This window comes from Reyranella sp. (genome assembly GCF_052439685.1).
Taxonomy (GTDB): domain Bacteria; phylum Pseudomonadota; class Alphaproteobacteria; order Reyranellales; family Reyranellaceae; genus Reyranella.
In genome coordinates this window covers 1-110,588 of record NZ_JBQVQG010000019.1, presented here as the reverse complement: position 1 = coordinate 110,588, position 110,588 = coordinate 1, and the positions used below count along the sequence as shown (strand labels likewise).

At 67.1% G+C, this 110,588-nt stretch carries 108 protein-coding genes, 1 tRNA gene, 2 pseudogenes and 1 riboswitch (1 of these 112 running past the window's edge); of the genes and pseudogenes, 52 read left to right on the top strand and 59 right to left on the bottom strand.

Features of this window, described 5'->3' with window-relative positions; translation table 11 throughout:
* The 4 genes in view from ACT6UX_RS21650 to ACT6UX_RS21635 are tightly spaced (at most 31 nt apart) and all read left to right on the top strand, a layout consistent with a single transcriptional unit that may run on beyond the window.
* Nucleotides 1-180 carry the 3' end of a pseudouridine synthase gene (locus ACT6UX_RS21650; protein ID WP_444777222.1) on the top strand. The gene continues 630 nt to the left of window position 1, outside the view, so only the last 180 of its 810 coding nucleotides appear in the window; its start codon lies off the left edge, out of view; it ends in the stop codon at nt 178-180.
* Nucleotides 180-758, top strand: coding sequence for a 16S rRNA (guanine(966)-N(2))-methyltransferase RsmD (rsmD, locus tag ACT6UX_RS21645; RefSeq protein ID WP_444777221.1), 579 nt, complete (start codon nt 180-182; stop codon nt 756-758). Before ACT6UX_RS21650 ends, rsmD begins: the two co-directional genes overlap by 1 nt.
* The gene (locus ACT6UX_RS21640; RefSeq protein WP_444777220.1) at nt 755-1,366 is read left to right on the top strand and encodes a histidine phosphatase family protein; all 612 of its coding nucleotides are present in this window, start codon (nt 755-757) and stop codon (nt 1,364-1,366) included. Before rsmD ends, ACT6UX_RS21640 begins: the two co-directional genes overlap by 4 nt.
* A 31-nt stretch (nt 1,367-1,397) precedes the next feature.
* Nucleotides 1,398-2,807 (top strand): MATE family efflux transporter, encoded by a 1,410-nt coding sequence (locus ACT6UX_RS21635; RefSeq protein WP_444777219.1) that lies wholly within the window; start codon nt 1,398-1,400, stop codon nt 2,805-2,807.
* Here the strand turns inward: ACT6UX_RS21635 and ACT6UX_RS21630 are convergent.
* Nucleotides 2,804-3,754, bottom strand: coding sequence for a LysR family transcriptional regulator (locus ACT6UX_RS21630; protein WP_444777218.1), 951 nt, complete (start codon nt 3,752-3,754; stop codon nt 2,804-2,806). The genes ACT6UX_RS21635 and ACT6UX_RS21630 overlap by 4 nt on opposite strands.
* A gap of 129 nt (nt 3,755-3,883) precedes the next feature.
* Between ACT6UX_RS21630 and ACT6UX_RS21625 the strand changes: the two genes are divergently transcribed.
* From ACT6UX_RS21625 to ACT6UX_RS21615, 3 genes are all read left to right on the top strand, one after another.
* Entirely contained in the window at nt 3,884-4,849 is a 966-nt protein-coding gene (locus ACT6UX_RS21625; protein WP_444777217.1) for a Bug family tripartite tricarboxylate transporter substrate binding protein, read from the top strand.
* Between the two features lie 76 nt (nt 4,850-4,925).
* Complete coding sequence (locus tag ACT6UX_RS21620; RefSeq protein ID WP_444777226.1) at nt 4,926-6,563, top strand: thiamine pyrophosphate-binding protein; 1,638 nt, start codon at nt 4,926-4,928, stop codon at nt 6,561-6,563.
* Between the two features lie 9 nt (nt 6,564-6,572).
* Nucleotides 6,573-8,705, top strand: coding sequence for an acetate--CoA ligase family protein (locus tag ACT6UX_RS21615; protein WP_444777216.1), 2,133 nt, complete (start codon nt 6,573-6,575; stop codon nt 8,703-8,705).
* Between the two features lie 10 nt (nt 8,706-8,715).
* On the opposite strand, the gene ACT6UX_RS21610 is transcribed toward ACT6UX_RS21615, so the two are convergent.
* From ACT6UX_RS21610 to ACT6UX_RS21560, 11 genes are all read right to left on the bottom strand, one after another.
* Nucleotides 8,716-9,171: a GNAT family N-acetyltransferase gene (locus ACT6UX_RS21610; protein ID WP_444777215.1), complete on the bottom strand. Its 456-nt coding sequence runs from the start codon at nt 9,169-9,171 to the stop codon at nt 8,716-8,718.
* 10 nt (nt 9,172-9,181) lie between these two features.
* A complete protein-coding gene (locus ACT6UX_RS21605; RefSeq protein WP_444777214.1) occupies nt 9,182-9,655 on the bottom strand; it encodes a hypothetical protein in 474 nt (157 codons plus the stop codon).
* Nucleotides 9,652-11,481 carry a DNA mismatch repair endonuclease MutL gene (gene mutL, locus ACT6UX_RS21600; RefSeq protein WP_444777213.1) on the bottom strand — a complete coding sequence of 610 codons (1,830 nt, stop codon included), beginning with the start codon at nt 11,479-11,481 and terminating at the stop codon, nt 9,652-9,654. Before mutL ends, ACT6UX_RS21605 begins: the two co-directional genes overlap by 4 nt.
* A gap of 12 nt (nt 11,482-11,493) precedes the next feature.
* Nucleotides 11,494-12,816, bottom strand: a complete 1,323-nt coding sequence (locus ACT6UX_RS21595) for a glucose-6-phosphate isomerase (RefSeq protein ID WP_444777212.1) — start codon at nt 12,814-12,816, stop codon at nt 11,494-11,496.
* Nucleotides 12,817-12,832: 16 nt separating this feature from the next.
* Nucleotides 12,833-14,158, bottom strand: coding sequence for a M16 family metallopeptidase (locus ACT6UX_RS21590; protein ID WP_444777211.1), 1,326 nt, complete (start codon nt 14,156-14,158; stop codon nt 12,833-12,835).
* Nucleotides 14,155-15,378: a M16 family metallopeptidase gene (locus ACT6UX_RS21585; RefSeq protein ID WP_444777210.1), complete on the bottom strand. Its 1,224-nt coding sequence runs from the start codon at nt 15,376-15,378 to the stop codon at nt 14,155-14,157. Before ACT6UX_RS21585 ends, ACT6UX_RS21590 begins: the two co-directional genes overlap by 4 nt.
* 152 nt (nt 15,379-15,530) lie before the next feature.
* Entirely contained in the window at nt 15,531-16,115 is a 585-nt protein-coding gene (locus tag ACT6UX_RS21580; protein ID WP_444777209.1) for a DUF3035 domain-containing protein, read from the bottom strand.
* A gap of 45 nt (nt 16,116-16,160) precedes the next feature.
* Nucleotides 16,161-16,643: a signal peptidase II gene (gene lspA, locus ACT6UX_RS21575; protein ID WP_422017642.1), complete on the bottom strand. Its 483-nt coding sequence runs from the start codon at nt 16,641-16,643 to the stop codon at nt 16,161-16,163.
* Nucleotides 16,640-19,438 (bottom strand): isoleucine--tRNA ligase, encoded by a 2,799-nt coding sequence (gene ileS, locus ACT6UX_RS21570; RefSeq protein ID WP_444777208.1) that lies wholly within the window; start codon nt 19,436-19,438, stop codon nt 16,640-16,642. The genes lspA and ileS overlap by 4 nt, the downstream gene beginning before the upstream one ends.
* Before the next feature lie 211 nt (nt 19,439-19,649).
* Nucleotides 19,650-20,456, bottom strand: coding sequence for a class I SAM-dependent methyltransferase (locus ACT6UX_RS21565; protein WP_444777207.1), 807 nt, complete (start codon nt 20,454-20,456; stop codon nt 19,650-19,652).
* An 80-nt stretch (nt 20,457-20,536) separates the two neighbouring features.
* Nucleotides 20,537-21,148, bottom strand: coding sequence for a hypothetical protein (locus ACT6UX_RS21560; RefSeq protein ID WP_444777206.1), 612 nt, complete (start codon nt 21,146-21,148; stop codon nt 20,537-20,539).
* A 105-nt stretch (nt 21,149-21,253) separates the two neighbouring features.
* On the opposite strand from ACT6UX_RS21560, the gene ACT6UX_RS21555 reads away from it, so the two are divergent.
* Nucleotides 21,254-21,886 (top strand): TetR/AcrR family transcriptional regulator, encoded by a 633-nt coding sequence (locus tag ACT6UX_RS21555; protein WP_444777205.1) that lies wholly within the window; start codon nt 21,254-21,256, stop codon nt 21,884-21,886.
* Here the strand turns inward: ACT6UX_RS21555 and ACT6UX_RS21550 are convergent.
* Both ACT6UX_RS21550 and ACT6UX_RS21545 read right to left on the bottom strand, forming a co-directional pair.
* On the bottom strand, nt 21,870-22,796 hold the full coding sequence (locus ACT6UX_RS21550) for a bifunctional riboflavin kinase/FAD synthetase (RefSeq protein ID WP_444777204.1): 927 nt from the start codon (nt 22,794-22,796) through the stop codon (nt 21,870-21,872). The two genes, ACT6UX_RS21555 and ACT6UX_RS21550, sit on opposite strands and share 17 nt — an antisense overlap.
* A 9-nt stretch (nt 22,797-22,805) precedes the next feature.
* A complete protein-coding gene (locus ACT6UX_RS21545) occupies nt 22,806-23,252 on the bottom strand; it encodes a MaoC family dehydratase (RefSeq protein ID WP_444777203.1) in 447 nt (148 codons plus the stop codon).
* A 67-nt stretch (nt 23,253-23,319) separates the two neighbouring features.
* Between ACT6UX_RS21545 and ACT6UX_RS21540 the strand changes: the two genes are divergently transcribed.
* From ACT6UX_RS21540 to ACT6UX_RS21530, 3 genes are all read left to right on the top strand, one after another.
* Entirely contained in the window at nt 23,320-24,345 is a 1,026-nt protein-coding gene (locus tag ACT6UX_RS21540) for a phosphotransferase family protein (protein ID WP_444777202.1), read from the top strand.
* Nucleotides 24,346-24,347: 2 nt separating this feature from the next.
* Nucleotides 24,348-24,707 (top strand): DUF6285 domain-containing protein, encoded by a 360-nt coding sequence (locus ACT6UX_RS21535; protein ID WP_444777201.1) that lies wholly within the window; start codon nt 24,348-24,350, stop codon nt 24,705-24,707.
* A gap of 64 nt (nt 24,708-24,771) precedes the next feature.
* Entirely contained in the window at nt 24,772-25,470 is a 699-nt protein-coding gene (locus ACT6UX_RS21530) for an ArsR/SmtB family transcription factor (RefSeq protein WP_444777200.1), read from the top strand.
* A 1-nt stretch (nt 25,471) separates the two neighbouring features.
* On the opposite strand, the gene ACT6UX_RS21525 is transcribed toward ACT6UX_RS21530, so the two are convergent.
* The 3 genes from ACT6UX_RS21525 to ACT6UX_RS21515 are packed head-to-tail and all read right to left on the bottom strand — an operon-like array spanning nt 25,472 to nt 28,226.
* On the bottom strand, nt 25,472-26,596 hold the full coding sequence (locus ACT6UX_RS21525) for a DSD1 family PLP-dependent enzyme (RefSeq protein WP_444777199.1): 1,125 nt from the start codon (nt 26,594-26,596) through the stop codon (nt 25,472-25,474).
* A 20-nt stretch (nt 26,597-26,616) separates the two neighbouring features.
* Nucleotides 26,617-27,591: a tripartite tricarboxylate transporter substrate-binding protein gene (locus ACT6UX_RS21520; RefSeq protein WP_444777198.1), complete on the bottom strand. Its 975-nt coding sequence runs from the start codon at nt 27,589-27,591 to the stop codon at nt 26,617-26,619.
* Entirely contained in the window at nt 27,588-28,226 is a 639-nt protein-coding gene (locus tag ACT6UX_RS21515) for an HAD-IA family hydrolase (protein ID WP_444777197.1), read from the bottom strand. The genes ACT6UX_RS21520 and ACT6UX_RS21515 overlap by 4 nt, the downstream gene beginning before the upstream one ends.
* Before the next feature lie 70 nt (nt 28,227-28,296).
* Between ACT6UX_RS21515 and ACT6UX_RS21510 the strand changes: the two genes are divergently transcribed.
* Nucleotides 28,297-29,196, top strand: a complete 900-nt coding sequence (locus ACT6UX_RS21510; RefSeq protein WP_444777196.1) for a LysR family transcriptional regulator — start codon at nt 28,297-28,299, stop codon at nt 29,194-29,196.
* On the opposite strand, the gene ACT6UX_RS21505 is transcribed toward ACT6UX_RS21510, so the two are convergent.
* Genes ACT6UX_RS21505 through ACT6UX_RS21495 form a run of 3 tightly spaced genes read right to left on the bottom strand, consistent with a single transcriptional unit; the run spans nt 29,171 to nt 30,853 of the window.
* Entirely contained in the window at nt 29,171-29,674 is a 504-nt protein-coding gene (locus tag ACT6UX_RS21505; protein ID WP_444777195.1) for a PaaI family thioesterase, read from the bottom strand. The genes ACT6UX_RS21510 and ACT6UX_RS21505 overlap by 26 nt on opposite strands.
* 1 nt (nt 29,675) lies before the next feature.
* The gene (locus ACT6UX_RS21500; protein WP_444777194.1) at nt 29,676-30,098 is read right to left on the bottom strand and encodes a PaaI family thioesterase; all 423 of its coding nucleotides are present in this window, start codon (nt 30,096-30,098) and stop codon (nt 29,676-29,678) included.
* A gap of 8 nt (nt 30,099-30,106) precedes the next feature.
* Entirely contained in the window at nt 30,107-30,853 is a 747-nt protein-coding gene (locus tag ACT6UX_RS21495; protein WP_444777193.1) for a TSUP family transporter, read from the bottom strand.
* 116 nt (nt 30,854-30,969) lie between these two features.
* On the opposite strand from ACT6UX_RS21495, the gene ACT6UX_RS21490 reads away from it, so the two are divergent.
* Genes ACT6UX_RS21490 through ACT6UX_RS21480 form a run of 3 tightly spaced genes read left to right on the top strand, consistent with a single transcriptional unit; the run spans nt 30,970 to nt 33,277 of the window.
* On the top strand, nt 30,970-31,857 hold the full coding sequence (locus ACT6UX_RS21490) for a LysR family transcriptional regulator (RefSeq protein ID WP_444777192.1): 888 nt from the start codon (nt 30,970-30,972) through the stop codon (nt 31,855-31,857).
* Nucleotides 31,854-32,417: a DUF488 domain-containing protein gene (locus ACT6UX_RS21485; RefSeq protein WP_444777191.1), complete on the top strand. Its 564-nt coding sequence runs from the start codon at nt 31,854-31,856 to the stop codon at nt 32,415-32,417. Before ACT6UX_RS21490 ends, ACT6UX_RS21485 begins: the two co-directional genes overlap by 4 nt.
* Complete coding sequence (locus ACT6UX_RS21480) at nt 32,414-33,277, top strand: alpha/beta fold hydrolase (RefSeq protein WP_444777190.1); 864 nt, start codon at nt 32,414-32,416, stop codon at nt 33,275-33,277. The genes ACT6UX_RS21485 and ACT6UX_RS21480 overlap by 4 nt, the downstream gene beginning before the upstream one ends.
* Nucleotides 33,278-33,280: 3 nt before the next feature.
* Here ACT6UX_RS21480 and ACT6UX_RS21475 read toward each other — a convergent pair whose 3' ends face one another.
* The 4 genes from ACT6UX_RS21475 to ACT6UX_RS21460 all read right to left on the bottom strand — a co-directional run bounded on the left by ACT6UX_RS21475 (nt 33,281) and on the right by ACT6UX_RS21460 (nt 36,525).
* A complete protein-coding gene (locus ACT6UX_RS21475; protein ID WP_444777189.1) occupies nt 33,281-34,798 on the bottom strand; it encodes a hypothetical protein in 1,518 nt (505 codons plus the stop codon).
* Between the two features lies 1 nt (nt 34,799).
* Nucleotides 34,800-35,804 carry an SGNH/GDSL hydrolase family protein gene (locus ACT6UX_RS21470; RefSeq protein WP_444777188.1) on the bottom strand — a complete coding sequence of 335 codons (1,005 nt, stop codon included), beginning with the start codon at nt 35,802-35,804 and terminating at the stop codon, nt 34,800-34,802.
* Nucleotides 35,805-35,871: 67 nt separating this feature from the next.
* A tRNA-Gln gene (locus ACT6UX_RS21465) sits at nt 35,872-35,946 on the bottom strand.
* A 63-nt stretch (nt 35,947-36,009) separates the two neighbouring features.
* Complete coding sequence (locus tag ACT6UX_RS21460) at nt 36,010-36,525, bottom strand: flavin reductase family protein (RefSeq protein ID WP_444777187.1); 516 nt, start codon at nt 36,523-36,525, stop codon at nt 36,010-36,012.
* Nucleotides 36,526-36,765: 240 nt separating this feature from the next.
* Between ACT6UX_RS21460 and ACT6UX_RS21455 the strand changes: the two genes are divergently transcribed.
* The 3 genes from ACT6UX_RS21455 to ACT6UX_RS21445 are packed head-to-tail and all read left to right on the top strand — an operon-like array spanning nt 36,766 to nt 39,648.
* Nucleotides 36,766-37,590, top strand: a complete 825-nt coding sequence (locus tag ACT6UX_RS21455) for a CHAD domain-containing protein (protein ID WP_444777186.1) — start codon at nt 36,766-36,768, stop codon at nt 37,588-37,590.
* Nucleotides 37,591-37,612: 22 nt separating this feature from the next.
* The gene (locus ACT6UX_RS21450; RefSeq protein ID WP_444777185.1) at nt 37,613-38,770 is read left to right on the top strand and encodes a CobW family GTP-binding protein; all 1,158 of its coding nucleotides are present in this window, start codon (nt 37,613-37,615) and stop codon (nt 38,768-38,770) included.
* A complete protein-coding gene (locus ACT6UX_RS21445; protein WP_444777184.1) occupies nt 38,767-39,648 on the top strand; it encodes a fumarylacetoacetate hydrolase family protein in 882 nt (293 codons plus the stop codon). The genes ACT6UX_RS21450 and ACT6UX_RS21445 overlap by 4 nt, the downstream gene beginning before the upstream one ends.
* An 18-nt stretch (nt 39,649-39,666) precedes the next feature.
* On the opposite strand, the gene ACT6UX_RS21440 is transcribed toward ACT6UX_RS21445, so the two are convergent.
* Nucleotides 39,667-40,245 (bottom strand): TMEM165/GDT1 family protein, encoded by a 579-nt coding sequence (locus ACT6UX_RS21440; RefSeq protein ID WP_444777183.1) that lies wholly within the window; start codon nt 40,243-40,245, stop codon nt 39,667-39,669.
* 64 nt (nt 40,246-40,309) lie between these two features.
* Nucleotides 40,310-40,455: riboswitch (yybP-ykoY riboswitch) on the bottom strand.
* An 89-nt stretch (nt 40,456-40,544) separates the two neighbouring features.
* On the bottom strand, nt 40,545-40,871 hold the full coding sequence (locus ACT6UX_RS21435; RefSeq protein ID WP_304854083.1) for an NIPSNAP family protein: 327 nt from the start codon (nt 40,869-40,871) through the stop codon (nt 40,545-40,547).
* A 70-nt stretch (nt 40,872-40,941) separates the two neighbouring features.
* Between ACT6UX_RS21435 and ACT6UX_RS21430 the strand changes: the two genes are divergently transcribed.
* Nucleotides 40,942-41,481: a hypothetical protein gene (locus ACT6UX_RS21430; protein ID WP_444777182.1), complete on the top strand. Its 540-nt coding sequence runs from the start codon at nt 40,942-40,944 to the stop codon at nt 41,479-41,481.
* Between the two features lie 10 nt (nt 41,482-41,491).
* Here ACT6UX_RS21430 and ACT6UX_RS21425 read toward each other — a convergent pair whose 3' ends face one another.
* Nucleotides 41,492-42,397, bottom strand: coding sequence for an ABC transporter substrate-binding protein (locus ACT6UX_RS21425; protein ID WP_444777181.1), 906 nt, complete (start codon nt 42,395-42,397; stop codon nt 41,492-41,494).
* A 60-nt stretch (nt 42,398-42,457) separates the two neighbouring features.
* On the opposite strand from ACT6UX_RS21425, the gene polA reads away from it, so the two are divergent.
* Genes polA through ACT6UX_RS21405 form a run of 4 tightly spaced genes read left to right on the top strand, consistent with a single transcriptional unit; the run spans nt 42,458 to nt 47,430 of the window.
* Complete coding sequence (gene polA / locus ACT6UX_RS21420; protein WP_444777180.1) at nt 42,458-45,370, top strand: DNA polymerase I; 2,913 nt, start codon at nt 42,458-42,460, stop codon at nt 45,368-45,370.
* Nucleotides 45,371-45,384: 14 nt separating this feature from the next.
* Nucleotides 45,385-46,053 (top strand): hypothetical protein, encoded by a 669-nt coding sequence (locus ACT6UX_RS21415; RefSeq protein ID WP_444777179.1) that lies wholly within the window; start codon nt 45,385-45,387, stop codon nt 46,051-46,053.
* A 14-nt stretch (nt 46,054-46,067) separates the two neighbouring features.
* Nucleotides 46,068-46,793 (top strand): hypothetical protein, encoded by a 726-nt coding sequence (locus ACT6UX_RS21410; RefSeq protein ID WP_444777178.1) that lies wholly within the window; start codon nt 46,068-46,070, stop codon nt 46,791-46,793.
* 19 nt (nt 46,794-46,812) lie between these two features.
* On the top strand, nt 46,813-47,430 hold the full coding sequence (locus ACT6UX_RS21405; protein ID WP_444777177.1) for a glutathione S-transferase family protein: 618 nt from the start codon (nt 46,813-46,815) through the stop codon (nt 47,428-47,430).
* Between the two features lie 6 nt (nt 47,431-47,436).
* Here ACT6UX_RS21405 and ACT6UX_RS21400 read toward each other — a convergent pair whose 3' ends face one another.
* The 7 genes from ACT6UX_RS21400 to ACT6UX_RS21370 all read right to left on the bottom strand — a co-directional run bounded on the left by ACT6UX_RS21400 (nt 47,437) and on the right by ACT6UX_RS21370 (nt 54,657).
* The gene (locus ACT6UX_RS21400) at nt 47,437-47,769 is read right to left on the bottom strand and encodes an HdeA/HdeB family chaperone (RefSeq protein ID WP_444777176.1); all 333 of its coding nucleotides are present in this window, start codon (nt 47,767-47,769) and stop codon (nt 47,437-47,439) included.
* Between the two features lie 11 nt (nt 47,770-47,780).
* Nucleotides 47,781-48,002, bottom strand: coding sequence for a bacteriocin (locus ACT6UX_RS21395; protein ID WP_298309171.1), 222 nt, complete (start codon nt 48,000-48,002; stop codon nt 47,781-47,783).
* A gap of 32 nt (nt 48,003-48,034) precedes the next feature.
* Nucleotides 48,035-48,964, bottom strand: coding sequence for a DUF2950 family protein (locus ACT6UX_RS21390; protein WP_444777175.1), 930 nt, complete (start codon nt 48,962-48,964; stop codon nt 48,035-48,037).
* Nucleotides 48,961-50,145: a DUF3300 domain-containing protein gene (locus ACT6UX_RS21385; RefSeq protein WP_444777174.1), complete on the bottom strand. Its 1,185-nt coding sequence runs from the start codon at nt 50,143-50,145 to the stop codon at nt 48,961-48,963. Before ACT6UX_RS21385 ends, ACT6UX_RS21390 begins: the two co-directional genes overlap by 4 nt.
* A 100-nt stretch (nt 50,146-50,245) precedes the next feature.
* Nucleotides 50,246-52,093: an adenylate/guanylate cyclase domain-containing protein gene (locus ACT6UX_RS21380; RefSeq protein WP_444777173.1), complete on the bottom strand. Its 1,848-nt coding sequence runs from the start codon at nt 52,091-52,093 to the stop codon at nt 50,246-50,248.
* 50 nt (nt 52,094-52,143) lie between these two features.
* Nucleotides 52,144-53,751, bottom strand: a complete 1,608-nt coding sequence (locus ACT6UX_RS21375) for a phosphoenolpyruvate carboxykinase (RefSeq protein ID WP_444777172.1) — start codon at nt 53,749-53,751, stop codon at nt 52,144-52,146.
* Between the two features lie 186 nt (nt 53,752-53,937).
* Nucleotides 53,938-54,657, bottom strand: a complete 720-nt coding sequence (locus ACT6UX_RS21370) for a HugZ family pyridoxamine 5'-phosphate oxidase (protein WP_444777171.1) — start codon at nt 54,655-54,657, stop codon at nt 53,938-53,940.
* Between the two features lie 120 nt (nt 54,658-54,777).
* On the opposite strand from ACT6UX_RS21370, the gene ACT6UX_RS21365 reads away from it, so the two are divergent.
* The 13 genes from ACT6UX_RS21365 to trxA all read left to right on the top strand — a co-directional run bounded on the left by ACT6UX_RS21365 (nt 54,778) and on the right by trxA (nt 69,915).
* Nucleotides 54,778-55,473: a response regulator transcription factor gene (locus ACT6UX_RS21365; RefSeq protein WP_444777170.1), complete on the top strand. Its 696-nt coding sequence runs from the start codon at nt 54,778-54,780 to the stop codon at nt 55,471-55,473.
* A complete protein-coding gene (locus ACT6UX_RS21360; RefSeq protein ID WP_444777169.1) occupies nt 55,442-57,232 on the top strand; it encodes a stimulus-sensing domain-containing protein in 1,791 nt (596 codons plus the stop codon). The genes ACT6UX_RS21365 and ACT6UX_RS21360 overlap by 32 nt, the downstream gene beginning before the upstream one ends.
* Before the next feature lie 8 nt (nt 57,233-57,240).
* Nucleotides 57,241-57,696, top strand: coding sequence for an HPr kinase/phosphorylase (locus tag ACT6UX_RS21355; RefSeq protein WP_444777168.1), 456 nt, complete (start codon nt 57,241-57,243; stop codon nt 57,694-57,696).
* A complete protein-coding gene (gene rapZ, locus ACT6UX_RS21350) occupies nt 57,693-58,649 on the top strand; it encodes an RNase adapter RapZ (RefSeq protein WP_444777167.1) in 957 nt (318 codons plus the stop codon). Before ACT6UX_RS21355 ends, rapZ begins: the two co-directional genes overlap by 4 nt.
* A gap of 9 nt (nt 58,650-58,658) precedes the next feature.
* Complete coding sequence (locus ACT6UX_RS21345) at nt 58,659-59,063, top strand: PTS sugar transporter subunit IIA (protein ID WP_444777166.1); 405 nt, start codon at nt 58,659-58,661, stop codon at nt 59,061-59,063.
* Complete coding sequence (locus tag ACT6UX_RS21340) at nt 59,060-59,371, top strand: HPr family phosphocarrier protein (RefSeq protein WP_444777165.1); 312 nt, start codon at nt 59,060-59,062, stop codon at nt 59,369-59,371. The genes ACT6UX_RS21345 and ACT6UX_RS21340 overlap by 4 nt, the downstream gene beginning before the upstream one ends.
* Nucleotides 59,372-59,525: 154 nt before the next feature.
* Entirely contained in the window at nt 59,526-60,917 is a 1,392-nt protein-coding gene (ahcY, locus tag ACT6UX_RS21335; protein WP_444777164.1) for an adenosylhomocysteinase, read from the top strand.
* Between the two features lie 64 nt (nt 60,918-60,981).
* Nucleotides 60,982-61,425 (top strand): tRNA (adenosine(37)-N6)-threonylcarbamoyltransferase complex ATPase subunit type 1 TsaE, encoded by a 444-nt coding sequence (gene tsaE, locus ACT6UX_RS21330; protein WP_444777163.1) that lies wholly within the window; start codon nt 60,982-60,984, stop codon nt 61,423-61,425.
* On the top strand, nt 61,412-62,419 hold the full coding sequence (locus tag ACT6UX_RS21325; protein ID WP_444777162.1) for an aminoglycoside phosphotransferase family protein: 1,008 nt from the start codon (nt 61,412-61,414) through the stop codon (nt 62,417-62,419). The genes tsaE and ACT6UX_RS21325 overlap by 14 nt, the downstream gene beginning before the upstream one ends.
* Nucleotides 62,416-63,108: a nucleotidyltransferase family protein gene (locus ACT6UX_RS21320; protein WP_444777161.1), complete on the top strand. Its 693-nt coding sequence runs from the start codon at nt 62,416-62,418 to the stop codon at nt 63,106-63,108. The genes ACT6UX_RS21325 and ACT6UX_RS21320 overlap by 4 nt, the downstream gene beginning before the upstream one ends.
* Nucleotides 63,105-66,053 (top strand): double-strand break repair protein AddB, encoded by a 2,949-nt coding sequence (gene addB, locus ACT6UX_RS21315; protein WP_444777160.1) that lies wholly within the window; start codon nt 63,105-63,107, stop codon nt 66,051-66,053. Before ACT6UX_RS21320 ends, addB begins: the two co-directional genes overlap by 4 nt.
* Entirely contained in the window at nt 66,050-69,511 is a 3,462-nt protein-coding gene (gene addA / locus ACT6UX_RS21310; protein WP_444777159.1) for a double-strand break repair helicase AddA, read from the top strand. The genes addB and addA overlap by 4 nt, the downstream gene beginning before the upstream one ends.
* An 86-nt stretch (nt 69,512-69,597) precedes the next feature.
* A complete protein-coding gene (gene trxA, locus ACT6UX_RS21305; protein ID WP_295132524.1) occupies nt 69,598-69,915 on the top strand; it encodes a thioredoxin in 318 nt (105 codons plus the stop codon).
* A gap of 12 nt (nt 69,916-69,927) precedes the next feature.
* Here the strand turns inward: trxA and ACT6UX_RS21300 are convergent, their stop codons facing one another.
* Genes ACT6UX_RS21300 through ACT6UX_RS21290 form a run of 3 tightly spaced genes read right to left on the bottom strand, consistent with a single transcriptional unit; the run spans nt 69,928 to nt 73,400 of the window.
* Nucleotides 69,928-71,226 (bottom strand): bifunctional folylpolyglutamate synthase/dihydrofolate synthase, encoded by a 1,299-nt coding sequence (locus ACT6UX_RS21300; RefSeq protein WP_444777158.1) that lies wholly within the window; start codon nt 71,224-71,226, stop codon nt 69,928-69,930.
* Nucleotide 71,227: 1 nt separating this feature from the next.
* Nucleotides 71,228-72,118, bottom strand: coding sequence for an acetyl-CoA carboxylase, carboxyltransferase subunit beta (accD, locus tag ACT6UX_RS21295; RefSeq protein ID WP_444777157.1), 891 nt, complete (start codon nt 72,116-72,118; stop codon nt 71,228-71,230).
* Between the two features lie 37 nt (nt 72,119-72,155).
* Nucleotides 72,156-73,400 (bottom strand): D-alanyl-D-alanine carboxypeptidase family protein, encoded by a 1,245-nt coding sequence (locus tag ACT6UX_RS21290; protein WP_444777156.1) that lies wholly within the window; start codon nt 73,398-73,400, stop codon nt 72,156-72,158.
* A gap of 41 nt (nt 73,401-73,441) precedes the next feature.
* On the opposite strand from ACT6UX_RS21290, the gene ACT6UX_RS21285 reads away from it, so the two are divergent.
* Nucleotides 73,442-74,092 carry an MBL fold metallo-hydrolase gene (locus ACT6UX_RS21285; RefSeq protein ID WP_444777155.1) on the top strand — a complete coding sequence of 217 codons (651 nt, stop codon included), beginning with the start codon at nt 73,442-73,444 and terminating at the stop codon, nt 74,090-74,092.
* A 192-nt stretch (nt 74,093-74,284) separates the two neighbouring features.
* Here the strand turns inward: ACT6UX_RS21285 and trpA are convergent, their stop codons facing one another.
* The 7 genes from trpA to ACT6UX_RS21250 all read right to left on the bottom strand — a co-directional run bounded on the left by trpA (nt 74,285) and on the right by ACT6UX_RS21250 (nt 80,994).
* Nucleotides 74,285-75,121 carry a tryptophan synthase subunit alpha gene (gene trpA, locus ACT6UX_RS21280; RefSeq protein WP_444777225.1) on the bottom strand — a complete coding sequence of 279 codons (837 nt, stop codon included), beginning with the start codon at nt 75,119-75,121 and terminating at the stop codon, nt 74,285-74,287.
* Nucleotides 75,121-76,335: a tryptophan synthase subunit beta gene (gene trpB / locus ACT6UX_RS21275; protein WP_444777154.1), complete on the bottom strand. Its 1,215-nt coding sequence runs from the start codon at nt 76,333-76,335 to the stop codon at nt 75,121-75,123. The genes trpA and trpB overlap by 1 nt, the downstream gene beginning before the upstream one ends.
* Nucleotides 76,336-76,393: 58 nt before the next feature.
* Complete coding sequence (locus ACT6UX_RS21270) at nt 76,394-76,975, bottom strand: RidA family protein (protein ID WP_444777153.1); 582 nt, start codon at nt 76,973-76,975, stop codon at nt 76,394-76,396.
* A gap of 11 nt (nt 76,976-76,986) precedes the next feature.
* Complete coding sequence (locus ACT6UX_RS21265; protein ID WP_444777152.1) at nt 76,987-77,625, bottom strand: phosphoribosylanthranilate isomerase; 639 nt, start codon at nt 77,623-77,625, stop codon at nt 76,987-76,989.
* Nucleotides 77,622-78,374 carry an orotidine-5'-phosphate decarboxylase gene (pyrF, locus tag ACT6UX_RS21260; RefSeq protein WP_444777151.1) on the bottom strand — a complete coding sequence of 251 codons (753 nt, stop codon included), beginning with the start codon at nt 78,372-78,374 and terminating at the stop codon, nt 77,622-77,624. Before pyrF ends, ACT6UX_RS21265 begins: the two co-directional genes overlap by 4 nt.
* 38 nt (nt 78,375-78,412) lie before the next feature.
* Complete coding sequence (gene glpK, locus ACT6UX_RS21255) at nt 78,413-79,897, bottom strand: glycerol kinase GlpK (protein WP_444777150.1); 1,485 nt, start codon at nt 79,895-79,897, stop codon at nt 78,413-78,415.
* Between the two features lie 77 nt (nt 79,898-79,974).
* Nucleotides 79,975-80,994 carry a polyprenyl synthetase family protein gene (locus ACT6UX_RS21250; RefSeq protein ID WP_444777149.1) on the bottom strand — a complete coding sequence of 340 codons (1,020 nt, stop codon included), beginning with the start codon at nt 80,992-80,994 and terminating at the stop codon, nt 79,975-79,977.
* A 64-nt stretch (nt 80,995-81,058) separates the two neighbouring features.
* On the opposite strand from ACT6UX_RS21250, the gene ACT6UX_RS21245 reads away from it, so the two are divergent.
* The 3 genes from ACT6UX_RS21245 to ACT6UX_RS21235 are packed head-to-tail and all read left to right on the top strand — an operon-like array spanning nt 81,059 to nt 83,129.
* On the top strand, nt 81,059-81,784 hold the full coding sequence (locus tag ACT6UX_RS21245; RefSeq protein WP_444777148.1) for a tRNA1(Val) (adenine(37)-N6)-methyltransferase: 726 nt from the start codon (nt 81,059-81,061) through the stop codon (nt 81,782-81,784).
* 25 nt (nt 81,785-81,809) lie between these two features.
* The gene (locus ACT6UX_RS21240; protein WP_444777147.1) at nt 81,810-82,649 is read left to right on the top strand and encodes a S49 family peptidase; all 840 of its coding nucleotides are present in this window, start codon (nt 81,810-81,812) and stop codon (nt 82,647-82,649) included.
* 12 nt (nt 82,650-82,661) lie between these two features.
* Entirely contained in the window at nt 82,662-83,129 is a 468-nt protein-coding gene (locus tag ACT6UX_RS21235; RefSeq protein ID WP_444777146.1) for a YybH family protein, read from the top strand.
* Between the two features lie 3 nt (nt 83,130-83,132).
* On the opposite strand, the gene ACT6UX_RS21230 is transcribed toward ACT6UX_RS21235, so the two are convergent.
* The 4 genes from ACT6UX_RS21230 to ACT6UX_RS21215 are packed head-to-tail and all read right to left on the bottom strand — an operon-like array spanning nt 83,133 to nt 86,860.
* On the bottom strand, nt 83,133-84,068 hold the full coding sequence (locus ACT6UX_RS21230) for an N-carbamoyl-D-amino-acid hydrolase (protein WP_444777145.1): 936 nt from the start codon (nt 84,066-84,068) through the stop codon (nt 83,133-83,135).
* Nucleotides 84,069-84,096: 28 nt separating this feature from the next.
* On the bottom strand, nt 84,097-84,930 hold the full coding sequence (locus ACT6UX_RS21225; RefSeq protein ID WP_444777144.1) for an NAD-dependent epimerase/dehydratase family protein: 834 nt from the start codon (nt 84,928-84,930) through the stop codon (nt 84,097-84,099).
* Nucleotides 84,917-85,636 (bottom strand): FadR/GntR family transcriptional regulator, encoded by a 720-nt coding sequence (locus tag ACT6UX_RS21220; protein WP_444777143.1) that lies wholly within the window; start codon nt 85,634-85,636, stop codon nt 84,917-84,919. The genes ACT6UX_RS21225 and ACT6UX_RS21220 overlap by 14 nt, the downstream gene beginning before the upstream one ends.
* Before the next feature lie 3 nt (nt 85,637-85,639).
* Nucleotides 85,640-86,860 carry a Zn-dependent hydrolase gene (locus tag ACT6UX_RS21215; protein ID WP_444777142.1) on the bottom strand — a complete coding sequence of 407 codons (1,221 nt, stop codon included), beginning with the start codon at nt 86,858-86,860 and terminating at the stop codon, nt 85,640-85,642.
* Nucleotides 86,861-86,976: 116 nt separating this feature from the next.
* Between ACT6UX_RS21215 and ACT6UX_RS21210 the strand changes: the two genes are divergently transcribed.
* The 3 genes from ACT6UX_RS21210 to ACT6UX_RS21200 are packed head-to-tail and all read left to right on the top strand — an operon-like array spanning nt 86,977 to nt 90,877.
* Nucleotides 86,977-89,142 (top strand): protein-disulfide reductase DsbD family protein, encoded by a 2,166-nt coding sequence (locus tag ACT6UX_RS21210; RefSeq protein ID WP_444777141.1) that lies wholly within the window; start codon nt 86,977-86,979, stop codon nt 89,140-89,142.
* 9 nt (nt 89,143-89,151) lie between these two features.
* Nucleotides 89,152-89,793 carry a redoxin domain-containing protein gene (locus tag ACT6UX_RS21205; RefSeq protein WP_444777140.1) on the top strand — a complete coding sequence of 214 codons (642 nt, stop codon included), beginning with the start codon at nt 89,152-89,154 and terminating at the stop codon, nt 89,791-89,793.
* A gap of 10 nt (nt 89,794-89,803) precedes the next feature.
* The gene (locus ACT6UX_RS21200) at nt 89,804-90,877 is read left to right on the top strand and encodes a DUF3500 domain-containing protein (protein WP_444777139.1); all 1,074 of its coding nucleotides are present in this window, start codon (nt 89,804-89,806) and stop codon (nt 90,875-90,877) included.
* A gap of 10 nt (nt 90,878-90,887) precedes the next feature.
* On the opposite strand, the gene ACT6UX_RS21195 is transcribed toward ACT6UX_RS21200, so the two are convergent.
* Nucleotides 90,888-91,943, bottom strand: a complete 1,056-nt coding sequence (locus ACT6UX_RS21195; protein ID WP_444777138.1) for a zinc-binding metallopeptidase family protein — start codon at nt 91,941-91,943, stop codon at nt 90,888-90,890.
* A 128-nt stretch (nt 91,944-92,071) separates the two neighbouring features.
* On the opposite strand from ACT6UX_RS21195, the gene ACT6UX_RS21190 reads away from it, so the two are divergent.
* Complete coding sequence (locus ACT6UX_RS21190) at nt 92,072-93,160, top strand: ROK family protein (RefSeq protein WP_444777137.1); 1,089 nt, start codon at nt 92,072-92,074, stop codon at nt 93,158-93,160.
* A gap of 176 nt (nt 93,161-93,336) precedes the next feature.
* Here the strand turns inward: ACT6UX_RS21190 and ACT6UX_RS21185 are convergent, their stop codons facing one another.
* Entirely contained in the window at nt 93,337-94,413 is a 1,077-nt protein-coding gene (locus ACT6UX_RS21185; RefSeq protein ID WP_444777136.1) for a PLP-dependent cysteine synthase family protein, read from the bottom strand.
* A gap of 151 nt (nt 94,414-94,564) precedes the next feature.
* On the opposite strand from ACT6UX_RS21185, the gene ACT6UX_RS21180 reads away from it, so the two are divergent.
* Nucleotides 94,565-96,031 carry a DUF2252 domain-containing protein gene (locus tag ACT6UX_RS21180; RefSeq protein ID WP_444777135.1) on the top strand — a complete coding sequence of 489 codons (1,467 nt, stop codon included), beginning with the start codon at nt 94,565-94,567 and terminating at the stop codon, nt 96,029-96,031.
* A gap of 27 nt (nt 96,032-96,058) precedes the next feature.
* On the top strand, nt 96,059-97,072 hold the full coding sequence (locus tag ACT6UX_RS21175; RefSeq protein ID WP_444777134.1) for an HAD family hydrolase: 1,014 nt from the start codon (nt 96,059-96,061) through the stop codon (nt 97,070-97,072).
* A 15-nt stretch (nt 97,073-97,087) separates the two neighbouring features.
* Here ACT6UX_RS21175 and ACT6UX_RS21170 read toward each other — a convergent pair whose 3' ends face one another.
* The 3 genes and pseudogenes from ACT6UX_RS21170 to ACT6UX_RS21160 form a co-directional block, all read right to left on the bottom strand.
* Nucleotides 97,088-97,939 (bottom strand): endonuclease/exonuclease/phosphatase family protein, encoded by an 852-nt coding sequence (locus tag ACT6UX_RS21170; protein ID WP_444777133.1) that lies wholly within the window; start codon nt 97,937-97,939, stop codon nt 97,088-97,090.
* Between the two features lie 222 nt (nt 97,940-98,161).
* On the bottom strand, nt 98,162-98,557 hold the full coding sequence (locus tag ACT6UX_RS21165; RefSeq protein ID WP_444777132.1) for a hypothetical protein: 396 nt from the start codon (nt 98,555-98,557) through the stop codon (nt 98,162-98,164).
* Nucleotides 98,554-98,814 (bottom strand): annotated as a pseudogene (locus ACT6UX_RS21160) (hypothetical protein); the annotation flags it as partial. The pseudogene ACT6UX_RS21160 and the gene ACT6UX_RS21165, both read right to left, overlap by 4 nt.
* Nucleotides 98,815-99,351: 537 nt before the next feature.
* Here ACT6UX_RS21160 and ACT6UX_RS21155 point away from each other — a divergent pair.
* Nucleotides 99,352-99,543 (top strand): hypothetical protein, encoded by a 192-nt coding sequence (locus ACT6UX_RS21155; protein ID WP_444777131.1) that lies wholly within the window; start codon nt 99,352-99,354, stop codon nt 99,541-99,543.
* 20 nt (nt 99,544-99,563) lie between these two features.
* Here the strand turns inward: ACT6UX_RS21155 and ACT6UX_RS21150 are convergent, their stop codons facing one another.
* The 6 genes from ACT6UX_RS21150 to ACT6UX_RS21125 all read right to left on the bottom strand — a co-directional run bounded on the left by ACT6UX_RS21150 (nt 99,564) and on the right by ACT6UX_RS21125 (nt 105,403).
* A complete protein-coding gene (locus ACT6UX_RS21150) occupies nt 99,564-100,331 on the bottom strand; it encodes a fumarylacetoacetate hydrolase family protein (protein ID WP_444777130.1) in 768 nt (255 codons plus the stop codon).
* 8 nt (nt 100,332-100,339) lie between these two features.
* Nucleotides 100,340-101,431 (bottom strand): sn-glycerol-3-phosphate import ATP-binding protein UgpC, encoded by a 1,092-nt coding sequence (locus tag ACT6UX_RS21145; protein WP_444777129.1) that lies wholly within the window; start codon nt 101,429-101,431, stop codon nt 100,340-100,342.
* A gap of 4 nt (nt 101,432-101,435) precedes the next feature.
* On the bottom strand, nt 101,436-102,284 hold the full coding sequence (ugpE, locus tag ACT6UX_RS21140) for a sn-glycerol-3-phosphate ABC transporter permease UgpE (RefSeq protein WP_444777128.1): 849 nt from the start codon (nt 102,282-102,284) through the stop codon (nt 101,436-101,438).
* Complete coding sequence (gene ugpA / locus ACT6UX_RS21135) at nt 102,284-103,165, bottom strand: sn-glycerol-3-phosphate ABC transporter permease UgpA (RefSeq protein WP_444777127.1); 882 nt, start codon at nt 103,163-103,165, stop codon at nt 102,284-102,286. Before ugpA ends, ugpE begins: the two co-directional genes overlap by 1 nt.
* A 92-nt stretch (nt 103,166-103,257) precedes the next feature.
* Nucleotides 103,258-104,577 carry a sn-glycerol-3-phosphate ABC transporter substrate-binding protein UgpB gene (gene ugpB, locus ACT6UX_RS21130; RefSeq protein WP_444777126.1) on the bottom strand — a complete coding sequence of 440 codons (1,320 nt, stop codon included), beginning with the start codon at nt 104,575-104,577 and terminating at the stop codon, nt 103,258-103,260.
* A gap of 133 nt (nt 104,578-104,710) precedes the next feature.
* The gene (locus ACT6UX_RS21125; protein ID WP_444777125.1) at nt 104,711-105,403 is read right to left on the bottom strand and encodes a glycerophosphodiester phosphodiesterase family protein; all 693 of its coding nucleotides are present in this window, start codon (nt 105,401-105,403) and stop codon (nt 104,711-104,713) included.
* Between the two features lie 51 nt (nt 105,404-105,454).
* On the opposite strand from ACT6UX_RS21125, the gene ACT6UX_RS21120 reads away from it, so the two are divergent.
* The 5 genes and pseudogenes from ACT6UX_RS21120 to ACT6UX_RS21100 all read left to right on the top strand — a co-directional run.
* On the top strand, nt 105,455-106,219 hold the full coding sequence (locus ACT6UX_RS21120; protein ID WP_444777124.1) for an SDR family oxidoreductase: 765 nt from the start codon (nt 105,455-105,457) through the stop codon (nt 106,217-106,219).
* Complete coding sequence (locus ACT6UX_RS21115; protein WP_444777123.1) at nt 106,219-107,634, top strand: sodium:proton antiporter; 1,416 nt, start codon at nt 106,219-106,221, stop codon at nt 107,632-107,634. Before ACT6UX_RS21120 ends, ACT6UX_RS21115 begins: the two co-directional genes overlap by 1 nt.
* A gap of 147 nt (nt 107,635-107,781) precedes the next feature.
* Nucleotides 107,782-108,318: a TRAP transporter small permease subunit gene (locus ACT6UX_RS21110; protein ID WP_444777122.1), complete on the top strand. Its 537-nt coding sequence runs from the start codon at nt 107,782-107,784 to the stop codon at nt 108,316-108,318.
* Between the two features lie 121 nt (nt 108,319-108,439).
* On the top strand, nt 108,440-110,047 hold the full coding sequence (locus ACT6UX_RS21105; protein WP_444777224.1) for a TRAP transporter large permease: 1,608 nt from the start codon (nt 108,440-108,442) through the stop codon (nt 110,045-110,047).
* 223 nt (nt 110,048-110,270) lie between these two features.
* A pseudogene (locus ACT6UX_RS21100) lies at nt 110,271-110,588 on the top strand (hypothetical protein); the annotation flags it as partial.

The window sequence follows — 110,588 nt, the reverse complement described above, 5'->3', positions numbered from 1 at the left end:
CTGATCCGCGTCGCCTTCGGGCCGTTCCATCTCGGCGAAGTCGAACGCGGTCATGTCGAGGAGATTCCACCGCAGGCGCTCGAAAACCTGCTGGGCGTGAAGCGCCCACCGCGCAAGGAAGGCTGGGCCAAGCCCAAGCCGAAACCCGCGCCACCCCACGCCAAGCGCCGGCGGCACTGATGATCCGCATCATCGGCGGCAAGCATCGCGGCCGCATGCTCGCGACCCCGGAGGGCGAAGCCACGCGCCCGACCTCCAACCGTGCGCGCGAGGCGCTGTTCAACATCCTGATGCATGCGAACTGGCGCGAGGACGAGGACGGCGGTACCTCGCCGCTGATCGAGGCGCGCGTACTCGATGCCTATGCCGGCTCCGGCGCGCTGGGGCTGGAGGCGCTGTCGCGCGGCGCGGCTCACGTCACCTTCCTCGACAACGACGCCGCCGCGATTAAGGCGATCGGCGAGAACCTGCGCAAGCTCGGCGAGACCGGCGCGGCCAAGGTCGTGCGCGCCGATGCGATGCGGCCGCCACCCGCACGCGAAGCCTGCGACCTCGTGCTGCTCGATCCGCCCTATCGGTCGGGCCAGGCGCCCGCCGCGATGACCGCGCTGGCGAACGCCGGGTGGATGACGCCGGGCTGCATCGTCACGGTCGAATGCGCGCACAACGAGGATTTGCCGCCGCCGCCGGGCTTCGTGGCGATCGACGAACGGCGCTACGGCGCGGCGAAGATCGTGGTCCTCAAGCGAACGGCATGAAGCTCGGCGCGCCTCTCTACATGCTGCGGCACGGCGAGACCGCCTGGAACACCGAGCGGCGCATGCAGGGCAGCAAGAACTCCGACCTGACCGCGCGCGGGCGGGTCCAGGCGCTGGCGATGGGGCGCACGCTCAAGCGCGAACTCGAGCGCGACCCCGGCCCGACGATCTTCCTGCGCAGTCCGCTGGGACGCACCCGCGAGACCTCCGACATCATCGGTCAGGAGCTGGGGCTTTCCGCCGCCGACTGGCGCGAGGACATCAGGCTGGCGGAACTCTCCTACGGCACGTGGGAAGGTTTCTCGTGGGCCGAGATCGAGATCGATCATCCGACCGCTCTCGCCGACTGGCGCGCCGATCCGCACGGCTACTGCCCGCCCGGTGGCGAGACGCATATCGAGCTGCGCCGGCGCTGCGAGGCCATGCTGGCGGAGATCGCCGGCACCAACACGCGCACCGTGGTGGTCAGTCACGGCGTCAGCGGTGCGGTGGTGCGCGGTCTCAACCTCGGACTCGATGCACGCGCCATGTTCGTTCTGGAGAAGCCGCAGGACGCGTTCTTCCGTCTGCTCGCCGGAAACGAGGAACGCATCGCCTGCGACCTGTGATCGTAACGGTGTGCCGGCTATAAGCGCCGGCATGAACGAGGACGCGCAGAGCAGGACGACGGAGCCAGCCATTCGGACGACATGGGCCGGGGAAGCGCGTGCGACCTTGCTGCTCGCCTGGCCGCTCATCCTCACCAATCTCGCGCAGACGCTTATGACGGCGACCGACGTGGTGATGATGGGCTGGCTCGGTCCCGACGCTCTGGCCGCCGGTGCGCTGGGCGCCAACCTCTATTTCGCGACGATGATCTTCGGGCTGGGCCTCACCACGGCGACCGCGCCGATGATCGCGCGCGAACTGGGGCGCAAGGGCCACTCGGTGCGCGACGTGCGCCGCACGGTGCGCCAGGGCATGTGGATGGCGGCCGGCGCCACCGTGCCGATCTGGATCGTGCTGTGGCAGAGCGAGGCGATCCTGCTGGCGATGGGCCAGGAGCCGGCGCTCGCCAAGTCGGCCGCGGAGTATGTGCGGGCGCTGCAATGGTCGCTGCTGCCATTCTTCTTTTTCCTCGTGCTACGCTCCTTCGTCTCGGCGCTGGAGCGGCCGCTGTGGGCGCTCGCCGCGGGCATCGTCGGCGTGATCGCGAACGCCGCGCTGGCGTGGGTGCTGATCTTCGGCCATCTCGGCTTTCCCAGGCTCGGGCTGGTGGGCGCCGGCTACGCCACGACCTTCGCCGACACGCTGATGTTCGCAATAATGGCAGCCGTCGTGCTCACCGACCGCAAGTTCCGCCGCTATCACCTGTTCGGCCGCTTCTGGCGCGCCGACTGGCCGCGCTTCCGGGAACTGTGGCATCTCGGCCTGCCGATCGGCGCGACCCTGGTCTTCGAAGTGGCGGTGTTCAACGGCGCCACCTTCCTGATGGGACTGATCGGCGCTGCGGCACTGGCGGCACATTCGATCGCCATGCAACTCGCCTCGCTCTCCTTCATGGTCCCGCTCGGGCTGGCCCAGGCCGCGACCGTGCGGGTCGGACGCGCCTTCGGCGCGCATGACAAGGAGGCCGTCGGTCGTGCCGGATGGACGGCCTACGCGATGGGCGTCGGCTTCATGGCGCTGACGGCGCTGGCGATGGTCCTCCTTCCGCGCACCCTGGTCGGCCTGTTCCTCGATCTCGACACGCCGGCAAATCTGCCCGTGATCGACCTGGCAGTGAGCTTCCTGATGGTCGCCGCGCTGTTCCAGGTGGCCGATGGCGGTCAGGCGGTGGCGGCCGGCATGCTGCGCGGCCTGCACGATACCCGCGTACCCATGGTCTATGCCGGCATCGGCTACTGGGGCATCGGCCTGTTGCTGGGCGTCGCGCTCGCCTTCCAGGGCGGGATGGCCGGCTTCGGCCTGTGGATCGGACTGGCGACGGGCCTCACCGTCGTCGCGATCCTGCTGCTCATGCGCTGGCTGCGACGCGAACGGCTGGGGCTGATGGCGCCGGGCCGCTAGCCCTTGCGGGCCCGCGACCGCGCCTTCTCCGCAGCCGCGAACCTGGCGAAATGGGCCCTGATGACCTCCTGGAAGCCCAGTGCCGCTTCCGACATGGGTCGCCCCTTCAGGCGCATCAGCGCCAGCGTGCCGTGGAACTCCCTGGGATCTATCGGCAGCGAGCGCAGCAAGGGATCGTTGGGCAGCGACGTGTTCACGAGAATGGTCACGCCCATCTTCCGTCGGACGAACTGGGCGATCGCGCTGTAGGTGTTGAGGGTGATCGTGTAGTCGAGCCGGAAGCCCGCCTTTGCCGCCGCTCCGTCCATGATCCGTCGCATGTTCGACGCCGGCGGCATCGAGACCAGCGCCTCGCCGCGAAGGTCCGAGAGGTGCAGCCGGTCGCGCGCGGCGAAGCGATGATCCTTGTGGAAGACCGCGTGATAGGTGGTCTTGCACAATTCCTCGATCACCAGGTCGTCGTGCGGCTCGGTGGGCGCACCGATGCCGAAGTCGACATGTCCCGAGCGCACCAGGCCGATCGAGCTGCTCTGGATACCCTCATGAACGTTCACCACCACGTTGGGTCGCGAGCGCTTGTACTTGATGATCAGCGCCGCAAGCATGTTGGTCGCGAAGGCCATCGGACAGGACAGGACGAGATGGCCACGCGCCTGCTGCTTCAGTTCGCGCAACACGCCCGAGCTCAGCTCCAGGTCGTGGAGGATGCGTTCGGCCAGCGGCACGAACTCCACTCCTGCGCTCGTCAGCGTGACGTGCCGGGTCGTGCGTTCGAACAGCGGCGTTCCCAACTCCTCCTCCGCCGACCGGATCATGCGCGAGAGGCCGGGCTGCGACAGCTCCAGCTCAGCGGCGGCGGCGATGAAGCTCGAATAGCGCGCGACCGCCGCCACGGCCCGGAGCTGCCGGACCGAGAGATTGGGAATCTGGGAGGGCGGGCGCTTCATCTGCTTCACGAAGTTGTAAAATTTATATGCGAAAATCGCATCAATTGCTCTTATCAGAACCTTATTGATATGAGAAAGGCCCACTCCTAGCGTTGCTTCCGAATTCGGGACGGTTCGGAGGCACGGCGAATGGGCAAGGTACTCGGCGCCATCGGCACCCTTCTCATGGTGCTCCTGACGGGACTCGGCGCCGCGGCGCAGCCTTATCCCGACAAACCGGTCAAGCTCGTGATCCCGTTCGCGCCCGGCGGCAGCGTCGACATCGTCGGCCGCATCCTGGCCCAGGCGCTGGGCGAAGAGCTGAAGCAATCGATCGTCGTCGAGAACCGCGCGGGGGCCGGCGGCAATATCGGCTTCGAGGCCGTCGCCCACGCCAAGCCCGACGGCTACACGCTGCTGATGGCCAGTTCGAACCTGGCGGTGAATGTCAGCCTGTACCGCACCATCGGCTACGATCCGCTGAAGGACTTCGCGCCGGTCTCACTGGTCGCGATCCAGCCCAACGTGCTGATGGTCCACCCGTCGCTGCCGGTGAAGACGGTTTCCGAGCTGATCACTTATGCCAAGGCGAACCCGGGCAAGCTCAACTTCGGCTCCTCCGGCATCGGCGCCTCCCAGCATCTCGCCGGCGAGCTGTTCAAGAGCCGCACCGGCGTCGACATGGTCCATGTTCCCTACAAGGGCGGCGGGCCCGCGATGGCCGATCTGGTCGGCGGCCGCATCCAGCTGATGTTCGAGACCATCCCGAGCTCGATGTCCTATGTCAGGTCCGGCCAGCTTCGCGCCATCGCGGTGACGACCGAGGAGCGTTCGGCGCAGCTGCCCGACGTGCCGACCGTTCAGGAAACCGTGACGGGCGTCGTCTCGCGCGGCTGGCTGGGCGTTGCCGCCCCGGCCGGCACGCCGCAGCCGATCGTCGACAGGCTGAACGGCGCGATCCACAAGGTGATCGCCCTTCCGGACGTGACGAAGAGGCTGACCGACCTCGGTCTCCAGGTGAAGGTTTCCACGCCTGCGGCGTTCTCGAGCTTCATCGCCAGCGAGGTGAAGGATTTTCACACGCTGATCACCGACGCGAAAATTCCCGTGGAATAGGGCGTGCCGGACGTTTGCCCGGACGTTTGTATCGCCAAAAGACAGCAAGAAAAGCAGAGGTAACGCCGTGACTGTGATGGGCTATGAACTGCTGGCGCGCGCGCTCCAGCAGCAGGGTGTCGACACGTTCTTCTTCATCATGGGCGCGCCCATGTCGTCGGCCGAGAAGGCCGCGATCGATCTCGGCATCCGCGGGATCGACGTGCGCCACGAGCAGGCTGCGGCCATGATGGCCCATGCCTATGCCCGCCTGCGCAACCGTCCCGGCGTGTGCATGGCCTGCTCGGGCCCCGGCACGCTGAACTTCGGCACCGGCCTCGCCAACGCGCTGATGGATTGCGTACCCGTGGTGGCGCTGGGCGGCGCGAGCCCGATCGGCGAGTTCGGCCGCGGCGCCTTCCAGGAATTCGACCAGCTCGCCGCGATGAAGCCGCTGACCAAATGGGCCGACCGCATCCTCGAGGCGCGGCGCATTCCGGAGATGGTGAACCTCGCCTTCCGTCAGGCCCTCGCGGGCAAGCCGGGCCCGGTCTATCTCGATTGCCCCAGCGACGTGCTCTATGCCGAGATCGACGAGGCCACGGTGGTGTGGCCGACCGAGCCTGCGGAGGCCTTGCGTGCCCGGCCGGCCGGCGATCCCGCTGCGATCGAGAAGACGCTGGACCTGCTGTCCAAGGCCGAACGGCCCGTCGCCATCTCCGGCAGCGGCGTGCTGTGGTCCGGCGCGGCCGAGGCGCTGGCGCGCTGGGTCGAGCAGGCCGGCATGCCGCTCTACACCACGCCGCAGGGACGTGGCGTCGTGCCGGAGGACGGACCGCATACCTTCCCCAACGCGCGCTCCACCGCACTGCGCGAGGCCGACGTGGTGCTCGTGGTCGGCACACGCCTGAACTACGTGTTCGGTCACGGCCAGGCCCCGCGCTTCGCCAAGGATGCCCGGCTGATCCGCATCGACATCGATGCAGCCGAAATCGCCTCGACGCCGCAGGTCGAGATCGGGATCGTGGGCGACGCGCGCACGGTGCTGGAGCAGATGAGTGCGGCGGCCGGCGAGCGCGTGGCGGCCAAGCGCTACGGTGCCTGGCGGGAGCGTCTCGCTGCCATCGAGACCGACAAGGCCGCCAAGTTCGAGGCCCAGATCTCGACCGACCAGACCCCGATCCATCCGTTGCGCCTGTGCAAGGAGATCCGCGATTTCCTGCCGCGCGATGCGATCCTGTCCGTCGACGGCCAGGAGATCCTGAACTTCGGACGGCAGACGATTCCCACCCACGTGTTCGGGCATCGCCTCAACTCCGGCACCTTCGGCACGATGGGTGTCGGCCTGCCGTTCGGAATCGGCGCCAAGGCCGCGAAGCCCGACGCCTTCGTGATGGTGCTGCATGGCGACGGATCGTTCGGCCTGAACGGCATGGAACTCGACACGGCGGTTCGTCACAAGCTGCCGGTGCTGGTGGTCATCAGCCTCAATGGCGGCTGGACGGCCGATCCCAAGCGCATGAAGCCCGGCCGAGACCTCGGCTACACGCACTTCCACGAGCTGGCGGAATCGCTGGGCTGCGTCGGCGAATATGTCGAGAAGCCCGAGGACATCCGCCCCGCTCTCGAGCGGGCGGCCGCCGCGGTCAAGGCCGGCCGGACGGCGCTGGTCAACGTGCGCACCGATGCCGATGCCCAGGCGCAGACCGTGCGCTTCACCAAGACCATGACCTGAGCAGAGACCATGACTTCCTCGATGGACTTCCTGAAGCCGCGCTCGGTCGCGGTGATCGGTGCCTCGCGCGATCCCGTGAAGCGTGGACACCGGGCGATCAAGACCCTGCTGGGCGACGGCTACAAGGGCCGCATCCTGCCGATCAATCCCAAGGAAAGCGAAATCCTGGGCCTCGCCTGCTATCCCGACCTCGCTTCGGCGCCGGGCGAGATCGACCTCGCCCTGGTCTGCACGCCGGCCGCCGCTTTGCCCGATGTGATCCGGCTGTGCGGCCAGCGCGGCGTGCGCGCGGCGCTCGTGCTGGCCGGTGGCTTCAGCGAGGCAGGCCCTGACGGCGCGGCACTCGAAGCCCGCAGCATGGAGGCCGCCCGCGAGAGCTCCGTGCGCGTGATCGGTCCGAACACCGCCGGCATCTTCGATGCCTATACCGGTTGCAACCTGGTCGGCTGGCCCGGCGTCTATGCCGGCAAGCTGGGCGCGCTCTGCCAGTCGGGCAACGTCGCCATCGCCTTGCTGGCGCAGAGCCACAAGAACGGCCAGGCCGGCTTCACCACCTTCGTCGGCGTCGGCAACGAAGGCGACATCCGCTTCCACGAATATCTCCGCTTCTACGGCGACGATCCCAACACCGGCGCGGTCATCGTCTATGTCGAAGGCTTCAAGGACGGCCCGGCCTTCCTCGAGGCGTTGCGCGAGGTCGCCGTGCGCAAGCCGGTCGTTCTCTACAAGGCCGGCCGCACCGACAAGGGCGAGGGCGCGGCGCGCTCGCATTCCGGATCACTGGCCGGCAACTACGCCGTCGCACGCGCGGCACTGCGCCAGGCCGGCGCCATCCTGGTCGAGCGCTCCGACGAGATGTTCGCGGTGGCGGACATGGTCTCGCGCACCGCCGGCCGCCCCACCCGCCGCGTCGCCATCCTGTCGGAAGGCGGTGGCCCGATCTCCCAGGCCGTCGATGCGCTGGCCGAGCGCGGTCTCGACCTGCCGGTCCTGTCCGCCGACACCGAAGCGCGCCTCAAGAAGATCACGCCCAACGCCACCCAGCTGAACAATCCGGTCGATGCCGGTGGCGGAACCGATCCGCATCCGCGCTACATGCCGGCCTGCGGCGAGGCGATCCTGGCCGATCCTGCCGTCGATGCGCTGCTGATCGTGGGCTATTTCGGCGGCTATCAGGTCCGCTACGGCACACCGCTTGCCGAGGCGGAGAACGAGGCCGCCCTCAAGCTCTCGGCCTTCGCCAGGCAGGCCGGCAAGCCGGTGATCGTGCAGTGCCACTATGCCGAGTTCCAGACCGAGGCAATCGACATCCTGCGCGCCGCCGACATTACGGTCGTGCGCTCGATCGAGATCGCGGCGGCCTGTCTCGCCGGCGCCGAGGAATTCCATCGGATCGCCACCGCGGCCCGCGAGACGAAGCAGGTCACGGCGACGCCGCGCGCAAGCGAAGCATCGGCCCGGCTGATCGCCGCCGCCCGCGCCGACGATCGACAGAGCCTGCTCGAACCGGAAGCGCTCGAACTGCTGGCGTCCGAGGGAATCGCGGTACCGCCCTTCGCCGTTCTGCGCGCACCGGACGACGCCAAGACGCTGCCGGCGGCACTCTCGGACAAGCCGGTGGCGCTGAAGATCGTGTCGAAGGACATCCTGCACAAATCCGACGTGGGCGGCGTGAAGCTCGGCATCGCGGGCGCGGCGGAGATCGAGGCCCAGAGCGCGGCGCTGCGCGCCCATATCGGCAAGACCGTGCCGTCCGCTGACATTGCCGGCGTGCTGGTTGCGCCGATGGCCGCCAAGGGCGTCGAGGTGATCATTGGCGTGACCAATGACCCGCAATTCGGTCGCGTGCTGATGTTCGGCCTGGGCGGTGTCTTCGTCGAGGTGCTGAAGGACGTGGTCTTCCGCACCCTGCCGATCGACCGGCGCGAGGCCGGCCTGATGCTGGACGAAATCCGCGGCAAGGCCCTGCTTGACGGCGCCCGTGGCCGTGCGCCTGTCGATCGCGAGAAGCTCGTGTCGCTGCTCCTCGATGTCTCTCGCCTCGCCCTGGCTCACCCTGAGATCAGCGAGATCGACCTCAATCCCGTGATCGTGAACGCCGACGGCTACACCATCGTGGACGCCCGCATGCTGCTCGGCTGAGTCGCGTGCCTTACGGCAGATCGACGTCGTAACGGACATAGTCCGTCAGCTTGGCCATCCGATCGTAGAGGCGGCGGGCGGCCTCGTTTTCGGCTTCGGTGTGCCAGTAGAGCCGCCGCCAGCCGCTTGCACGGCCGCGCTCGATGAGCGCTTCGATGAGGCGGCGTCCCACCCCGGCGCCGCGTGCGGCGGGCTCGACCCACAGATCCTCCAGATAGCAGACCGTCCGGCTGGTGAAGGTGTGAGGGTGCAGCACGTACTGCGCGAACCCGACCAGGTCCCGATCGTGCGCCGCTGCCGAAACCAGCGCATGGACGGGATGGTCAGGCTGCAGGATCCGCCGCCACAGCTCATTGATGTCGGCGTCGGACATGGTCGCGCCGTGATGGGTGTAGTTGGCGGTCCACATCCGGCGCCAGGCCGGGCCGTCGGACGGTTCCACGTCGCGCACGACGAGAGCGGACATTCGCGTCGCGCTAACGCGAGAGCCGCGCCGTACGCCGGCAACCGCTGGTTTCGCTGACGACCAGGCTCTGGCCATCGCCACTGGCGGTAAGCTGCATGCGACGGTGTTCGGGACCCTTCACCGAGGCGAGGCTCAAGAGATTGAACGGCGCCCCCACCTTGGCCACGCCGTGGATCTGCCACAGGCCAGGGCCCGGCGGCGGCGGCGCCGACTTGTTGGGATTGGGCACCGGCCCCCGCGCCGTGGTGTCGTAAGCCGAGCCGTCGACGAAGCCCGATTCGATGGTGAGCAGATAGTCGAGCGGCGCATTGCACGAGCCGCCGTCGCTGGTGCCGCGCCACGTTCCATCGAGCGGCGAGGCCGGCGCGGGTGTCGGCACCGTGCCGGGCGGCGGGGCGGCGGGCGGCGCCGGCGCACGGGTCTGTGCCGACGCACCCGACGCGGCGGCACAGGCGATCAGGAGCAGAACGAGAAACTTCTTCATCGTCTTCCGAACAGCCGCTCGATGTCGGCCAGTTTGAGTTCGACATAGGTCGGACGGCCATGATTGCACTGGCCGGAGTGCGGTGTCGCCTCCATCTGGCGCAGCAGCGCGTTCATTTCCTCGACGGTCAGCCGGCGGCCGGCCCGCACCGAGGTGTGGCAGGCGAGTGTGCCGCAGACTTCCTCGACCTTCTCCTTGAGCGACAGATGATCGCCCATCTCGGAGAGCTCGTCGGCCAGGTCGCGCACCAGTCCCTGGACGTCGAGCTCGCCCAGCACGGCAGGCGTCTCGCGCACCACCACGGCGCCGAGGCCAAACGGCTCCAGCACCAGGCCCATGTCGGCCAGCTCGGCGGCGCGTTGCGTGAGGCGCCGCGCGCCGTCCTCGCCGATCTCCACGACCTCTGGCAAGAGCAGCGCCTGCCGCTTCACGCCCTCGGCCTCGAGCTGGGTCTTCAGCCGCTCATGGACCAGCCGCTCATGCGCGGCATGCTGGTCGACGATCACGACGCCCTGGTCGGTCTGGGCCACGATGTAGGTCTCGTGAAGCTGCGCCCGCGCCACGCCGAGGGGATAGTTGCCGGGCGCTATGTTGGCTGGTTGCTCCTCGACCCGCGCCGACAATCCATCGAGCGGCGCCATGAACTGCATCGCCGCCTCGGCGAGGCCGCGCGGCACCGGCGAATAGCTGCCGCCGTTGGCGTATCCGCCCCCGCTTCCGCCGCCCATCGGCAGCGGCGTCGCGAAGCCCGTATGCGGTCGGAAGGCGCCGAGCGCGGCATCGGACACGGTCGTGCTGGCGCGATGGCCGGCCGCCGAGAGCGCGGTGCGCAGGGCGCCGACGATCATGCCGCGCACGATGCCGGCATCGCGGAAGCGGACCTCTGTCTTGGCCGGATGGACGTTGACGTCGACCATCTCAGGTGGCGCTTCGAGAAACAGCGCCACCATCGGATGACGGTCGCGTGCCAGGAAATCCTGGTAGGCGCCGCGCACCGCGCCACCCAGCAGCTTGTCGCGCACCGGGCGGCCGTTGACGAAGAGATACTGGTGCTGGCCGGTCGGACGGTTGAGCGTCGGGAGGCCCGCGAAGCCGGTGAGCCGGAAGCCTTCGCGATTGGCGTCGATCGCCACGGCATTTTCCGCGAACTCGCGCCCCATGATGGCGGCCAGCCGCTCCAGCCGCGCGGCATCGCCCGACAGCAGCGACGGCTTGGCCGCCGCGAGGTCGATCAGCGCGCGCTCCTCGCTCTCCAGCCGGAAGGCGACCTCGGGATGGGCCATGGCGAGCCGGCGCATCGCATCGGCAACATGACCCGACTCGGTGCGCGGCTCCTTCAGGAACTTGAGACGCGCCGGCGTGGCAAAGAACAGTTCACGCACTTCCACGCGCGTGCCCTGCGGATGCGCGGCGGGCCGCGGCTCGGCCTTGGCGCCGCCGTCGATCTCCAGGCTCCAGGCGGTGTCGGCGCCGGCGGGACGCGAGGTGATGGTGAAGCGGCTGACCGAGGCGATCGAGGGCAGCGCCTCGCCGCGGAAGCCGAGCGTGCGGATGTCGGTCAGATCGTCGTCCGGCAGCTTCGAGGTGCAGTGCCGCTCGACCGCGAGACGCAGCTCGTCGGGCGACATGCCGACACCGTCGTCGACAACGGAGAGGAAGGTGCGGCCGCCCTCCTTCAGGGTGACCGCGATGCGCCGCGCGCCGGCATCGAGCGCGTTCTCGACCAGTTCCTTCACGGCGCTCGCCGGACGCTCGACGACCTCGCCGGCGGCTATGCGGTTGACGAGCGTCGAGGGCAGGCGACGCAGGGTTCGGAGGGCGCTCATGGCGCCGTCATTTTAGGGCCGATGGCCTGTGGAAGATACGCGGGCGGCGAGATACTGCCGGGTCAGGATCTTGCCCTCCTCGACCGCCGGCTGATCGAAGGCGTCGACACCCAGCAGATGGGCGGCGAACATCGTCTCCAGCATGTAGTGCATCATCAGCGCGCCCATCACCCTTTCGTCGAGTGAGGTGATGCGCATGACGCGCGTCGGCCGGCCGTTCTTCGCCAGCGTGGCAGCGGTCGCATCGGCCTCGGCCAGCAGCAGGTCGCCCAGCGACCGGTTCTCGAGATAGGCCAGCGTCTTGTCGCCGCCCAGCGCGGCCGGCGCGATCGGCTTGCCCTTGCCCGCGGTATCGAGGATCAGCACCGTGAACATCTTGTCCGCCGGTCCACCGAGATAGAGCTGCAGCTGGCTGTGCTGGTCGACGGTGCCCATGGCGCGCACCGGCGTCGTGCCGTTGCCACCCTTGCCCAGGCTCTCCGCCCAGAGCTGGCGATACCAGAAGCCGAAATAGCCCAGCCGGTCGCAATAGGGCATCAGCACGGTGGTACCGATGCCGCGCTCCCGGGCGAGCCCGACCGAGAGCGCCGCGCCGACGGCCGGGGCCAAGTCGCCGGCGTCGCTCGCCTCGAGGACAGGATCGAGTACGCTCGCCGCGCCCTCCCGAACCGCGGCGACATCGAGGCCGGCGATCATGGCCGGCAGCAGGCCGACCAGGGACAGAACGGAGAAGCGCCCGCCGACCCTGGGATCGTGGTCGAGGATGGGACAGCCGATGCGGCCAGCCAGGCGGCTGAGCGCATTGTCGCTGGGCTCGGTGATGGCGATGACGTGCTCGGCGAGCCTGTCGCGGCCCACTTTGGCCTCGAACTCCGGCAGCAGGGTCAGGAACTGGGTGAGCGTCTCGGCCGTCGTGCCGGACTTGGAAATCACGATCAGGCCGGTGCGGGCGAGCGGCAGGCGGGCCGCCAGCTCGGTAAAGGTCGAGGGATCGACATTGTCCATGAACCAGAGTTTCGGCCGCCCGTTCTGGGGGCCGAATCCCTGGTCCTTCAGCGCGACCAGGGTCTGGCCGCCAAGGCTCGAACCGCCGGTGCCGAGCACGATCACATGCTCGAACTTCGCGAACCGCTCGGCATGCGGCTTGAGCGGCGCCAGATCGTCCCGCGCTCCCGGGAGGCTGAGCAGCGGCAGCGTGCCGTCGGCCTTCCACTGCCGGAACTTGTCGAGCGCCTTGCTGGCGTTCGCGAGTTCACGGTCGAGTGCGGCGCGATGCAACCCCTGCTTGCCGACCTTGCTCTCGAGCGCGTCGTCGATCACGTGGCTGTAGAACATCGGGAAACGACTCTCCTCAGGGTTCCTGTGTGACGCCGGCCGGCTTGCCGACCACGACGGTGGTCAACGCCTCATCGCGCAGGAGGTGGCGCGCGATCTTGCGGACGTCGTCGAGCGTGACCGCAGCGATCAGCGCCGCGCGTCGCGTGAGGTGATCGGGTGACAGCCCGTCGATCTGCATGGAATGCAGCAGCCCCGCGATCGAGGCCGAGGAATCGAGCGAGAGCGCCAGCGCCCCCGTCAGGTAGGTCTTCGCGTCGGTCAGCTCGGCCTCGGTGACGCCGTCGTTGCGCATCCGGCCCATCTCGGCGCGGATCACCTCGAGCGCCTCGGCGATGCGCTCGTTGGCGCTGCCCGTCGACATCACCAGCAGCGCGGCGCGCTTGTAGGTGCGCAGGCCGCTCGACACGCTATAGGCCAGGCCGCGCTTCTCGCGCACCTCGTTGAACAGCCGCGACTGTTGCCCGCCACCGCCCAGCACATGGTTCATGACCACCGCGGCATACCAGAGCGGATCGTCGCGCTCGATCCCAGGTAGCGCCATCAGCGCCGAGCTCTGCGGCACCGGCCGTTCGACGACGACGACGCGCGGTTTGGTCGGCGGCACCCATTGCGGCGGCAGCGCCGGCGGGTTGCCCGTGGGCAGGAGTCCGAACGAACGGTCGAGCTGGCGCGCCAGTTCGGCCTCGTCGATATCGCCCACCGCCGCGACGATCAGGCCGTTGCGCAGCAGCAGCTCCGCCGCCCGCTTCTTCAACAGGTCCGGCGTGGCTGCCGCGAGTCCTTCGGGCGTGCCGTCGGGATCGCGGGCATAGGCATGGCCGGCGAACAGCGTTTCCATCAGCGTGCGGCCCGCCACCGAGCCGGGGCGCTGGGCGGCCTGGTTGAGGCTGGCAATCGTCTGCGCGCGGCGCTGACTCACCATGTCCGGAGCGAAGCGCGGTTCGGTGAGCGCGAGCCGCAGCAGCTCGAAGCCCTCGTCGCGATTGGCCGACAGGACACGCAGCGAACCGGTCAGCCGGTCGAACGAGGCGGCGAACCCCAGCGAGGCGGCGGCATCCTCCTGGCGCTGGCGGAAGGCCTGCGCATCCAGCGATCCGGCGCCGTCGGTCAGCAGGCCCGCCATGAGATCGGTGATGCCGGACTGTCCGGCCGGATCGGTGGCGGTGCCACCGGAGAACGAGAAGGACAGCGCCACGACGGGCGTGCTCTTGTCCTCGACCAGCCATGCCTTGATGCCGAGCGGCGTCGTGATTTCCTTGATCTCGATCGCGCCGGCGACGGCGGGCAGCAGCATCAGGAGACCGGCGAGCGCCGCCGCAAGCCCGCGAAACGCCTTCATCCGCCCCTCGCCGCGGGGGTCAACAGCGCGGTGACGGCGCCATCGTCGCGCCAGACATGCCGCGCGGCCGCCACCACCTCGTCGCGCGTGACGGCGGAAATGCGCTGCGGCCAGGCATCGACATCGGCCACGGTATTGCCGGTGCTGAGCGCCGTGCCGTAGATGCGCGGGCCGCTCGCCAGCGAGTCCTGCGAATAGATCGCGGCGGCCAGCAGCTGGTTCTGCGCGCGCTCGACCTCCTCGGCCGTGACGCCGCCATCGAGCAGCTTCTTCATCTCGGCGGTCACCGCCTGCTCGACTTCCTCGATGCTGCGCGACCGCGCAGGATGCACACCGATGTCGAACGAGGTGAGGCCAAGGCTCGATGCACCGTAGGACGCCCAGGCCGAAAGACCGATCTTGCGCTCCTCCACCAGGACCCGCGACAGGCGGCTGGTCTCGCTGCCGCCGAACAGGCGCGCCAGGACCTGGAGGGCATAGGCATATTTCGTCTCGCCGACCCGATAGGACGGCGCCAGCCACAGGCGCGACCAGCGCGGCTCGGCGACGCGAGGATCGGCGCGGACCACCTTCTGCGGCAGGTCGGTACCGCCCTGCGCGGGACGCAGACGCGGCCCGATCTCACGGCGCGCGATCGGCCCATAGTAGCGCTCGCCGAGTTCGCGCACCCGTTCCGGCGTGGTGTCGCCGGCGACGATCAGGACCGCGTTGTTGGGCGCATAGTGCTGGCGATAGAAGCTCGCGAGATCGTCGACGCCCAGGTTCCGGATATCGTCGGGATAGCCGATGACCGGCATGGCATAGGGCTTGTGCAGCCCGTAGAGCTGCTCACGCACCGCCTCGTCGAGCAGCGACGCCGGCACGTTGTCGGTGCGCATGCGGCGTTCCTCGAGGATGACCTGCCGCTCGGGCACGATCTCGCGCTCGGTGAGGCGCACGTTGGTCATGCGGTCGGCTTCCATGCGCATCACCAGCTCGAGCTGCTCGGCCGCGATGGTCTGGTGGTAGCCGGTGGAATCGAAAGTCGTGTAGGCGTTGTCGCGGCCGCCGTTGCGCGAGACGATGCGCGAGAATTCGCCGGCCGGCACCTGATCGGTGCCCTTGAACATCATGTGTTCGAGGAAATGCGCGGCGCCGGTATGGCCGAACGTCTCGTCGGCGCTGCCGACCTTGTAGACGACGACCTGGGTCACGATCGGCGCGCGCCGCGACGGCAGCACGATGACCTGAAGCCCATTGGCGAGGGTGAAAGTCTCGGCGTTGCGCCTGCCGACGGAGAACAGCTTGGCGAGCGCGGGACCCGACGGCGCGAGGGCGCCCCCCGCAAGGAGGCCGCCGAGGAGAGCGCGCCGGCTGGGGAGCGACCCGGCGCTCAGAAGATGCCTTCGAGCAGGCCGCGCTTGCGACGGGTGATGGTGGGCGTCGGGCCGGCGGCCGGCTGCCCGGAGGCCTGGGCATCGCGAATGCGCTGCTGCTCCTTGGCGGGATCGACCAGCACGCCCGGCGGCGGTGAATCCTGCCAGAAGATCAGGCCATTGATGAACGACTTGTCGCTCTCGGCCAGGGTCTTGGTGTCGGTGTTGACCTGTCCGCGGATGTTCGGATCGATGCCGCCCTTGCCGGCGCGGGCGACCAGCGACTGCTCGGCACTGCTGCCGGATCGCGGCGCATCCGGCCCGGCATTGACGCGCGCCTGGGTGCGTCCGGCCAGTGCGGGCGACAACGCTTCCTTGGCCTGATCGGCCGGCGTGACTTCCTGCGGACGCGGCTCACCCGGCCGCGGCGGCCGCAACTCGGCGTTGGGCGGCATGGTCAGCGGCGAATGCGAGACGATCTTGAACTCGTCGGGCGAGGATTTCTTTCCGCCACCCAGATTCGAGAACGCCGAGCAGCCCCCGAGCGCGAGGGTACCGCAGGCCAGGAGAGCCAATGGGAGCGGGAGGAGAGTCGATTTCATCATCCGTCCTTGGTCGTAAACTTTTGTCCGCCGATCATGGCCGCTTCAGGGCGCCGGCTTCTTTTCGCCCTGCAGCGAGTCGATCAGCATGAGGCCGACGCCGACCACGATGGCCGCATCCGCAACGTTGAACGCGGGCCAATGCCAATGTCCTATGTGGAAGTCGGCGAAATCGAACACCGCGCCCCAACGGGCGCGGTCGATAACATTGCCGATGGCTCCCCCCATGACAAGGCCGATGCCCCATCCGGTCAGGGGACGGTCGGTTCGCCGCAGCCACAGGAAGAGTCCGATGCAGACGGCGATCGCCACGCCCGAGAGGACCCAGGGCGGCAACGCCTGATCGCCCCCCAGCAGGCCGAAGCTGACGCCGCGGTTCCAGACGACGACCAGCCGGAAGAATCCGTCGATCACCGTCACGATGTAGCCAGCCTTCAGCAGGAACCCGAGCAGCAGTTGCTTGGAGACCTGGTCGGCCACCAGAGTGACGACGAGCAGGGCCATCGCCTGGCGGTCGATCCTCCTCATGCAGAGACCGCCTCCTCGCAGCGCAGGCAGAGCAGCGGATGGGCCGGCGACTTGCCGACCTCTTCCAGCACCTGCCAGCAGCGCGCACACTTGGTGCCCTCGGCCAGCGCCGGCACCACCGCGACCCCAGGCACGTCCGGAAGGGTGAAGGCACCAGCCGGCGCCTCGCCCGACACCAGGGCGCCGCCCGAGGTGATGCAGTAATCGCGCATATCGAGGCCCTCGAACGCCTTCAGATATTCCGGCGCGGCATAGACGACCGGTGCAGCCTGCAAGCTCGAGCCGATGCGCTTCTCGGCGCGTTCGAGTTCGAGGGCGCCGGTCACGACGCGGCGCAGCGCGCGCACGGTCTTCCACTTCTCGCCCAGCGCGGCATCGAGCCAGGCCGACGGTATGATCGGATAGAGGCGCAGGTGGACGCTCTCGGCCTTGCCGTCCGGCATGTCGCCGGGCCGCGCCAGCCAGGCTTCCTCGGCCGTGAAGCAGGTGATGGGCGCAAGCCACGCCGTCAGGAACGAGAAGAGTTCGGCCATCACGGTGCGCGCCGCGCGCCGGCGGGGCGTGTCGGCGGCATCGCAGTAGATCGAGTCCTTGCGGATATCGAAGTAGAAGGCCGAAAGATCGACGGCGCAGAAATTGTGCAGCTCGGTCGCGATCGTATGGAAGTCGTAGTCGTCGACCGCGCGGCGCATCACCCCGTCCAGCTCGGCCAGGCGATGGAGCACCCAGCGCTCCAGCTCGGGCATCTCGTCGAAGGACATCGTCTCGTCCGACGAGTAGCCTTCGAGGCTGCCCAGCAGATAGCGCAGCGTGTTGCGCAGGCGACGATAGGCTTCGGCCTGGTGCTTCAGGATCTCCGGCCCGATGCGCTGGTCCTCGGTGTAATCGGTGCCGACCACCCAGAGCCGCAGGATGTCGGCGCCATACTGGTCGCAGACCGTCTGGGGCGCCGTGATGTTGCCCAGCGACTTCGACATCTTGCGGCCCTGCTCGTCGAGCGTGAAGCCGTGCGTCAGCACGCCGTCGTAAGGCGCGCGGCCGCGCGTGCCGCAGCTCTCGAGCAACGAGGAATGGAACCAGCCGCGGTGCTGGTCGGAGCCTTCGAGATAGAGATCGGCCGGCCACTTCAGCCGGTCGTTGCCCTCGAGCGTGAAGGCGTGCGTGCAGCCGGAGTCGAACCAGACGTCCAGGATGTCGGTCACCTGCTCGAACTCGGCGGGATCGTACTTGTTGCCGAGGAAGCGCTCGGGCGGGCTCTCGAACCAGGCATCCGCGCCCTCGGTCCGGAAGGCCTCGACGATGCGGGCCATCACCTGCGCGTCGCGCAGCGGCTCGCCGGTCTTCTTGTCGACGAACACCGCGATCGGCACGCCCCAGGCGCGCTGGCGCGAGACGTTCCAGTCGGGACGCGTCTCGATCATCGAGCGCAGGCGGTTGTAGCCGGCGCGCGGCACGAAGCGCGTCGCGTCGATCGCCGCCAGCGCCTTCTCGCGCAAGGTGCCGCCGATCTCGGGGATCGTCTGGTCCATGGAGATGAACCACTGGGGCGCGTTGCGGAAGATGACGGGCGCCTTCGACCGCCAGGAATGCGGATAGGAATGCGTGATGCGTCCGGAGGCCAGCAGCTTGCCCGCCTCGTCGAGCAGGGCGATGGCGGTGCGATTGGCATCGCCCTTCTTGCCCTCCGGCGTGTAGACGCGCTTGCCGGCGAACAGCGGGACGTGCGGATAGTAGGTGCCGTCCTCGGCGACCGTGTCCGGGACCTCGACACCGTTGGCGGTGCCCAGCTCGTAGTCGTCGGCGCCATGGCCCGGCGCGATGTGCACGAAGCCGGTACCGGCATCGGCGGTCACGAAGCCGCCCGGCAGCAGGCGCACGTCGAACTCGTAGCCCTGACCGCGGAACGGATGGGCGGCGATCAGCCCTTCCAGATCCTCGGCCGTGACCTCGGCCACGATCTTCGGCGTGAACTTCACTTCCGCGGCGACGGCATCGACCAGGTCGCGCGCCAGCACCAATTTCTCGCCGATGCGGGCCTTGCTGCCTTCGGCGACGGCCACGACCTCGACCAGCGCATAGGCGATGTCCTGGCCGTAGGCGAGCGCGCGGTTGCCCGGCATGGTCCAGGGCGTGGTCGTCCAGATCACGATCGAGGCGCCGTCGAGCTTGCCGTCCTTCGACTTCACGACCGGGAAGCGCACGTGGATCGTGTCCGACGTGTGGTCGTGATACTCGATCTCGGCCTCGGCCAGCGCGGTCTTCTCGACCACCGACCAGAGCACCGCCTTCGAGCCCTTGTAGAGGCCGCCGTTCAGCAGGAACTTGCCGAGTTCCTGGACGATCACCGCCTCGGACTCGTACTTCATGGTCGAATAGTAATTGTCCCAGTCGCCGTCGACGCCGAGGCGCTTGAATTCCTCGCGCTGCACGGTGATCCAGTGATCGGCGAAGGCGCGGCACTCGCGCCGGAATTCGACGATCGGGACCTGGTCCTTGTCCTGCTTCTTGGCGCGATACTGCTCCTCGATCTTCCACTCGATCGGGAGTCCGTGGCAGTCCCAGCCCGGCACGTAATGGCTGTCCTTGCCCATCATCTGCTGGGTACGGCTGACGAGGTCCTTCAGGATCTTGTTCAGCGCGTGGCCGATATGCAGGTTGCCGTTGGCATAGGGAGGTCCGTCGTGCAGCACGAACTTCGGCCGGCCCCGGCTCTCCTTGCGGATGCGCTCCCACAGATTCATGTCGGCCCAGCGCTTCAGGAGCTCCGGCTCCTTCTTGGGCAGGCCGGCCCTCATCGGGAAGTCAGTCTTGGGGAGGAAAACGCTGGATTTATAGTCAGTTGTCACAAGAAACTCGGTGCAGGAGAGAGCAAATTCCAACCACCCGTCGGGCGGCCGCTGGCAGGCAAGACGACCCGGCCGCGGTCAGCGGACCGGGCGGGTAATTCGCTCCTGGAAAGCCCTGGTGAACATAGGGCGCGCAATCTAGGGATGGGGGTCGGGGGGGTCAAGGAGCGCCCACCGCCTCCCGCGGGCGCCTGCCCCGCACGATCAGCGCCTGCGGCACGACGCGGGTGTCGGCGACCACCGGCTGGGCAGCGGCAAGCTCGGGACTGGCGCACGGCTCGACCATGCGCTCCAGGACGAAACCGGCGCCGACAAGAGCATCGACCCACTGCGACAGGGTGCGGTGGAAGCGCGGCACCTCGAAGAGCGGGCTGGCTGCCTTCTCCGCCGCCGGAGCGCTTTTGAAGCCCCATCGTTCCACTTCGCCGTGCCGCGCGCTGAAATAGTCCGCGAGCTCGACCGCCCGCGTCTCGCCCCGGGAATCGCGCAGCACCTTGCGATGCGGCGGGGCGAAGCAGGGATGCACGATGGAAAATTGCAGGAAGCCGCCCGGCCGGACGACCCGCCAAGCCTCCGCCAGCACACCGTCGATATCGGGCATGTCCATCAGCGACATGAAGGCGGTGACGAAGTCGAAGCTTGCGCCGGCAAAGGGCAAGGACGTGCCGTCGGCCACGGCGTAGGAGATGCCGAGCGGCTCGGCGGTTTCGGCTGCTCGCGCGTGACGGATGAAGGTCGGCGCGATGTCGATGCCGTCCATGTGGGCTCCGCGCCGGGCGAGGTGTCGCGTATTGGCGCCCTCGCCGCATCCCAGATCGAGGCCGCGCTGGCCATCGATAGGCGGCAGCGCATCGAGAAAGGTCGGAGAGTTGAGCACATCGCGGTAGATGTCGTAGCCGGCCCGTACGTGACGCGTCCATGTCTTGGCGTTGCGTTCCCAGAACGCTCCCGCTTCGGACGCCTTCATCCGCGCTCTCCCGTCAAATGAACGGCTTCAATACATCTCGCGCGACCGCCGGTCTTCTCTCTTCGTGCCGACAGGGACCGTCAGACCGGGGTCGATACCGGCCTCGCCTGGCGCCGCGCCGCAATCCTGAGAAACAGGATGACCAGCATCAGTACCACCGGGAGAGCATAGAGCGGGCTCTGCCCGATCCGCTTGCCGTTGGTCACGATGAACGACATCCAGAGGTAATAGCCACCCAGCCAATGCAGCGTCCGCCAGGCGTTGGGACCGATCCAGGCCGCCGTCCGGTCGAACGAGGTCGCCGCCATCGCGGCGATGAAGGCATAGGCGACACCGCCGCTCACCAGCGTCCCCGTCATCGCATGCTCATGGAACCCCTGCGGATCCATCCGGGCGAAGGCTAGGATCGCCGCCGCGTGGATCGTGTGAGAGACGGCAAAGGCGAGGCCGATCTGACGGCGATTGCGGCGTTGCCAGCGCGTCAGCGCAGAAGGCCACAGCGTCATCATCGCCTGCGCGGCGAAGGCCAGGGCGAACAGGACGAGCGAGGTACGCGCTGTGATCCGGATCACCATCCTCACGCTCTCGACGTCGTACGCCTGACTTGCAAGGCAAAGGCCGGAAATAGCCAGGAGCACCAGGGACAACAGGCCCAGCAAGTTCCAGCCTTCGAGCAATCGGGTCTTCGTCATGGCACCCTCCAATATGTAAGCGATGCTTACTTTATGGCGCGGGAGACGGTCAATGCGGTGTATGCACTGCTTACATTCACATGCCCGTGATGCTAGCGTGCCTCGATGGCCAAACGCCCCGTTGCCAAAGCGAAGAGGAAGCCGAGCCGCACCTACCACCACGGCACGCTGCGCGCGGCGCTGATCGAAGCGACGCTGCGGTTGGTCGAAGAGGGCGGACCGGAGGCCGTCACCGTGCGCGAAGCGGCACGTCGGTCCGGAGTTTCCTCGGGTGCGCCGTTCCGCCACTTCCCCAACCGGACCGTGCTCATGACGGCCGTGGCCGAGGAGGCGACGCACCGGTTGCACGCGGCGATCCAGGCGGCCGTCGAGCCGATCGCGGATGAACCGCCGCTCGTGCAGCTGAGGGCGATCGGCCGCGCCTATCTCCAGTGGGCTTCGGATAATCCGGCCCATTTCGCCGTCGTCTCCAACCGCGGTCTGATCGACTATGAGAGTTCGCCGTCGATGCCGCGCGAGAACGAGGACATCCAGAGGCTGATGGGCCGACTGCTCGAGGCGGCAGGCGCGCCCGCCGGTGCAAGCCTCGTCGCACGGGCCTTCGTCTATGGACTGGCGCGCATGCGCGTCGACGGCCACCTGCCGCAATGGGGCGTGTCGTCCTCCGGCGAAGCACTCGCGGCGATGGACGCCGCCCTCGATCTTTTTCTCGACGGGCTGCTCAGGCCGCGAGGATAGCGCGGGCGCGCTCTCCGTCCGCCGCGATCTGGGCCTTGAGCTGGTCGAGGCCGGTGAATTTCATCTCCGGCCGGATGAAGTCCATCAGCGCGACCCGCAGCACCTTGCCGTAGAGGTCGCCCGTGAAGTCGAACAGGTGGACCTCGAAATTCTCCTGCAGCTTGCCGAAGGTCGGGCGCTTGCCCAGGTTGGCGACGCCCCCCTGCCACACCCCATCGACCAGGGCGCGAGCGGCATAGACGCCGAAGCGCGGGCGCAGATGTTCGCCCAGGGCCACGTTGGCCGTGGGGAAGCCAATGGTGCGGCCGCGCTGGTCGCCCAGCTCGACCTTGCCCTCGATCTCCCACTGATGGCCCAACAGGCCGGCTGCCTCGCGGGCCCAGCCGTGGCGCAGCGCCTCGCGGATGCGGGTCGACGAATAGATCTCGCCTTCGTGCGTCACCGGATCGAGCACCGAGACCTCGAAGCCGCGCAGCTTGCCCTCGGCCCGCAGCATCTCGACGTTGCCGCTGCGGCGGGCGCCGAAGGTAAAGTCGTAACCGCAGACGACATGGCGGGCGCGCAGCCCCTTCACCAGCACGTCCTCGATGAAAGAGGCCGCCGGCAGGGCCGCGAACGCGGCATCGAAATGCTGGGCCAGCACCGCCTTCACGCCATGCTCGGCCAGCAGCCGCGTCTTGGCCGGCGCGAGCGTCAGCCGGAATGGTCCCGTGTCGGGCACGAAGAAGCCACGCGGATGCGGCTCGAAGGTGAAGGCGAGCAACGGTGCGCCGAGTTCCGCGGCCTTCTCCCGCGCATGCGCGAGCAGGGCCTGATGGCCGCAATGCACGCCGTCGAAGTTGCCGAGCGCCACCACGCCGCCCGTCCACTCGGGCGGCACCGAATGCCAGTCGTCGAACACCGGAACCATGGCGCCCGCTCAGGCCGCGTCGCGCCGCGGCACCAGCACGACCGCCTCGCCGTCGATCACCACCTTGTCGCCGTTCAGGCACTGCGTCTTCAGCGTGACCCGACGGCGCTTCTCGTCGATGGCGGTGATGGTCGCCACGGCCGTGATCGTCTCGCCGATGAGAACGGGCGCCATGAAGTTCATGGTCTGGGAAATATAGACCGCGCCCGGTCCCGGCAGCTTGGTGCCGATCACGGTCGAGATGAAGCTGCCGCTCAGCATGCCATGGGCGATGCGCTGGCCGAACCGCGTGGTGCGGGCGAAGCCGTCGTGCAGATGGATCGGGTTGGTGTCGCCGGACACGCCGGCGAAGGCCACGATGTCGGCGTCGGTCACGGTCTTGCCGAACATCGCCGACATGCCGGGCTTGAGGTCTTCCAGGAACAGGCCGTTCATCGCGGCGAAGGCACTCGACACTTGCTGATCTCCCCTGTTGGCGCGGTCCTCTTACCATGCGGGGGAGCCTGTGCCACAGTGCCGGTAAATGAGCGTTCATACGTCGACCGAAACAGAAACCGTCGCCCGCATCCTCGCCGAGGCGACAAGCCGCCATTTCGGCAGTCCCGCCGCCATCGAAGCCCTGTCCCGCCAGTCCGGGGGCGCCTCGCGCCAGACCTGGAGCTTCGATGCCGTGGTGAAGGGCGAGCGCCACGCGCTGATCCTGCGCCGCGATCCGCCGGCGCAGCGCAAGTCCGAACGCGAACGCGCCGTCGCGATCGATCGCGCCACCGAGTTCCGGGTGCTGCGCGCCGCCCATGATTCCGGCGTGCGCTCCCCCGAGCCGTTGTTCGAACTCACGCCCGAAGACGGGCTGGGTGAGGCCTATGTGATGCGACGGGTCGGCGGCATCGCGATTGCCCGCAAGCTGCTGCGCGACCCGCCCTACGAGGCCGCCCGCGGCAAGATCGCGGGCCAGCTCGGCGAGATCCTGGCGCACATCCATGCGACCGAGCCGGCCACTTTGCCGCCCCTCCCGCGCCGCGAGGCCGCCGATCATATCGCCGAGCTGCGCCGCTCGCTCGACGTGTTGGGCCAAGCGCAGCCGGTGTTCGAACTGGCCCTCACCTGGCTCGACCGTCGCAAGCCCGCGCCGCTCGACCGGCCGGTGCTGGTGCATGGCGACTACCGCACCGGCAACTACCTGGTCGACGAGACCGGCGTGACGACCATCCTCGACTGGGAGCTCGCCCATCTCGGCGACCCGGTCGAGGATCTCGGCTGGCTGTGCGTCAAGAGCTGGCGCTTCGGCGCGATCGACAAGCCGGCCGGCGGCTTCGGCAGCCGCGCGGAACTATGGGCCGCCTATGAGCGCGCCGGCGGCGGCACGGTCGATCCGGTTCGCGCCCACTGGTGGGAAGTCTTCGGCACCGCGCACTGGGGCATCATCTGCCTCAACCAGGCTTTCAAGCATCTCTCGGGGTCGATCAAATCGATGGAGCACGCCTCGATCGGCCGCCGCGCCGTCGAGACCGAAGTCGACCTGTTGCAACTGCTGAAGCAGGGAGCCTGACCGTGGCCCAGGACCGCCCCACCGCCGCCGAACTTTTAACCGCCATCGCCGACTTTTTACGCGAGGAGGCGATGCCCGCGCTCGACCGCACCGAGCCGCGGCTCGGCTTCCAGATGCGGGTCGCGGTGAATTCGCTCGCCATTCTCGAACGCGAGGTGCGGCTGGGCCCGGCGGCCGATGCGCGCGAGCACGAACGTCTGGTCGGACTGCTCGGCCACGAGGCCCCGCTCGACGAACTGAACCGCGAACTGGCGCGCCAGCTGCGCACCGGCGAACGCGACGAGAGCGACGCCCCGCTGATGGCCCATCTCGAAGCCACCATCGCCGACAAGATCGCCATCGCCAATCCGAAGTGGCGGTAATACTTCGGCGCCTGCCGAACCATTGACCGTGGCGAGCGTAGACGCCTGGGCCTAGAGTTCGGGCATGACCACCGTGAACGCCCTCTCCGAAATCGCCGCCCTGATGGGCGACCCGGCGCGCGCTTCGATGCTGTCGCTGCTGATGGATGGCCGCGCGCACACCGCATCGGATCTCGCGCACAACGCCGGCATCACCGCCCAGACCGCAAGCGGTCACCTCGCGCGCATGGTCGAGGCGGACCTGCTGGCGGCCCGCGCCCAGGGCCGCAACCGCTTCTATCGCCTCGCCTCGCCCGAAGTGGCGCACGCCATCGAATCGCTGATGGCGCTGGCCGGCACGCGGGCCACCCCGGCGTCGAAGAGCGCGGCGTGGCGGCGCGATCCCGATCTCCGCTTCTGCCGCACCTGCTACGATCATCTCGCCGGACAGGTCGGCATCGCCGTCACCGATTCGCTCACCCGACAGGGCCATCTCGAACCCAAGGGACCGCGCGACTGGCAGCTCACACCCTCGGGCGAACTGTTCTGCGGCAAGCTAGGCGTCGATCTCGGGACGGCACGCCAGGCGAGTTCGCGCCACTTCGCGCGCCAATGCCTCGACTGGAGCGAGCGTCGCCCGCACATCTCGGGCGCCCTGGGCGCCGCCATCGCCGACACCTTCTTCAAGCGCGGCTGGGCCGAGCGCCTGCGCCGCAGCCGCACCGTGCGCCTCACCGATTCCGGCCGCCGCGCGCTCGGCAGCCACTTCGGCGCGACGGTCTAGCCTACCACCCCTGGAAGCGCGGCCAGGTCGCGGCATCACCGGACGGCGTCACCGCGACGTAGGCCGGGTACTGCGCGCCGGTGGCGCAGGCATGGTTCGGCAGGATGCGCAGCCGGGCGCCTATCGGGAAACGTTCGACCAGACCCGTATCGGCCGTGCCGCCGCGGCGCGAGACGATGCCGTGCTCCTGGTTGGCGCCCGAGACGATCAGCCCGTCGATCACGTTGCCCTCGACGTCGCACACGGCGCCGTAGCCATAGTCGATCTTCTGGCGCTGCGTGCCGCGGTCGCGGCTCATCGCCATCCAACCGGCATCGACGATCACCCAGCCCTTCTCGGGCTGATGGCCGATCACCGTGGTCAGCACGGAGAGTGCCACGTCCTGCGGCGTGCAGACGCCGACATTGGACATCACGAGGTCGAAGAAGACGTAGACGCCGGCGCGGACCTCGGTGACGCCTTCGAGATTCTGTGCGGCGATCGCGGTCGGCGTCGAGCCAATGCTGACCTCGGGGCAGGCGATGCCCGCGGCCCGCAGGCGCTCGGCGGCACGCACGCACAGCGCCCGCTCCTGCTCGGCCAGCGCCTGCAGTGCCTCAGGCGTGTCGAGATCGTAGGAACTGCCGGCATGGGTCAGCACGCCCTTGACCGTTGCGCCGCCCGCCTGCAGCACCTGCCCGATCGCGATCAGCTCCACCGCTTCGGGCTGCACGCCCGAGCGATGGCCGTCGGAATCGATCTCAATCATGACGTCGAATTTCTGGTTGGCCGCCTTGCCCTTGGCCACGACCGCCTCGGCCGCCGCCACCGAATCGACCAGTAAGGTCAGCGCGCATCCCTTACGGATCAGCGCCAGCGCCCGGTCGAGCTTGTCCGGCACGATGCAGACCGCATAGAGCACGTCGCCGAAGCCCGCGGCGAAGAACTGCTCGGCCTCCTTCAGGGTCGAGACCGTGATGCCCACGGCGCCCGCCTCCTGCTGGGCGCGCGCGACCTCGATGCACTTCGAGGTCTTCACGTGCGGCCGCAGGCGCACGCCCAGCGCCGACAGATGGCCCTGCATGCGCGCGATGTTACCTGCCATGCGGCGCTCGTCGATCAGCGCCGCCGGGGTCTCGATGTCCATCAGCTTCAAGTGTCCACCCTTCAGTCGAGATACTCGCCGCGCGCCTTCAGCGCCGGCACGTCCTTTTCCAGCCCCCGCGCGATCAGCGCCGTCACGGTAGCGGGCTGCAGCGCATCCGGCGACGGCAGATCGACGCCCACCGCATTCATCTGCTTCACCAGCGCCGGATCGGCCACCGCCGCCCGCAGCGCCTGGTTCAGCCGCGCCATGACCGGTTGCGGCGTGCCCTTGGGCGCGAACAGCGCGTTCCACGAGCGCAGGTTCACGTCGTAGCCCTGGCTGGCCGCCGTCGCCACGCCCGGCAGCTGCGGCAGAGGCTGGTCGCTCAACACGGCGAGCGCCTTGATCTTGCCGCCGGCGATCTGCGGCAGCGCCGTCGTCGTCTGGTCGCACATGAAATCGATGTGCCCGCCCATCAGGTCGTTCATCGCCGGCGCCACGCCGCGATAGGGCACGTGGGTGATGTTGAGCTTGAGCGCCGACAGCAGCACGACGCAGCCATAGTGAGAAATCGAGCCGACGCCGGCGCTGCCGTAGGTCATGTCCGCCTTGTTCTTCTCGGCATAGGCGATGAACTCCTTCAAGTTCGAGACCGGCAGGCCTGCCTTGGCGACCAGCAGCAGCGGCGCGGTGCCGGCGAGGCCGATCGGCTCGAAGCCGGTCAGCGGATCGTAGGGCAGTTTCTTGAACAGGGCGGCATTGGCCACGTGCGTGCCGATCGTGCCGAAGCCGATCGTGTAGCCGTCGGGCGCGGCGTTCACGAGCTTCGTCAACCCGATCGTGCCACTCGCGCCGCCGATGTTCTCGACCACGACGGTCTGCTTGAGATCCGCCGCCATCCCCTGCGCGAGCGCGCGGGCCAGCGCGTCGCTGGGACCGCCCGCCGGGAATGGCACGATCAGGGTGAGCGGCTTGGTGGGGAAGCCCTGGGCGGTGGCCGTGCCGACCGCCACGAGCAGTGGCGCGAGTGAGAGCAGCAATCTGCGCAAGATCATGACAAACGTCCTTCCAGCCAGGGGAGAAGATCGTCGAGCGTCGGTCGCTCGAGAGCGGCGGGTGGCGCGCCATCGGGGCGCGCGAGGCCGACACGATTGTGCCAGTAGGTCCTGAGGCCGACGGCGGAGGTGCCGAACAGGTCGTAGCCGGAGCCCGCGACGAAGGCCGCCTCCCCGGGCGTGACGCCCAACGCCGCGAGCGCCTGGCGATAGGGCCGTGGGTCGGGCTTGTAGCAACCGGCCTCCTCGGCGGTGACGACGCAGTCCCATTGCGTCCGGAGCCGCTCCGCCGCCTGACGGCCGAGCCGGATCGAGCAGTTGGTGACGACGCCGAGTTTCGTGCGGCCCGCCAGCGCATCGAGCGCGGCCTGCGCGCCGCTCCACGGCGGCAGTTCCAGCCAGCGCGCCTCCAGCGCGTCCGCCGCGCCTTCGGCCAAGCCGGTCGCCATCGCCGCCTCGCGCACCAGCTGTTCGTAGGGCACGTAAGAGCCGCAGCCATAGGTGAGCCGCAGATACTCTGCCCGCCAGGCTCGGCCGCGTTCGGCCGAGCCCGCCACGTCGTTCCACAGGGTCCAGGAGTCGAGAAGCGCCGTCAGCAGATCGAACAGAACGGCTTTGGGAAAGGTCGTCGTCATGCCCCGAACGTAGCAAGCCGCGGGCCTTTGGTACTTAAATCAGACGAACAGTTCAGTTAAATAGAACTGAATGATCACACTGGCCGATCTGCAGTTCATGGAAGCGCTGGCGCGCAGTGGCTCGCTGAGCGGCGCGGCGCGGTCGCTCAACGTCACGCCGCCCGCCCTGTCGCTGCGCCTCAAGAAGCTCGAACGGACGCTCGGCGTCAGCCTGGTCGTGCGCAGCTCGCGCCGCCTGCGCTTCACCGGCGAAGGCGAGCATCTGGTGAGCGAGGCGCAGGCGATGCTGGCGCGGATGAGCGCCCTCACCGACCTGCTCGGCAAGGAGGGCGGCGCCCTCTCAGGCCCCTTGCGGGTGGTCGCGCCCTTCGGCTTCGGCCGCCTCCACGTGGCACCGCTCGTCGCCCGGTTTGCGGAGAGGCACGCCGCGATCCGCGTGACGCTCGACCTCTCGGAACGACCCTGGACGGACAGCGAAGACGCCGATGTCGTGGTTCATATCGGCGCGGTCCGCGATTCGACCTGGGTCGCCCATGTGCTGGCGCGCAACGACCGCTGGGTCTGTGCCGCGCCTGCCTATCTCGAGCACCGCGGCACGCCGGAAGATCCGCGCGACCTGTTGCAGCACGATTGCCTCTGCGTGCGCGAGAACAACGAGGACGTGACCTTGTGGCGCCATCGCCGCGGCGGCCGCAGCGGCGCCGTGCGGGTGACGCCGACCTTGACCAGCAACGACGGCGAGGTCGTGCGCAATTGGGCGCTGGCCGGGCTCGGCCTGATGCTGCGCTCGCAATGGGACGCCGGCCCCTTCGTGAAGCGCGGCGAACTGCGGCGCGTGCTGGCGCCCTGGTCGTTCGAAGGCGCCGACATTCTTGCTCTGGTGCCGGCGCGACGCGGCATCTCGGCCCGAGTCACATCCTTCGTCGACTTCCTGAAGTCTTCCTTCAGGTCGCGGCCGCCGGGGCGTTAACGCCGGTCTTCGTGTAGCTCAGCCCGTCGCCCGACGAGATCTTGGCGATCGAGGAGGCGCGCAGGATCTTCTGCTCGCCGACGGTCAGGTAGATGTTGGTGAAGAGCAGGGTGCGCGTCTGGCGAATCAGCTCGGCGCGGCCCTCGACCCAGTCGCCGACCCGCGCGGGTGCCACGAAGTCGAAGGTCATGCTGACGGTCGGCAGGAACTTGCGCAGGCCGGCGAGGTAGCCGCCGCCCATGGTGCCCACGAGGTCGGCCACCGTCATCATCATGCCGCCATGCAGGCCGCCCGCCGGGTTACACATGTTCTGCTGCACGCGGATCGCCAGCACGAACTCGTCGCGCGTGCCCTTCTCGCCCCGCTTCACGTACATGTTGCCGACGTGCGTGTTGAAGTTCGGCTCGGGCCGGCCGCGGGCGAAATCGACGAGAGTGAAACCTTCGGGCGGATCGTCGGGAATTTCGTAGGAAGACACTCTAGCTCCGGACTCGCAAGGGGCGTCCCGGCCGCAGCAGCGCGAAGTCGCCCAGCCCGGCCAGCACATCGTGGCGCGGACCATAGAGACGGCCCCTCACCTGCGCCACATGCTCGTCGTGCCCCAGCAGCTCGCCCGTGGCTTCGATCCAGTCTCCGACCCGCGCCGGCGTCAGATAGTCGAGCGTCAGCTTCAGGGTGACGCAGCGCCGGTCGATGGCGTGGTAGACCACGGAGCCCAACGCGGCATCGATGAAGGCGGCCAGCATGCCGCCATGCACGATGCCCAGCGCATTGGCATGTTGCGGGCCGGGCATGAAGCCACGCCAGACCCTGTTTCCCTCGACCTTCTCGAACCACGGGCCGTTGGCCGCGGTGAATCCGGTCGCCTCAGTGAGTTCTCGAAAGCCTGCTGGAATGTCCACGCGCCATCTTAGGCAATCCCCGCCAGCAGCACCAAGCCGTAGCCGACATAATAGAGGCCCAGCACGGTGATGAGCCGTCCCGCCCAGCTGCGAAACTGGGCATCCGAAAGGCGTTCGAGGATCGTCTTGCCGAGCGACGTGCCGAGCATCGAGGCGCCGACCGCCATGACGAGCACCCAGGGCTCGACCGAACCCGCGCCCTCGATCAGCGCGCCGAAGTAGAGCAGCTTCGAGCCGTGACCGAACACCTGGCACGAAGCCTTGGTCGCGACGATCTGCTGGCGGTTCATCGGAGAGCGCAGGAAGAGCTGGTCGACCAGCGGCCCTGTCACGCCGGTCAGCAGCATCAGCGCCATGCAGGCGATGCCGCCGCCCAGCGCCTGGGCGGGGCCCAGCGTGGCGGGCATCCACCGCGCCGGCACGATCCGCAGTACGAAAGGTGAAAGACCCAGCATCAGCAGCGCAATGGGTTTTTCCGGCACGTAGAGCGTCAGCGACCAGATACCGACGGCGATGAAGCAGCCCATCACGTAGAAGACGGTGATGCGCCATTGGATATGCCGCCGCCACAGGAGCGCGCGCCAGCCGTTCGAGGCCATCTGCGTCACCGCATGCAGCACCATGGCCACGGGCAGCGGCAACAGGAACAGCAGCACGCCGATCAGCACCATCCCGCCCGCCATCCCGAAGATGCCGGACAGGAAGGCGGTGAACACCATCAGGACGCCGAGCCCCAGGGCCATCGTTATCGTCATCTTGCCCTCGCCGATCCCAAGGTTCCTCAGAATGAGGACGAGGGCTTGTCTAGGGCCGGCTTATGCAGTGTTCAAATATATGATAAATGCCGTTTCAATACTTATAGGGTATGCCAATGGAACTGCGGCACCTCCGCTATTTCGTTGCCGTCGCGCACGAGGGCCATGTCACGCGCGCGGCAGAGAAGCTGCACATGCAGCAGCCACCGCTCAGCCAGCAGATTCGCGCGCTCGAACAGGAGATCGGCGCGCCGCTGCTGCTGCGCCATCCGCGCGGCGTCAGCCTGACCGATGCCGGCCGCTCGTTCCTGGCCGATGCCGAGGCGATCCTCGCCGCCGTCGAACGCGCGACCGTGAAGGCGCGGCGCACGGCGCGCGGCGAGACCGGCCGCATCGCCGTGGGCTTCACCACCTCGGCGCCCTTCCACCCGCTGGTGGCGCGTGCCATCCGCGAGTTCCGCCGCGACCGGCCCGACATTTCCTTTGTGCTGGAGGAGAACAGTTCGGGAGACCTGCTGGCCGCGCTGCGCGACGAGCGGCTCGACATCGCCTTCATTCGCTCCGGCCTCGTCGAACCGCAGGGGCTTCAACTGTACGAGCTGCTGCACGAGGAGATGTCGGCCGCCCTTCCCGCGCGCCACCGGCTGGCGCGCCGTCCGAAGCTCACCCTCAAGGACCTCGCGACCGAGGATTTCATCCTCTATCGCCGGGCCGAGGGGCGCGGCCTGTACGACGTCATCATCGCGGCCTGCAGTGCCGCGGGTTTCAGCCCGCACGTGAGCCAGGAAGCGCCGCGCATCGTCTCCACCCTCAACCTCGTGGCCGCCGGTCTCGGCATCACGATCGTGCCGGCATCGCTCAGCCGCCTGCCGCTGGAAGGTGTAACCTACCGGCCCCTCACCGGGCGGCCCGCCATCAAGGTGCCGCTCAACCTCGCCTGCCGCCGCGACGATCCCTCGGCGGCGACCCAGGCCTTCATCGACAAGGTGCGCCTCCTCGCATGAAACCGGTCAAGACCATCGGCCATTCGAACCATTCGATCGAACGGTTCGTGTCGCTCCTGAAGGCGGGCGGCGTCCAACGGCTGGTCGACGTGCGTTCCACGCCCTGGTCGCGCCGCCTTCCGCAGTTCGGTCGCGATAATCTGGCGCGGTCGCTGGCCGAAGCCGGCATCGCTTACGTGCATGAAGGCGCGGCCCTCGGCGGCAAGCCACAGGACGGCGGCAGCTACGATCAGCTCGCCGCGCGGCCGGAATTCAAGTCCGCCCTCGATCGCGTGATCGACGGTGCTGAGGACACGGTGCTCTGCCTGATGTGCGCCGAGAAGGAACCGCTCGACTGTCACCGCACGGTGCTGGTGTCGCGCCGTCTCGCAGAGCGCGGCGTCGCGGTCGAGCACCTGTTGGCCGATGGCGGCACGCGGCCCCATCATGAGGTCGAGAAAACAGTGCTGGGCAAGGACGTCGTCCCCGACCTGTTCGAGGACCGCGCCGCACGGCTTGCCCGCGCCTGGCGTCGTCTCGAAGTGAAGTGGGGCCGCGCCGGGACCGGCGAGGGAGAATGACCGAGATGGAAGTCCGCAAGATAGAGACCGCGCCCGGCCTGGTATTCGATGCGTCCGTGGCCGGCGACGAGTCGGCGCCGCTTGTGCTGATGCTGCATGGCTTCGGCGTGTCGCGGCACTTCTGGAAGGCCCACGTGCCGGTGCTGGGAGAGGCCGGCTACTTCGCGGTGGCGCCCAACCAGCGCGGCTACGCGGCCGGCGCGCGGCCCGATCCCGCCAACCTCGATTCCTATCGTTTCGAAAAGCTCACCGGCGATGCGCTCGACCTCGCGGCGGCAGTCGGGCATGGCGACAAGCGTTTTCATCTCGTCGGCCACGACTGGGGGGCCAGCCTCGCCTGGGCCATCGCCTTCCAGCATCCCGAGCGGTTGCGTTCCCTCACCATCCTGTCGCGTCCGCATCCGATGTCGTTCGCGCGGGCGCTGGCGATGCCCGATGGCGAGCAGAAGCGCCGCTCCGGCCATCACCAGGCCTTCCTCGAGCCCGATGCCGTGCCGAAGGTCCTGGCGGACGACTGCGCCTGGCTGCGCAAACGACACGCCAAGGAAGGCGTGCCGAAAGAAGCCATCGACCTTCATCTCTCCGTGCTCGGCAACGCGCCGGCGATGGAAGCGGCGCTGGCCTGGTACCGGGCCCGCGGCGAGCGGATGTCGCTCGGCCCGATCGAGGTGCCGACGCTCTATGTCTGGGGCGATGCCGACGACACGGTGGGTCGCGCCGCGGCCGAGGGCACGGGCGAATTCATCGCCGCGCCCTATCGTTTCGAGGTGCTGCCCGGTGTCGGCCATTATGCCGCCGACCAGAGGCCGGCGCGGGTCAACGAACTGTTGCTGGAGCATCTCGGCCGCTACGCGGCCTGACGCTCAGGGCTTGCAGTCGAGCTTGGTCAGTCGTGGCGAGAAGGTGGGCAGCGCCGTCGACGCGCCGGCCGGCCAGGCGCGCGGCCAGGCCTTGTCGGCGAGCTTCTTCTCGACCAGCGGCACCAGCAGGTTGAAGGCCGCCCAGCCGCGGATGCGTGTCCCCGCATAGGATGTGTGCACGGCATCGATGAACAGGTCGGGGTCGAACGGCGTGTTGCCGACCAGATCGATGAAGGCAATGCCGTGGACCGCGGCATACTTGGCGAACAGCCGGTTCTGGAAGTTCGCCAGCCGCTCGAGGTCGCGATAGCGGTAGGGCCAGTTGGCGGCGTTGAGTTGCTCGATGATGAACCGGTGCCGCACCGGATCGACGACCATCCCGTCCTTCACCATCCAGAAGAACGAGGTGATCGCCATGTCGGCGCCGACCGTTTCGAGATCGGTCCGGATCCGGTCGAGGTCCTTCTGAATGAGGTTCAGGTTGACCGGCAGGTTGGCGAAGTCGAGATCCGGATTCATCTCGTCGAGCCCTTCCGGCCAGATGACCTTGTAGTCGGGCTTGGGCCATTCGCCGCCGCTGTTGCTTCCAGCCGTGGCCCCGGCCATCGCGAACGCGGCCTGCACGCGGCCGATCAGGGCGGAATAGCGCGCAGCCTGCTTCAGCCACTTCACGGCGGCCGGCTCCTGCGCATTCGACGGCCGGGTGACCGGGACGTCCGGCACCTTCTCGACGATCGAGGCCGGGCGGAACTGGTTGCCGCCTTCGTGGTAGATGACGAGATCGGGCCTGAGCGGCAGCACCTCGGTGCGCACGACGGCAGCGATATCGCTGGAAACGATGCTCTCGCGGCCCGCGTTCAGGACTTCGAACCGGATGCCCAAACCCTTGGCTTTGGACCAGACGTTCATCCAGTGGCCGACATATTCCGGCCAGGAGTAGGGCAGGTGGTGCGCCTCGACGACGGTGGAGGAGCCGACGAAGACGATGCGCACCGTCTTCTCGGGCCGCGGATTCTCGATCGGCGGTCCGCGCCAGCCGATCTGGTTGGTGGTCAGGCCACTCGGGATCGTGACGTCGGGGAGGAACCGGTAGGGCGGCCGCGGCTGACCGTCCGGCGCATCGTAGAGGAAGAGCTGCCCCGGCGCATGACGCAGGAACCAGTGCCGGCACGGATCACCGGAGAAACTCGTGTTCCAGACCTTGAACGCGTCGGAGGGCCGGAACCACATTCCGCCGACGGGATTGGCCTCGATGAAACGGTAGAGACGTTCCCAGTCCTCGGGGACGGGGCGCTTGTTGGGCAGTGGCGCGGGGTCGTCAAAGAACCAGGCGCGCTCGACGCCGGCGGCGCGCGGGACCTTGTCGACGGAGTCCTGCTTCACGCTGGCCAGTCCCATCGGCTCGCCGAGTGGCGTCAGCAGGATCGGATAGCCGTCGATGTAGCGGACGACGCCTTCGGCCGCGACGACGCTCAGCGCGAGCGAAACCAGGACAAGCAGTGCGTCCTTGAGGAACCGCATTCTATTTGCAGCCCTTGCCTTCATCCCGGCACAGGCCGTCCAGCAGCTTGTTGAGCTCGGGCACAATCATGGTGGTGAAGGCTGCCATCGCCGCGCCGTTCGGATGAGGGTCCGGGACCGTCACCCAGAGGCTCGGCGGGTCGAGATTCTCGACCGTCGGCAGCATGTCGAAGAACGGCACGCCCAGCCCCTCGACATCGGCCTTCACCTTGGCGGTGACCTCGGGAAAGGGATAGGGTTTCAGCTCGCGCAGCTCGGGAATGTTGAACACGACCAGCTTGGCGCCCATCTCGCGCGCCGTCGTCGCGAAGCCCTGCAGGGCCTTGCGCGTCTGCTGCCAGCCGGCGGCGTCATCCTTGTAGAGTTCGCGGTAGTAGCGCTTCCAGTCGGGCGCCTCGCCGAACTGGCGCATCAGCGAGTCCAGGCGGTACTTGAACACCACCCAGGCTGCAGAATGTTCGTCCAGCCAGGAGGTCTGGCCATAGGTCGGCATCGGCTCGGCGTCGTTGATGAAATAGCTGAGCACGATGATATCGGGCTTCAGCTTCGCAGCGCTCTCGCGGAACAGCGTGAGTTCCTGCAGCGTGTTGTGGTTGCCGACACCGAGATTGTAGCTGTCGACCTTGCGGCCCTCGCCGACCAGCGCGGCGGTGACCCGCGCAGCGGCGGTCTCGTTCTGCGCGACGCCCCAGCCCAGGGTCGTCGAATCGCCCGCGAAAGCGATGCGCGCCACGCCCGGCGGCGCCTTCTCGGGGATCTCCGACGACCGGAAGCCGTGCGAATCGGTCGTGACCTTGACGCCCATGAGCTCAGCCTCGGCATTGGGCCGGTGGCGATGACCGAGGTCGGGCCGCATGTCCCGCACCTTCACGTCGCGTGCATATCGCCACATTTCGAGTTCGTAGAGCATGCCGTTGTCGAGGAAGAGCCGCGTCATGCCCTCGAGGCAAAGCGCGCAAATGCCGGTGAGAACGACGACCAAAAGCGTATTTTTCAGAAAGTTCATAGACCTTGTCGCTCGAGCGGTTCATCCAGAAGACAGACGGACGTCGAAGCCCTCTACGAGGGCGCGATGGCTGGGGCGCCAGGATTCGAACCTGGGAATGGAGGAATCAAAATCCTCTGCCTTACCGCTTGGCGACGCCCCAGCAGGCGCCCGTTCGGGCGGGCGCGAACATAGTGGGTTGGTGCGGGGGCGCAACCCCGCTCGTTCAGGCTGCCTGGGCTGCCTTCTTCAGGGCTTCACCATGCACGAAGGCGCCGTCCGCATAGAGGAGCGGCAGGGCGGTTTCATGCAATGCCACATCGACGATCTCGCCGATGTAGATCGTGTGCGTGCCGGCCGAAAGCTCGGTGACGAGCTTGCAGTCGAACGACACGGGACATCCCTTCAGCACCGGCGCGCCGGTGGTGAGCGTCGTCCATTCGCCCATGTCCCGGAACCGTTCGTCGCCCTCGGTACCGTCCATGCCGGCGAAGCGCTCGGCCAGCTTGCGGTGCTCGGGGCAGAGGATGTTGACACAGAAGAAGCCGGCTTCCCCGATCGGGTCGTGGGCGCTGGCTGTCTTGTTGACGCAGACCAGAATCTGCGGCGGTTCGGCCGAAACCGAACAGACCGCGGTGGCAGTCAGCCCGCCGCGCTGGTCCTGAACTTTGGTGGTGATCAGGGTTACGCTCGCCGCCAGGTGGCGCATGCCCCTCTTGAAGGCCGCCGCATCGATACTCATGCAGTGACTCTAGGCCACGCCGGGCCGGCGCCGCTACTGCAAAGACGGCGTAACAGACGCCGCCAAACAGCGGGCCCCGATCATGGAATCGAGAGACCGGCGTGCTCGACCGTCTCCCGGATGACATAAAACCTTCACCGGACTGTCGCTCTTTACGGTTGCCCCCTCGCGGGGCGCCGCTACGGTCCTCATGCAATGTCAGCTTCCGGGCACAAGCTCACCCCTGAAACCCTACCCGAAATGGCGCTCCGCGCGATCGCAGGCTCCTGCCGGACAGACCTCGCCAAATATCGGGACATCGTGCTGCAGAGCCGGCGTCCTATCGGCATCCATCAGGCGCGGGTGGCACTGCGCCGCCTGCGCGCCGCCTTCAGTGTATTTCGCCCTGCGGTCGACGGTCCGGAGGTTCGCGCCCTCTCGGCGGAAGCCAAGTGGCTGGCCAGCGAGTGCGGTCCCGCACGCGACCTGCACGTATTCCTGACCGAAAGCGTCGTCGACGTCCCGCCCGTGGTGAAGAAGGTCGGCGCGCGACTGGCCGCGAGCCACCTGGAGCGCGCCCGGGCTGCCCTCGGCAGCGCCCGCTACGAGGCCTTCGACCAGAGGCTCGCCGCCTTCGCCGCCGAACCGGCGCCGGCGGAGGTGCGGGGCGGGCTGCGCCTCGACGAATTCGGCCGTCACGTCCTCGATTCGCGCCACGCCAAGGTGATCCGCCGCGGCCGTCTCTTCGCCCGGCTGAGCGAGGAGCAGCTCCACCAGCTGCGCATCGGCATCAAGAAGCTGCGCTATGCCGCGACCTATCTCAGCCCCGCCTTTGCCTCGCCCGCGGCCAAGCCCTATATCGAGGCAACGGTGCGCCTGCAGGGCGCGCTCGGCGCCTTGAACGATCGCGCGACGGCGGCTCGCATGCTGGCCGACATCGCGACGGCCTCCCGTCCCTCCGAGGACACGGCCCCTTTCCTCAAGGTCCTCGCCAGGCAGGCGGCAAGTGGCGAGAAGCGCCGCCGCCGCAAGCTCGAGCGGGCCTGGAAGGAGTTCAGGAAGGTCGAGCGCTTCTGGCGGGCGTGATCCCCGAACACAGGATGTTTCGATGAGCGATCCGCAGAACGCTGCCGAGCAGCGTATTCCCGTCACCGTGCTGACGGGCTTCCTCGGCAGCGGCAAGACCACCCTGCTCAACAAGCTGCTGCGCCGGCCCGAGCTGGCCGACACCGCCGTCATCATCAACGAATTCGGCGAGATCGGCCTCGACCATCTCCTGGTCGAGAAGTCCGACGACGAAGGCATGGTGACGCTGAACTCGGGCTGCCTGTGCTGCACGGTGCGCGGCGACCTGGTGCGCACCATGAGCGAGCTGTTCCTCAAGCGCTCGCGCGGCGAGGTCTCGGCGTTCAAGCGCATGGTGGTCGAGACCACGGGCCTGGCCGATCCCGCGCCCATCCTGCACACGCTGATGACCGACCCGCTGCTGGCCTCGCGCTACCGCCTCGACGGCGTGGTGACGACAGTCGACGGCGTGAACGGCGCCAGCACGCTTGACAATCACGAGGAGGCCGTGAAGCAGGCCGCCGTCGCCGACCGCATCCTCCTGACCAAGGTCGACATTGCCGATGCCCCCAAGCTCGCCGACCTGAAGCACCGGCTGCACCACCTCAATCCAGGTGCGCCGTTCCACACGGTCGCGACGGGCGAGATCGATCCCAACCAGATCCTCAATGCCGGCCTCTACAATCCCGAGACCAAGAGCGCCGACGTGAAGAAGTGGCTGCAGGCCGAGGCCTACGAAGGCAGCCACGACCACGGGCACGGCCATCATCACCATGGCCATGATCACGGCCATTCCCACGATCACGACCATGGCCACGGCGAGCAGGATCCGCACGACGTCAACCGCCACGACGACCGCATCCGCTCCTTCTGCATGACCTTCGACGAGCCGATGAGCTGGTCGACGGTGGCCGCGGCGTTCGACGCGCTGGTGACCTATCGCGGCCCCGACCTGCTGCGCATGAAGGGCATCCTGAACGTGAAGGACACCGACAAGCCCGTCGTGATCCACGGCGTGCAGCACGTCTTCCACCCGCCCGCCACGCTCGACGCCTGGCCCGAAGGCGACGACCGCAAGAGCCGTGTCGTGTTCATCACGCGCGACATCGGCGAGAGCACGATCCGCAAGGTCTTCGCCTCGTTCTTCGATGCCGAAAAGAAGGGCTGGGGCAACGCGGGCGAAGAGGCAAAGCCGCAATGAAGCTCGCGACGATCACGCACGGCGGCACCGCCAAGGCCGCGCTCGCCAGCCCGGACGGCAAGACCTTCTGGCCGCTCGAGGAGATGCTGGGACGCGCCGTCCCGACCCTCGCCGCCATCGTCGGCGACTTCGACGCGATCCGGTCGAAGATCGCACCGACCGGTGCAGGGCTTCCCCTCTCCTCGGTGAAGATCGAAGCGCCGATTCCGCGACCGGCGCGCAACGTCATGTGCGTCGGCAAGAACTATCACGAGCATGCGAAGGAGTTCACGCGCAGCGGCTTCGACAGCAGCGCGAGCTCGGCGGCGGACGCCATCCCGACCGCGCCGATCATTTTCACCAAGGCGCCCGAGTGCGTGATCGCCGACGGTGCCGACATCCGCTACCCCGAGGGCGTCAGCGATTCGGTCGACTACGAGGCGGAACTCGGGCTGGTCATCGGCAAGGGCGGCCGCGGCATCGCCAAGGCGCACGCCTACGACCATGTCTTCGGCTACACGATCATCAACGACGTGACGGCGCGCGACCTGCAGGGCAAGCACAAGCAGTGGTTCCTCGGCAAATCGCTCGACACGTTCTGCCCGATGGGCCCGTGGCTGGTGACGGCCGACGAGGTCGCTCCGGAAAACCTCACCGTGAAGTGCTGGGTGAACGACGAGCTGCGCCAGGATGCCAACACGCGCGATCTCATCTTCGACATCCCGACCCTGATCGCGACGATCTCCGCCGGCATCACGCTCCAGCCCGGCGACGTCATCGCCACCGGAACACCGGTCGGCGTCGGCATCGGCTTCACGCCCCCGAAGTTCCTGAAGCGCGGCGACCGCGTGACGATCGAGATCGAAGGCCTGGGCCGGCTGTCCAACGCAGTGGCATAGCCGGCCCGCGCCCGAGGGTCAGCCTCCCAGCAGGCCCATGTCGAGCTTCAGCAGGGCGAGCAGGCCCAGCACCACGAACGACGCCGCGGCGAGCGAGCGAACGAGCTTCAGCGGCACCTTGCGCGACAGCACATCGCCGAACAGCACGGCGGGCACGTTGGCGAGCATCATGCCGCACGTCGTGCCGGCGGTGACGGCGAGCAGATCGTTGAAGCGGGCAGAGAGCGCCACGGTCGCGATCTGGGTCTTGTCGCCGATCTCGACCAGAAAGAAGGCGATCGCCGTCGCCACGAACGCACCGGCCGCGCCCGCGACCTTCGGACCTTCGTCGGCCTTGTCGGGAATCAGGCACCAGACGGCCATGGCGAGGAACAGGATTCCCAGGATCCAGCGCATCGCGTCAGGCCCCAGCCAGGCGGCGACGGCGGCACCGGCCCAGGCCGCGAGCGCGTGGTTGGCCAGGGTCGCGACCAGGATGCCCAGGATGATGGGCACGGGCCGGCGATAGCGGGTGGCGAGGATCATGGCCAGGAGTTGCGTCTTGTCTCCGATCTCGGCGACGGCAACGATCCCTGTAGAGACGAGAAAGGCTTCCACGGCGAATCACACAGCGGGACCGAGCACGAACCTATGGCTCCCGGTGCCGCCCGATCCCGCGGGTAAAGACACTGGAAAGCCAAAGGTCTCGCCAAGCGCGGCCCTCTCGAGGGCCGTCGGTCGCCGAATGTGCCATGGTTCCCGAAGGACCCAAGTCTGTTGACACATCCGCCTCTGGGGTGAGGCCGGCTACTCCCCGATGACGGGATGCTGATAGTCCGCCGCCCCGCTCGCCGCAAGCCCCGGAACGTCGCGGATGTTGCGAGCGCCTCGCAGACGTCAGGCGCGGCGGCGAGGCCTCACGGGTGTGGGCCCCACGGCGCCGCGTTCAGCAACTTCACCTCCTGGCTCATCACCAGCGGACGGAATTTCACCGCGAAGCCGTCCATGAAGGCGGGGTCGGCGAAGACGGCGGCCCAGTGACGGCGCCGATGGGCATCGTCCTCGAATTTCCAGAGATGGACGAGCTGGTTGATGGTGCCGGTGTCGCCCTGGAAGTAGCCGACGAGGTTCTTGGCGTGGCCGCCCTTGTCGAGCGCCGGAAAGCCGAACTCCTGATAGAGCTTCACGGCTTCGCCCATCTTGCCGACATAGAGCGTGTAGGTCCTGAGTTCGTAGAGCGCCATTTCGATCTCCCCCGAAGTTTCCAGCCGTCAGCATGACAAGAGCATGCGTCACGATCTAGGCTGATTGCCCATGTCCAGCTCGCTCGAAGCCGTCAGCACGTACTTTCACGCCAAGGACGGAAATCGCCCGTTCCTGATGCGCCGCGCCTTTGCCGAAGACGCCCAGCTGGAAATGAGGGTGAAGACCAACGCCATTTCGTTTCCCGGCACGGCCAGCGGATTGCCCGAACTGGAGGAAGTCCTCGTCCGGCGCATCGCGACCGATTTCGAGAATGTCCATTCGTTCGGCCTGAGGCAGCCGATGGAGACCGACCGACGCCATTTCACCTGCCCCTGGCTCGTCGCCATGTCGGCGCGGAGCGACGGCGCCCTGCGGATCGGCAGTGGGCTCTACGACTGGCAATTCTCGTCCGACGCAAGATGCCTGGCCGAGCGACTGGTCATCACCATCGACGTGATGGAAGTCCTCCCGGCCTCGGAACTCGGCAACATCATGAGCTGGATCACCGCCCTGCCCTATCCCTGGTGCCAGCCCGGGCAAGCCTTGCAAAGCATGCCGCGTCTCGACGCACTGGCGCCCGTCCGGCGCTACCTGGAAGAGATCGCCTGAAGGTTCGTCTTCACACCCCGATCGCGTGCGTGGCCAGCTTGGTATCGACCACGTCCTCGAAGGCGATGTCGCGGGACAGGATGCCCGAGGAACGCATGGCCGCGTGCAGCCGGTCGTAGCCTTCGCGCCGAATGACCGGATCGCGCCCCCACAGGCCGAGCGCGCGATAGCGGTCGATGCAGGCGGCGAACAGGTCGCGCGGAACGTCTGGAAAGAACGACTGCACGACGTCGACGATTTCCAGCGAGCGGGTGACGGCGAACCATTTCAGGGTCGCATCCATGCCACGGATCATGCACGCGAGCTCGTCGGCACGACCGTCGAGGACGCCGCGTCGCGTGACGAGGGTCGTATAGGCGGTGAGGCCGCGATCCGCGGCGGCGTTCCAGATATGGCCCGCGCCGGTCGAAACCAGCCGCTCGGCATAGGGTTGGAAGACCTGCACCGCATCGACCTTGCCCTCGCGCAGGGCGGCCTCGTTCTCGCCCATGTCCTTGTCGGCGATCCGGTCGACCTTCGACGGATCGACGCCGGCGCGGCGCAGGTCGTCCTGCAGGCAGACCCACGGCGTCGGCACTTCCGAGACCGTCGCCAGCTTGACCGACAGGAGATCGGCAAACTTGAAATCCGGCCGCGGCGTTGCACCGACCACGAAGAACGGATCGCGCGCCACCACGTCGCAGAAACAGACCAGATCGGAGGCCGGATCCTTGTCGCGCGCGATCAGGACGCGGAGCGGCCCGCCCCACATCACGTCGACCTCGCCGGCCCGCAACGCCCGGGCCGCCTCCAGCGGGTCAGACGAGGGCCGCAACTCGACCTCGACCCCAGCCCGCGTGAAAGCACCGCTGGCATGGGCGGCATAGAAGGGGGCGTAGAAAAGCGCGCGGAAATTCTCGGACAGGACAATGGTCATGCACCGATCGTATCACAGCCCCATCTCCCGCCGCAGGGCCCCGCGTGCTAGGCCTTGGGCATGGCGAAATCCAAGGCTCCCGCGACGACCCCGGCGGACGGCGACACGCCGCTGCGCCACCTCTACCTGATCGACGGCTCGGGCTATCTGTTCCGCGCCTACCACGCCCTGCCGCCGATGAACCGGCCCGACGGGACGCCGATCAACGCCGTGTTCGGCTTCTGCCGCATGCTGGTGGCCGACCTTTTGGACAATCCCGAGATCGATCATATCGCCATGATCCTCGACGCCGGCAGCGTCACTTTCCGCAACCAGATCTACGACAAGTACAAGGCCAACCGGCCCGATCCGCCGGAAGACCTGATCCCGCAATTCCCGCTGATCCGCGAGGCGGCGCGCGCGTTCAACGTCACGGTGTGCGAGCTGGAAGGCTACGAGGCCGATGACCTGATCGCGACCTACGCCCGCATGGCCGTCGAGGCCGGCGGCACCTGCACCATCGTCTCTTCCGACAAGGACCTGATGCAGCTGGTGCGGCCGGGTGTCGAGCTGATGGACCCGATCAAGAAGATCAAGCTCGGGCCCGAGGCGGTGTTCGAGAAGTTCGGCGTGACGCCCGACAAGGTCGTCGACGTTCAAGCGCTGGCCGGCGACTCGACCGACAACGTGCCGGGCGCCCCCGGCATCGGCATCAAGACCGCCGCCCAGCTCATCAACGAGTATGGCTCCCTCGAAGCGCTGCTGGAGCGCACCCAGGAGATCAAGCAGCCCAAGCGCCGCGAATCGCTGCAGAACAATGCCGAGCTGATCCGCATCTCCAAGCAACTCGTGACCTTGCGCGACGACGTGCCGACACCGGCTGAGCCCGAGGCCTTCGACAAGCGCAAGCCGGATCCCAACGTGCTGCTGCCGTGGCTGGAGCAGCAGGGCTTCCGCACATTGCTGCAGCGCTTCACGAGTGAACTGGGTGAGGCCAGTGCACCCGTCGCGCCGGCGAACGCGCCCGCGAAGAAGGCCGACCCGACGCCGGCGCCCGCCGCCTCCGCGTCGAAGAAGCCCAACCGGGAGTTCACGCCCGCCGACTATGAAATGATCCAGGACGAGAAGCTGCTCGACGAATGGATCGCCGAGGCGACCCGGGCCGGCACGGTCGCGTTCGACTGCGAGACCGACGGTCTCGATTCCAACAATGCCGGGCTGGTCGGTGTCTCGCTGGCCCTGCTCGAAGGCCCGTGGGGTGACGTCAATTCGACGCGCCGGCGCGCCGCCTATCTGCCGTTGATGCACAAGGTTCCCGGCGGTGCCGTGCAGGGCGCGCTCGATCTTCTGGGCGACGGCGGCGACAAGGATGCCGGCAAGCTGCTCGAGGGACAGATCCCCTTCAAGACCGCGATCGAAAAGCTGAAGCCGTTCCTGGAAGACCCGGCGGTGCTGAAGGTCGGCCAGAACATCAAGTACGACATGGCGGTGTTCCGCCGGCATGGCGTCGAAATCGGCCCGGTCGACGACACGATGCTGATCTCGTTCGTCCTCGACGCCGGCAAGAACAATCACGGCATGGACGAGCTGGCCGAGCTCCATCTCGGCCAGAAGACCATCAAGTTCTCGGACGTGGCCGGCAGCGGCTCCAAGCAGGTGACCTTCGACAAGGTGCCGCTCGACAAGGCGCGCGACTACGCCGCCGAGGATGCCGACGTCACCATGCAGCTGTGGGCGCGGCTGAAGCCGCGGCTCGTCCCCGAGCGCGTCACCTCGATGTACGAGACGATCGAGCGGCCGCTGATCCCGGTCCTGATCTCGATGGAGAGCGCCGGCATCAAGGTCGATGCGCTGAAGCTCAAGGGGCTGAGCACCGACTTCGAGAAGCGGCTGGCCGAGCTCGAAGGCGAGATCCACAAGATCGCCGGCCGCGAGTTCAACGTCGGCTCGCCCAAGCAGTTGGGCGAGATCCTGTTCGACGAGCAGAAGCTGCCCGGCGGCAAGCGCAACAAGAACGGCTCGTGGGCGACCGATGCCTCGGTGCTGGAGGATCTCGCGGCACAGGGCCATCCGCTGCCGGTGAAGATCCTGGAGCACCGCCAACTCGCCAAGCTCAAGGGCACCTACACCGACGCGCTGATGCGCCAGGTCGATGCGAAGACCGGCCGTGTCCACACTTCCTATCACATGACCGGCGCCGCCACGGGACGCCTCGCCTCGACCGATCCCAACCTGCAGAACATCCCGGTGCGCAGCGAGGAAGGCCGCAAGATCCGCCAGGCCTTCATCGCCGAGACGGGTTACAAGCTGCTCAGCGCCGACTATTCGCAGATCGAGCTGCGCCTGCTCGCGCACGTGGCCGACATTCCCGCACTGAAGGAAGCCTTCGCGCGCGGCGACGACATCCACGCGATCACGGCGAGCGAGATGTTCGGTGTGCCGGTGAAAGGCATGGACCCGCTGATGCGCCGCCGCGCCAAGGCAATCAACTTCGGCATCATCTACGGCATCTCGGCCTTCGGCCTCGCCAATCAGCTCGGCATCGGCCAGCAGGAGGCCAAGGAGTACATCGCCAAGTATTTCCAGCGCTATCCCGGCATTCGCGACTACATGGAACGGACCAAGGACTTCGCCCGCAAGCACGGCTACGTGCTGACGCCGTTCGGCCGCAAGATCCACCTGCGCTTCATCCACGACAAGAGCCAGGGCATGCGCGCCTTCGCCGAGCGCGCGGCGATCAACGCCCCGCTGCAGGGCGGCGGCGCCGACATCATCAAGCGCGCGATGATCCGCCTGCCCGGCGCCCTCACGGCTGCCAAGCTAAACGCCAGGATGCTCCTGCAGGTCCACGACGAACTGCTGTTCGAAGTGCCCGAGAAGGAACTCGACAAGACCAGGGACGTGACGCGCAAGATCATGGAAAGCGCCGCCTCGCTCACCGTGCCCCTGGTCGTCGACACCGGCGTCGGCGACAACTGGGCGGCCGCGCACTAGGCGGAGAGAGAGCCATGCGCGCGACGCTGATGGCTTTGGCCCTCTTCCTTGCAATGCCAGCGCGTGCAGGGTCTGACGTCACAATTAGGAACGAGCCTTGTTGCGAAGAGCAACGCGCGGCCGCAGCGCTTTCGCCCGAGGCGAAAGTAATTGCTGCAATACCGGAGCAAGCTTTTCGCGAAGGCAGCGTCCTATGGTTGAGGCTCGATGGCAACCGATCGGCACAGATCGTCGACTGCGCCGCCTTCGTCTGCAGTGTTGACAATTTTCGCTGGCATAAGCTGGTGGCTTGGTGGCCAAAGCATCGATACTACGTGATCGATGTCGGGCTCTACGAAGGTCGGCACGCCTTCCTCATCTCGGAACGGGATGGCCGCTCCACACCCGTATTTGCCCCGCCTGTTCTGTCGCCAACCGGTCGTTATGCAGTCGCGGCGGACTTGTCGCCCGCCTATGGAAACGGCTTGCAGATTATCGACATGAGCGTTGATCCGCCCTCGACTCTAGAAGTGATTTCCCAGCCAACCTGTTCCGGCGACAAAGCCATGTCGCTACGGCCCACTCCGGTCTGGCTCGACGATTCACGAGTTGCGTTCGAAGGTAAGCCATTTTTCGACAACGACGATCCTAGAGAAAAGCAAGTCTTTCGGATCATCGATGGCAAGCCGGAATGGGAATGCTGAATTCAGGAAGAGCGATGCGCGGCTTGCTCGCTGTGATCCTTACAGCGACCGCCTCCGGCGCGCTTGCGCAGGAGACGGGCGTCCTGCCGCCGCTCATCACGACCTACTCCATTGCAGTGGTCGTCAAGGAGAAATGCTGCGACTGGCAGGGTGAGCATGTGCCCGTGCCAGACAGCGCGGACCGGGAGGCGCTGGAGAAGCTGCGCGATCGTGCTTATCGTAATGGCATCGTCCTTCAGCTCCGGCTCGACGGGGATCGGTCGCTCAAGATCGTGGACAACACCATCGTCGGCGAATCCTGCGAAGGATATGACGGATGCCGGAAGCATCGATTGATCGGCTATTGGCCCAAGCAACACCAATATGTCGTCGATGCCGATCTCTGGGAAGGCCGGGACACCTACCTGGTTTCCGCTCGGGACGGCCGGCTCTTGCGCGTCGGATCGCCACCCCTTCTCTCGCCTTCCGGCGAGTACGCGATAGGCGTGGACAACAGCATCGCCTATCCGAACGAAGGCTCGGAACTGATCGACCTTCGCAAGGACCCACCGACGGGGATTCGTCTGCCGAGCCTGTCCTCCTGTCCGTGGACAAAGCCTCAGCTATGGTTGCGGCCCGATCCCCGGTGGCTCGACGACACACGCATCATCTTCGAAGGGTCCCTGGATCCCGTCCAGTTCGACCCCGACGTCAAACACATCCTGCGCATCGTCGATGGCAGGCCGGAATGGGAATGCTGAACTCAAGGAGAATGATCCGATGAAAATCTGGGGCCGTGCCAATTCGATCAACGTGATGAAGGTCCTGTGGTGCGCCGACGAGTGCGGACTCAAGTACGAGCGCGAGGATGTCGGTGGGGCGTTCGGCGGCAACGACCAGAAATGGTACCTCGACATGAATCCCAACGGCGTCGTGCCGACCATCGACGTGGGCGGGCGGATCATCTGGGAGAGCAACTCGGCGGTGCGCTATCTCGCGGCAAAGCACGCCGCGGGCACGCTATGGCCGACCGATCCTGGCCTGCGCAGCGAGGCCGACCGCTGGATGGACTGGCAGCTCAGCACCATCGGCGAGCCGATGCGCCTCGCCTTCTGGGGCCTGATCCGCACGCCGCCGGAGAAGCGCGACATGGCGGCAATCGGCAAGGCCGCCGCGGAGGCGGGCAAGCTGTTCGGCCGGCTGGATGGCTGGCTCGAGGGCCGTCGCTACGTTTCGGGCGACCAGTTCACGATGGGCGACATCCCGGTCGGCTGCTTCATCCATCGCTGGTATGCGCTGGAAATCGAACGCCCGGACCTGAAGAACGTCCGGGCGTGGTACGAGCGGCTCACGACGCGCCCGGCCTATGCCCGGCACGTCATGATCAAGCTGACCTGAGGGGCGCTACTTGCGCTTCGGGAGCTTCGAGCTCTCGGCAACGATGGCACGGTCGACCACCGTGAACAGGTAGGCGTCGGGCGACAGGGTGCAGCCGCCGCGCACCAGATGGGCGAGCTGGGCACCCTGCTCGCCATCGGGAATCATGACGCCGCGCACGCGCGCCGAATGCTCCGCGAGGAACACGGCCAGCGCCTTGCGGGCTTCCGGATTCATCGCATGGGCCTCGCGGCAGGTGATGTAGGCCGCCTGGTCGAAATTGAGCGGCGGGTTCTGCGCCTGGGCGGACGCCGAGATGGCGATGGTGGCCGCCAGCGCGAGAAGGATCCTGGAGGTCATCTGGATCTCCCTTACTTGCTGTTGCCGATGGCGGTGCCGCCGATATAGCCGACCGCGCCGCCGATCAGGCCGGCGCCGACCACCGCACCGAAGCTGCCGCCGGTCGCCAAGCCGATGCCGGTGCCGGCCGCAGCGCCGACCAGCGCGCCGGTCTGGCCGTCCGACAGGTTGCTGGTATTGCAACCGCCCAGAAAGCCCGCGGCCACGACCAGCGTCAGGATCTTCGTCTTCATCACACCTCTCCCCTTCACCACGACGCCCCGCTTCACGGGGGCGTCATATCTGCCTTCACCCAGCCCTTGTCGGGATTGAAGGTGTTGATCATGCCGGCCTTCTGCGCCGTCTCCGGCCCCAGGTCCTGCTGATAGACCTCGCCCTTGTAGTCGACGATGAAGGTCATCACCCCGGTCACGCCATAGCGCACCGGCCAGGCGATGGCGCCGAAGCCCCCCATCATGCGGCCGTTCACGATGTAGTCGCGCGCGCCGCCCGGAGCTGCCGCACCCTGTCCATAGAGCAGGCGGAAATAGTAGCCGTAATGGCCGTCGGGAGAGTTGCCATCGGCCTGGGCACGGGCGACCGCCGGCCCGAGCGGGCTCTGCGGCTCGCCGGGCTTGGTCGCCCAGTAAAGCCCGTCCTTGCGGCCGGGTGAGCTGAGAAGCCGCCGCGCATAGACCGGCGAGCCGGTCTTCATCGGGTCGATCGCCGCGTAGTCGCGCTGAGCGTCGACGATGGCCAGCATCGTCTGCACCACGGCGGCTTCGTCATGGCCGATCTGGCGCAGGCGCATCTCGCGCCAGCCAGCGACCGGATCGAAGCGCCATTCCGCGCCGTCCTTCACGATCGGGATCGGCAGGGTCCAGCCGGCCTTGCCGGCCATGACGGTCGCCTTGTCGCCGGAGACCTTGACCTCGTGGCTTTCGTCCCACGCGGCGAGATAGGCCGCCCGACGCTCCTGCCGTTGTTCGGACGTCGCCGGAACGAACTCGTTCCATTGAGGTCCCAGCAGCGTGCCCAGGGCCTTCTGGTCGTTCTTGCGGACCGCGTCGGTGAAGGCATTCGCGGCCGCGTCGGCCGTCGGAAAGCCCTGGAGCTTGGCCGCCTGCTGGGCAACCGTGCCGCCGGCCAGGCCCCCTGCAAGCCCGACAAATACGGCGAGAGCCAGGAGACCGCGCCTGAACATCGTGCCGCTCATCGCCGTCCTCCTCCGCCGAACCTGGCGCCGCCACCACCCCCGCCGAAATGCTCGCCGCCGCCACCCCAGCTACGGTTGCCCCAGGACTGGCTGCCGCGGTCGAAATCGCGAGTGGCGCCGCTGCCGCCGCGGTTGATGTCACCGAACGCACCGCGATCTCCCGCCGTCCGGTTCTCGAAGCTGCGATTTTCCGCCGGCCGGTTTTCGGCAGCAGGGCGGTTCGCGGCTCCGCGATTTTGCACGCCCTCGGTGCCGCGCCCGTCGAGCTGACCGCGGAACTGCTCGCGCTGCTGTGCCGAATCGGGACGATGCTGATCGAACTGCTGCCGCTCGGCGGGCGTCCGGTACGGCACGCCGTCGCGATGCGCCGGGTCGTGGTTCCACTGGCCGTTGCGATAGCGGTCGGCGTTGAAGTTGTTGGTGATGTTGGTCGCCCGGTTGACGTTCACCGTCGTGTAGCTGTTGCCCCAGCCACCGCCGCCGTAACCCCAGTGCCAGCCGCCGAACATCGCCGAGCCGGCGGCCACGCCCAGGCCGAACATCATGCCGCTCATCAATGCCGCACCATAATAGGACGGTGGCGGATAATAGGGCGGCGGGTAGGCCGGATAGGGCCAGGTGCCATAGGCCCAGGCCGGATTGTAATAGGGCACGTAGAGGAGTTCGGGACTGGCCGGCTCGATGACGATCGCGCTGGCGCCGCCGCTCGACTGCGTCGTGACCGTCTGCTGCGGAGTCGACTTCAGGTTACCGGCCGCCTGCGCCTTGGCACGCAGGCGCTGGACCGCCGTCGCGACGTCCTTCTGCTGGCCGATCATCGCGTCGCCGAGCTTTTGCGTCCAGTCGAGCTGGTTGCTCATCATCTGCAGCGTCTGCGGAAAGGCGGTCAGGGACTTCACGCTGACGTCCCAGCTCTTGTCCTTCACCGCGGCGACCGCGGCATCGCCCTTGAGGTTGGGATTGGCCTGCGACCAGCGCGCCGCCTCGACGACTTCGAGCGGATAGGTCGCGGCCATCAGGACCTGCGAGAGCAGCGCGTCCGGATAGAGGGCGATGGGCGCCAGCAACTGGTCGAGCTGCTCGGTGGTGAAAGGCTTGTTGGACTCCTGCGCGCGCAGTCCATGGAAGGGGGCGAGAGCGAGTGCGGCCGTCGACAATGCAAGAAGTTTGCGCCGTTCCATGTCCTGCTCGTTCCCCCGCAAATGTCGGCAAATAGGCCTGCGGCACACTACTTGCGAAGACCATATCCCGTCCAGCGCAGCACCTCGTCACATGAGGCCGCTAAACCAGGCGATACACCTGCTCCGGCTCGTCCCTGCCCTTCACGTGCCGCAGTTCCGGCTTGGGCAGTTCGCCCAAGGCCTCGGGACGCTTCATCGACGCGATCGTGTCACCGCTCACCAGGACGATCACGTCGTCGCCAGCGGCCATGAATTCCTTGCCGAGCTGCTCGAAGCGCTGCGCCACGTTCACCGTGTCGCCGACCACGGTGTAATTGACCCGGCCCGGCGCGCCGATGTTGCCGACGATCACCGGACCGGAATGGATACCGACGCGCAGGCGGACGGCGGTCTGGCCGGCGGCGATGCGCTGCAAATTGTCCTCGTGCACGACGCGCGCCATCTCGAGCGCGGCATGGACGGCGTGGTCGGCATGATCCTCCATGGGCGAAAGCCCGCCCCACACGGCCATCACACAGTCGCCGATATACTTGTCGATGACGCCCTGGTCGTTCTCGATGCAGCTGCCCAGCAGCGCGAAATGGTGATTGAGCATGTCGGCCGTTTCCTGCTCCGGCAGTTCTTCGGCCTGCGGCGTGAAGCCCACGATGTCGGTGAACATCACGGTGACGACCCGGCGGCGCGACGCCACCGCATCCTCGCCCAGCTCCATCAATCCGAACACGAGACGGCGCGGCACATAGGCACCGAACCATTTCAGCGCGCCACGCGCCTTGTCGAGGCTGTGGCCGGCATCGTCGATCTCGCGCAGCCGCGACTTGCGATGAAACGGCTCGTCGAACTTGAGCTGCTCGATCAACTCGGCCGCCGAAGTCAGGGTGCGGATGGAGCGCGTCATGCTGAGCCCCATCACCAGTGCCAGCAACGCAGCGACGGCCAGCGTGATGCCGCCGACGATCGCGCCGTTGGTCAGCCGATCGAGGTCGCCGGTCGCGTCCTCGATCGGGAAATACTGCCCGACCAGCCAGGGCTCGGGCCCGAACCGCCGCAATTCGCGATAGACGAACACCCAGCGCCGCCCGCCTTCCTCGACGACATGGCCGAGGGATCCCAGCGCCCGGTCGATCTGTGGCGAGCGCACCGGCGGATCCCAGATCTTCGCGAGAACGGGGTCGTCCACCTCCTTGATCGTGGGCAGGGGCCGCTTCTCGGAGAGGCCGAGGCCACGGGGATCGATAAGCCGGCGCGCCGCCAGGACGTGGTCGCGGCCGACGAGGATGAAATAGCGGCCGTCGCCACCGGTTTTCGGATCACCGATGAGATAGGACAGATCGCCGACGGCCACCGTGGCGATCAGGCCGCCGATGAAGGCATTGTCGATGCGCCGCACCGGCGTGCGAACGTTGACCACCGGCTGCTTGATCGTCTCGCTCCAGAACAGGGCGCCCCAGAACGTGTGCTGTGCGGTCTGGAGCTGGCGGAAACGCTCCATGCCCTGCGGTTGGCCGACCAGCGAGAGCGTTTCGCGCTCGATCGTGCCGTCCGGCTCGCGCACCGCCCGGTGAAGCTTGAGATCGAGCGTGGCGAAGCCGACCGCCGAGACGGCGGGCACCTGCTGCATCATCACGGCGAGCAGTTCGCGCACCGCGACCGGCGATTCGATGTCGATGCGGCCGCCGGCGGCGAGGGCCGCGACCAGTTCGAGTTGCTCGCTCACCGGATCGAGGCGGCTGCGGACCAGCGACACCTGCGCATCGACCACGCGGGCCGCCCGATCGACCAGCAGCCGGTCTGCGGTTCCGGTGGCACCGGCCAGCACGACGATGTAGGCGACGCCGGAAATCAGCGCGAGCGAGACGAAGGCGAGCGCCAGTGCCGCGACCAGGGGCAACCGCCAGGGGCGGCGCAGGGCGGCTTTCGCAGGGGACGTTTCGGTAATCTGGCTCACGCGGCGGGCATCATAGGATGTCCGCCGCGCGGAAGCGATGTCCCGTCAGATCAGGCGGCGGCGCGGATGGCCGACTTGTTGACCTTGTCGTCGACGTGGCTCTCGAACTGCTGGAAATTCTTCTCGAAGCGCTGGGCGACGTCGCGCGCGGCGCTGTCGTAGGCCTTCTTGTCCTTCCAGGTGTTCTTCGGGCTCAGCACCTCGCCCGGCACGTCGGGGCAGGCGCTCGGCACCTGCATGCCGAAGTGCGGGTCGGTCGAGGAGGAGACCGAGGCCAGCGTGCCGTCGAGCGCGGCGCGCACCATCGCGCGGGTGTGGCGGATCGACATACGCTCGCCGACACCGAAACCGCCGCCCGACCAGCCGGTGTTGACCAGCCAGCACTTGACGTTCTGGCGGGCCATCTTCTCGCCCAGCATCTTGGCATAGACGGTCGGATGACGCGGCATGAACGGCGCGCCGAAGCAGGTCGAGAAGGTCGCCTGCGGCTCGGTCACGCCCTTCTCGGTACCGGCGACGCGCGCCGTGTAGCCCGAGAGGAAGTGGTACATCGCCTGCTCCGGCGACAGCCGCGAGATCGGCGGCAGCACGCCGAACGCGTCGGCGGTCAGCATCACGATGTTCTCGGGCGTGCCGGCGATGCCGGTGGTCGAGGCGTTCGGAATGAAGTCCAGCGGATAGCAGGCGCGGGTGTTCTCGGTATGGGCGCCATCGTCGAGGTCGAGGCGGCTGGTCGCCGGATCGATCACGACGTTTTCGAGCACCGTGCCGAAGCGGCCGGTGGTGGCATAGATCTCCGGTTCGGCCTCGCGGCTGAGCTTGATCACCTTGGCGTAGCAGCCGCCCTCGAAGTTGAACAGGCTGTCCTCGGCCCAGCCATGCTCGTCGTCACCGATCAGCGTGCGGGTCGGATCGGCCGACAGCGTGGTCTTGCCGGTGCCCGAGAGGCCGAAGAAGACGGCGACATCGCCGTTCGGACCGACATTGGCCGAGGCATGCATCGGCAGGACGTTCTTGTCCGGCAGCAGGTAGTTCAGGATCGTGAACACCGACTTCTTGATCTCGCCAGCATACCAGGTGCCGCAGATCGCCACGACGCGTTCGGTGAAGTTCACCAGGATGGCGCAGTCCGACGCCGTGCCGTCGAGCTTCGGGTCGGCCTGGAAGCCCGGCAGGTTCAGGATGGTGAATTCCGGCTTGAAGCCCTCGAGTTCCTCAGGCCTGGGCCGCAGGAACATGTTGCGGGCGAACAGATTGTGCCAGGCGGTCTCGTTGACCACGCGCACGCCGATGCGATGCGCGGGGTCGGCGCCGGCCCAGCAGTCGCGCACGAACAGGTCGCGGCGCTGCGCATAGGCGATCATGCGGTTGTAGAGCGCGCGGTAGCGGTCGGGCGTGATGGGCTTGTTGGTCTTGCCCCAGTCGATGCGGCCCTTGCTCTCCGAATCCTCGACGATGAACTTGTCGTTGGGCGAGCGACCGGTGTGGATGCCGGTCCGTACCACCAGCGCGCCGCCATCGGCCACCACGCCTTCTTGCCGGCGAATCGCTTCCTGGTAGAGCGTGGGAACCTGGAGGTTCCAGTAGACATTGCTCAGGTTCTTGAGTCCGAGCGCTTCCAGTCCAAATTTGGGTACGATGAAGCCCGCCTGATGCACAGCGTTTCTCCTGCTTTCCGGTCGATCCGGATGGCTAACGTTTCACTGTACTAAGCGCTACTGGCAGGGCCGCGATGAGGCAAGTCCCTTGCGACAAGTTGGTGTCTGGACGCGTGTGAATCGCCCTTCGCACTCGCGAAAAGAATGCTGCGCCGCGGAACCCGAAGCCTCGCAGGGAGTGAATCATCAGGGCAGAGTACGGGCCTTGCCAACCAGATCGACCAGGACCTTGCGCGCCTCGCCGGCCGCCCGCAGGGGCTCATCGAATGCGAGCCGGGCAACCTCCCCGGTACGCCGCAGGTCGAGCCCCTCGGCATCGATGCCCGTCATCTTCCAGCCGTCGCCGGCCCGGCCGATCAACTTTGCGGCATAGAGCCCAACGGCATCCGCGTGATCGGCGTTCATGTGTTCGACGATGCCCGCCTCCGCTGCAGCGAGGCCTTCGGCCTGCGGCGGCGCAAGTTCGGCAGCCCCGATCCAGCGGATCTTTCCGAAGCCCCCCACCAGATGCGCCCGTTCCAGCGCGATGCGATAGAAACCGAAATCCGCGAAGCCGGCATAGAGCGCGGCATCGGGGTGGTGCGCCAGGAAGCGCGCTTTCAGCCGCTCATCGGCAATCCGCTCCGCCCGTCCCAGCACCGTTGCCCGTGGCCCCGTCAGTGGCTGGTCGAGCCCCGCCGTCCCGTCGAACAGCAGGGAGACACGGTCGTCCGCCTTGATCGCCTTGGTATGTTCGGCCATATCGCTCAGCAGAAGGATCGGCGACAGGTCGTGATCGACCGCCACGAGCACCAGGGAGGCGTAGGGCCAGCCGGCCGGTTCGCCGGGCAGGAAAGTGGCGAGAGAAGCCCGGTCGAGGGCACGCAAAAGGGTGCGCACGGTGCGGGGCATGTCGTCCTGGGTCATTTTCGGATCAAAAAAGCCGCAATTGTTCGTTGAATATCGTGGACCGGAAAGCGGCGGCGACGGCCCGGTCTATGATAGCATGATAAAAAAGCCGTTGTCCGCTGCAGGAGAAGCCAAGCCGTGCGCAAGACCATCGCCCTCGTCGACGACGACCGCAACATCCTCACTTCCGTGTCGATGCTGCTCGAAGCCGAAGGGTTTCAGATCAAGACCTACAACGACGGTGCATCGGCTCTCGAAGGCCTCAACCAGTCGCCCCCGGATCTCGGCATCTTCGACATCAAGATGCCGCGCATGGACGGCATGGAGCTGCTGAACCGCATCCGCAAGACACAGCAGTTCCCGGTCATCTTCCTCACGTCCAAGGACGAGGAGATCGACGAGGTGCTGGGCCTGCGCATGGGCGCCGACGACTTCATCCGCAAACCGTTCTCGCAGCGCCTGTTGCTCGAACGCATCCGCGCCGTGCTGCGCCGCGCCGACGTCGGCGGCGGCAAGGGCGAGGCCGCGGCCGAGCGCATCGTGCGCGGCGAGCTGGTGCTCGACCCGAGCCGCCATCAATGCACCTGGAAGGGAAAGGAAGTGCACCTCACGGTCACCGAGTTCCTGCTCCTGAAGTCGCTCGCGGAACGGCCCGGTCACGTGAAGAACCGCGACCAGCTGATGGACGCGGCCTATGGCGAGACGATCTACGTCGACGACCGCACCATCGACAGCCACATCAAGCGCGTCCGCCGCAAGTTCCGCGAGGTCGATGGCGAATTCGAGCAGATCGAAACGCTGTATGGCATCGGATATCGATATCGCGACTCCTGAGCCCGGCAGGCGCCCACCCGGGCATCAGACGCTAAGCTCTCGGATCGCCACGGCGCTCGGCCGCCTGTTCCCCCGCTCGGTGCGCAAGGGAGCCGGTGCGTCCGGCGCTACCGATTCGCCCTCGCTCCTCCGCCGGCGCCGCAGTGCGAGCCGCGGCTACTCGCCGCTGACGCGGCGCATCCTGCTGCTCAATCTCATCCCGGTGGCACTGCTCACCCTGGGGGCCGTCTACCTCAGCGACTACGAGGAGGAGCTGATCGACAGCGAACTCGCCTCGCTGCTGGTGCAGGGCGAGATGGTGGCGGCCGGCATCGGCGAGGTCGCCGTGGTCGGCGGCGAATCGACGGTCAACCGCATGGACGCCGACGCCGCGCGCCAGCTGCTGACGCGGCTCGTCCGGCCGACCGGCGTGCGCGCGCGCCTGTTCAGCGAGACCGGTGAGCTGCTGGCCGATTCGGCGATGCTGAACGAGCTCGGCCGAATCCACGTCGTGCCGCTGCCGCCGCCCGAAGTGCCCATGGAGACCGAACCCGAGTACAGCGTCGGCGAGCGGATCAGCGACTGGATCGCGCGACAGCTGTCGCGCGTCGACCACTATCCCGAATATGTCGAGAAGCCGGTCCCGACCCTGCGCGATTTTCCGGAGGCGGCCAGCGCCCTCCGTGGCTTCAACGCGTCCGCCGTGCGCAGCGCCGGACAGGGCCGGCTGCTGCTCAGCGCCGCGGTGCCGGTCCAGCGCTACAAGCAGGTGCTGGGGGCGCTCCTGCTGACGCGCGACAACCGCGCCATCGCCGCCTCCCTGCGCGAAGTCCGCTACGACATGCTGACCATCGCCGCGGCAGCGCTCGGCATCACGGTCCTTCTCTCGCTCTATCTCGCCGGCACCATCACACAGCCGATCGTGCGGCTGGCACGCGCCGCCGACGAAGTCCGGCTGGCGCGCGAGAGCCGGCCCGAGATTCCCGATCTCGGCAAGCGCGGCGACGAGATCGGCGACCTGAACGATGCGCTGCGCTCGATGACCGAGGCCCTGTGGCTGCGCATCAACACGATCGAGAGTTTCGCGGCCGACGTCGCGCATGAGCTCAAGAACCCGCTGACGTCGCTGCGCTCGGCCATCGAGATGGCGGGGCATCCCAACCTGGATGCCGAACGGCGCGCCAAGCTGATGGCCATCGTCATGGACGACATCAACCGGCTCAACCGGCTGATCTCGGACATCTCCGACGCGTCGCGCCTCGATGCCGAGCTGATGCGCGGCGAGGTGAAGCAGGTCGACCTCGACAAGCTGCTACGGGACATGGTCCATCACTATGCGGTGACCGCGAACCAGAAGTCCGGCGTCGAGGTCGAGTTCCGCGTCGCCACCAATCCGCCGTACATGGCGCACGGCCATGATGGCCGCTACGGGCAGGTATTCCGCAACGTGATCGACAATGCGCTGTCCTTCGCTCCTGCCGGCTCGCGCATCCTCGTCGAGCTCGGCCGCGACTCGCGCAACGGTCCCTTCGTCGTCACCATCGACGACGAGGGACAGGGCATTCCCGAGGACAATCTCGAATCGATCTTCCAGCGCTTCTACTCGGAACGTCCGACCGAGCATTTCGGCCAGCATTCCGGTCTCGGCCTGTCGATCTGCCGGCAGATCGTCGAGACCTACGGCGGCACGATCACGGCCACCAACCGGCGCGGCCCCGACGGCAAGATGCTCGGCGCCCGCTTCACCGTGCGCCTCCCCGCCGCCACCGGCCGCAAGTGACGTTCTGAATGGCGATCCGGGTCACGACCTTCGTCCACGCGACCTGCGTCGCCCTGCGGGCCGGGGGCCGCTGGCACGGCATCCTGCTGCGCGGACCATCGGGCGCCGGCAAATCCGACCTCGCCCTTCGCCTCGTCGAGGGCGGCGGGCGGCTGGTGGCCGACGATCAGACGGCGCTCGTCCGGCAGGGCCGCGGCCTGGTCGCCACGCCGCCGGGCACGCTCGCCGGCCTGCTGGAAGTTCGAGGTGTCGGTATCGTGAAGCTCGGCCGGGGCCAGCTTCTCGCACGGACGCCGGTTGCCCTGCTGGTGGACCTCGTGCCGCCTGACCGCATCGAACGCCTGCCCGATCGGGCGCGCGAGACGCTGTTCGACATCGACCTGCCTGTGCTGGCGCTGACGCCGTTCGAAGCCTCCGCGCCGGTGAAGTTGCGCCTTGCCCTCGCACGAACCGTGGCGGCATGATCCGGCCCGCGCCGCTCATGCCAGACAGCCCCGCCCCTTCCACTTCCCACGCCACGGATGAAAAGCGCCGGCCATTCGTCGTCGTCACCGGCCTGTCCGGTGCCGGCCGTGGAACTGCCCTGAACGTCCTCGACGACCTGGGCTATGTCGCGGTCGACAACGTGCCACTGGCGCTGCTCGACGACCTCATGCGCTCGACCGGCGGCGACGCCGGCGCAACCGCCCAGCCGCTGGCGCTCGGCATCGACACCCGGACCGTGGGCTTCGATGCCCGCGAACTGGCCGCCCGCATTCGTGAGCTGCGCAACCGTCCCGGCCTCGCCGCCCGGCTCCTCTTCCTCGAGGCCGACGCAGAGACGCTGCAGCGCCGCTACACCGAGACCCGCCGCCCTCACCCCCTAGCGCCCGATCGTCCCGTGGCCGACGGGATCAGCGAGGAGCGCCGGCAGATCGGCTGGATGGCCGACGTGGCCGATCTCACCATCGACACGACGGCGCTGTCGCCGCATCGCCTGAAGCAGATCCTGACCGGGCACTTTGGGCTGGGTCGCGCGGCCGGCACGCGGATTTCCGTGATGTCGTTCTCGTTTCGCCGTGGCCTGCCACGCGAGGCCGACTTGGTCTTCGACGTCCGGTTCCTGAAGAATCCGCATTACGATCCGGCCCTGAAGCCCCTCACCGGCTGTGACCCCGCCGTTGCAGCCTTCATCGCAACCGATCCCGACTACCGCCCGTTCGTGGACAGGCTGAAGGCCCTGATCGGGCCGCTGCTGCCCCGCTTCGATGCGGAGGGGAAGAGTTATCTGACGATCGCCGTGGGCTGTACCGGCGGCAAACACAGGTCGGTGGCCCTCGCCGAGGAGCTTGCAGACTGGTTGCGAAGCGCCGGCCGGTCCGTCACTCTCTCCCACCGGGACGTCGGGGCGGCCGGGGAGGCCGGTGGCGCAGGGTAGAGCAAAAGCATGATTGGTATCGTACTCGTGACTCACGGCAATCTGGCGCAGGAGTTCAAGGCCGCGCTGGAACATGTCGTCGGTCCGCAGCAATGCATGTCCACCGTCTGCATCGGCGCCGACGACGACATGGAAAAACGCCGGGGCGAAATCCTGGAGAGGGTCCGGGCCTGTGAAACCGGCGAGGGCGTGATCGTGCTGACCGACATGTTCGGTGGCACGCCCTCCAATCTCGCGATCTCGATCATGGAGCAGGCGCGGGTCGAGGTGCTGGCCGGCGTCAACCTGCCGATGCTGGTGAAACTCGCCAGCGTCCGAAGCCGGCCGATCGCGGAGGCGGTTCGCATGGCGCAGGAAGCCGGCCGCAAGTACATCACCGTCGCCTCGCGCATCCTCGCCAAGGAAGCTTCGTGAGCGACGCTGCCGCGAATTCCAGCGCGGAGGCCGGCATTGGCACCCTCAAACGCAGCCTCGCGATCGCCAACAAGCGCGGCCTCCACGCCCGTGCCGCCGCCAAGTTCGTCCGAACGGCGGGCCAGTTCGATGCCATCGTGCGGGTCTCCTTCAAGGGCCAGGAAGTCTCCGGACTGTCCATCATGGGCCTCATGATGCTGGCCGCCGGCATCGGCAGCACCATCGAGGTCATCTGCTCGGGCCGGCAGGCCGCCGACGCGATGGCCGCGATTTCGGCTCTGGTCGACGGCAAGTTCGGCGAGGACTGAGGCCCCTGCGCCGCGGGCATAAAGCGGCGTGCATATCGACATAAATTCTTGCTTATATGTTGATCCGGCGCGTTGAGGCGGTTCCGCACCGCTGTTATGACACGCCCGCTTTCCACAATTCGCCTGCCGACGCCGGCACAGCAAGGAGCGCCACATGGCCGACTACATCGTCAAGGATATCGGGCTCGCCGACTGGGGTCGCAAGGAACTCGACATGGCCGAGACCGAGATGCCGGGCCTGATGTCGATCCGCAAGGAATACGGCCCCAAGAAGCCGCTCAAGGGCGCGCGTATCGCCGGCTCGCTGCACATGACCATCCAGACGGGCGTGCTGATCGAGACGCTGAAGGCGCTGGGCGCCGACGTGCGCTGGGCCTCGTGCAACATCTACTCGACGCAGGACCATGCCGCCGCGGCGATCGCCAAGGCCGGCACGCCGGTCTTCGCCATCAAGGGCGAGAGCCTCGAGGAATACTGGGACTACACCCACAAGATCTTCGAGTGGCATGACGGCGGCGAGCCGAACATGATCCTCGACGACGGTGGCGACGCCACCCTGCTGGTCCATCTCGGCGCCCGCGCGGAGAAGGATCCGTCGCTGGTCGCCAACCCGACCAACGAGGAAGAGGAAGTCCTCTACAAGGCGATTCTCAAGACCAACAAGGAAAAGCCCGGCTGGTACGCCAAGCTCGGCGCCTCGATCAAGGGCGTCACCGAAGAGACGACCACGGGTGTCCATCGCCTCTACAACATGGCGAAGGAAGGCAAGCTCCTGTGGCCGGCGATCAACGTGAACGACTCGGTGACCAAGTCGAAGTTCGACAATCTCTACGGCTGCCGTGAATCGCTGGTCGACGGCATCCGCCGCGGCACCGACGTCATGATGTCGGGCAAGGTCGCGATGGTCGCGGGCTTCGGCGATGTCGGCAAGGGCTCGGCCGCCTCGCTGCGCCAGGCCGGCTGCCGCGTCATGGTCTCCGAAGTCGATCCGATCTGCGCCCTGCAGGCGGCGATGGAAGGCTACGAGGTCGTGACGATGGAAGAAGCGGCTCCCCGGGCCGACATCTTCGTGACCGCCACCGGCAATGTCGACGTGCTGACGCTCGACCACATGAAGGCGATGAAGCACCGCGCCATCATCTGCAACATCGGCCACTTCGACAGCGAGATCCAGATCGCCTCCTTGCGTAACTTCAAGTGGCATAACGTCAAGCCGCAGGTCGACGAGGTCGAGTTCGCCGACGGCAAGCGCATCATCGTGCTGTCGGAAGGCCGCCTGGTGAACCTCGGCAACGCCACCGGCCACCCCAGCTTCGTGATGTCGGCGTCGTTCTCGAACCAGACGCTGGCCCAGATCGAGCTGTGGACGAACCCCGGCAAGTACGAGAAGCAGGTCTACACGCTGCCGAAGTTCCTCGACGAGAAGGTCGCGGCGCTCCACCTCGAGAAGGTCGGCGCCAAGCTGACCAAGCTCCGCCCCGACCAGGCCAAATATATCGGCGTGCCCGAGGCCGGCCCGTTCAAGGGCGACCTCTACCGCTACTAATCGCCCCCTCAATCGCCCACAGGGCGAGCAAGGGCGGGCGCATGCTAGAAGTCGGCATCGAAAGATGCCGACTTTTTCTTTGCCCCTTCCCGACGAGGCCGCGACCGAGCGGCTGGGCGCGGCGCTCGCCGCCCGCCTGAGGCCGCGCGACGTCGTGGCGCTGGAGGGTGGCCTCGGCGCCGGCAAGACGACCCTCGCACGCGCCCTGCTGCGCGCCGCCGCCGGCGATCCGGCGCTGATCGTGCCCAGCCCCACCTTCACGCTCGTCGAAGTCTACGAAACCGTCCGCGGCAGCTTCTGGCATTTCGACCTCTATCGCCTGGAAGAGCCCGAACAGGTCTTCGAACTGGGTTGGGAAGAGGCGCGCGTCGACGGCGTGGTCCTGGTCGAATGGGCCGAGCGGCTCGGTCCGCTGCTGCCGCGCGAGCGGCTCACCGTCAGCCTGTCGGTCGAGGGCGAAGGCCGGCGCGCGATCCTGGAAGGAGACTCCCGTTTTGGCGAAATCTGAACGCGACCGCCTGCGAGCCGAGTTCGTGAATCGCGCCGGTTGGGGCGATGCCGGCGAACGCCTGCTGGCGGGCGACGCCTCGTTCCGCAAATATTTCCGCCTGAGCCGGCCGCGCGGCTCGGCGGTCGTCATGGATGCGCCGCCGCCGCAGGAGGACGTGCGGCCCTTCGTGCGCATCGGCCGGCACCTGATCGCCCTCGGGCTCAGTGCGCCGGAGATCCTCGCGGAGGATGCCGAGCAGGGCTTCCTGCTGCTGGAGGATTTCGGCGACGACACCTATGCGCGCGTGCTGGCGGCCGGCGGCGACGAGGGCGAGCTCTACGGTCGGGCGACCGACGTGCTGGTCCAGATCCATCGCGCCGGCGAGCGCAGCCTGCTACCGGGCCTCGGCGCCTATGCCGGCGAGGCGCTGATCGAGGCCGCGATGCTGCTGCCGGAATGGTACTTGCCGGAAGCCACCGGCACACCGACGCCGCCCGAGGAGATCGCGCGCTACGTCGCGGCGTGGCGCGCGTGCCTGGCGGCGCTCCCCGCGACGGCCGAGACGCTGCTGCTGCGCGACTATCACCAGGACAATCTCCTGTGGCTGCCGGCACGCCCCGGCGTGAAGGCCTGCGGCCTGCTCGATTTCCAGGACGCCCAGCGTGGCCATCCCTCCTATGATCTCGTGTCGCTGATCGAGGACGCACGACGCGACGTGGCGCCCGAAGTCCACGCCGCCTGCCTCGACCGCTATGTCGGCGAGGCCGGAATCGCCGACGCCGCCGGGTTCCGCACCGGCTTCGCCCTGATGGCCGCGCAACGCCACGCCCGCATCATCGGGCTTTTCGTTCGCCTGCTGCGCCGGGACGGCAAGCCCGACTATCTGCGCCACCTGCCGCGCGTCTGGCGCATGTTCGAGCGCGCCCTGCAGCATGAGGCGCTGTCGCCAATGCGCGCCTGGGTCGACCACACCCTGCCGCCGGAGTTGCGCCGCATCGGAGCGGGCTCGTGATCCGCAGCGCGATGATCCTGGCGGCCGGCCGCGGCGAGCGCATGCGGCCTCTCACCGATTCGACACCCAAGCCGCTGATTCCCGTGGCCGGCCGCTCGATGCTGGAACGCGCGATGGATCGCCTCCAACGCAGTGGCGTGCAGAACATCGTGGTGAACGTGCATCACCTGGGCGGCCAGATCGCCGACCGCCTGCGCGGCCGTGCCCGCATCGTCCATGAGGACCGGCTGCTGGAGACCGGCGGCAGCGTGCGCAATGCGTTGCCCCTGCTGGGCAACGGCCCCTTCTTCGTGCTGAACGGCGACGGGCTGTGGCGCGACGGGCCGGAATCGATGCTGGGTCGTCTCGCAGCCACCTGGGATCCCAACCGCATGGACGCGCTTCTGCTGCTCCACCCGCTGGCCACCGCCATCGGCCGCGAGGAGAAGGATCGCGGCGACTACTATCTCGAGCCGGACGGCCGCGCGCGGCATCGCGGCACGGCCGAGACCGCGCCCTATCTCTTCGCCAGCGTCTCGGTCTGCGACTCCCGTCTGTTCAACGGCACATCCGAAGGCCCCTTCTCGCTCCTGAAATTGTGGAACCGCTCGGAGCAGGCCGGCCGCCTGTTCGCGCTGGTGCACGATGGCGACTGGTTCCACGTCGGCACGCCCTCGGCTCTCGCCGAGGCGGAACGCGTGCTGGGATGAAAGGCGTCTTCACAATCGCCACGGAACGCCGCTTCGCCGACGAGCTGGCGCGGGTGGTGCTGGACGAGCACGGAGGCGATCCACTGGCGCTCGCCGATGTGCGCATCCTCGTGCCGACGCGACGTTCGGTGCGCGCGCTGCGTGAAGCCTTCCTGCGCGCCGCCGGTGGCAAGCCGACGATCCTGCCGCGCATGGCACCGCTCGGCGATGTCGATGACGGCGAATGGGAGATCGCGTCGGGCGAGGGCGACGCGCTCACCCTGCCGCCCGCCATCGAGCCCGCCGAGCGTGATGCGCTCCTGACGCAGCTCGTGGCCGCCTTCAAGGACGATCAGGGCCATCCCATCGCGCAGTCGGCGGCGCAGGCGCTGAAACTCGCGCGCGAACTCGGCCGCCTGCTCGACGAACTCGCCATCGAAGGCGTGTCGTTCTCACAGCTCGAGGGGCTGGTCGAAGGCAACTTCGCGAGCCACTGGCAGCGCACCCTGAAGTTCCTCGCCATCGTGGGCGAGGCATGGCCACAGCTTCTCGCCGAGCGTGGCTGGATCGACGCCATCGCGCGGCGCACCCTGGCGATCCGCAACCAGGCCGACCGCTGGCGGGCGCAGCCGCCGCAGACGCCGGTGATTGCGGCGGGCTCGACCGGCTCGCAGCCCGCGACGCGCGACCTGCTCTCGGCCATCGCCGGACTGCCGCAGGGTGCCGTCGTCCTGCCGGGCCTCGATCGCGACATGGACGAGGCGAGCTGGGACGCTCTCGACCCGTCGCATCCGCAATACGGCCTGCGTGAACTCCTGGGCGCGCTGGGCGTCGCCCGCGCGGATGTCGAGGAATGGCCCGGCGCCGCGAGCGGCTCCGCCCGTCATTTCCTCATCACCGAACTGATGCGCCCGGCGGAGACCAGCGACTCCTGGAACCGACCGGAGCCCTCGTCGCTGGAACACGTGACCAGGGCCGACTGCGCCACGCCACATCAGGAGGCGCTGGTGGTCGCGCTGGCCCTGCGTAGCGTGCTCGACACACCGGGACGCACGGCCGCTCTCGTGACGCCCGACCGCGAGCTGGCGCGACGCGTCACCGCCGAACTGAAACGCTGGCAGATCGACATTGACGATTCGGCCGGCACGCCTCTGGCCGACACGCCACCGGTCGCGCTGCTGCATGCCGTGATCGCCGCGGTCGATGCGGGATTTGCGCCGGTCGAGTTGCTGGCGCTCCTCAAGCACCCTCTCTGCGCCCTGGGGCAGGACCGCGCCTTCGTGCTCGACGCGACACGGCGGCTCGACCGCAAGTGCCTGCGCGGGCTCAAGCCGACGCCAGGACTGCCGTCGATCCAGGCCCGCGTCGACGACGCGAAATTCGGCGATCCCGGCAGCCGCGCCGCCGTGAAGATGCTGCTCGACCGGCTCGACGAAGCGACCCGGTCCCTCGTCGAGCTGATGCAGGGCGACGCCGAACCGGAAGCGCTGCTCGGCGCCACGATCACCGCCGCCGAAATGATCTCGCCGCCCGAGACTTTGTGGTCGGGCGACGCGGGCAGCGCGCTGGCCGATGTGCTGGGGCGTCTGCGCGCGGCGTGGGCCGACCGTCCCGCAATCGCCCCCGGCGAATGGCCAGGCCTGTTCGCGGCCATGCTGGAGCCGGAAACGATCCGCCCGGCCTTCGGACGTCACCCACGCCTGTCGATCTGGGGACCGCTCGAAGCCCGTCTGCAACGCGCCGATCTGCTGGTGCTGGGCGGCCTCAACGAGGGGACCTGGCCGCCCGCCGTCGAGACCGGCCCGTGGATCAACCGTCCGATGCGCGCCGAACTCGGCCTGCAGCAGCCCGAGCGACGGATCGGGCTCTCGGCGCACGATTTCGTGGCCGCCCTTGGCGCCGAGCGCGTGCTGCTGACGCGCGCAGAACGCGAAGGCGGCGCACCGACCGTGCCGTCGCGCTGGCTGGCACGCCTCGATGCACTGTTCGGCTATGAACCCGGCGGCCATGCACCCGTGCCGGAATACATCCAGCGTGGCCGCCACAGCTTCATCGCCTGGGCCGAGGCGATCGACCGGCCGGATACCTACGCGCCATGGCCGCGCCCCGAACCGCGGCCGCCGGTCGAAGCGCGGCCCACGAAGCTCTCGGTCTCGAGCGTCGAGCAATGGCGGCGCGATCCCTACGGCCTCTACGCGCGACGCATCCTCGATCTGAAGGCGTTGAAATCGCTGGAAGAGGAACTGGGCGCGGCCGATCGCGGCAACGCCCTGCATGACGCGCTCGACGAATTCCTGAAGGCGCATCCCTCGGGCGTGCTGCCGTCGGACGCCGTGCGGGAATTCGAAACGATGGGAGAGCGGCATCTTCGCGATCTGCTGACGGCGCCGGCCGAACGCGCTTTCTGGTGGCCGCGCTTCCAGCGCCTCGCCCGCTGGTTCGTCGCGCATGAGAATGCGCGCCGCGCCAATGGCACCAGGCTGCTGACCAGCGAGAGCAACGCCGCGATGACCGTCGGACCCGCTTCGCGGCCGCTACGGATCGAGGCGCGTGCCGACCGGGTCGACGAGCTCGAACGTGGCATCTGGGAAATCATCGACTACAAGACCGGCCGCGTGCCGACCAAAAAAGAACTGGAGGCACTGTTCGCGCCGCAGCTCCTGCTGGAAGCGGCGATGGCCGAGCGCGGCGGCTTCGAGAAAATCGACGACAAGGCGAAGACCGTGCACCTCTCCTACTGGCAGGCCAACGGCCTCGACGACGGCGGCAAGGTCACGGAGATCGACGACAGCGATACGCTGGTGAACGAGATGATGGCCCTGGTCGAGAAGATGGCCGATCACTTCGCCAAGCCGGGCACCGCCTACCCCGCGCTGCCGTGGCCGGCCTACGGTCCCTACTTCAACGACTACGCCCATCTCGAGCGGGTCGCGGAATGGTCGACGGCGGGAGGCGGGGAGGAATGAGCGACATCCTCGACGCCATCTCCCTGGCAACCGACGCGCAGCGGCGCGCGACCACGCCGGATCATTCCGCCTGGGTCGTGGCCAACGCCGGCACCGGGAAGACCAAGGTCCTCACCGACCGCGTGACGCGGCTGCTGCTCGAAGGCGTCAAACCCGAGCGCATCCTCTGCCTCACCTTCACCAAGGCGGCGGCCGCCGAGATGCGCAACCGCCTCGCCCACCAGCTCGGTCGCTGGGCCCTGGCCGACGAGGCGACGCTCGACGCCGGCATTGCCAAGCTGATCGACCGGCCCCCCGATCCCGCGCAGCGGGTCGTGGCCCGCCGCCTGTTCGCGCGCGTGCTCGATGCGCCGGGCGGCATCAACATCCTGACCATCCACGCCTTCTGCCAGGCGCTGCTGAAACGCTTCCCGCTGGAAGCCGGCGTCGCACCGGGCTTCGAGATTCTCGACGAAGCCGAGGCGCAGACGATCCTGCGCCGCGTGCAGGACGAGCAGATGGAAGCCCTGGCGCGTAGCGATTCATCGCCGGCGCTCGCCGCCGCCCTCGCCCTCGTCGCCGCCAAGGTCTCGATCGCCGAGTACGCCGAGCTGATGACGCGGCTGCTGAGCGAGCGGGCCTGGCTGCTCGCCCATGTGGTCGACGAGGCCGGCCTCGCGAAACTGGGCACGCGACTGCGCCAACAATTGAATTGCGAGGGTGCTTCATCGCTCGACGAGGCGGCACTGCGCGAAGCGGCGCGGGCCTTGATCGAAGCCGGCGGCAAGACCGATGGGCCGAATGGCGAGACGATCGCCAGCTGGCTGGACGAAGGGCGCGACGACCTCAGCCCGGCCTATCGCAGTGTGTTCTTCACCGACAAGGGCCAGGTCCGCAAGACGCTGGCGACCAAGGCGGCGCAGAAGCGCCTACCCGGCATCGTCGATATCCTCCAGGGCGAGGCGGCGCGACTCGAATGCGCGCGCGGACAGGCCCTCGTCGAACTGACCCTGGCGCTGCTGCGGCTCGGCCTCGACGTCGCCGACCGCTACACGCGCGCCAAGCGGCGCCGCGCCGTGCTCGACTACGACGATCTCATCGTGGCGACGCGCCGCCTGCTGGAGACGGCGGAAAGCGCCGCCTGGGTGCTCTTCAAGCTCGACGGCGGAATCGACCATGTGCTGGTCGACGAGGCGCAGGACACCAATCCCGACCAGTGGGAAGTGATCCGCCGCCTCACCGAGGAGTTCTTCGTGGGCGAGGGCGCGGTCGGGCGCAGCCGCACGGTCTTCGCCGTCGGCGACACCAAGCAGTCGATCTTCGGCTTCCAGCGCGCCGATCCGCGCAAGCTCGAGGAGATGCGTCTCTGGTTCGACGAGCAGAGCCGCATCGCCGACCGGATGTTCGTGCCGGTCGGCCTCAATGTCTCGTTCCGCTCGACACCCGCCGTGCTCGACGCCGTCGACTGGGTATTCGGTGAGACCGACACGGCGCGCGGAGTCGGCGAGGCCGGCACGGTCCGGCACTTGGCGAGCCGCAAGAACGAGCCGGGGCGGGTCGAGCTCTGGCCCCTGGTCGTCGGCAGCGACGACGAGGCCGACACGACGGATATCGAGGCCATGGGAAGCAGCGCAGCGCTCGGCCTGCCTCACGAACGGCTGGCGCGGTTGATCGCCGCGCACGCCAAGCAGCTGATCGGCACGGAACGTCGCGCGCGCGACGGCGAGACGCTGCATGCCGGCCACTTCATGGTCCTGGTACGGCGCCGCAACGAGTTCGTGAATGCGCTGGTGCGCGCCCTCAAGCGCGAGGGCGTCGAGGTCGCGGGTGTCGACCGGCTGAACCTCGGAAAGGAGCTCGCGATCCAGGACCTGCTGGCAATGGCGCGCTTCGTCCTGCTGCCGCAGGACGATCTCAATCTCGCGGCCCTGCTGAAGTCGCCGCTGATCGGGCTCGACGAGGACCAGCTGTTCAGCCTGGCCTGGAAGCGCCCCGGCCATCTGTGGCGTGCGTTGCGCGAGCGCGCCGGCGAGGCGCCGTTTGCCGCGGCTTATGCGACCCTGGCCGACTTGCTGAAGCGCGCCGACTACGACACGCCCTTCGACTTCTTCGCCCGCGTGCTCGGCCCGCAGGGAGGCCGCCGTCGGCTGCTGGAGCGGCTCGGCCGCGAGGCTTCCGATCCGATCGACGAGTTGTTGGCGCGTGCGCTCCAGTATCAAGGGATCGAGGGCGGCTCGCTGCAGGGCTTCCTGCGCTGGTTCGAGACCGGCGGTGGCGAGATCAAGCGCGACCTCGACCAGAACCGGCGGCGCGAGTTGCGCATCCTGACGGTGCACGCCTCGAAGGGATTGCAGGCGCCGATCGTCTACCTGCCGGACACGACGCGGGTGCCCCAGAACCGCGAGCGGCTGCTGTCCGGCACCGACGACGAAGCCCGACTCTGGCTGCCGCGCACCGACGACGCCAACGAGGCGGCGCGCCGCTGGCGGAGCGAGATCCACGGCCGCGCCCTCGAGGAGCAGAACCGGCTTCTGTACGTCGCCATGACGCGCGCCGAGGACCGGCTCTATGTCGGCGGCTGGACCGGAACGCGCAAAGCCGATCGCGGGTGCTGGTACGAGCGCATCGAGGCCGGTCTGCGCACCAGCACCGAAGCCGACATGCCGGACGATCCGTCGCCGCGCGTCCGCGCCGTCGCGAAGAGCTTCGACTTCACCCCGCTTCTGCCGAGCGAGGGCTGGTCGGGCGAGGGCTACGAGCTCGTGAACGAAGGCCATATCGCCGAGACCGAACAGCCCGAGCTGCCGATCGCGGACGAGGCCCCGTTGCCGCAGTGGTGGACCGAACCCGCGCCGGGCGAGCCCGACCCGCCGACGCCGCTCGCGCCCTCGCAGCCCCTGCCCGACGAGGTCGCCGCCGCGCCACGCGCCTACAGCCCGCTGATCGCCAACGATCCCAAGCGCTGGAAGCGCGGCCTCTTGCTTCACGACCTGCTGCGCCATCTTCCTGCGCTGCCGGCGGGCCAGCGCGCCGAGGCGGCGCACCGCTTCCTCGCGCAGCCGGCACACGAGCTCTCGGCCGAAGACGTCGAGCAATGGGCGAGCGAAGCACTCGCCGTCACCGAGGCGCCGGAACATGCCGCCCTGTTCGCCGCGGGCTCGCGCGAGGAGGTGCCGTTGATCGGCTCTCTGCAGACGCCGCGCGGTACCTTCACGGTGAGCGGCCAGGTCGACCGCCTGGCGGTCTCCGACACCGAAGTGCTGATCGTCGACTACAAGACCAACCGCCCACCACCGGACTCGGCGGCGGGCGTGGCGCTGGTCTATCGCCGCCAGCTCGCCTTGTACCGGGCCCTGCTGCAGCAGATCTATCCCGGCCGGACGGTGCGAGCCTTCCTGCTTTGGACCGCGGCGCCGCGCCTCATGGAGATCGCCGGAGAAACCCTAGACAAATCAATGCCTTATGCCGCCGCATCTTGACTCGGGGGGCGTGCGTTCCTAGCTTCTGGGCCAAGGGCGGCGCCGGTCCGATCGACCGGCCTGTAGTGTTTTTGGGAGAACCCGCAATGACCGTTAAAGCAACCGATGCTTCCTTCGAAGAGGAAGTCCTGAAGTCTGACACGCCCGTCCTCGTCGACTTCTGGGCCGAGTGGTGCGGCCCCTGCCGCATGATCGGCCCCTCGCTCGAGGACATCTCCAAGGAGATGGACGGCAAGCTCAAGGTCGTGAAGATCAACATCGACGAGAACCCGATGGCGCCCACGCGCTACGGCGTGCGGTCGATCCCGACCCTGCTGCTGTTCAAGAACGGCCAGGTCGCGGCCACCAAGATCGGTGCCGAGCCGAAGCAGAAGCTGGTGAGCTGGATCAACACCGTCGTCTGATCCGGTCGCGGTTCAGCCGTTGCGGACGAGGACCTCGCCCGCAAGGTAGAGCGAGCCACAGATGAGAATGCGCATCGGCGCGGGCTGGGTGGCCAACAGGTCTTCCAGTGCCGCGCCGATGTCGTTTGCGGGAGTGCAATCGAGCCCGACATCGGCCGCGCGCGCGCAGGCTTCCTGCGGCGTATAGGCGGCATGGCCCTCGGGGAACGGCACGGCACGGGCCGCTCGGGCGTGGCGCGCCAGCGGCCGCAGGAAGCCCGACGCGTCCTTGGTCGTCTGCATGGCGAAGACGAGATAGAGCGGCAGCGCCGCCGGCTCCTTCGCCCATTCTGCCGCCATACGGCCGAGCACGATTCCGCAATCCTCGTTGTGGCCTCCGTCGAGCCAGAGTTCGCAGCCGGGCGGCAGCGAGTCCGGCAGCGGGCCCTTTGTCAGCCGCTGCAGCCGCGCCGGCCATTCGACGGAGCCGAGACCCTTGGCGATCGCGGTGTCGTCGAACTCGAAGCGCGCCGCCCGCAAGCGCTCGATGCAGGCAACGGCGGTCGCTGCGTTGTCGATCTGGTGGGCCCCCGCCAGCGCCGGGTTGGGCAGGTCGAGCGTCAGGAGGTCGCTTTCGTAGCGAAAGCCCGAGTCCTTCGGCATCACCTGCCATTCGCGGCCCATGCGGAACAGCGGCGCGGCGAGCTTGGCCGCCTCGGCCTCGATCACCTGCGCACTGACGTCACGCTGACGGCCGATCACCGCGGGGGTCGCGCGCTTCAGGATGCCGGCCTTCTCCCAGGCGATACCTTCGAGCTTGTCGCCCATGAAGCCGGTGTGATCGTAGCCGACCGGCGTGATGGCCGAGAGGATGGGCTCGATCACGTTCGTACTGTCGAAGCGACCGCCCATGCCGACCTCGATGATGCCGAGATCGGCCGGCACGCGCGAGAAAGCGAGATAGGCGAGCGCCGTGGTGATGTCGAAGAAGGAGATCGGCGTGTCGCCTTGTGCCTCCTCGCACTCGGTCAGCATCTCGTCGAGCTCGTGATCGCCGATCAGCCGGCCGGCGATGCGGATACGCTCGTTGAAGTGCACGAGATGCGGCGAGGTATAGACGTGCACGCGATAGCCGGCGGCCTCGGCGATGGCGCGCAGATAGGCGACCAGCGAGCCCTTGCCGTTGGTGCCGGCGACGTGGATCAGCGGCGGCAGCTTCTTTTCGGGCGATCCCAGCCGCTGCAGCAGGCGCTCGATGCGCTCCAGCCCGAGGGTGATGACCCTCGGATGATGGCTCATCAGGCGTTGAACGATCGGATCGTTCGCGGTCACGTCAGCGACCGGTCTCCGCGAGGGCGCGGCTCTCGACGACCAGGGGATCCATGAAGAGAGAGACCATGCGAATCAGCGTCTCGCGCAACTTGTGACGATGGACGACGGCATCGACCATGCCGTGCTCCAGCAGATACTCCGAACGCTGGAACCCTTCGGGCAGCTCCTGGCGGATCGTGTCCTGGATCACGCGCGGGCCGGCGAAGCCGATGATCGCGTCGGGCTCGGCGATGTGGACGTCACCCAGCATGGCGAACGAGGCCGAGACGCCGCCGGTCGTCGGATCGGTCAGCACCACGATATAGGGCAGGCCCGCCTGCTTGACCTTGCGCACCGCGATCGTCGTGCGCGTGAGCTGCATCAGCGAGAGGATACCCTCCTGCATGCGCGCACCGCCGGAGGCCGAGAAGACGATCAGCGGCGCCCCGCGCGCGACGGCGAGGTCGGCGGCCATCACCAGCCCCTCTCCCACCGCGGTGCCCATCGAGCCGCCCATGAAGCCGAAGTCGAGCAGCGCCACCACGGAGAGGCGATTGCCCATCAGGCCGCTCGCCACGACCAGCGCGTCGGTCGTGCCCTCGGCCTTGGCCAGGGCCTCCTTCAGGCGCGCGTCATAGCGCTTGGTGTCGCGAAACTTGAGCGGATCGGCGTTCACCCGCGGCAACGGATGCAGCTCGTACTTGCCCTCGTCGAACAGGAACGGCAGCCGCTTCATCGGACGCAGCCGCATGTGATGACCACAATGGCTGCAGACTTCCTGGTTGGCCTCCCAGTCGCGCGTGAACAGCATCTGTTCGCACTTCGGGCACTTCACCCAGAGATTGTCCGGCACTTCCTTGCGGGCGACCAGCGCACGCAGTTTGGGGCGGACGAAATTGGTCAGCCAGTTCATGGGCGCGGTATCGCACGAATGAGGGGACGGGCCAAGGTCAGCGCCAGAACCCGCTATAGGGTGCCGAGAAGTCCGAAGGTTTCTTCACGACGCAGAAGGATTTCCGAGCCTGGTAGTCGGCGCACAGCCTCTGCGCCGCTTCGGGCTGCAGATCGGCGATGATGGCCGCCTGCTTCGTCACCTTGTTGGAGGTGACGGGCAGGATGTACTCCTTGCCGGGGTGCGAGACGCCCATCGCCATCAGCTTGGCCTGTCCGGCATCGAACGCATTCTTCGCTGTCCGCCAATCGCCGAAGGTGCCCAGCCAGACTGCGTCCCCCGGCATGTCGTAGCGGATTCCGCCGCACTCGCCGTAGGGCAGCACCGTCACGGGCCCGCCCTCACCATTGCGCAGCTGCCAGACCTTCTGCCGGTTGCCGCCTGTCTTGAGCGCATAGGCCTCGTCGAACAGGCGGACGAGAAACTCGTCGCGCAGATCGGCGCGGCGGAAGCCGAAGGCGACGGCGACCAGCCGCCTGCCGTCGCGCACCGCGCTGCCCACGATGTTGAAGCCCGAGGCGCAGATGAAGCCGGTCTTGAAGCCGTCGGCGTAGGGCGAATAGAGATCGAGGAACTTGATGCCCGGCCCGATCCGCTGGCTGCCCAGCATGAACTCCTTGGTGCGGAAGTAGCCGTAGTATTGCGGGAAGTCCTTGAGCAGGGCCAAGGCGAGGATCGCCATGTCGCGTGCCGTGGTCGTCTGCGCAGGATCGGGCAGGCCGTTGGCGTTGCGGAAGGTCGTCGCGGTCATGCCCAGCCGCTGCGCCGTCTCGGTCATGCGCTGGCCGAAGGCCGGTTCCGACCCCGCGATGCGCTCGCCGAAGGCGGTGGCCACGTCATTGGCCGAGCGGGCGACCAGCGCCTGTATCCCCTGTTCGATCGTGATGCTTCGACCCTGCGCCAGGCCGAGATGGGAAGACGGCTTGGTGCGCGCATTCTCCGTGAAGGAAAGCGTGCCATTGAGCTGGAGGCGGCCGGCCTTCAGCTCCTCGAAGACGATGAAGAGCGTCATCATCTTGGTGAGCGAGGCGGGATACCACAGGGTGCCGGCACTGCGATCCAGCAGGGCTTCGCCGGTCGCCACGTCGACGACGACATAGGGCCCGGCGGGAACTGGCCCGGAAGGGGAAGCCACGGTGGCGATCTGGGCCCGCGCAGGGGTCAGCGACAGGGCGAACAGGCCCAGAATGCACAGCAGGAGACGCACGTTCATCGCCATCGATTCATGAGGGACCGGCAGCATACGCCCTTCCGCCGACCCGCGGGAGGCATTAGATCGGAGGCATGCTCAAGGTCATGATCGCCCCCGTCACTCCCTTCCAGCAGAACTGCTCCATCGTCTGGTGCGACGAGACCATGGAAGGTACCGCCGTCGATCCGGGCGGCGACTTCGACATGCTGCGCGAGGCAATCGACCGGCAGGGCATCAAGGTGACCAAGGTGCTGCTCACCCACGGGCATGTCGACCACGCCTCCGCCGCCGGCACCATGGCCGAGCACTATGGCGTGAAGATCGAGGGCCCACACGAGGACGACCTATTCCTGATCGAGGGCCTGCCCGAGTCCGGCGCCAAGTACAATTTCCCGGTCTACAAGCCGTTCGTGCCCGACCGCTGGCTGACGCACGGTGAGACGGTGAACCTCGGCAACGTGACCTTCGAGGTGGTGCACTGCCCCGGCCATACGCCGGGCCATGTCGTGTTCGTGAACAAGGCCGCCAAGGTCGCGTTCGTAGGCGACGTGCTGTTCCGCGGCTCGATCGGCCGCACGGATTTTCCGCGCGGCAACCACGAGCAGTTGCTCGATTCGATCCGCCACCGCCTGTGGCGGTTCGGCGACGACATCACCTTCGTCCCGGGCCATGGCCAGACCTCGACCTTCGGCTGGGAACGCAAGACCAATCCCTACGTCGCGGACCTGAACTTCGAGGATTAACGGGAGATAGATTAAGTCGAGTGGCGCTACGAACTTGGACTTTGGAAAACAATCCCGTCATCTCGACCGGAGCACCGAAGGTGCGGAGTGGAGAGATCTTCTCTCTACGTAATGCCGACAAATCGTCGAGGGAAGATCTCTCCGCTCCGCGCTGCGCGCTCCGGTCGAGATGACGGAATTGTTGTTGAACGATCAAGCCTTGCGAACGCCGCGCACGCCATCGGCCAGCGCCTTGATGTAGGCGAAGACGCCCGGCACCAGTTCGGGCTTGGCCTTGCCCTTGTCGTCGAGGCCGGCCTTCACGTGGTCGATGATGGCGGTGCCGACGACGGCGGCGTCGGCATGGCGCGCCACGGCCGCTGCCTGCTCGGGCGTGCGGATGCCGAAGCCCACACCCACCGGCAAATCGGTGTGGCGCTTGATGCGCGCGACATGGGTGCGCACCGCGTCCTCTGTCGCCGTTTTGGTGCCGGTGATGCCCAGCACCGAAACGAAATAGACGAAGCCCGAGGCATATTTCAGCACCGCCGGCAGGCGCTCGTCGTCGGTGGTCGGCGCCGTCAGCAGCACGGTGTCGAGACCGCTCGCCGCGGCGAAGGGCTTGAGTTCGTCGGCCTCCTCGGGCGGCAGGTCGACCAGGATGAAACCGTCGACGCCGGCCGCAGCGGCATCCTTGCAGAAACGCTCCGGCCCGCGCTGATAGACGAGGTTGTAGTAGCCCATCAGCAGAATCGGCGTGTCGTTGTCGCCCGTCTCCTTGCGGAAGCGGCGGACCATGTCGAAGGTCTTGTCGACCGTCATGCCGGCCTTCAGCGCGCGCTGGCCGGCGAGCTGGATCGACGGACCATCGGCCATGGGATCGGTGAAAGGCATGCCGAGCTCGATCAGGTCGGCACCAGCCGCCGGCAGACCCTTGAGGATCTGGTAGCTGATGTCGGTGTCGGGATCGCCAGCCGTGATGTAGGTGACGAGTCCAGCCCGTTTGTCGGCCTTGAGCCGGGCGAAGCGCTTTTCGATACGACTCATGATCAGATCTTCATCCCGAGGCGTTCGGCCATCTGCGGGACGTCCTTGTCGCCGCGACCGGAAAGGTTCAGCACCAGCAGATTATCCCTGGGCAGCGTCGGCGCGAGCTGCATCACGTGCGCGAGGCCATGCGAGGATTCGAGCGCGGGAATGATGCCCTCGAGCTTGCACAGGAGCTGGAACGCCTCGACTGCCTCGTCGTCGGTCGCCGAGACATACTCGACGCGGCCCATCTCCTTGAGCCACGAATGTTCGGGCCCGATGCCCGGATAATCGAGACCGGCCGAGATCGAGTGCGCCTCGATGATCTGGCCGTCCTTGTCCTGCAGGAGATAGGTGCGGTTGCCGTGAAGGACGCCGGGGCGGCCGCCGGTCAGCGACGCGGCATGTTCCTCCGTGTCGAGACCACGCCCCGCCGCCTCGACGCCGACGATGCGCACGCCCGGATCGTCGAGGAAGGGATGGAACAGGCCCATGGCGTTCGAGCCGCCGCCGATGCAGGCGACCAACGTGTCGGGCAGACGGCCCTCCGCTTCCATGATCTGCTTGCGCACCTCGTCGCCGATCACGCACTGGAAGTCGCGCACCATCGCCGGATAAGGATGCGGGCCCGCCACCGTGCCGATGCAGTAGAAGGTGTTCTCGCAAGTCGCGACCCAGTCGCGCAGCGCATCGTTCATCGCGTCCTTGAGCGTCGAGGCGCCGGCGGTCACCGGCCGCACCTCGGCGCCCAGCATCTTCATGCGCGCCACGTTCGGCGCCTGGCGCTCGACGTCGACCGAGCCCATGAACACGACGCAGGGAATGTCGAACAGCGCGCAGGCGGTCGCCGTGGCCACGCCGTGCTGGCCCGCCCCCGTCTCGGCGATCACGCGGGTCTTGCCCATGCGCTTGGCCAGAAGCACCTGGCCCAGCACGTTGTTGATCTTGTGACTGCCGGTGTGGTTCAGCTCGTCGCGCTTCAGATAGATCTTGGCGCCGCCGAGCTTCTCCGTGAGACGCTTGGCGTAATAGAGCGGGCTCGGCCGCCCGGCATACTGGGACAGAAGATACTTCAGTTCACCCTGGAACTGCGGATCCGCCTTGGCCTCGTTGTAGGCCTTTTCCAGCTCGAGGATCAGCGGCATCAGCGTCTCGGCGACGTAGCGGCCGCCGAAAATGCCGAAATGCCCACGCTCGTCGGGGCCGGTGCGGAAACTGTTGGGTGCGCTGGGCATTGCTCTTCCTATCGGGACGGGCCGGCTTAGCAGTCCCGGGGTGGGTCGGTCAAAAGCCCTAGTTTTTCTTCTTCTTGGCCGCTTTCACCTTGGGGGCGGCCTTCGCTTTCGGGGCGGGCGCAGCCTTGCGCCTGGCAGCAGCCGGCTTGGCCACCACGGCCGGCGCCGGCGGTGGTGCGTCGTCCTCGAGTTCGACGATCACCTCGATCTCGACCGGGATGCCGCGTGGCAGCGAGCCCATGCCGACCGCCGAGCGGGCATGACGGCCCTTCTCGCCGAACACCTCGACGAAGAGATCGGAGCAACCGTTGATCACTTCCGGATGGCTGCCGTATTCCGACGTGGCATTGACCATGCCCAGCACCTTGACGATGCGCTTCACGCGATCGAGGTCGCCCAACTCGGCCTTGAGGGCGCCGAGAATGCTGAGACCGGTGTCGCGTGCGAGGCGATTGGCCTGCTCGAGCGAGAAATCACGTCCCACCTTGCCCACCGGCAGCGGCTTGCCGGGCAGGCCCGGTCCCTTGCCGGCCATGTAGAGCAGGTTGCCGGTACGCACGGCATTGACGTAGCTTCCCATCGGCGTGGTCGCCTCGGGAAGCTCGATGCCGAGCTCCTTCAGCCGCTCTTCGACTTTCATTCCTCTGCTCCTCAAAGCACTCGTACGGCGCCCAGAAAGGCGCGGATCAATTCAGTGGATTTCACCCCGCGCGTCGCTTCTACACCAGAAGAAACGTCGACGGCGCGCGCGCCGGTGACGCGGACCGCCTCGCCGACATTTCCCGGATTGAGACCGCCGGCGAGGAACCATGGCAGCGGCACGGTCCGGCCCGAGAGAAAGGTCCAGTCGAAGGCCTTGGCATTGCCACCCGGCAGCGTGCCGTCGGCGGCATCGAACATCAGCCGATCGACAACACCGGCATAGACCGCAATGCCGCGCTCGACGTCGGCGGGCACCGCGACCTTGATCGCCTTCATCACCGGTTTGCCGGTCCGTGCCTTGAGCGCGGCCAGCCGCTCCGGCGTCTCCGCCCCATGAAGCTGCAGCATGTCGATGGCGCCCGTCGCCAGACGCGCGTCGATCAGCGCATCGTCGGCATCGACGAACAGGCCGACCCGGATCACCCCCGGCGGCACGCGCGCGCCCAGCGCCTTCAGCAGATCGAGCGACTCGATGTGACGCGGCGAGCGCGGAAATGTGACGAAGCCCACGAACCCGGCGCCGGCCTCCACCGCCGCATCGACCGTCTCCGGCGTCGACAGCCCGCAGATCTTGGCTTCGACGGTCATAGGTCGTTGACGCCGGCCTCGCGCGCGATCGCCTCGGCGGCCGCGCGTGGATCGACCGCCTGATAGATCGGCCGCCCAACGACCAGGTTGGTGGCGCCGAGATCGACCGCCTGGCGCGGCGTCATCGCCCGCTTCTGATCATTGGCGGCGCTGCCGACCGGGCGGATGCCCGGCACCATCAGCACGAAATCAGGACCACATTGCTTGCGCAGGGCCGCGATCTCGTGGGGCGAGCAGATCACGCCGTCGAGGCCGCTCTCATGCGCCAGTGCCGCGAGCCGCAGCACCTGGTCCGACGGGTCGGCGTTGATACCGGTCGATTCGAGATCGCCCCGGTCGAGCGAGGTGAGCACAGTGACGCCGAGCAGCTTCGGCCGCGCGACGTTCTGCTTCGCCGCCTGCGAAGCCGCCTCCTCGACCGCGGCCTTCATCATCTCGCGGCCACCGCTCGCATGGATCGTGACAAAGGTGGGCGCGAGATCGACCACCGCGCGGATGCCACCCGCCACCGTGTTGGGAATGTCGTGCAGCTTGAGATCGAGGAAGAAACCCACGCCAGTCGCCCGCACCGGAGTCGGAAAGGCGTAGCGCACACCCGGTGCGCCATGGGCCAGGAAGAACTCAAGTCCGAGCTTGATGCCGCCGACCGCCGGCGTCGGCCCTCCGGCAACGCTCTGGATGAGCTTCGTGGCGTGGGCGAGATCGATCGTGTCGATGCTGCAGTAGACGGGATTTGCGCGGGCTTTCATGGCGGGCGCAACCTAATGGCCGTGCCCCCTAGCAGCAATCAGGAACTGCGGACCCGGCGGACCGCGTCCTTCCAGCCAGCATAGCGGCGGTCGCGCGAGGCGCTGTCCTCGGCCGGCCTGAAAGCCCGGTCGAGCACCCATGTCTTCGACAGGGCCTCCAGAGACGGCCACAGACCCGCCTTCAGGCCGGCCAAGAAGGCGGCGCCCAGCGCGGTCGTCTCCGTCACCTCGGGTCGCTCGACCGGCGTGCCCGTCGTGTCGGCCAGCCGCTGCATCAGCGGATCGTTCACCACCATGCCGCCGTCAACGCGGACTTCGTCGATCTGGGCACCATCGCCCCGCATCGCCTCGAGCAGGTCGCGCGTCTGGTAACAGACCGAATCGAGGGTCGCGGCAGCGATCTCGCCGGGGCCGGAATCGCGCGTCAGGCCGAGAATGGCCGCGCGCGCCTCCGGATCCCAATGCGGCGCGCCCAGGCCCACGAACGCGGGCACCATATAGACGCCGTGCCCGTCTTTGGCGCTCGCTGCGACCTTCTCCACGTCGGAGGATTTCTCGATCAGCTTCAGCCCGTCGCGCAGCCATTGCACGGCAGCGCCGGCGATGAAGATGCTGCCCTCCAGCGCATAGGTGCGCCGTCCGTCGATCTGATAGGCAATCGTCGTGAGCAGGCGATGGCGCGAATGCATGGCGATGCTGCCGGTGTTGAGCAGCGCGAAGCAGCCGGTGCCATAGGTCGCCTTCACCATGCCGGGCTTGATGCAGGCCTGGCCCACGGTGGCCGCCTGCTGGTCGCCGGCCATGCCGAGGATCGGGACCGGGGCGCCGAGAATATCCTCGGTTGCCACACCCAGTTCGCCGGAACAGTCGACGACCCTGGGCAGCAGCGAGGCCGGCACGCCCAGGATCTTCATCAGCTCGGAATCCCAGGTGCCCTTGCGGATGTCGAGCAGCAGCGAGCGGCTCGCATTGGTGGCATCGCTCGCATGGATCTTGCCGCCGGTCAGACGCCACAGCAGGAAACATTCGATCGTGCCGGCCGCGAGAGCCCCCTTGTCCGCGGCGGCGCGGGCACCGCCGACATGGTCGAGGATCCACGCGATCTTGGTGCCCGAGAAATAGGGATCGAGCAGCAGGCCGGTGCGATCGGTGAAGAGCTTCTCGTGCCCTTCCTTCTTCAGCGCGGCGCAGCGGTCGGCGGTGCGCCGGTCCTGCCAGACGATGGCGTTGTGGATCGGCTTGCCGGTCGCACGGTCCCAGACGACGGTGGTCTCGCGCTGGTTGGTGATGCCGATGCCGGCGAGGTCCCTGGCGCAGAGCTTCGCCTTGGCGAGCGCGCCGCGGCAGACCTCGACGGTCGCCGACCAGATTTCTTCCGGATCGTGCTCGACCCAGCCCGGCTTGGGGAAGATCTGCGGCAGTTCCTTCTGTGCCGAAGCGACCGGGCGGCCACTCGAATCGAAGACGATGGCGCGGGTACTGGTCGTGCCCTGGTCGATGGCGAGGATATGGCGGACAGGCATGCCAGATTACAGCACACCAGCCTCTGGCCAGCATCTGCGTCTTTTCTGCTCCGCGCCTTCTCTTGGCTGCAGGCGCGTCAGTGGGCGCGGTCGATGGCGAAGTCTACCGCTTCGAGCAGCGCCGACTTGAGCGGCGTGCTGGGAAACAGGCCGAGCGCGTCGCGTGCCATGGCGCCGTAATGGCGCGCCCGCTCCAGCGTGTCCGACAGGGCGCCGTGCCGCTCGATCAGGCCGTGCGCCTGTTCGAGATCGCCGGGACGCTGGTCGAGTTTTTCGATCGTGCGCTTCCAGAATTCACGGTCGGCGGCGCCACCGCGCAGGAAGGCCAGGATCACCGGCAGGGTGATCTTGCCCTCGCGGAAGTCGTCGCCGACCGACTTGCCGAGCTTGGCCTCGCGACCGGAATAGTCGAGGGCGTCGTCGACCAGCTGGAAGGCGATGCCGAGGTTCATGCCGAAGCTCTGCAGCGCCACGCGCTCCGGGCCGTTGCGGCCGGCGACCATGGCGCCGACTTCTGCCGCCGCGGCGAACAGCTTGGCCGTCTTGGCCTTGATGATCTCGAGATAGGTCGCCTCCGGCGTGCTGATGTCACGCTGGCTGACCAGCTGCAGCACCTCGCCTTCGGCGATCGTCGAGGAGGCATTCGACAACACACCGAGAATATCGAGCGAGCCGACCTCCACCATCAGCTCGAACGCGCGCGTAAACAGGAAGTCGCCGACCAGCACAGAGGCCTTGTCGCCCCACACGGTGTTGGCGGTCGGCTTGCCGCGGCGCAGCGCGCTCACGTCGACGACGTCGTCGTGCAGCAGCGTGGCGGAATGGATGAACTCGACGCAGGTCGCGAGCTTGATGTGACGATCGCTGCCCTCGCTGTAGCCGCACAGCCGCGCCGCCGCCACCGTGAGTAGCGGACGCATGCGCTTGCCGCCGGCGCCGACCAGATGGTTGGCGAGTTCGGGAATCAGCGCGACCGGCGAGCGCATGCGCACGACGATCTCGCGATCGACCCGCCCCATGTCGTCGGTGCAGAGGGCGAGAAGCGGTTCGAGGCTGGGCGACTTGCGCTTGCCTTCAAGAGAGACGACGGTTGCCATGACGGGAGGCCAACTCTCCGGTGAAGCCTGTTGCTGCGAGATGAATTCGTTCGAGATGACTAGCATGGATTCCGCGCCGACCGAAAACACCGTAATGGGCGGCCGCGTGAAGCTCTTGCAGCCTAGACGCGGATATCGAATTGCGGTCGACGCGGTGTTGCTGGCCGCCGCCGTCGACGCAAAGGCCGGCGAGAGCGTGCTCGATCTTGGTGCGGGTGTCGGCGCCGTCGGCCTTTGCATTGCCGCGCGCGTGCCAGATTGCGACATCACCGGCATTGAACTGCAACCAGCGCTGGCGGCGCTGGCGGAGGAAAATGCCGTGCTGAACGACGCGGCGGACCATGTCCGCACGCTGGTTCACGACCTGGCGCAGCCGCTCCCGCCCGGTCTCGGCCCGTTCGACCATCTCGCAACCAATCCGCCCTATCTTCCGGCGGCCGTCGCTGACCCCTCACCCGACCGCAGCAAGGCGCTGGCGACCGTCGAATCGAGCGCAAATCTCGCGCGATGGCTGACCGTGGCGACGAGCGCGCTGAAACCTGCAGGGACACTGCTCGTGATCCATCGCAGCGATCGTCTCGAGGAGATCGTCGGCATCTTGGACCGCCTCGGCTGGGGCGACGTCACGGTGAAGCGACTGCCGCCGGCCGCGCGCGTACTGGTCCGCGCCCGGGCCGCAGGCGAGCTGCGCCGCCAGGACGCGGAGCCGCTGGTGCTGCATCGACCCGGCGGGGGTTATACCGACGAGGCCGAGGCCATCCTGCGCCACGGCCAGCCGCTTGCCTTCTAAGGGCACGCCCGCGACAGTGCCCGGCATGCTGAATTGGATCAGGGATCGTTTTCACCGCGGGCCGGTCGTGCCCGTCGTTCGCCTCTCCGGCGTCATCGCCTCCGGCGGCCTGCTGGGCGGCCGCAGCCTGTCGATGGAGGCCGTCGCGCCCTTGTTGAAGCGGGCCTTCGAGACGCGCGGGGCCAAGGCCGTCGCGCTGTCGCTCAACTCGCCGGGCGGCTCTCCCGTGCAATCCGCGCTGATCGCCCAGCGCATCCGCCTGCATGCCACCGAGAAGGGCCTGCCCGTCGTCGCCTTCGTCGAGGACGTGGCCGCCTCGGGCGGTTACTGGCTGGCCTGCGCCGCCGACGAGATCATCGCCGATCCGAGTTCGATCGTGGGATCGATCGGCGTCATCAGCTCGGGCTTCGGCTTCCAGGACCTGATCGCGCGCATCGGCGTGGAACGCCGCGTCCATACGTCGGGCGAGAACAAGTCGATGCTCGATCCCTTCCGCCCCGAGCAACCCGAAGACGTCGAGCGCCTGAAGCGGCTGCAGGCGGAGATCCATGACGGTTTCAAGGACTGGATCCGCCAGCGGCGCGGCAGGCTCCTGAAGGGCGACGAGTCCATGCTGTTCAGCGGCGAATTCTGGACGGCGCGGCGCGGCATCGACTTCGGCCTGGTCGACGGGTTCGGCGAACTGCGCGCCACCCTGCAGGCCCGCTATGGCGACAAGGTCCGCCTGCCCGTCATCGGCCCGCGTCGACGTCTGTTGTCGCGTTTCGGTCTGCAGACCGGGATCGGCGGCGGGATCGACAATATCGGACCGGCCACCCTGGCCGCGCTTGAGGAACGCGCCCTCTGGCAGCGTTTCGGACTCTAGGAGAGGCTTGCAATGAACCTTCGGACTCCCGTCAGCCCCGATGACCTCGCCGCTGTGCGCCAATGGTTCGACACACTGTCGAAGCATTGCCGCGCCGTCGATTACGAAGGCGCGCGGCCGATCTTCGCCGACGACATGATCGCCTTCGGCACCTTCACCGACTTCATGATCGGCCGCGAGCTGGCCGAGGAGAAGCAGTGGCGCAACGTCTGGGGGACGATCCGCGAGTTCCGCTACGACCTCGACAAGATCGAGGCCATCGTCTCGGCCGACCGGCTGACCGCCGTCGGCATGGGCGTGTGGCAGTCGCACGGCTTCCATCCCAACGGCGACCGGTTCGACCGGCCGGGCCGGACGACGGTCGTGCTGGGACGCAAGGCGGTGGGCGACCCGTTCGTGGCCACCCACACGCACATGTCCCTGTTCCGCGGCACGCCCGAGCGCTCTTACGGAAACTTCGCCAAAAGCGAGGTCGTCTGAGCTTCAGGCCGGGTCGATCGCGCCCTTGCGCTCGACGATCATGCGGTACTGATCCGGCTGGCGATGGACGGCGAAATTGAAAGTCGTCGTCTTGTAGCTTCGGCCAGCATCGAGATCGCAGCGATGGACGATCAGCTCGTCGCCATCGCCGCCGGCGCGCGCCACGACCTTGCCCGAGGGGGCCACGATCATGCTGTCGGCCAGCGACGGCACGCACTCCTCGGTGCCGCCCTTGGCGACGCCGACCACCCAGGTGCCGTTCTGGTAGGCGCCCGCCTGCATCGAAAGCTGGTTGTGGAACCAGGAATGCTCGTCATGGTCGGGCGACGGCGCGTTGTGCAGCGGCGTGTTGTAGCCCAGCAGCACCATCTCGACATTCTGCAGGCCCATCACCCGATAGGTTTCGGGCCAGCGGCGGTCGTTGCAGATGCACATGCCCATGTTGCCGCCGAACGCCTTCACGACCGGGAAGCCGAGATTGCCGACCTCGAAGTAGCGCTTTTCGAGGTGCTGGAACGGCCGCTCGGGCTCGTGCTCGGCGTGCCCCGGCAGATGGACCTTGCGATACTTACCCACGATGCTGCCGTCGCGCTCGACCAGGATGGAGGTGTTGAAGCGCCTGACGCGCCCCTCCTCGTTGGCGAGTTCCGCATAGCCGAGACAGAAGCCCATCGAGAGGCGCTTGGCCTCGGTGAACAGTGCCGCCGTCTCGTTGGACGGCATCTCCTGCTCGAAGAAGGAATCGACCTCGGCCTGATCCTGCATCCACCAGCGCGGAAAGAACGTCGTAAGCGTGAGTTCGGGAAACACCACGAGCTCGCAGCCCATGCGCTTCGCCTCGCGCAGATGGGCAATCAGCCGCTCCACCACGTCGCGGCGGGTATGGCTGCGCTGGATGGGACCCATCTGCGCCGCGCCGACAGTCAGAAAACGCGTCATCTTCACCTCTTGCCGCCGAGTATAGCGCCTAAGGCCCGGCGCGCTTCACGTCGTTGGTGAACTCTGCCGAGCAAAAACTGCCGCCCTGGAAGAGATCCCCGACCAGATCTGGTCCGATCTTTGCCTGTTCGGCCTCGGCATGGGCGCGATGATCCTCGGCCTTGTCTTCGGGACGATAACCGAGCTGATGGGCCCGTGAATTGTCCCACCAGCCCGCCGCATTATCCGAAGCCCCGTAGAAGATTTCGTAGCGAAGATCGGGATGGTCGAGGCCGATCCGGAAGAGCTGCACCAGATCGCGCGGCGAGATCCAGATCGAGAGGCGCCGCACGTCGAGCGGCAGCGGCCCGACATTGCCGATGCGGAGGCAGGTCACGGCCATCCCGTGTTTGTCGGAATAGAGCGCGCCCAACGCTTCGCCGAACACCTTGCTGACGCCGTAGCGGCTGTCGGGTCGCACGGTGACATCGGTGCCGATGCGCTGCGTGCGCGGGTAGAAACCGATCGCGTGGTTGGACGAGGCGAAGATCACGCGCTTCACGCCCGCCTCGCGCGCCGCCTCGAAGACGTTGTAGCAGCCGACGATGTTGGCCTGCAGGATCTGGTCCCACGTGCCCTCGACCGAGTGACCCCCGAGATGGATCACGCTGTCGGCGCCCGACAACGCCGCGGCGACCTCGTCGGGCCGCGTGAGATCGGCCGGAACGAAGGTTTCGTAGGGCTGCAGATCCGCGGGCTCGACCCGGTCGCTCAGCACCAGTCCGGGATGGAATTTGGCCAGCAAAGGTCGGGTCATAGTGCCGATGCCGCCGGCGGCACCGGTGAGGACGATGCGACGTGTCGCGTTCCTAGGGTCGGCCATTCCTGTTTCCTCCTGCCAGAGTTCGATAGCGGTCGAGCGAGCGCGTGAGATGGTCGCGCATGGCGCGCCGTGCCTCGGCCGGGTCCTTGTCGGCGATGGCCGTCACGATGCGCGTGTGCTCGGCCTGGATGCGCTCGAGATAGAGCCGACGTTCGGCCGGCGTATCCATGTCCAGCCGTACGCTCTGGCGCGGGATCACGTGACTGCCGAGATAGGCCAGGAAGCCCGGGAACTGGTCGTTGCCGGTCGCCTCGGCGATGGCGCGATGAAAGGCGAAATCCTCGGCCACGGCGCCTTCGCCGCGCTTCAGGGCGGCATCGATTGCACGCCACGCCGCGCGGATCGACCCGAGTTTCTTTCGATCCGCGCGCTCGGCGGCAAGACCCGCGGCCTGCACCTCGACCGCCAGACGCAATTCCATGACGTTCAGGATGTCCGTCAGCGAAGTCGCACGCGGCGGCACGATGCGAAATGGTCCGGCCGACGGGTCGGCGACATAGGCGCCGGAGCCGCGACGCGTCACGATCAGCCCGTCGGCGCGCAAAGCGGCCACGGCCTCGCGCACCACCGTGCGGCTGACGCCGAGCTCCATCGTCAGCATCTGTTCGGTCGGCAGACGGGTGCCCGGCGCGAGGCGACCGCCGCGAATGTCGGCGCTGAGCCGCGCCATGACCTGCTCGGCGAGATTGTTCTCGGGCGGTTTCACCACCTACCCGGCCAGTTCCAGCATCAGGTTCAGCAGCACCTGTGCACCGGCCGCGAGATCGGCCGCTTCGGTATGCTCCTTCACGTTGTGGCTGAGGCCCGCCACCGACGGCACGAAGATCATCGCCGTCGGGCACAGGCGCTGCATCATCTGGGCGTCGTGGCCGGCGCCCGACGGCATGCGCCGCGTGGTGAGTGACATCGCCTTGGCATGATGTTCGACCTTATCCACCAGAGCGGAATCGAAGATCACCGGCTCGAAGCGCGCCAGCACCTTCGCCTCGACCTCGACCCGCTCGGCCTTCGCGACCTCCGCGATGTGGGCGGCGACGCGCGCCTCGGCTTCCTTGAGCTTCGCCTCGTCGGTGTTGCGCAGGTCGACCGAGAAAATCGCGCGGTTGGGCACGACATTGATGAGGTTGGGCCGCAGCGCCAGCGAGCCCACCGTGGCCACCTGGTTGCCGCCCATTTCCCAGGCGAGCTTGCGGGCGAACAGGTTGACCGAGGCCGCGAGATAGCCCGCGTCGCGGCGCAGGCGCATGGGCGTGGTGCCGGCATGGTTGGAGACGCCGGTCACCGTGTATTCGGTCCACGAGATGCCCTGCACGCTCTCGACGACGCCGATCCGGACCTTCTCCTCATCGAGGATCGGTCCCTGCTCGATATGCAGCTCGACGAAGGCATGCGGCTTCACCGCACCGGGCTTTGCAGGCCCGAGATAGCCGATGCGGCGCAGCTCGTCGCCGACCGAGGCACCGTCCTTGTCGGAAGCGGCATAGGCTTCGTTGAGGCCGAGGCCGCCGACATAGACCAGGCTGCCCATCATGTCGGGTTGGAAGCGCGCGCCCTCCTCGTTGGTGAAGATGGCGACCGCGATCGGGCGGCGCGTCGTCACGCCGGCCTCATTCAGCGCCCGTACGACCTCCAATCCGGCGAGCACGCCGAAATTGCCGTCGTAGCGTCCGCCGGTACGCACGGTGTCGATATGGCTGCCGGTCATGACCGGTGCGAGGTTCTCGGTGCCGGCGCGCACGCCGATCACGTTGCCGATCGCATCGACCGTCACGGCGAGTCCGAGCGCTTTCATCCAGCCTACGACCAGATCGCGGCCGGCTTTGTCCTCGTCGGTCAGCGCCAGCCGCGCACAGCCGCCGCCCTCGATGGCGCCGATGGAAGCCAGCTCGTCGAGCGCGCCGAGCAGGCGCCTTTCATTCAGTCGCAACATGAATTCTCCAGTCGAACCAAGAGCTTATTCGTTCGCGAGGGGCCGGGCAAAATATCACGCCGGCTTGATCCGGATTGCCTTGCAAGCGCCACGCCCCGAGGTCACTTAAGAAGCTGATGGCACGTTTCCTCGCCCTTCTGCTCGTGCTCATGGCGGGCCCGGTTTTTGCCCCGGCGGCTTCTGCGCAGGCTTCGCCTGAGCAGACGGCGGTCGTGACGACCGAAAATGTGCGGTCTGAGCTCGTCTCCGAGGTCGCGACGGTTAAGCCCGGCGAGCCGTTCTGGGTCGGATTGCGCCAGACGATGCGTCCCAAGTGGCATACTTACTGGAAGAATCCGGGCGAATCGGGCCTGCCGACCGAGATTTCGTGGAAGCTGCCCGACGGCGCCAAGGCCGATCCGATCGTCTGGCCGGCCCCGACCCTGTTCGATATCGGCGGCGTCATCAATTACGGCTTCAAGGACGAGTCCATGCTGCTGGTGCGCATCACGCCGCCGGCCGATCTCGCGGGGCCGATGACTTTGGCCGCCGAGGCCAACTGGCTGGTCTGCGAGGATGTCTGCATCCCCGAAGAGGGCAAGTTCGAGCTGACGTTGCCCGCGGGCGCGGCCGCAATGCCGGCGCCGCACGCCACGCGCACCCTGTTCGAACAGGCGCGCCGTGCGATCCCGACGGCCAGCCCGTGGCCTGCCCGCTATGGCCTGTCCAAGACCGGTGACCCGACTCTGCTGGTCGAGGCCAAGGGCCTGAAGCCGGACGCGGTGGGCGACGTCTATTTCTTCCCGGCCGAATGGGGGCCCGTCGCTACCATGGCCAAACAGGCTGCCACGGTGACGCCCGAGGGCATCCGCATCCCCCTGAAGAAGGGCGATGCCAAGACCACGATGACCGCCGATCTCTCCGGCACGCTGGTGCTCACCGAGAAGACTGCCGACGGCAACGTGAAGCAGGCCTTCGACGTCTCGGCCAAGCTTGATCCGGCGTTCGTGCCGGCCGCCACCGGATCGCTCGCGAATGCCGTGGGCGCCGAGCAGCTTTCGCTGCTGCAGGCATTGGCCTTCGCACTGCTGGGGGGACTGATTCTCAACCTGATGCCCTGCGTCTTCCCGGTCCTCGCCATGAAAGCGGCGGCCTTCGCGCGCCTCGCCGGCCATGAGCGCAGCGAGATGCGCCGCGACGGGTTCGCCTACACGGCGGGCGTCCTCGCCTCCTTCGCCGCCATGGCGGGTATCGTGATCGCGATCCGCTCCACCGCGGGCGAAGTGAACTGGGGTTTCCAGTTCCAGTCGCCGGTCTTCTCGCTGCTGATCGCCTATCTGTTCTTCGTGGTCGGCCTCAACCTCTCCGGCGTGTTCGAGGTCGGCGGCCGCCTGGCCGGCGTCGGCCAGGGTCTGGTCTCCCGCGGCGGCACGACCGGCGCGTTCTTCACCGGCGTGCTGGCGGTGATCGTGGCGACGCCCTGCACCGCGCCGTTCATGGCCGCCGCGCTCGGCTTTGCGCTCAGCCAGCCCGCGCCCGCCACGGTCGCAGTACTGCTGGCCATGGGTCTCGGCCTCGCTTTGCCCTATCTGGCGCTATCGATGACGCCCGCGCTGCAGCGGCTGATGCCGCGCCCCGGCCCATGGATGGACCGGCTGCGCCAGTTTCTCGCCTTCCCGATGTATGCCTCCGCCGTCTGGATGATCTGGGTGCTGACCCAGCAGACCGGCGCCGATGGTGTGCTCTATGCGCTGGGCGGCATGATCCTGATCGCCTTTGCCATCTGGCTGCTGCGGATTGGCAGCGGCGCATCGGCCGGCACCTGGGTGCGTCGCGGGCTCGCCGCCGGCGCCGTGCTCCTGGCCTTTGCCGCGACCCTCAAGCTCGACGACAGTCCCGCGCCCGCCGCCTCGGCGTCGGGCGGTCCGAATGCCGGCGTCAGTTTCGAAGGCTGGGAGCGCTTCTCGCGCGCCCGCATGGCCGAGGCCGTCGCCGCGGGCAAGCCGGTCTTCGTCGACTTCACGGCCGCCTGGTGCATCACTTGCCTGGTCAACGAGCGCGTGGCGCTCGAGACGCCTGCCACCCGGAGGGCGTTCGAGCAGGCCGGTGTGGTCAAGCTCAAGGGCGATTGGACCAACCGCGATGCCGAAATCACCGGCGTCCTGAAGGAACTCGGCCGCGCCGGCGTTCCGCTCTACCTGTTCTGGGCGCCGGGGGCGGATCGGCCGAAGATCCTGCCGCAGGTCCTCACCGAGTCGCTGATCCTGTCGGAGTTGTCGTCAATCCAGCAAGCCAAGCGTTAGGAGGCAGTCATGTCGAAGCTGAACGTTCCCCGTCGTTCCCTGATGATCGGTGGCGCCGCACTCGCCCTCGCCCCCGCCGCAGCCTTCGCCACCTCGAGTCCCGACATCGGCAATCCCGCGCCGCAGTTCAGTGCCGTCGACAGCAACGGCAAGAGCTGGTCGCTGGCCGACCTCAAGGGCAAGGTCGTCGTGCTCGAGACGACGAATCACGACTGCCCCTATGTGCGCAAGCACTACACGTCCAACAACATGCAGGACCAGCAGCGCGAAGCCGCCGCGAAGGGTGTCGTCTGGCTGACGGTCGCCTCCTCCGCCACCGGCGAGCAGGGCCATGTGACGGCCACGCAGGCCAACGACCTCACGAAGAGCCGCAATGCGGCGCCCGCCGCCGTGCTGCTCGACCCGCAGAGCAAGGTCGCGCGCGCCTATGGCGCCACCGTGACGCCGCACATGTACATCATCGATGCCAACGGCATCCTGGCTTACAAGGGCGGCATCGATTCGATCCCCTCTTCGAGCACTGCCGACATTCCCAAGGCGACGCAGTATGTCCGCGTGGCGTTGGACCAGGTTCTGTCCGGCAAGCAGGTCGCCGACGCCTCGACCCGCGCCTATGGCTGCACCCTGAAATATCCCAAGACCTCGACCTGACGGGCCGGCCATGCCGCACGACGGCTGGCATCCGCACGACGAGCCCCATCCCCACCACCATCGTCACGGCCCGCCGACCCGGCGGACCGTGCTGGCGGCGGCAGCCCTGCTGCCATTTGGCAGCGCAAGCGGCCAGACGGTCGATGCCGCCCAGCGCATTGCCGGCGCCGCCACACACTTCCTCAGCGCCCTCGATGACGGCCAACGCCGGAAGGCGATGATCGCTTTCGACTCGGGCAACCGTCTCGACTGGCATTACATCCCGCGCAGCCGCTCGGGCCTCGCTCTGGGCGAAATGCGAGCCGACCAGGCCGATGCCGCCCGCGCGCTCGTCGCCTCGGTGCTGAACCAGCGCGGACTCGACCTTCTCGATGGCGTGCGTCTGCTCGAAGGCGTCCTGCGCGAGCAGCAGGGCAGCTTCCGCGATCCCGACCGCTACCATGTGTCGGTGTTCGGCACGCCGGGCCGTTTTCCCTGGGGCTGGCGCTTCGAGGGCCATCACCTGTCGCTGAACGTGGCCTTGCCCGCCGCTGGCCATGTCGCGGTGACGCCGTTCTTCACAGGAGCCCATCCCGCTGCGGTGCGCGACGGCCCCCATCGCGGCTTCCGCCTGCTTGGTGCCTCCGAAGACCTCGCACGGCAGATCATGGCAGGCCTCGACGAGCAGCAGCGCAAGGCCGCGACCATCGCCGACAGGTCGTTCGGCGAGATCGTGGCAAGCCCGCAACGCGAGCGCGATCTCGGCGCGCCCCGGGGTCTGCTGCTCGGCGAGATGACGGCTGCCCAGCTCACCCTCGTCGAGGCGTTGATGGACCGCTTCCTCGGTACGCTCGCGGCTGACCTGCTGACCCGGCAGAAGCAGCGGGTCCAGGAACAAGGCTTTGCCGCCTTCCGCTTCGCCTGGGCCGGATCCCTGACGCCGGGCGAGGCGCACTATTTCCGCGTGCACGGGCCGGCAACACTGATCGAATTCGACAATACCCAGAACGGCGCCAACCACATTCACGCGGTCTGGCGGGACCTCGCTGCGGATTTCGGGCACGATGCGCTGGCCGATCACTACCGCCAGCACCAGCATCGCTGAGGGCAGCGCGCTACGCCGGGTGGATGAGTCGGTGGATGAAGCCGAGCTTTTCGATCACCGGCGCCGAAAGCACGAAGGGATAAAGGTCGGACTGTCCCATGGCGCGGTTGAGGCTGTTGAGCGCCAGCGACAACGGCATCCAGCTGTCGATGAGTTGGCCTATCTCGGCCGCGCGATAGGGATCGAAATCGATGGTCGCGTCGAGTTCGTCTCCCTTGGCGAGGCGCGGTTGGACCGTCAGGCCGAAAGCCCGGGCGATCTCGAGCGTGTCGACGATGTGCATGTAGTGCGCCCAGGTCTCGGCAAAATCCTCCCACGGATGCGAACTGGCGTAGTGACTGACGAAATTCGCCTGCCAGTCGGGTGGTGCGCCGTTGGCATAGTGCGCCTGCAGCGCCTGTCCGTAATCCTGGCTGTCGTCGCCGAAGAGCTGCCGGCAGGCCTCCAGCTCGCCACCGTCGCGCACCAGCCGGTCCCAGTAATAGTGACCGATCTCGTGCCGGAAGTGGCCGAGCAAAGTCCGGTAGGGCTCGTGCATGGCGACGCGGTTCTGCTCGCGCACCGCGTCGTCGGCCTCGGCAAGCGCAATCGTGATGAGCCCGTTGTCGTGACCGGTCATGACGCGGGGGGCATTGGCCATCGGAAGTTCGGCGAGGAAGTCGAAGGCGAGCCCATTCTCCGGCGATTCGATCTTGGTCGGTAGCGGGAGCTTGAGGCGAAGCAGTGAATAGAAGAGCCGGTGCTTGGCGATCTCGAGCTTCTGCCAGTGGGCCAGGTTGTCGGCGATCGTCAGGTCCGGGATCGTCCTGTTGTGCCGACAGGACAGGCAGAAGGTTTCCGGGGACGTCGACTCCACCAGCCAGTTGCAGGCGGCGTGCTGGGCGTTCGCGCAGAAGCGGTAGAGCAGGTCGGGCGAGGCCAAGGCGCGCCACAACTCGCCCTCCGGCTCCAGCGCCGAAAGGGTCGCGACGTCGGGGACGTATCCGAGCTTGTGTCCGCATTTCACACAGACATCGTTCTCGAAATACAGGATCTGTTGGCAGGCCTGGCACTTGAAGAGTTTCATCTCTGGCGTAACGCAGAGCGTGCCTCGGTGTTGCCACGCCGTCCTGCCGCAGCCTGTGCGTGGAAAGATGGTCGAGGAACTTTCTTCCCTCGTCGGCCGTTCAAGGTGCCTTACAGGGGGAGATGCGCATGAGCGCCCGGACCAAGACCGAAACAGCGGCATCTGCCGTGGAACCCGCCGAGGCTCCTTCCGTATTCGTCCATGGCGGCCGTGTCCTGCCTTCGGTCACCGTCGATACCTATAACGAGGAATTGCGCGACGACGAGGGATTCGTGGGAGACCGCGCCAGCCGGCGTGCCTTCCAGGCCATACTCGCCGACTGGCGGGAACGGCTGAAGGAGCGCGGCGAGGACCCGTTCGGCGACGTGCCGATGGAAGAAATCTCGAAGTCGAAGCTCGACAAGATGCTCAACGCCGGCGATCCCGTCTCTGCCGGGCTCGTGCATACCGTGGTCGAGGAGTTCGCGGGCGAGCTTGCGACGGTGGTGCGCCGCTTCCTGCGACTGGGTTCGTGGAAGGACACCGAGCGCATCGTCATCGGCGGGGGCATGATCGGCAGCCGAATCGGCGAACTCGCCATGGGACGCGCCAGCATCATGCTGGCCGCCGAGGGCGTGACCATCGAACTGCACGCGATCGAGAACGATCCCGACGAAGCGGGCCTGATCGGTGCCGTGCACCTCGCGCCGAGCTGGGTGATGGCCGGACACGACGCCATCCTGGCCGTCGACATCGGCGGTACCAATGTGCGGGTGGGCGTGGTCGAGCTCAATTCGGACAAGCGCGGCGACGTCGGGGAAGCGGACGTGTGGAAGCGCCAGGTCTGGCGCCATGCCAACGACGAACCGGACCGCGACGAAGCCATCGAAAAAATCGCCGCGATGCTGAACAAGCTGATCGACCGGGCGAAGCATGAGAAGATCAAGCTCGCGCCGTTCATGGGCATAGGGTGCCCCGGCCTGATCGACGAACATGGATCGATTCTCAAGGGCGGACAGAACCTGCCTGGCAACTGGGAAGGCAAATCCTTCAATCTCGCGGCTGCCCTCTCCGCCCATCTTCCCAAGATCGACGGTCACGAGATCTTCATCCAGATCCACAACGACGCCGTCGTTCAGGGGCTGAGCGAAGTGCCGAACATGAAGGACGTCAAGCACTGGGGCGTGATGACGATCGGCACCGGCCTGGGCAACGCCCGGTTCACGAACCGGGAGTAACTAAGAAAGCTCCGTCGTCTCGACGGTAGCCGAGCGCAGCTCGGCGGAGTGGAGAGACCTTCGCACTACGATTTGCCGGCTATTCGTAGAGAGAAGATCTCTCCGCTACGTGACGGAGCCTGCCCCGAGGCTTCCGAGGATCCGCTCCCGTCGAGATGACGATGATGCTTCCGCGATCATCCCATCTGATAGCCGGGCGTCGACTTCGAGATGGCGATCTCGGACTCGTCCATGTCGTCGATGATGCCCTCGAACAACGGCGTCGTTAGATAGCGCTCCCCGGTATCGGGCAGCATGCAGAGGATGACGGAACCGGGCGCGGCCTTCTCCGCCACCTGAAGCGCCACGGCGAAGGTCGAGCCGCCGGAAATGCCGGTGAAGATGCCTTCCTTCTGCGCCAGCGCTTTCGCGCATTTGATGCCATCGGCCCCGACGACCGGCAGGAGCTCGTCGAAATATTTCTTGTCGATGGCTTCCTGCAGCACCAGCGGCACGAAATCCGGCGTCCAACCCTGGATCGGGTGCGGCTCGAAGGCGGGGTGGCTGACCGAGGGCGAGCCGTCGGCAGCCCGCTCCTGGGGCTTGCCGCTACCCACGAGTTGGGCATTGGCGGGCTCGGTCAGGATGATCTTCGTCTCCGGCCGCTCCTTGCGCAGCACCCGCGCCACGCCGGTCACCGTGCCGCCGGTGCCGTAACCGCTCACGAAATAGTCGAGCCGGCTGCCTTGGAAGTCGGCCAGAATTTCGCGCGCCGTCGTGGCCTCGTGTATCTCGGCGTTGGCGTCGGTCTCGAACTGGTGGGCCAGGAACCAGCCGTTGGCCTTCGCGAGTTCGACGGCCTTCTGGTACATGCCGAGCCCCTTCTGGGCGCGCGGCGTCAGCACGACCTTGGCACCCAGCATGCGCATCAGCTTGCGCCGCTCGATCGAGAAACTGTCGGCCATGGTGACGACCAGCGGATAGCCCTTCTGGGCGCAGACCATGGCAAGCCCGATGCCGGTATTGCCGCTGGTCGCCTCGACCACGGTCTGGCCGGGCTTCAGCGTGCCCTTGCGCTCCGCCGCCTCGATGATGTTGACGGCCAGGCGGTCCTTTACCGAACCGCCGGGATTGAAGGCCTCGGCCTTGACGTAGATCGTGACACCCTTCGGCGCCAGGGCGTTGATGCGGATGCAGGGCGTGTCGCCGATCGTGTCGAGCACATTGTCGTAAAGCCGACCGCGTCCCGCGGTGGTCCGGATCTTGGTGCCCATTTCCATCTCCCTGTGCGTGAGCGCGAATTCTACGCCGGTTCGGCGTGGCCGCGAAATGCTCGATGCGCAATCCGTATCGACGTCGCCACTTCGCGCATCCCTCCTTGGGTTAGTCTGGCAGACGCGGCGACGGGCCGCCTGGAGTTTCGACATGAGCACGGCAGCCGCGCGACCCGACATCGATGCGCCTTTCAACCGTATGATCTCGGCTTCGCCCGGCGAGACGCTCGGCCTGTTCGCCGCGCCGAGACGGTCGGTGAGCGAACGCAAGGCGGTCGGCAAGAGCCTCCGCAAGGTGGTGCCGCGCGAAACCCATGCCCTCTTTCGCGAGAGCGGCGATCGACCCGATCCCGTTGCGATTCTCGAGGCGCAGAACCTCACTCGTGCCCAGAAGCTCGTGCCGGTGCGCTTCGCGCGGATGCTGGCCTCGCCCTTCGCCTTCCTGCGCGGCTCGGCCGCGGTGATGGCGTCGGACCTCGCCACGACGCCCGTGACCGGCCTGCAGGTGAACGCCTGCGGCGACATGCATGTCTCCAACTTCGGCGTCTTCGGCTCGGCCGAGCGCGAACTGGTGTTCGCCATCAACGACTTCGACGAGGTCTTCCCCGGCGCCTGGGAATGGGATCTCAAGCGCCTCACGGCCAGCGCCGCCGTCGCCGTGCGCTTCATGGGCGGCGACAAGCAACAGGCCGCGGAGGCTGCGGAGCAAACCGTGAGGTCGTATCGCGAGCACATCGCCCGCTATGCCGAGATGGGTCATCTCGCCACCTGGTACGACAGGATCGACGAGCACGCGGTGCTCTCGGGCCTGTCGCCAACGGCGCGCAAGAACGCCCGGAAACTGATCGCCAAGGCCCGCGACAAGGGACACCAGCGCGTTCTCGGCAAGCTGGCCGAGTTCGTTGACGGGGAGCATCGCATCGTCGAATCCATTCCCCTCGTGGTTCGCGAGAGCCACACCGAGGGCGGGATTCCCATCGAGCAGGCGTTGGATGCCATGCTCAATTCGTATCTCGAGTCGTTGACCTACGATCGCCGCCGCCTCCTGTCGCGCTATCGCATCGTCGATGTCGCGCGCAAGGTCGTCGGCGTCGGCAGTGTCGGCACCGGCTGCTGGGTCGTGTTGCTCATGGGCAACGACGGCGACGATCCGCTTTTCCTGCAAGTGAAGCAGGCCCAGCCGTCCGTGCTGGCGGCCCACTCCGACTACCGGATGCCGTTCGAGAACCAGGGCCGCCGCGTCGTGGTCGGCCAACGCATGATCCAGGGATCGCCCGATATCTTCCTGGGTTGGGGGCAGCTGAACGACCGGCATTTCTATGTACGCCAGCTCGCCGACATGAAGGGCGGCATCGAAATGGAGGAAGGGAACGCCAGAGGCGTCGCCGGCTTCCAGGAATATTGCGCGCTGTGCGGCTGGGCCCTGGCGCTGGCTCATGCGAAGTCGGGCGATGCCGCCGCCATTGCCGGCTATTGCGGCAACAGCGCCGCCCTCGACGAGGCCTTCGCCAAATTTTCCCTCGCCTATGCGCGGCAGACCGAGCGCGATCACGAAGCGCTCGACAAGGCGCGCCGCAGCGGCCGTGTCCGTGTCGCGTCGGAACGACTGACGAAGTAGGATCGCCGCGACATTCTGGAGCCTGCGATGAAGCGTCGATCGTTGATGATGGGGATGGCGGCCGCCGCCGGGGCGGCTGCGGTCGGGAGCACGGTCCGGCCGGGTTTCGCGCAGGCCGACGGGCTACCCTCCTGGAACGACGGGCCGGTGAAGCGGTCGATCCTCGACTTCATCGCGCGCACGACGACGCCGGGCGGGCCGGACTGGATCCCGGTGCCGGAGCGCATCGCCTGCTTCGACAATGACGGCACGCTATGGACGGAGCAGCCCATCTACGTCCAGATCGCCTTCGCCGTCGATCGCGTGAAGGCGATGGCGCCTCAGCATCCCGAATGGCGCACGCAGGAGCCCTTCCGGTCGGTGCTGGCCGATGACCGGGCCGCCCTGGCAGCCTTGGGCGAAAAAGGCTTCCTCCAGATCATCGCGGCGACGCATACCGGCCTGACGACGGAGGCCTTCGCGAAGGCGGTGACGGACTGGCTGGCAACCGCCCGCCATCCGCGCTTCAATCGTCCCTACACCGACCTCGTCTACCAGCCGATGCTCGAATTGCTGGCCCTGCTGCGCGCCCATCAGTTCAAGACCTTCATCGTGTCCGGCGGCGGCATCGACTTCATGCGGCCGTGGACGGAGCGGGTCTACGGCATCCCGCCGGAGCAGGTCGTGGGCTCGTCGGGCATGACGCGGTACGAACTGAGGCCGGACGGTACGCCTGTCCTGCTGAAAGAGCCCAGGATTCAGTTCATCGACGACGGCCCCGGCAAGCCGGAAGGAATCAACCAGTTCATCGGCCGGCGACCGGTTTTCGCCTTCGGCAATTCCGACGGCGACCAGCAGATGCTCGAATGGACCGCGGCCGGCAGCGGCGCGCGTTTCATGGGCCTCGTGCACCATACCGACGCCGTCCGCGAATATGCCTACGATCGCCCCTCGCTGGTCGGCCAGCTCGACAAGGCGTGGGACGAAGCGCTGCGCCGCCACTGGACCCTCGTCGACATGAAGAACGACTGGAAGGTGATCTACCCGTTCGAGCTGCGCTGACGGCTGCGCGACCGGCTAGAGATCGAACTCGACGAAGACGGGCCAGTGGTCGGACGCGACGATGCCGTAGCCGATCCACGCCTTCTTCACCTTCGGCGCCAAATCGTGGGTGACGAAGACGTGGTCGATGCGGCCCTCGCGCGGAAAGGACTCCACCTCCTCCTCGCTGTTGCCAGCGGCAATCCAGGCATCGGCCAGGTGCATCGTCGTGCCGAGGCGGCCGTAGTAGCTGGTCTCGCCGCAGACCAGCGGATACTCGGGATGGTCGGGCGTGAAGTTGAAGTCGCCGGCGAGGATGGCAGACCGCGACACGTCAGGGCGCCGCTCCTGGAACATGAAGGTCGAGCCTGCGGCGCTGTCCCATGTCGCGCCGATGCGCTCTGCGTTGAGCACCGTCTCCATCAGGGCGCGGACCTGCGGCAGGCGCTGCTGCGGGCCGACGTGGCTGAGATGAACGCTGTAGACGCGCAACGGTCCTGCGGGCGTCTCGATCGACGCCTCGACGAAGCCGCGCTGCAGGTCGAAGCGGTCGACGAGCTGCGTCTTGGGCAGGAGATGGCCGCGCGCCCACACGATCGGCCAGCGCGAGATCACGGCATTGCCGAAGCTGCGGCGGCGGTTGACGATCCGCCCGTCGGGACCGACCTCGCTGGCGTCGGACTCCATGGCGCCGTGGTACCAGTGATAGCGGTTGAGCCGGGAGGCGATCTCGGCGGTCTGGTCGGCGAAGGCATTCTGCGGCCAACCGGAGACGGCTTCCTGGATACAGACGATGTCGGCCTCTGCCACCGTGTCGGCGATGCGGGCCACGTCGTACTTGCCGTCGGCGCCGACGCCGTAATGGATGTTGTAAGTACAGAACAGCATGGTTTCACTTATCCAATCGATTCTGCTTAGTGAACATAAACTCAGCCTGGAATCCGCGAGATGCCGCGAACCCGCGAAGGGGTGGCAGGCGGCAAGGCCGACGGCCCTCATGAGTGGCGAAGACAAGCCGGCGAAAACAACGACCGGATCCCAACGATACCCAACCGCCCTCGTCAATAAGGCTCCGGCGTTCGGCATGTCCAAGCAACTGGTCGGGGCTTGCTACTGACGATTCAGGCCCACGATCGCCCCGACAGCAAGGACCAGCATCCAGCCGCATCTCCCAAGATCCTTGAGAGAGCCCGCGAAAAGCAAGCGGCCTTCCTGCGAGTATTCACGGGCGCTGAACGTCATATGCCACGGGCTGGCCGACGCCCGCCCCCGCTGCGACCAGACAAACCGGAAGATCGCTCGCAAGAAGTAGAATGCTCCGATGAGGATCGCACAGCCAGCCACGACGCCGAACACGGCGGTCAAATGTACCGAGAGCGGAATTCTAGACGGCAAGGAGGGTCGATCGTCCGCCACGGCGACGGTCATGCTGATCAGAACGCACTCAGCCGCGATCAGACTTACGGCTACATACCGCTTCCGCATGAACAAGCGGATGGGATTCACGACCGCGTCCCCCATCGCACCAGCGCCTCGTTCAGCACTTCGACCACACGCGCCGCCGGCAGCTCCCAGAAGCTGCCGAGGTCCAACTTTCGAGCGAGGCCGCCCAGCCGTCCGGATCTCGCCACAAAGGCTTCCGACATGTCGCCGTTCACGCGCATGATGAGACCCCGGCTCCGGTCGGTGTAGAATCCCCTGAAATCGTCCCAGCCAAACCGGATTGTCCGAAAAAGGAGGCGCCACTCCAGCCCTTCGGAATCGAGGACGAGTGTGGCGGGGGATAGCCGCCATCAAGCCGAAAAACGCGGTTAAGACCCCCAGAAAACTGAGGCCCACGATTGTCCCAGTGGAATATCTGACCTCGGGAACCAGCAGGATGAAGGCGAGCAGGGAGCAGCCCCCCAGGAACCACGCAGAATATTTCATCCGATCCTGTCGCATCACGATCGGCGGATCGTCGACCGATCCCTCGACCGCAGTCATCCACTTGGGAATGCCGAGTTCTTCCTTTGTCCGCAGCCTGCCGTGCCGTGTCATCTGGCCGATATTGCGGAGGCAGCCGGCATTTTCAACCAACCTCGGTCGACAGACCGGCCAGCGGCGAGCGCGCATCGCCGGCACCGAAAGAGTGAAAGCACCCTTCCCTTCGCGACAATACCTGAGAGTTCGCGCCGGGGTCATTGCCCGTTCTTCGAAGAGAACCCGTCCACTTGGCGGATGCGGCAGGCGGACCGACCTGTCACAGTATGCGAATGCTCAACCCTGCCGAGTCTCTCGCCCGCAAGATCGTCCGGGACATGCATATCTATACCCGTGGCCGCCCCATGCACTGGGTGCCCATGGATACGGTCATACGCCGCCTCGACCTGAAGCAAGACGCGGCCACCGGGGCGGCGTTCAGCCATGCGGCGTCCCATGGCTGGCTGGAACTGAAGGAGCTTCGGGGCGCCTGCCTGACCACCGCCGGCCGCCGCCTCACGAAAGCCTGAACACCCGACCGTCGAACCTCTCACCCGTACCGGTTGCGCAGCGTGCCGATGCCGTCGATCGCGATCTCGACCACGGTCCCGGCCTTCATCGGCAGCACGCCGAGCGACGTGCCGCAGGCGATGATGTCGCCCGGCACGAGGGTCATGTCCTGCGAGATGCGGCTGACCAGTTCGGCCGGGGGGAAGATCATGTCGTCGACCCGGTAGTTCTGGCGTTCCCGGCCGTTGATCAGGGTGCGGACCGTGAGCGACGCGGGGTCGAGGCCGGTCGCGACGACCGGGCCGAACACGCCGAAGCCGTCGAAGTTCTTGGCGCGCGTCCATTGCGCGAAGGACGGGTCGCGCTGCAGCAGTTCCATCGCCGTGACGTCGTTCACGCAGGTGTAGCCGAGGATATGGCCGGCGGCCTCTTGCGGCGACACGGCCGAGCAGGTCCGGCCGATCACGACGCCCAGCTCGCCCTCGTAGGCGACGCGGCCGCCATAGGATCTCGGCACGGGGATCGTCTGGCCGTGGGCGGCAAAGCTGTTCGGCGCCTTCAGGAAGGTGAGCGGCTCGACCGGGATCGCCCAGCCGTTCTTCTCGGCGGCGGCACGGAAGTTGTTCCACAGCGCCACCATCTTGCTGGGCTCGGTCGGCGTGAGCCAGCGCGCGTCGGTCGCAGCGACGGCCTCGCCGGTCGGCGGGCCGGGATCGAAGATGGTGCCTTCGTGCAGGCGAACGAGGTCACCGTCGATGGTGCCGATGCGTGCACGCCCCTCGTGCTCAATGCGGGCCCAGAGTGTCATGCCGCGTGTCATACCGCGTCGGGGATGCGTTTGCCGGTCTGCGAATCGAACAGGTGGAGATGTCCGGGCTCGGCCTTGAAGCGCAGTTTCTCGCCGGGTTTGGCGAGGATGTGACCGCCCTGGCGGACGGTGACGAGCTCGCGCGCCTCGCCGAAACGGCCGTGCAGCAGGGTATCGGCGCCCAGCGGCTCGGCCAACTCGATCTCGAACTCCAGCGGGCCATCGGCAGCCGGATGCAGATGCTCTGGCCGGATGCCGACCGCGACGGGCGTCCCGGCCGCGGCTGTGGTGGGAAGGCCGATCGGCAGGACGATCCGGACCGCGCCGGTGCCGGCCAGCTCGATCGACCGGCTGCCTTCGACCACCTTGCCCGCCAGGAAGTTCATGGCCGGCGATCCAATGAAGCCCGCCACGAAGACGGAGGCCGGCCGCTCGTAGACGTCCATCGGCGTGCCGATCTGGTCGGCGACGCCCGCGTTCATGACGATCAGCCGGTCGGCGAGCGTCATCGCCTCGACCTGGTCGTGGGTGACGTAGATCGAGGTGACGTCGAGCTCGCGCTGCAGGCGCTTGATCTCGAGCCGCATCTGCACGCGCAGCTTGGCATCGAGGTTGGACAGCGGTTCGTCGAACAGGAACACGGCCGGCTCGCGCACGATGGCACGGCCCATGGCGACCCTCTGGCGCTGGCCGCCCGAAAGCTGCCGCGGCTTGCGCTGCAGGAACGTCCCTAGCTCGAGGATCTTGGCGGCCTTCTGGACGCGCACGTCGATCTCGGCCTTGGACAGACCGCGGATCTTCAGCCCATAGGCCATGTTCTCGTAGACGCTGAAATGCGGATAGAGCGCGTAGTTCTGGAACACCATCGCGATGTCGCGATCCTTGGGCTCCAGTTCGTTGACCACCCTGTCGCCGATCGCGATCGTGCCGCCGGTGATGCGTTCCAGCCCCGCCACCATGCGCAGCAGGGTGGACTTGCCGCAGCCCGAGGGGCCGACGATGACGACGAACTCGCCGTCGGCGATCTCGATGTCGACGCCGTGGATGACCTCGAGCTTGTCATAGCTCTTCCTGACGCCGCGCAGATGGACTTGCGCCATGGTCCTACTTCTCCGTTTCGACCAGGCCGCGTACGAACTGGCGCTGCATGAACACGACGACCAGAACCGGCGGCAGCATGGCGAGCATCGCCATGGCCATCAGCAGGTTCCAGCTCGGCACCGAATCGACCACGTTGGCCTGGCGCGAGACCGTCATGACGACGGTGTAATAGCTTTCCTTGGTGGTGATCAGCAGCGGCCAGAGATACTGGTTCCAGCCGTAGATGAACTGGATCACGAACAGCGCCGCGATCGAGGTCCGGCTCATCGGCAGCAGAATGTCCCAGAAGAAGCGCATCGGGCTCGCGCCGTCGACCCGCGCGGCCTCGGTGAGTTCGTCGGGCACGCTCAGGAAAAACTGGCGGAACAGGAACGTCGCCGTCGCCGAGGCGATCAGCGGAATGATGAGGCCCGCATAGGAATCGAGCATGCCCAGCGAAGCCACGACCCCGTAGGTCGGGACGATGCGCACCTCGACCGGCAGCATGAGCGTGACGAAGATCGCCCAGAAGAAATACATCCGCCCGGGGAATCGGAAATAGACGATGGCAAACGCCGAGGTGATCGAGATGGCGATCTTCCCGATGGCTACGCCCAGCGCCATGATCAGGCTGTTGGTCAGCGTCATCATCACCGGCGTGCTGCCGACCCGGCCATACCCCTCGGTCAGCACCTTTGTGTAGTTCTCGATCAGATGCGGGCCGGGCAGCAGCGGGATGGGCGACTGCAGCATGGTCTGCTGGCTGTGCGTCGAGGCCACGAACGTCATCCACACAGGGAAGGCTATGATCGCCAGCCCGAGAAGCACGATGAGGTGGCTGAGCACGGTGAGGAAGGGCCGGTTCTCGACCATCAGTAGTGCACCCGGCGCTCGATGAAGCGGAACTGCACGAAGGTGAGCGCGATGACCACGATCATCAGGATCACCGACTGGGCCGACGAGCCTCCCAGGTCCTGGCCGCGGAAGCCATCGTTGTAGACCTTGTACACCAATATGTTGGTGGCATGCCCTGGCCCGCCCTTGGTCAACGCGTCGACCACACCGAAGGTGCCGAAGAAGGCGTAGATGATATTGATCACCAGCAGGAAGAAGCCGACGGGCGAAAGCAGCGGGAAGATGATGTCCCAGAACCGGCGGCCGGGGCCCGCGCCATCGATCGCCGCCGCCTCGATCAGCGACTTCGGGATCGATTGAAGGCCGGCCAGGAAGAACAGGAAATTGTAGCTGATCTGGTTCCACACCGCGGCGATCACCACCAGCAGCAGAGCCTGATTGCCATTGATCACATAGTTGAATTCGATGCCGATGCCCTGGAGCATCCAGGCGACGATGCCGACCGAGGGATTGAACAGGAAGCCCCACAGGACGCCGGCAACGGCCGGCGCCACGGCGTAGGGCCAGACGAGGAAGGTCTTGTAGGCCGTGGCCCCGCGGATCACGCGATCGGCCATTACGGCCAGCAGCAGCGAGAAGCCGAGCCCGATGGCGGCGACCAGGAAGCTGAACACCACGGTGAGCTGCGCCGAGTGGGCGTAGCTGTCATCGCGGAAGAGCTGGGCAAAATTCTCGAACCAGACGAACTTCGAATTGCCGCCGAAGACATCCTCGATCAGCACCGACTGGTACATCGCCTGCCCCGAGGGCCAGAAGAAGAAGACCAGCGTGATGATCAACTGCGGCCCCAGCAGAAGGTAGGGCAGCCAGCGTGAGTTGAAGGTGACGCGTTTTTCCATCGAGCTAGTCCGTGGCCCTCCCCCTCCCAGCCTCCCCCGCTTTGCGGGGGAGGTGGTCCGAAGGACCGTAGGGGGAAAGCAACGGCAAGGCTTTACTTATTGGCGGCTTCGAAGCGCTTGAGCTGCTCGTTGCCCGCCTTCACGGCGTCGTCGAGTGCAGTCTTCGCGTCCTTCTTGCCCGACCAGACGTTCTCGAGCTCGCCGTCGACGATGTCGCGGATCTGCACGAAGTTACCGATGCGCAGGCCCTTGGAATTGGCCGTCGGCGGATTGAGCGTCAGCTCCTGGACGGCCACTTCGCGGCCCGGGAACTTCTTGTAGAAGCCTTCCTTCTCGGTCGCCTCGGAGGCAGCCATCGTGATCGGCACGTAGCCCGTCTCCTGGTGCCACTTAGCCTGCACCGGCGTGCTGGCGAGGTAGGTCAGGAACTTGGCAACGCCCTTGTACTCGGCGGCCGGACGACCCTGCAGCACCCACAGGGTGGCGCCGCCGATGATCGAATTCTGCGGCTTGGCGATGACGTCGGGCGAATAGGGCATCATGCCGATACCGTACTTGCTCGTGCCGCCCAGCGCCTTGTCGATGCCCGCGGCCGAACCGGACGAGGCGATGTGGAATACGCAGTCACCGGCGGTGAACAGCGCCGTCGACTTGCCCTCGCGACCGCCGTAGACGAACGTCTTGTCCTTGGTCCAGTCGGCCAGCATCTGGATGAACTTGACGCGGGCCGGGTCGTTGAACTTCAGCTCGATGTCGGTACCGCCGAAGCCGTTGTCCTTCGTGGCGTACGGCAGATTGTGCCAGGCGCCGTAGTTCTCGATCATCGTCCAGGTCTGCCATTGCGGCGTGAACCCGCACTTGGCCCCGGCAGCGACCGCCTTCTTCGCCATCTCGCCCAACTCGGGCCAGGTCTTCGGCGGCTTGTTGGGATCGAGTCCCGCCTTCTGCATCAGCTCCTTGTTCCAGTAGAGGACCGGCGTCGAGGAGTTGAACGGCATCGACAGGAGCTTGCCGTCCGGCGTCGAGTAATAGCCATAGACCGGGCCGATATAGGCCTTGGGATCGAACGGCTCCTTGGCGTCGGCCATCAGCTGGTAGACCGGATAGACGGCGCCCTTGGCGGCCATCATGTTGGCCGTGCCGACCTCGAAGACCTGCACGATGTGCGGCGCCTGCTTGGCGCGGAAGGCGGCGATCGCGGCCGTCAGGGTCTCGGTGTAGGACCCCTTGTAGACCGGGTTCACCTTGTATTCGCTTTGCGACTTGTTGAAGCCCTCGGCGAGGGCATTGACCGTTTCGCCCAGGTTGCCGCCCATGGCGTGCCACCACTGGATTTCGGTCTGTGCGAACGCGGCAGACGCGCTCGCGAGCACCGCCGCGGCCGCGACGGACGACAGTAGAATCCGTGTCATATCGAACAAACCTCCCAGAAAAATCCCCGGCGATGTATCGGCGGGCCGCACGACTGTGATGTGTCGGTTTTATTGCGGTCTGATGACAGAACACCAAGACTGCGCACCGAGCGCAACCCCCAAATGGTCGAACCTACTGGAGGGCCGCCAGGATCACGTCCGGCGCGTCGCTGATGACGCACTGCACGCCCATCGCGACCAGTGCCCGGGCCACGTCCCCGTCGTTGATCGTGTAGACGCTCAGCACGTAGCCGGCCTTGCGGATCTCGACCGCCCGGACGGCGGTCAGGCGCTTGCCGTTGGTGTTGATGCCGGCCGCCTCCACCGCTTCGGCGCGCGCTCGCCAGTCATCCTTGACCTCGTCGATCAGCAGTGCGCGCGCAAATTCCGGCGCCGCCTCGCGGGCGGCGGCGAGCGACGGGTCCTTGAAGCTCGACAGCAGCGGTGCCGGCAGCGCTGCCGGCCACAGGCGGCGCAGGGTCTCGACCGTGACCCGCGCGGTCTCGGCCTCGCGCCCCTCGCATGGCTTGATCTCGACATTGCAGCCCAGGCCCAGTTCGCCGAAGCAGGCGATCGCCTGTTCGAAGGTCGGCACCGAGGGCGGCAGCTCGGACGCGCGCAGCTCGGACGCCAGCCGGTCGACCCCGGTCGTCCGTTTCAGCGACGAATCGTGCAGGACGATGGGCACGCCGTCGGCCGTCAGCTTGACGTCGATCTCCACCCAGCTGGCCCCACGCCGACGGGCTTCGCGGAACGAGTCCAGCGTGTTTTCCGGCGCGTAGGCCATGGCGCCGCGATGGCCGATCACGTTAGGGAGTTGCAGCATATGCGAATCCATAGCTAAGTCGGCTGCCGCAATAGCCGAATGCACCGACACATGTCGACCTTCCCGGAGAAATTCCGCCTCGACGGCCGCACCGCGCTGATCACCGGATCGGCGCGCGGTCTGGGCTGGGAGATGGCCAAGGGCCTGGCCGAAGCCGGTGCCCGGGTGCTGTTGCATGGCCGCTCGCAGGACGGGCTGACACCGCGCGTGGCCGAGCTGCGCGCCGCCGGCCGGGCGACCGACGCGGTCGTGTTCGAGATGGCCGATCGCGCGACCATGAAGCGGGCCCTCGCCGCGGCCGGGCCGGTCGACATTCTGATCCACAATGTCGGCGAGCGCGACCGGCGCCCCTTCGCCGAGATCGAGCCGGACGATTTCGCTCGCCTGGTCGACACTGATCTTTGCGCGGGACAGGCGCTGATCCGCGAGCTCGTACCGGGCATGGTCGAGCGCGGCTGGGGACGTCTCATTCTCGTGACCTCGATCGCCGCGACGCTCGCCGCCCCCGGCGCTTCCTCCTACATTGCCGCCAAGGCCGGCCTCGAAGCCCTTGCCCGGGCGCTCGCCTCCGAGCTTGGCGCCACCGGCGTCACCTCCAACGCCCTCTCGCCCGGCTTCTTCGCGACCGAGACCAACGAGGCGCTGATCGATTCAGCCGCCGGGGAACGGATGCGGCTACGCTGCCCGGCGAAGCGCTGGGCCGACCCGTCGGAAATCGCCGGCGCGGCTATCTTCCTCGCTTCTCCTGCCGCAAGCTACGTCAACGGCCATACCCTGACCGTCGACGGCGGTGTCACTGCAACCTACGTGGGCTGATGAAACTCCGACACCTCCTTCCCGGCCTGCTCACCTTCGTCTTCGCGCTGCCGGCACTGGCGGCCGGAGCCGACGCCCCCGCCATCGACGGACGCCATCTCGGCCTCGTCTGGATGATCCCGTTCGCCGGCATCCTCCTGTCGATCGCGATCATGCCGCTCGCCGCGCCGAGCTTCTGGCATCACCATTTCGGCAAGGTTTCCGCCCTCTGGGCGGCACTGATCGTCATCCCGTTCGCGCTGATTCACGGTGTCCCGACCGCCGTCTACGAGGTCGTCCACCTGCTGCTGCTCGACTACATCCCCTTCATCGTCCTGCTGACGGCGCTCTTCACCGTGACCGGCGGCATCCACATCAAGGGCAACCTGCACGGCTCGCCGTCGATGAACACGGCCCTGCTGGCGATCGGCACGGTGCTTGCGGGCTGGATGGGCACGACCGGGGCCTCGATGCTGCTGATCCGCCCGGTGATCCGCGCCAACGACGACCGCCGGCACAAGATCCACGTCTTCGTCTTCTTCATCTTCCTGGTGTCGAACATCGGCGGCGCACTGACGCCACTCGGCGATCCGCCGCTGTTTCTGGGCTTCCTGAAGGGCGTGAGCTTCTTCTGGACGACCGAACACCTGTTCTCGGAGATGCTGGTCTGCGCCCTGATCCTGCTGGCGGTATTCTACGCCCTCGACAGCTACTGGTACCGCAAGGAAGGCCGTCCGAAGCCCGACCCGACGCCAGAGACCCCGGTGCGGATCGAGGGCGGCGTCAACATCGTCCTGCTGGCAGCGATCGTCGGAGCAGTGCTGGCCAGTGGCACCTGGAAACCCGGAATCCAGTTTACGGTCTTCCACGTTCCGCTCGAGCTGCAGAACGTCATGCGCGACCTGGTCCTGGTGGCAATCTGCTTCCTGTCGCTGCGACTCACCTCGCGGGCGTCGCGTTCCGCAAACGGCTTCAGCTGGGCCCCCATGCTCGAAGTCGCCAAGCTGTTCGCCGGCATCTTCATCACCATCGCGCCGGCGCTGGCCATCCTGCGGGCCGGCAAGGACGGCGTGCTGGCCCCGCTGGTCGCGCTGGTGACGGGCCCCGACGGCCAGCCCAACGACGTCTGGTATTTCTGGCTGACAGGCATCCTGTCGAGCTTCCTCGACAATGCGCCGACCTACCTCGTTTTCTTCAACCTGGCCGGCGGCGATCCCAACGTGCTGATGGGCGCCCTCGCCAGCACCTTGGCGGCCATCTCCTGCGGCGCCGTGTTCATGGGCGCCAACAGCTACATCGGCAATGCGCCCAACTTCATGGTCAAGGCCGTCGTCGAGGAAGCCGGGATCCGGATGCCCAGCTTTTTCGGCTACATGGCTTGGTCGTGCGGCATTCTCTTGCCGCTGTTCGTGCTGCTCACTGTGATTTTCTTCTAAGCCGCACACCGGTCGGTTGCGCTGGGCGCGACCGGCCGGCGGAATTGGCAGTTCTGCCCTTCGGATTTTCTGGCATAGGTAAAAAACGGCATTAGAATGAATCGGGTCTGACAAAAAAATAAAGCGAGGACAGGGGGGCTTCGAGACATGGCGGCACTTCTCAAACTGAGTGCAGCGATCGACCGCATCACGGAATTCGTTGGGCGTTCGCTGTACTGGCTGATCCTCATCATGGTGCTGGTCAGCACCCTGAACGCCATTTCTCGCAAATTCCTGAACATCAGTTCCAACGGCTGGCTCGAACTCCAGTGGTACATGTTCGCCGCCGTGTTCATGGGGTGCGCTGGCTACGCGCTCCTGCGCAAGGAACACATCCGCATCGACATCATCGCCAGCCATCTGTCCGACAGGGCCAACCAGCGCATCGCCCTGTTCGGCCATATCTTCTTCCTCATGCCGCTGTGCCTGATCATGATCTATTTCTGCTGGCCCTACTTCCTGGAGTCGGTGCGGATCAACGAGCTTTCCAGCAATGCCGGCGGCTTGGTCCGCTGGCCGGTCAAGCTGATGATGGTCGTCGGCTTCGTCCTGCTGATGATGCAGGGCATTTCGGAGATCATCAAACAGGTGGGCGTGATGCTTGGGGTCTATGTCGACCCGCGCACCGCACCGTCTTCGCACTGAGGCCCGCACCATGAAAATTCTCCGCGGGATCTTTTATCTCTTCCTCATCTTCATCGCCGCGCTGGTGGTGTCCTCTTTCTTCGCACCGCAAAGCGTGCTCGCGGGCTGGGTCAAGGCCGAGATGGCCCCGATCATGTTCGTGTCGCTGATCTTCTTCCTGCTCCTCGGCTACCCGGTCGCCTTTTCGTTGAGCGCGCTGGGACTGCTCTACGCAATCGTTGGCATCGAACTGGGCCTGTTCACGCCCAACCTGATGCAGGCGCTGCCGAATCGTCTCTATGGCGTGATCGAGAACGAGACCCTGCTGGCAATCCCGTTCTTCACCTTCATGGGACTGATCCTCGAACGCTCCGGCATGGCGGAGGATCTTCTCGACACGATCGGCCAGCTGTTCGGGCCGCTGCCCGGCGGCCTGGCCTATGCGGTCGTGTTCGTCGGCGCGTTGCTGGCGGCGACGACCGGCGTGGTGGCGGCGTCCGTGATTTCCATGGGCCTGATCTCGCTGCCGATCATGCTGCGCTACGGCTACGACCGGAAACTCGCATCCGGCGTCATCGCGGCCTCGGGCACCCTGGCCCAGATCATTCCGCCCAGCATCGTGCTGATCGTCCTGGCCGACCAGCTCGGCCGGTCGGTCGGCGACATGTACAAGGGCGCCATCATTCCGGGGTTCGTCCTCACCGGACTGTATGTCGGCTACGTCTTCTCGCGCACGATCTTCACGCGCGGCGTGGCGCCGGCGCTGCCGCCGGAGGCCCGCCAGCTCAAGGAAGACAATGGGAGCGCCGGCTATACGTCCCTGGTCGTACTCGTGGCCTGCGTCGTGGCCGGCAGCCTGGTGCTGGCGCATGTGCTGCATTGGGAAGGGATCTGGGCCGCGTCGCTGTCGGGCCTGACCGCCTATGTGCTGGCCGTCGCCAATCGCGCCTTCAGCCTCGGACTGCTGAGTCGGCTGGCCCAGCAGGTCGTCATCGTGATGATGCCGCCGCTGGCGCTGATCTTCCTGGTGCTGGGCACGATCTTCATCGGCCTCGCGACCCCGACCGAGGGCGGAGCGATGGGAGCCACGGGCGCCGTGCTTCTGGCGCTCGCCAACCGCCGCCTGGATTTCGCCCTGCTGCGCCAAGCGATGGACGTGACCGCCAAGCTCACCGCCTTCGTCATCTTCATCCTGGTGGGCGCGCGCGTCTTCAGCCTGAGCTTCTACGGCGTGAACGGCGATCAGTGGGTCGAGCATCTGCTTCTGGGGTTGCCCGGCGGCGCGGTCGGCTTCCTCATCGCCGTCAACATCCTGATCTTCTTCCTGGCCTTCTTCCTCGACTTCTTCGAACTGGCCTTCATCATCATCCCGCTGCTGGCCAAGCCGGCGGAAGCCCTGGGCATCGATCTCATATGGTTCGGTGTGCTGCTGGGCGTGAACATGCAGACGTCGTTCATGCACCCGCCCTTCGGCTTCGCTCTGTTCTACCTGAGGTCGGTCGCCCCCGAAGGGAGCTATGTCGACAAGGTGACGGGCAAACTGATGGACGGCGTCACGACGGCGCAGATCTATTGGGGTGCGGTGCCGTTCGTGTGTATCCAGGTCATCATGGTCGCGCTGGTCATCGCCTTTCCCGGCATGGTCACCTCGAGCCTCGATAAGGGCACCGGCGTCGATCCCAGCAAGGTGACGATCGAGATCCAGGCACCGCCGTCTGTCGACGACGCCCCGCCGATCTCGTTCAAGTAACTTCGGCAAGAGAGCCCCGCCCGGTCAGCCGGGCGGGGCCTGCCGAGAGGCGCTGACGGCCGCAGTCCGACCGCAATTCCACCTATATAGAGGACAAGAAACCACAGGATCAGCCCGGCGCTTTTCTGTAGGTTAGCGCCTGCCCCGGTCCCGGGTAGCCGCAGGCCCGCCCCCTCGCTCCGAGGACGCCGTGCATCGGGGTAAAAAGCTGTAGAACCGCCTCGTGGCCCACGCCGTCAGCGCCTTCTCCTACCGGTCAGACCGCATCTCTCCCGTCGCGCTCGCGCTGGCGATTCTGCTGCACGCGCTCGTGGCGGCGGCCCTGTGGTGGCTGGCCCATCAGAAGCCGCCCGCGCCGCCGGTCGAGGAGGCGATCACCGTCTCGTTCGAGCAGCCCAAGGCTCCGGAACCGCCCCCGCCCGCGGCGCCTCCGCAGCCGCCCGCGGCCCAGCCCAAGCCGGTGCCGCCCCAGCCCCTGCCGCCGGTCAATCTCGGCGTGCGCCCGCCGGCGCCCGTCACGGGCGACCGGCCGACCCAGGCC

What these genes read in the sequence shown, in the direction of transcription:
- ACT6UX_RS21620 (WP_444777226.1), top strand. Translation starts at nt 4,926, where the DNA reads ATGGGCTATGAACTGCTGGCGCGCGCGCTCCAGCAGCAGGGTGTCGAC.
- ACT6UX_RS21555 (WP_444777205.1), top strand. Translation starts at nt 21,254, where the DNA reads ATGGCCAAACGCCCCGTTGCCAAAGCGAAGAGGAAGCCGAGCCGCACC.
- ACT6UX_RS21265 (WP_444777152.1), bottom strand. Translation starts at nt 77,625, where the DNA reads ATGACCGTCGAAGCCAAGATCTGCGGGCTGTCGACGCCGGAGACGGTC.
- ACT6UX_RS21215 (WP_444777142.1), bottom strand. Translation starts at nt 86,860, where the DNA reads ATGTTGCGACTGAATGAAAGGCGCCTGCTCGGCGCGCTCGACGAGCTG.
- ACT6UX_RS21475 (WP_444777189.1), bottom strand. Translation starts at nt 34,798, where the DNA reads ATGCGGTTCCTCAAGGACGCACTGCTTGTCCTGGTTTCGCTCGCGCTG.
- ACT6UX_RS21285 (WP_444777155.1), top strand. Translation starts at nt 73,442, where the DNA reads ATGCTCAAGGTCATGATCGCCCCCGTCACTCCCTTCCAGCAGAACTGC.
- ACT6UX_RS21145 (WP_444777129.1), bottom strand. Translation starts at nt 101,431, where the DNA reads ATGGCGCAAGTCCATCTGCGCGGCGTCAGGAAGAGCTATGACAAGCTC.
- ACT6UX_RS21520 (WP_444777198.1), bottom strand. Translation starts at nt 27,591, where the DNA reads ATGATCTTGCGCAGATTGCTGCTCTCACTCGCGCCACTGCTCGTGGCG.
- ACT6UX_RS21580 (WP_444777209.1), bottom strand. Translation starts at nt 16,115, where the DNA reads ATGAAATCGACTCTCCTCCCGCTCCCATTGGCTCTCCTGGCCTGCGGT.
- ACT6UX_RS21385 (WP_444777174.1), bottom strand. Translation starts at nt 50,145, where the DNA reads ATGGAACGGCGCAAACTTCTTGCATTGTCGACGGCCGCACTCGCTCTC.
- ugpB (WP_444777126.1), bottom strand. Translation starts at nt 104,577, where the DNA reads ATGACACGGATTCTACTGTCGTCCGTCGCGGCCGCGGCGGTGCTCGCG.
- ahcY (WP_444777164.1), top strand. Translation starts at nt 59,526, where the DNA reads ATGGCCGACTACATCGTCAAGGATATCGGGCTCGCCGACTGGGGTCGC.
- ACT6UX_RS21630 (WP_444777218.1), bottom strand. Translation starts at nt 3,754, where the DNA reads ATGAAGCGCCCGCCCTCCCAGATTCCCAATCTCTCGGTCCGGCAGCTC.
- ACT6UX_RS21470 (WP_444777188.1), bottom strand. Translation starts at nt 35,804, where the DNA reads ATGAACTTTCTGAAAAATACGCTTTTGGTCGTCGTTCTCACCGGCATT.
- ACT6UX_RS21590 (WP_444777211.1), bottom strand. Translation starts at nt 14,158, where the DNA reads ATGAAGGCGTTTCGCGGGCTTGCGGCGGCGCTCGCCGGTCTCCTGATG.
- ACT6UX_RS21105 (WP_444777224.1), top strand. Translation starts at nt 108,440, where the DNA reads ATGGCCCCGATCATGTTCGTGTCGCTGATCTTCTTCCTGCTCCTCGGC.
- ACT6UX_RS21155 (WP_444777131.1), top strand. Translation starts at nt 99,352, where the DNA reads ATGCATATCTATACCCGTGGCCGCCCCATGCACTGGGTGCCCATGGAT.
- ACT6UX_RS21405 (WP_444777177.1), top strand. Translation starts at nt 46,813, where the DNA reads ATGAAAATCTGGGGCCGTGCCAATTCGATCAACGTGATGAAGGTCCTG.
- ACT6UX_RS21540 (WP_444777202.1), top strand. Translation starts at nt 23,320, where the DNA reads ATGAGCGTTCATACGTCGACCGAAACAGAAACCGTCGCCCGCATCCTC.
- tsaE (WP_444777163.1), top strand. Translation starts at nt 60,982, where the DNA reads ATGCCGACTTTTTCTTTGCCCCTTCCCGACGAGGCCGCGACCGAGCGG.
- ACT6UX_RS21180 (WP_444777135.1), top strand. Translation starts at nt 94,565, where the DNA reads ATGAGCACGGCAGCCGCGCGACCCGACATCGATGCGCCTTTCAACCGT.
- ACT6UX_RS21605 (WP_444777214.1), bottom strand. Translation starts at nt 9,655, where the DNA reads ATGAAGAAGTTTCTCGTTCTGCTCCTGATCGCCTGTGCCGCCGCGTCG.
- ACT6UX_RS21150 (WP_444777130.1), bottom strand. Translation starts at nt 100,331, where the DNA reads ATGACACTCTGGGCCCGCATTGAGCACGAGGGGCGTGCACGCATCGGC.
- ACT6UX_RS21410 (WP_444777178.1), top strand. Translation starts at nt 46,068, where the DNA reads ATGCGCGGCTTGCTCGCTGTGATCCTTACAGCGACCGCCTCCGGCGCG.
- ACT6UX_RS21115 (WP_444777123.1), top strand. Translation starts at nt 106,219, where the DNA reads ATGAAACTCCGACACCTCCTTCCCGGCCTGCTCACCTTCGTCTTCGCG.
- ACT6UX_RS21270 (WP_444777153.1), bottom strand. Translation starts at nt 76,975, where the DNA reads ATGAAAGTCGAAGAGCGGCTGAAGGAGCTCGGCATCGAGCTTCCCGAG.
- ACT6UX_RS21625 (WP_444777217.1), top strand. Translation starts at nt 3,884, where the DNA reads ATGGGCAAGGTACTCGGCGCCATCGGCACCCTTCTCATGGTGCTCCTG.
- ACT6UX_RS21435 (WP_304854083.1), bottom strand. Translation starts at nt 40,871, where the DNA reads ATGGCGCTCTACGAACTCAGGACCTACACGCTCTATGTCGGCAAGATG.
- rsmD (WP_444777221.1), top strand. Translation starts at nt 180, where the DNA reads ATGATCCGCATCATCGGCGGCAAGCATCGCGGCCGCATGCTCGCGACC.
- ACT6UX_RS21360 (WP_444777169.1), top strand. Translation starts at nt 55,442, where the DNA reads ATGGCATCGGATATCGATATCGCGACTCCTGAGCCCGGCAGGCGCCCA.
- ACT6UX_RS21225 (WP_444777144.1), bottom strand. Translation starts at nt 84,930, where the DNA reads ATGGCCGACCCTAGGAACGCGACACGTCGCATCGTCCTCACCGGTGCC.
- ACT6UX_RS21490 (WP_444777192.1), top strand. Translation starts at nt 30,970, where the DNA reads ATGGAACTGCGGCACCTCCGCTATTTCGTTGCCGTCGCGCACGAGGGC.
- ACT6UX_RS21635 (WP_444777219.1), top strand. Translation starts at nt 1,398, where the DNA reads ATGAACGAGGACGCGCAGAGCAGGACGACGGAGCCAGCCATTCGGACG.
- mutL (WP_444777213.1), bottom strand. Translation starts at nt 11,481, where the DNA reads ATGAGCGCCCTCCGAACCCTGCGTCGCCTGCCCTCGACGCTCGTCAAC.
- ACT6UX_RS21175 (WP_444777134.1), top strand. Translation starts at nt 96,059, where the DNA reads ATGAAGCGTCGATCGTTGATGATGGGGATGGCGGCCGCCGCCGGGGCG.
- ACT6UX_RS21120 (WP_444777124.1), top strand. Translation starts at nt 105,455, where the DNA reads ATGTCGACCTTCCCGGAGAAATTCCGCCTCGACGGCCGCACCGCGCTG.
- ACT6UX_RS21250 (WP_444777149.1), bottom strand. Translation starts at nt 80,994, where the DNA reads ATGGCAACCGTCGTCTCTCTTGAAGGCAAGCGCAAGTCGCCCAGCCTC.
- ileS (WP_444777208.1), bottom strand. Translation starts at nt 19,438, where the DNA reads ATGAGGGCCGGCCTGCCCAAGAAGGAGCCGGAGCTCCTGAAGCGCTGG.
- ACT6UX_RS21610 (WP_444777215.1), bottom strand. Translation starts at nt 9,171, where the DNA reads ATGTCCGCTCTCGTCGTGCGCGACGTGGAACCGTCCGACGGCCCGGCC.
- ugpA (WP_444777127.1), bottom strand. Translation starts at nt 103,165, where the DNA reads ATGGAAAAACGCGTCACCTTCAACTCACGCTGGCTGCCCTACCTTCTG.
- ACT6UX_RS21565 (WP_444777207.1), bottom strand. Translation starts at nt 20,456, where the DNA reads ATGAAGGCGTCCGAAGCGGGAGCGTTCTGGGAACGCAACGCCAAGACA.
- ACT6UX_RS21455 (WP_444777186.1), top strand. Translation starts at nt 36,766, where the DNA reads ATGGCGCTCCGCGCGATCGCAGGCTCCTGCCGGACAGACCTCGCCAAA.
- glpK (WP_444777150.1), bottom strand. Translation starts at nt 79,897, where the DNA reads ATGCCTGTCCGCCATATCCTCGCCATCGACCAGGGCACGACCAGTACC.
- ACT6UX_RS21200 (WP_444777139.1), top strand. Translation starts at nt 89,804, where the DNA reads ATGCCGCACGACGGCTGGCATCCGCACGACGAGCCCCATCCCCACCAC.
- rapZ (WP_444777167.1), top strand. Translation starts at nt 57,693, where the DNA reads ATGATCCGGCCCGCGCCGCTCATGCCAGACAGCCCCGCCCCTTCCACT.
- ACT6UX_RS21185 (WP_444777136.1), bottom strand. Translation starts at nt 94,413, where the DNA reads ATGGGCACCAAGATCCGGACCACCGCGGGACGCGGTCGGCTTTACGAC.
- ACT6UX_RS21640 (WP_444777220.1), top strand. Translation starts at nt 755, where the DNA reads ATGAAGCTCGGCGCGCCTCTCTACATGCTGCGGCACGGCGAGACCGCC.
- ACT6UX_RS21430 (WP_444777182.1), top strand. Translation starts at nt 40,942, where the DNA reads ATGTCCAGCTCGCTCGAAGCCGTCAGCACGTACTTTCACGCCAAGGAC.
- ACT6UX_RS21345 (WP_444777166.1), top strand. Translation starts at nt 58,659, where the DNA reads ATGATTGGTATCGTACTCGTGACTCACGGCAATCTGGCGCAGGAGTTC.
- trpB (WP_444777154.1), bottom strand. Translation starts at nt 76,335, where the DNA reads ATGCCCAGCGCACCCAACAGTTTCCGCACCGGCCCCGACGAGCGTGGG.
- ACT6UX_RS21210 (WP_444777141.1), top strand. Translation starts at nt 86,977, where the DNA reads ATGGCACGTTTCCTCGCCCTTCTGCTCGTGCTCATGGCGGGCCCGGTT.
- ACT6UX_RS21550 (WP_444777204.1), bottom strand. Translation starts at nt 22,796, where the DNA reads ATGGTTCCGGTGTTCGACGACTGGCATTCGGTGCCGCCCGAGTGGACG.
- ACT6UX_RS21445 (WP_444777184.1), top strand. Translation starts at nt 38,767, where the DNA reads ATGAAGCTCGCGACGATCACGCACGGCGGCACCGCCAAGGCCGCGCTC.
- ACT6UX_RS21485 (WP_444777191.1), top strand. Translation starts at nt 31,854, where the DNA reads ATGAAACCGGTCAAGACCATCGGCCATTCGAACCATTCGATCGAACGG.
- ACT6UX_RS21395 (WP_298309171.1), bottom strand. Translation starts at nt 48,002, where the DNA reads ATGAAGACGAAGATCCTGACGCTGGTCGTGGCCGCGGGCTTTCTGGGC.
- ACT6UX_RS21125 (WP_444777125.1), bottom strand. Translation starts at nt 105,403, where the DNA reads ATGCTGCAACTCCCTAACGTGATCGGCCATCGCGGCGCCATGGCCTAC.
- ACT6UX_RS21290 (WP_444777156.1), bottom strand. Translation starts at nt 73,400, where the DNA reads ATGCTGCCGGTCCCTCATGAATCGATGGCGATGAACGTGCGTCTCCTG.
- ACT6UX_RS21595 (WP_444777212.1), bottom strand. Translation starts at nt 12,816, where the DNA reads ATGTTCTACAGCCACGTGATCGACGACGCGCTCGAGAGCAAGGTCGGC.
- ACT6UX_RS21235 (WP_444777146.1), top strand. Translation starts at nt 82,662, where the DNA reads ATGAACCTTCGGACTCCCGTCAGCCCCGATGACCTCGCCGCTGTGCGC.
- ACT6UX_RS21195 (WP_444777138.1), bottom strand. Translation starts at nt 91,943, where the DNA reads ATGAAACTCTTCAAGTGCCAGGCCTGCCAACAGATCCTGTATTTCGAG.
- ACT6UX_RS21450 (WP_444777185.1), top strand. Translation starts at nt 37,613, where the DNA reads ATGAGCGATCCGCAGAACGCTGCCGAGCAGCGTATTCCCGTCACCGTG.
- ACT6UX_RS21190 (WP_444777137.1), top strand. Translation starts at nt 92,072, where the DNA reads ATGAGCGCCCGGACCAAGACCGAAACAGCGGCATCTGCCGTGGAACCC.
- ACT6UX_RS21615 (WP_444777216.1), top strand. Translation starts at nt 6,573, where the DNA reads ATGACTTCCTCGATGGACTTCCTGAAGCCGCGCTCGGTCGCGGTGATC.
- ACT6UX_RS21230 (WP_444777145.1), bottom strand. Translation starts at nt 84,068, where the DNA reads ATGACGCGTTTTCTGACTGTCGGCGCGGCGCAGATGGGTCCCATCCAG.
- ACT6UX_RS21415 (WP_444777179.1), top strand. Translation starts at nt 45,385, where the DNA reads ATGCGCGCGACGCTGATGGCTTTGGCCCTCTTCCTTGCAATGCCAGCG.
- ACT6UX_RS21390 (WP_444777175.1), bottom strand. Translation starts at nt 48,964, where the DNA reads ATGAGCGGCACGATGTTCAGGCGCGGTCTCCTGGCTCTCGCCGTATTT.
- ACT6UX_RS21515 (WP_444777197.1), bottom strand. Translation starts at nt 28,226, where the DNA reads ATGACGACGACCTTTCCCAAAGCCGTTCTGTTCGATCTGCTGACGGCG.
- trxA (WP_295132524.1), top strand. Translation starts at nt 69,598, where the DNA reads ATGACCGTTAAAGCAACCGATGCTTCCTTCGAAGAGGAAGTCCTGAAG.
- ACT6UX_RS21170 (WP_444777133.1), bottom strand. Translation starts at nt 97,939, where the DNA reads ATGCTGTTCTGTACTTACAACATCCATTACGGCGTCGGCGCCGACGGC.
- ACT6UX_RS21530 (WP_444777200.1), top strand. Translation starts at nt 24,772, where the DNA reads ATGACCACCGTGAACGCCCTCTCCGAAATCGCCGCCCTGATGGGCGAC.
- ACT6UX_RS21355 (WP_444777168.1), top strand. Translation starts at nt 57,241, where the DNA reads ATGGCGATCCGGGTCACGACCTTCGTCCACGCGACCTGCGTCGCCCTG.
- ACT6UX_RS21425 (WP_444777181.1), bottom strand. Translation starts at nt 42,397, where the DNA reads ATGACCATTGTCCTGTCCGAGAATTTCCGCGCGCTTTTCTACGCCCCC.
- accD (WP_444777157.1), bottom strand. Translation starts at nt 72,118, where the DNA reads ATGAACTGGCTGACCAATTTCGTCCGCCCCAAACTGCGTGCGCTGGTC.
- ugpE (WP_444777128.1), bottom strand. Translation starts at nt 102,284, where the DNA reads ATGGTCGAGAACCGGCCCTTCCTCACCGTGCTCAGCCACCTCATCGTG.
- addB (WP_444777160.1), top strand. Translation starts at nt 63,105, where the DNA reads ATGAAAGGCGTCTTCACAATCGCCACGGAACGCCGCTTCGCCGACGAG.
- lspA (WP_422017642.1), bottom strand. Translation starts at nt 16,643, where the DNA reads ATGAGGAGGATCGACCGCCAGGCGATGGCCCTGCTCGTCGTCACTCTG.
- ACT6UX_RS21510 (WP_444777196.1), top strand. Translation starts at nt 28,297, where the DNA reads ATGATCACACTGGCCGATCTGCAGTTCATGGAAGCGCTGGCGCGCAGT.
- ACT6UX_RS21240 (WP_444777147.1), top strand. Translation starts at nt 81,810, where the DNA reads ATGCTGAATTGGATCAGGGATCGTTTTCACCGCGGGCCGGTCGTGCCC.
- ACT6UX_RS21205 (WP_444777140.1), top strand. Translation starts at nt 89,152, where the DNA reads ATGTCGAAGCTGAACGTTCCCCGTCGTTCCCTGATGATCGGTGGCGCC.
- ACT6UX_RS21400 (WP_444777176.1), bottom strand. Translation starts at nt 47,769, where the DNA reads ATGACCTCCAGGATCCTTCTCGCGCTGGCGGCCACCATCGCCATCTCG.
- ACT6UX_RS21480 (WP_444777190.1), top strand. Translation starts at nt 32,414, where the DNA reads ATGACCGAGATGGAAGTCCGCAAGATAGAGACCGCGCCCGGCCTGGTA.
- ACT6UX_RS21245 (WP_444777148.1), top strand. Translation starts at nt 81,059, where the DNA reads ATGGATTCCGCGCCGACCGAAAACACCGTAATGGGCGGCCGCGTGAAG.
- ACT6UX_RS21560 (WP_444777206.1), bottom strand. Translation starts at nt 21,148, where the DNA reads ATGACGAAGACCCGATTGCTCGAAGGCTGGAACTTGCTGGGCCTGTTG.
- ACT6UX_RS21110 (WP_444777122.1), top strand. Translation starts at nt 107,782, where the DNA reads ATGGCGGCACTTCTCAAACTGAGTGCAGCGATCGACCGCATCACGGAA.
- addA (WP_444777159.1), top strand. Translation starts at nt 66,050, where the DNA reads ATGAGCGACATCCTCGACGCCATCTCCCTGGCAACCGACGCGCAGCGG.
- ACT6UX_RS21525 (WP_444777199.1), bottom strand. Translation starts at nt 26,596, where the DNA reads ATGGACATCGAGACCCCGGCGGCGCTGATCGACGAGCGCCGCATGGCA.
- ACT6UX_RS21460 (WP_444777187.1), bottom strand. Translation starts at nt 36,525, where the DNA reads ATGAGTATCGATGCGGCGGCCTTCAAGAGGGGCATGCGCCACCTGGCG.
- polA (WP_444777180.1), top strand. Translation starts at nt 42,458, where the DNA reads ATGGCGAAATCCAAGGCTCCCGCGACGACCCCGGCGGACGGCGACACG.
- ACT6UX_RS21370 (WP_444777171.1), bottom strand. Translation starts at nt 54,657, where the DNA reads ATGACCCAGGACGACATGCCCCGCACCGTGCGCACCCTTTTGCGTGCC.
- ACT6UX_RS21495 (WP_444777193.1), bottom strand. Translation starts at nt 30,853, where the DNA reads ATGACGATAACGATGGCCCTGGGGCTCGGCGTCCTGATGGTGTTCACC.
- pyrF (WP_444777151.1), bottom strand. Translation starts at nt 78,374, where the DNA reads ATGAAAGCCCGCGCAAATCCCGTCTACTGCAGCATCGACACGATCGAT.